At 64.4% G+C, this 110962-nt stretch carries 116 protein-coding genes and 3 pseudogenes (1 of these 119 cut by a window edge); 72 read left to right on the plus strand and 47 right to left on the minus strand.

Annotated elements, in window-relative coordinates; translation table 11 throughout:
* From LB569_RS12745 to LB569_RS12775, 7 genes and pseudogenes are all read right to left on the minus strand, one after another.
* A pseudogene (locus LB569_RS12745) lies at positions 1-463 on the minus strand (signal recognition particle-docking protein FtsY); the annotation flags it as partial.
* A 12-nt stretch (positions 464-475) separates the two neighbouring features.
* Positions 476-1801 carry a tRNA (N(6)-L-threonylcarbamoyladenosine(37)-C(2))-methylthiotransferase MtaB gene (mtaB, locus tag LB569_RS12750; RefSeq protein WP_224692603.1) on the minus strand — a complete coding sequence of 442 codons (1326 nt, stop codon included), beginning with the start codon at positions 1799-1801 and terminating at the stop codon, positions 476-478.
* A complete protein-coding gene (dapF, locus tag LB569_RS12755; protein WP_224692605.1) occupies positions 1801-2685 on the minus strand; it encodes a diaminopimelate epimerase in 885 nt (294 codons plus the stop codon). The genes mtaB and dapF overlap by 1 nt, the downstream gene beginning before the upstream one ends.
* 92 nt (positions 2686-2777) lie before the next feature.
* Positions 2778-2939, minus strand: coding sequence for a DUF1328 family protein (locus LB569_RS12760; protein ID WP_140710252.1), 162 nt, complete (start codon positions 2937-2939; stop codon positions 2778-2780).
* A 101-nt stretch (positions 2940-3040) separates the two neighbouring features.
* Positions 3041-3544, minus strand: coding sequence for a sugar O-acetyltransferase (locus LB569_RS12765; protein WP_224692606.1), 504 nt, complete (start codon positions 3542-3544; stop codon positions 3041-3043).
* A 72-nt stretch (positions 3545-3616) separates the two neighbouring features.
* A complete protein-coding gene (locus LB569_RS12770; RefSeq protein WP_224692607.1) occupies positions 3617-4183 on the minus strand; it encodes a hypothetical protein in 567 nt (188 codons plus the stop codon).
* A gap of 76 nt (positions 4184-4259) precedes the next feature.
* Entirely contained in the window at positions 4260-5270 is a 1011-nt protein-coding gene (locus LB569_RS12775) for an MBL fold metallo-hydrolase (protein WP_224537093.1), read from the minus strand.
* 132 nt (positions 5271-5402) lie between these two features.
* Here LB569_RS12775 and LB569_RS12780 point away from each other — a divergent pair, with 132 nt between their 5' ends.
* The 3 genes from LB569_RS12780 to zapE all read left to right on the plus strand — a co-directional run bounded on the left by LB569_RS12780 (position 5403) and on the right by zapE (position 7839).
* Positions 5403-5846, plus strand: a complete 444-nt coding sequence (locus LB569_RS12780; protein WP_224692608.1) for a hypothetical protein — start codon at positions 5403-5405, stop codon at positions 5844-5846.
* Between the two features lie 137 nt (positions 5847-5983).
* Positions 5984-6523, plus strand: a complete 540-nt coding sequence (locus tag LB569_RS12785) for an AprI/Inh family metalloprotease inhibitor (RefSeq protein ID WP_224692609.1) — start codon at positions 5984-5986, stop codon at positions 6521-6523.
* Between the two features lie 116 nt (positions 6524-6639).
* Positions 6640-7839 (plus strand): cell division protein ZapE, encoded by a 1200-nt coding sequence (gene zapE, locus LB569_RS12790; protein WP_224692610.1) that lies wholly within the window; start codon positions 6640-6642, stop codon positions 7837-7839.
* A gap of 85 nt (positions 7840-7924) precedes the next feature.
* Here the strand turns inward: zapE and LB569_RS12795 are convergent, their stop codons facing one another.
* The 4 genes from LB569_RS12795 to LB569_RS12810 form a co-directional block, all read right to left on the minus strand.
* The gene (locus tag LB569_RS12795; protein ID WP_224692611.1) at positions 7925-8134 is read right to left on the minus strand and encodes a hypothetical protein; all 210 of its coding nucleotides are present in this window, start codon (positions 8132-8134) and stop codon (positions 7925-7927) included.
* Between the two features lie 231 nt (positions 8135-8365).
* Positions 8366-9067, minus strand: coding sequence for a Crp/Fnr family transcriptional regulator (locus LB569_RS12800; RefSeq protein WP_411970228.1), 702 nt, complete (start codon positions 9065-9067; stop codon positions 8366-8368).
* A 577-nt stretch (positions 9068-9644) separates the two neighbouring features.
* Positions 9645-9848, minus strand: a complete 204-nt coding sequence (locus LB569_RS12805) for a CsbD family protein (protein ID WP_112564507.1) — start codon at positions 9846-9848, stop codon at positions 9645-9647.
* Between the two features lie 206 nt (positions 9849-10054).
* Positions 10055-10393 carry a GNAT family N-acetyltransferase gene (locus LB569_RS12810; RefSeq protein ID WP_224692614.1) on the minus strand — a complete coding sequence of 113 codons (339 nt, stop codon included), beginning with the start codon at positions 10391-10393 and terminating at the stop codon, positions 10055-10057.
* A gap of 216 nt (positions 10394-10609) precedes the next feature.
* On the opposite strand from LB569_RS12810, the gene mdh reads away from it, so the two are divergent.
* The 11 genes from mdh to lpdA all read left to right on the plus strand — a co-directional run bounded on the left by mdh (position 10610) and on the right by lpdA (position 22539).
* Positions 10610-11578: a malate dehydrogenase gene (mdh, locus tag LB569_RS12815; protein ID WP_224537107.1), complete on the plus strand. Its 969-nt coding sequence runs from the start codon at positions 10610-10612 to the stop codon at positions 11576-11578.
* 50 nt (positions 11579-11628) lie between these two features.
* Positions 11629-12822: an ADP-forming succinate--CoA ligase subunit beta gene (gene sucC, locus LB569_RS12820; RefSeq protein WP_224692615.1), complete on the plus strand. Its 1194-nt coding sequence runs from the start codon at positions 11629-11631 to the stop codon at positions 12820-12822.
* 4 nt (positions 12823-12826) lie between these two features.
* Positions 12827-13198: a cupin domain-containing protein gene (locus tag LB569_RS12825; RefSeq protein ID WP_224692616.1), complete on the plus strand. Its 372-nt coding sequence runs from the start codon at positions 12827-12829 to the stop codon at positions 13196-13198.
* A gap of 4 nt (positions 13199-13202) precedes the next feature.
* The gene (locus LB569_RS12830; RefSeq protein WP_224692618.1) at positions 13203-13697 is read left to right on the plus strand and encodes a DUF1579 family protein; all 495 of its coding nucleotides are present in this window, start codon (positions 13203-13205) and stop codon (positions 13695-13697) included.
* Positions 13698-13708: 11 nt separating this feature from the next.
* On the plus strand, positions 13709-14611 hold the full coding sequence (gene sucD / locus LB569_RS12835) for a succinate--CoA ligase subunit alpha (protein ID WP_140710229.1): 903 nt from the start codon (positions 13709-13711) through the stop codon (positions 14609-14611).
* Between the two features lie 136 nt (positions 14612-14747).
* Positions 14748-17735 carry a 2-oxoglutarate dehydrogenase E1 component gene (locus LB569_RS12840; RefSeq protein ID WP_140710227.1) on the plus strand — a complete coding sequence of 996 codons (2988 nt, stop codon included), beginning with the start codon at positions 14748-14750 and terminating at the stop codon, positions 17733-17735.
* A 46-nt stretch (positions 17736-17781) separates the two neighbouring features.
* Entirely contained in the window at positions 17782-19059 is a 1278-nt protein-coding gene (gene odhB, locus LB569_RS12845) for a 2-oxoglutarate dehydrogenase complex dihydrolipoyllysine-residue succinyltransferase (protein ID WP_224692620.1), read from the plus strand.
* Between the two features lie 70 nt (positions 19060-19129).
* Positions 19130-19837 (plus strand): DUF4241 domain-containing protein, encoded by a 708-nt coding sequence (locus LB569_RS12850; protein ID WP_411970229.1) that lies wholly within the window; start codon positions 19130-19132, stop codon positions 19835-19837.
* 9 nt (positions 19838-19846) lie between these two features.
* Positions 19847-20356: a hypothetical protein gene (locus LB569_RS12855; protein WP_224692623.1), complete on the plus strand. Its 510-nt coding sequence runs from the start codon at positions 19847-19849 to the stop codon at positions 20354-20356.
* Positions 20353-21108 (plus strand): SDR family oxidoreductase, encoded by a 756-nt coding sequence (locus LB569_RS12860; protein ID WP_224692625.1) that lies wholly within the window; start codon positions 20353-20355, stop codon positions 21106-21108. Before LB569_RS12855 ends, LB569_RS12860 begins: the two co-directional genes overlap by 4 nt.
* Positions 21109-21132: 24 nt before the next feature.
* A complete protein-coding gene (gene lpdA / locus LB569_RS12865; RefSeq protein WP_224692626.1) occupies positions 21133-22539 on the plus strand; it encodes a dihydrolipoyl dehydrogenase in 1407 nt (468 codons plus the stop codon).
* Between the two features lie 595 nt (positions 22540-23134).
* Here lpdA and LB569_RS12870 read toward each other — a convergent pair.
* A pseudogene (locus LB569_RS12870) lies at positions 23135-23233 on the minus strand (TraB/GumN family protein); the annotation flags it as partial.
* A 73-nt stretch (positions 23234-23306) separates the two neighbouring features.
* On the opposite strand from LB569_RS12870, the gene LB569_RS12875 reads away from it, so the two are divergent.
* On the plus strand, positions 23307-23783 hold the full coding sequence (locus LB569_RS12875; RefSeq protein ID WP_224692895.1) for a DUF2867 domain-containing protein: 477 nt from the start codon (positions 23307-23309) through the stop codon (positions 23781-23783).
* A 2-nt stretch (positions 23784-23785) separates the two neighbouring features.
* On the opposite strand, the gene LB569_RS12880 is transcribed toward LB569_RS12875, so the two are convergent.
* Both LB569_RS12880 and LB569_RS12885 read right to left on the minus strand, forming a co-directional pair.
* On the minus strand, positions 23786-24856 hold the full coding sequence (locus tag LB569_RS12880; protein WP_140710213.1) for a TraB/GumN family protein: 1071 nt from the start codon (positions 24854-24856) through the stop codon (positions 23786-23788).
* 61 nt (positions 24857-24917) lie between these two features.
* Positions 24918-25856, minus strand: coding sequence for a tyrosine recombinase XerC (locus LB569_RS12885; RefSeq protein WP_224692629.1), 939 nt, complete (start codon positions 25854-25856; stop codon positions 24918-24920).
* A gap of 115 nt (positions 25857-25971) precedes the next feature.
* On the opposite strand from LB569_RS12885, the gene rimM reads away from it, so the two are divergent.
* Together rimM and trmD are read left to right on the plus strand one after the other, a co-directional pair.
* The gene (gene rimM, locus LB569_RS12890) at positions 25972-26571 is read left to right on the plus strand and encodes a ribosome maturation factor RimM (protein WP_224692630.1); all 600 of its coding nucleotides are present in this window, start codon (positions 25972-25974) and stop codon (positions 26569-26571) included.
* A complete protein-coding gene (gene trmD / locus LB569_RS12895) occupies positions 26568-27266 on the plus strand; it encodes a tRNA (guanosine(37)-N1)-methyltransferase TrmD (RefSeq protein WP_224692631.1) in 699 nt (232 codons plus the stop codon). The genes rimM and trmD overlap by 4 nt, the downstream gene beginning before the upstream one ends.
* On the opposite strand, the gene LB569_RS12900 is transcribed toward trmD, so the two are convergent.
* Positions 27248-28000, minus strand: coding sequence for a sulfite exporter TauE/SafE family protein (locus tag LB569_RS12900; protein ID WP_140710205.1), 753 nt, complete (start codon positions 27998-28000; stop codon positions 27248-27250). The two genes, trmD and LB569_RS12900, sit on opposite strands and share 19 nt — an antisense overlap.
* 338 nt (positions 28001-28338) lie before the next feature.
* Here LB569_RS12900 and rplS point away from each other — a divergent pair, with 338 nt between their 5' ends.
* From rplS to leuC, 8 genes are all read left to right on the plus strand, one after another.
* On the plus strand, positions 28339-28890 hold the full coding sequence (gene rplS, locus LB569_RS12905) for a 50S ribosomal protein L19 (RefSeq protein ID WP_013892267.1): 552 nt from the start codon (positions 28339-28341) through the stop codon (positions 28888-28890).
* Positions 28891-29361: 471 nt separating this feature from the next.
* Positions 29362-29775 carry an organic hydroperoxide resistance protein gene (locus tag LB569_RS12910; RefSeq protein ID WP_224537142.1) on the plus strand — a complete coding sequence of 138 codons (414 nt, stop codon included), beginning with the start codon at positions 29362-29364 and terminating at the stop codon, positions 29773-29775.
* On the plus strand, positions 29772-30272 hold the full coding sequence (locus tag LB569_RS12915) for a MarR family winged helix-turn-helix transcriptional regulator (RefSeq protein WP_224692633.1): 501 nt from the start codon (positions 29772-29774) through the stop codon (positions 30270-30272). Before LB569_RS12910 ends, LB569_RS12915 begins: the two co-directional genes overlap by 4 nt.
* Before the next feature lie 168 nt (positions 30273-30440).
* On the plus strand, positions 30441-31238 hold the full coding sequence (locus LB569_RS12920) for a transporter substrate-binding domain-containing protein (protein ID WP_224692634.1): 798 nt from the start codon (positions 30441-30443) through the stop codon (positions 31236-31238).
* Positions 31239-31492: 254 nt separating this feature from the next.
* Positions 31493-32302 carry an amino acid ABC transporter permease gene (locus tag LB569_RS12925; RefSeq protein ID WP_224692635.1) on the plus strand — a complete coding sequence of 270 codons (810 nt, stop codon included), beginning with the start codon at positions 31493-31495 and terminating at the stop codon, positions 32300-32302.
* A gap of 56 nt (positions 32303-32358) precedes the next feature.
* The gene (locus LB569_RS12930; RefSeq protein WP_224692636.1) at positions 32359-32994 is read left to right on the plus strand and encodes a class I SAM-dependent DNA methyltransferase; all 636 of its coding nucleotides are present in this window, start codon (positions 32359-32361) and stop codon (positions 32992-32994) included.
* A gap of 26 nt (positions 32995-33020) precedes the next feature.
* Complete coding sequence (locus tag LB569_RS12935) at positions 33021-33173, plus strand: hypothetical protein (protein WP_224692905.1); 153 nt, start codon at positions 33021-33023, stop codon at positions 33171-33173.
* Between the two features lie 69 nt (positions 33174-33242).
* A complete protein-coding gene (leuC, locus tag LB569_RS12940; protein ID WP_224692637.1) occupies positions 33243-34652 on the plus strand; it encodes a 3-isopropylmalate dehydratase large subunit in 1410 nt (469 codons plus the stop codon).
* Between the two features lie 37 nt (positions 34653-34689).
* Here leuC and LB569_RS12945 read toward each other — a convergent pair whose 3' ends face one another.
* Positions 34690-35007, minus strand: a complete 318-nt coding sequence (locus tag LB569_RS12945; protein WP_140710191.1) for a hypothetical protein — start codon at positions 35005-35007, stop codon at positions 34690-34692.
* 149 nt (positions 35008-35156) lie between these two features.
* Between LB569_RS12945 and LB569_RS12950 the strand changes: the two genes are divergently transcribed.
* Entirely contained in the window at positions 35157-36353 is a 1197-nt protein-coding gene (locus LB569_RS12950) for a sensor domain-containing diguanylate cyclase (RefSeq protein WP_224692639.1), read from the plus strand.
* A 76-nt stretch (positions 36354-36429) separates the two neighbouring features.
* Entirely contained in the window at positions 36430-37647 is a 1218-nt protein-coding gene (locus LB569_RS12955) for a sensor domain-containing diguanylate cyclase (protein WP_224692640.1), read from the plus strand.
* Here the strand turns inward: LB569_RS12955 and LB569_RS12960 are convergent.
* Positions 37631-37993 (minus strand): hypothetical protein, encoded by a 363-nt coding sequence (locus LB569_RS12960; protein WP_224692642.1) that lies wholly within the window; start codon positions 37991-37993, stop codon positions 37631-37633. The genes LB569_RS12955 and LB569_RS12960 overlap by 17 nt on opposite strands.
* Positions 37994-38261: 268 nt before the next feature.
* Between LB569_RS12960 and LB569_RS12965 the strand changes: the two genes are divergently transcribed.
* The 8 genes from LB569_RS12965 to LB569_RS13000 all read left to right on the plus strand — a co-directional run bounded on the left by LB569_RS12965 (position 38262) and on the right by LB569_RS13000 (position 44246).
* Positions 38262-38687 (plus strand): hypothetical protein, encoded by a 426-nt coding sequence (locus LB569_RS12965; RefSeq protein WP_224537158.1) that lies wholly within the window; start codon positions 38262-38264, stop codon positions 38685-38687.
* 256 nt (positions 38688-38943) lie between these two features.
* A complete protein-coding gene (gene sdhC, locus LB569_RS12970) occupies positions 38944-39360 on the plus strand; it encodes a succinate dehydrogenase, cytochrome b556 subunit (RefSeq protein WP_140710183.1) in 417 nt (138 codons plus the stop codon).
* Positions 39360-39755, plus strand: a complete 396-nt coding sequence (gene sdhD / locus LB569_RS12975) for a succinate dehydrogenase, hydrophobic membrane anchor protein (RefSeq protein WP_023771889.1) — start codon at positions 39360-39362, stop codon at positions 39753-39755. Before sdhC ends, sdhD begins: the two co-directional genes overlap by 1 nt.
* A gap of 4 nt (positions 39756-39759) precedes the next feature.
* A complete protein-coding gene (gene sdhA, locus LB569_RS12980) occupies positions 39760-41595 on the plus strand; it encodes a succinate dehydrogenase flavoprotein subunit (protein ID WP_224692643.1) in 1836 nt (611 codons plus the stop codon).
* 2 nt (positions 41596-41597) lie between these two features.
* Entirely contained in the window at positions 41598-42029 is a 432-nt protein-coding gene (locus tag LB569_RS12985; RefSeq protein ID WP_411970224.1) for a DUF3052 domain-containing protein, read from the plus strand.
* Positions 42029-42808 (plus strand): succinate dehydrogenase iron-sulfur subunit, encoded by a 780-nt coding sequence (locus LB569_RS12990; protein ID WP_224537167.1) that lies wholly within the window; start codon positions 42029-42031, stop codon positions 42806-42808. Before LB569_RS12985 ends, LB569_RS12990 begins: the two co-directional genes overlap by 1 nt.
* Before the next feature lie 65 nt (positions 42809-42873).
* On the plus strand, positions 42874-43620 hold the full coding sequence (locus LB569_RS12995) for a DNA polymerase beta superfamily protein (protein ID WP_224692645.1): 747 nt from the start codon (positions 42874-42876) through the stop codon (positions 43618-43620).
* Positions 43617-44246: a YceH family protein gene (locus LB569_RS13000; RefSeq protein WP_224692646.1), complete on the plus strand. Its 630-nt coding sequence runs from the start codon at positions 43617-43619 to the stop codon at positions 44244-44246. The genes LB569_RS12995 and LB569_RS13000 overlap by 4 nt, the downstream gene beginning before the upstream one ends.
* Before the next feature lie 67 nt (positions 44247-44313).
* Here the strand turns inward: LB569_RS13000 and LB569_RS13005 are convergent, their stop codons facing one another.
* Positions 44314-44739 carry an OsmC family protein gene (locus tag LB569_RS13005; protein ID WP_224537174.1) on the minus strand — a complete coding sequence of 142 codons (426 nt, stop codon included), beginning with the start codon at positions 44737-44739 and terminating at the stop codon, positions 44314-44316.
* A 215-nt stretch (positions 44740-44954) separates the two neighbouring features.
* Between LB569_RS13005 and LB569_RS13010 the strand changes: the two genes are divergently transcribed.
* The 3 genes from LB569_RS13010 to LB569_RS13020 all read left to right on the plus strand — a co-directional run bounded on the left by LB569_RS13010 (position 44955) and on the right by LB569_RS13020 (position 46215).
* On the plus strand, positions 44955-45176 hold the full coding sequence (locus tag LB569_RS13010) for a hypothetical protein (protein ID WP_224692647.1): 222 nt from the start codon (positions 44955-44957) through the stop codon (positions 45174-45176).
* The gene (locus LB569_RS13015; protein WP_224692649.1) at positions 45173-45529 is read left to right on the plus strand and encodes a YciI family protein; all 357 of its coding nucleotides are present in this window, start codon (positions 45173-45175) and stop codon (positions 45527-45529) included. Before LB569_RS13010 ends, LB569_RS13015 begins: the two co-directional genes overlap by 4 nt.
* A gap of 155 nt (positions 45530-45684) precedes the next feature.
* Entirely contained in the window at positions 45685-46215 is a 531-nt protein-coding gene (locus LB569_RS13020) for a hypothetical protein (RefSeq protein ID WP_224692651.1), read from the plus strand.
* A 55-nt stretch (positions 46216-46270) separates the two neighbouring features.
* Here LB569_RS13020 and LB569_RS13025 read toward each other — a convergent pair whose 3' ends face one another.
* Positions 46271-47530 (minus strand): ubiquinone biosynthesis hydroxylase, encoded by a 1260-nt coding sequence (locus LB569_RS13025; protein ID WP_224692652.1) that lies wholly within the window; start codon positions 47528-47530, stop codon positions 46271-46273.
* 118 nt (positions 47531-47648) lie between these two features.
* Here LB569_RS13025 and tesB point away from each other — a divergent pair, with 118 nt between their 5' ends.
* From tesB to LB569_RS13060, 7 genes are all read left to right on the plus strand, one after another.
* Positions 47649-48509: an acyl-CoA thioesterase II gene (gene tesB, locus LB569_RS13030; RefSeq protein ID WP_140710163.1), complete on the plus strand. Its 861-nt coding sequence runs from the start codon at positions 47649-47651 to the stop codon at positions 48507-48509.
* 236 nt (positions 48510-48745) lie between these two features.
* The gene (locus LB569_RS13035) at positions 48746-49084 is read left to right on the plus strand and encodes a P-II family nitrogen regulator (RefSeq protein WP_140710161.1); all 339 of its coding nucleotides are present in this window, start codon (positions 48746-48748) and stop codon (positions 49082-49084) included.
* Positions 49085-49115: 31 nt separating this feature from the next.
* A complete protein-coding gene (locus tag LB569_RS13040; protein WP_140710159.1) occupies positions 49116-50471 on the plus strand; it encodes an ammonium transporter in 1356 nt (451 codons plus the stop codon).
* Between the two features lie 330 nt (positions 50472-50801).
* Positions 50802-51080, plus strand: coding sequence for a hypothetical protein (locus LB569_RS13045; RefSeq protein ID WP_140710157.1), 279 nt, complete (start codon positions 50802-50804; stop codon positions 51078-51080).
* Positions 51081-51288: 208 nt separating this feature from the next.
* Positions 51289-53958, plus strand: coding sequence for an FtsK/SpoIIIE family DNA translocase (locus LB569_RS13050; RefSeq protein WP_224692653.1), 2670 nt, complete (start codon positions 51289-51291; stop codon positions 53956-53958).
* 135 nt (positions 53959-54093) lie between these two features.
* The gene (locus tag LB569_RS13055) at positions 54094-54774 is read left to right on the plus strand and encodes an outer-membrane lipoprotein carrier protein LolA (protein ID WP_224537802.1); all 681 of its coding nucleotides are present in this window, start codon (positions 54094-54096) and stop codon (positions 54772-54774) included.
* 74 nt (positions 54775-54848) lie between these two features.
* Positions 54849-55655 carry an exodeoxyribonuclease III gene (locus LB569_RS13060; RefSeq protein ID WP_224692655.1) on the plus strand — a complete coding sequence of 269 codons (807 nt, stop codon included), beginning with the start codon at positions 54849-54851 and terminating at the stop codon, positions 55653-55655.
* 63 nt (positions 55656-55718) lie between these two features.
* On the opposite strand, the gene LB569_RS13065 is transcribed toward LB569_RS13060, so the two are convergent.
* Both LB569_RS13065 and LB569_RS13070 read right to left on the minus strand, forming a co-directional pair.
* Positions 55719-56174 (minus strand): Crp/Fnr family transcriptional regulator, encoded by a 456-nt coding sequence (locus tag LB569_RS13065; RefSeq protein WP_224537191.1) that lies wholly within the window; start codon positions 56172-56174, stop codon positions 55719-55721.
* A gap of 121 nt (positions 56175-56295) precedes the next feature.
* Positions 56296-56979 carry a response regulator transcription factor gene (locus LB569_RS13070; RefSeq protein WP_140710149.1) on the minus strand — a complete coding sequence of 228 codons (684 nt, stop codon included), beginning with the start codon at positions 56977-56979 and terminating at the stop codon, positions 56296-56298.
* A gap of 144 nt (positions 56980-57123) precedes the next feature.
* Here LB569_RS13070 and LB569_RS13075 point away from each other — a divergent pair, with 144 nt between their 5' ends.
* Complete coding sequence (locus tag LB569_RS13075; protein ID WP_224692897.1) at positions 57124-57660, plus strand: L,D-transpeptidase; 537 nt, start codon at positions 57124-57126, stop codon at positions 57658-57660.
* Between the two features lie 96 nt (positions 57661-57756).
* Here LB569_RS13075 and LB569_RS13080 read toward each other — a convergent pair whose 3' ends face one another.
* Positions 57757-57996: a hypothetical protein gene (locus LB569_RS13080; protein ID WP_224537192.1), complete on the minus strand. Its 240-nt coding sequence runs from the start codon at positions 57994-57996 to the stop codon at positions 57757-57759.
* 165 nt (positions 57997-58161) lie between these two features.
* On the opposite strand from LB569_RS13080, the gene gcvA reads away from it, so the two are divergent.
* On the plus strand, positions 58162-59094 hold the full coding sequence (gcvA, locus tag LB569_RS13085) for a transcriptional regulator GcvA (RefSeq protein ID WP_224692659.1): 933 nt from the start codon (positions 58162-58164) through the stop codon (positions 59092-59094).
* 24 nt (positions 59095-59118) lie between these two features.
* Here gcvA and LB569_RS13090 read toward each other — a convergent pair whose 3' ends face one another.
* The 7 genes from LB569_RS13090 to tsaD are packed head-to-tail and all read right to left on the minus strand — an operon-like array spanning position 59119 to position 63892.
* Positions 59119-59865 (minus strand): glycosyltransferase family 25 protein, encoded by a 747-nt coding sequence (locus LB569_RS13090; protein WP_224692661.1) that lies wholly within the window; start codon positions 59863-59865, stop codon positions 59119-59121.
* Positions 59866-59879: 14 nt separating this feature from the next.
* A complete protein-coding gene (locus LB569_RS13095; protein ID WP_224692662.1) occupies positions 59880-60296 on the minus strand; it encodes a DUF1761 domain-containing protein in 417 nt (138 codons plus the stop codon).
* A gap of 21 nt (positions 60297-60317) precedes the next feature.
* Entirely contained in the window at positions 60318-61043 is a 726-nt protein-coding gene (locus LB569_RS13100; RefSeq protein ID WP_181173581.1) for a class I SAM-dependent methyltransferase, read from the minus strand.
* On the minus strand, positions 60998-61423 hold the full coding sequence (locus LB569_RS13105) for an EVE domain-containing protein (RefSeq protein WP_224537203.1): 426 nt from the start codon (positions 61421-61423) through the stop codon (positions 60998-61000). Before LB569_RS13105 ends, LB569_RS13100 begins: the two co-directional genes overlap by 46 nt.
* Before the next feature lie 39 nt (positions 61424-61462).
* On the minus strand, positions 61463-61759 hold the full coding sequence (locus LB569_RS13110; protein ID WP_140702772.1) for a YciI-like protein: 297 nt from the start codon (positions 61757-61759) through the stop codon (positions 61463-61465).
* A gap of 19 nt (positions 61760-61778) precedes the next feature.
* Positions 61779-62810, minus strand: a complete 1032-nt coding sequence (locus LB569_RS13115; RefSeq protein ID WP_224692664.1) for an NAD(P)H-dependent glycerol-3-phosphate dehydrogenase — start codon at positions 62808-62810, stop codon at positions 61779-61781.
* On the minus strand, positions 62807-63892 hold the full coding sequence (gene tsaD / locus LB569_RS13120) for a tRNA (adenosine(37)-N6)-threonylcarbamoyltransferase complex transferase subunit TsaD (RefSeq protein ID WP_224692898.1): 1086 nt from the start codon (positions 63890-63892) through the stop codon (positions 62807-62809). The genes LB569_RS13115 and tsaD overlap by 4 nt, the downstream gene beginning before the upstream one ends.
* A gap of 101 nt (positions 63893-63993) precedes the next feature.
* Between tsaD and hemC the strand changes: the two genes are divergently transcribed.
* From hemC to LB569_RS13150, 6 genes are all read left to right on the plus strand, one after another.
* The gene (gene hemC / locus LB569_RS13125; RefSeq protein WP_140702766.1) at positions 63994-64920 is read left to right on the plus strand and encodes a hydroxymethylbilane synthase; all 927 of its coding nucleotides are present in this window, start codon (positions 63994-63996) and stop codon (positions 64918-64920) included.
* Position 64921: 1 nt separating this feature from the next.
* A complete protein-coding gene (locus LB569_RS13130) occupies positions 64922-65638 on the plus strand; it encodes a uroporphyrinogen-III synthase (protein WP_224692666.1) in 717 nt (238 codons plus the stop codon).
* Positions 65639-65748: 110 nt separating this feature from the next.
* The gene (locus LB569_RS13135) at positions 65749-67227 is read left to right on the plus strand and encodes a COG4223 family protein (protein WP_224692667.1); all 1479 of its coding nucleotides are present in this window, start codon (positions 65749-65751) and stop codon (positions 67225-67227) included.
* A 10-nt stretch (positions 67228-67237) separates the two neighbouring features.
* Positions 67238-68827, plus strand: a complete 1590-nt coding sequence (locus LB569_RS13140; protein ID WP_224692668.1) for a heme biosynthesis protein HemY — start codon at positions 67238-67240, stop codon at positions 68825-68827.
* 36 nt (positions 68828-68863) lie between these two features.
* Positions 68864-69343: a TerB family tellurite resistance protein gene (locus LB569_RS13145; RefSeq protein ID WP_140702758.1), complete on the plus strand. Its 480-nt coding sequence runs from the start codon at positions 68864-68866 to the stop codon at positions 69341-69343.
* A gap of 15 nt (positions 69344-69358) precedes the next feature.
* Positions 69359-70075 carry a glutamine amidotransferase gene (locus LB569_RS13150; protein WP_224692670.1) on the plus strand — a complete coding sequence of 239 codons (717 nt, stop codon included), beginning with the start codon at positions 69359-69361 and terminating at the stop codon, positions 70073-70075.
* Positions 70076-70114: 39 nt separating this feature from the next.
* Here LB569_RS13150 and LB569_RS13155 read toward each other — a convergent pair whose 3' ends face one another.
* The 8 genes from LB569_RS13155 to LB569_RS13190 form a co-directional block, all read right to left on the minus strand.
* Positions 70115-70345 (minus strand): hypothetical protein, encoded by a 231-nt coding sequence (locus LB569_RS13155; protein ID WP_224537219.1) that lies wholly within the window; start codon positions 70343-70345, stop codon positions 70115-70117.
* 162 nt (positions 70346-70507) lie between these two features.
* Positions 70508-71746 carry an MFS transporter gene (locus tag LB569_RS13160; protein ID WP_224692671.1) on the minus strand — a complete coding sequence of 413 codons (1239 nt, stop codon included), beginning with the start codon at positions 71744-71746 and terminating at the stop codon, positions 70508-70510.
* Between the two features lie 158 nt (positions 71747-71904).
* Positions 71905-73005, minus strand: a complete 1101-nt coding sequence (locus LB569_RS13165) for an aminotransferase class I/II-fold pyridoxal phosphate-dependent enzyme (protein ID WP_224692672.1) — start codon at positions 73003-73005, stop codon at positions 71905-71907.
* Between the two features lie 125 nt (positions 73006-73130).
* Complete coding sequence (locus tag LB569_RS13170) at positions 73131-73613, minus strand: MucR family transcriptional regulator (protein WP_224692674.1); 483 nt, start codon at positions 73611-73613, stop codon at positions 73131-73133.
* A gap of 188 nt (positions 73614-73801) precedes the next feature.
* Positions 73802-74506, minus strand: coding sequence for an ROK family protein (locus LB569_RS13175; protein WP_224692676.1), 705 nt, complete (start codon positions 74504-74506; stop codon positions 73802-73804).
* 14 nt (positions 74507-74520) lie between these two features.
* Complete coding sequence (zwf, locus tag LB569_RS13180; RefSeq protein WP_224537230.1) at positions 74521-75897, minus strand: glucose-6-phosphate dehydrogenase; 1377 nt, start codon at positions 75895-75897, stop codon at positions 74521-74523.
* A gap of 22 nt (positions 75898-75919) precedes the next feature.
* Entirely contained in the window at positions 75920-76936 is a 1017-nt protein-coding gene (gene gnd, locus LB569_RS13185; protein WP_224692677.1) for a phosphogluconate dehydrogenase (NAD(+)-dependent, decarboxylating), read from the minus strand.
* A gap of 51 nt (positions 76937-76987) precedes the next feature.
* Positions 76988-79405, minus strand: coding sequence for a glucan 1,4-alpha-glucosidase (locus LB569_RS13190; RefSeq protein ID WP_224692679.1), 2418 nt, complete (start codon positions 79403-79405; stop codon positions 76988-76990).
* Between the two features lie 212 nt (positions 79406-79617).
* On the opposite strand from LB569_RS13190, the gene LB569_RS13195 reads away from it, so the two are divergent.
* From LB569_RS13195 to LB569_RS13215, 5 genes are all read left to right on the plus strand, one after another.
* The gene (locus LB569_RS13195) at positions 79618-80631 is read left to right on the plus strand and encodes an ABC transporter substrate-binding protein (protein ID WP_224692689.1); all 1014 of its coding nucleotides are present in this window, start codon (positions 79618-79620) and stop codon (positions 80629-80631) included.
* A 49-nt stretch (positions 80632-80680) separates the two neighbouring features.
* Entirely contained in the window at positions 80681-82198 is a 1518-nt protein-coding gene (locus LB569_RS13200; protein ID WP_224692691.1) for a sugar ABC transporter ATP-binding protein, read from the plus strand.
* A 1-nt stretch (position 82199) separates the two neighbouring features.
* Positions 82200-83180 (plus strand): ABC transporter permease, encoded by a 981-nt coding sequence (locus LB569_RS13205; protein ID WP_224537241.1) that lies wholly within the window; start codon positions 82200-82202, stop codon positions 83178-83180.
* Between the two features lie 3 nt (positions 83181-83183).
* Positions 83184-84131, plus strand: coding sequence for an ABC transporter permease (locus LB569_RS13210; RefSeq protein WP_224692693.1), 948 nt, complete (start codon positions 83184-83186; stop codon positions 84129-84131).
* A gap of 134 nt (positions 84132-84265) precedes the next feature.
* Positions 84266-86326, plus strand: a complete 2061-nt coding sequence (locus LB569_RS13215) for a 3-hydroxyacyl-CoA dehydrogenase NAD-binding domain-containing protein (protein ID WP_224692695.1) — start codon at positions 84266-84268, stop codon at positions 86324-86326.
* 28 nt (positions 86327-86354) lie between these two features.
* Here LB569_RS13215 and LB569_RS13220 read toward each other — a convergent pair whose 3' ends face one another.
* Positions 86355-87161 (minus strand): helix-turn-helix transcriptional regulator, encoded by an 807-nt coding sequence (locus tag LB569_RS13220; protein WP_224692696.1) that lies wholly within the window; start codon positions 87159-87161, stop codon positions 86355-86357.
* Between the two features lie 116 nt (positions 87162-87277).
* Between LB569_RS13220 and LB569_RS13225 the strand changes: the two genes are divergently transcribed.
* The 6 genes from LB569_RS13225 (at position 87278) to LB569_RS13250 (ending at position 93114) form a co-directional block, all read left to right on the plus strand.
* Positions 87278-88387 carry an ABC transporter ATP-binding protein gene (locus tag LB569_RS13225; protein ID WP_224692698.1) on the plus strand — a complete coding sequence of 370 codons (1110 nt, stop codon included), beginning with the start codon at positions 87278-87280 and terminating at the stop codon, positions 88385-88387.
* A gap of 6 nt (positions 88388-88393) precedes the next feature.
* On the plus strand, positions 88394-89557 hold the full coding sequence (locus LB569_RS13230) for a PotD/PotF family extracellular solute-binding protein (RefSeq protein ID WP_224692700.1): 1164 nt from the start codon (positions 88394-88396) through the stop codon (positions 89555-89557).
* Between the two features lie 61 nt (positions 89558-89618).
* Positions 89619-90482 carry an ABC transporter permease gene (locus LB569_RS13235; protein WP_140702725.1) on the plus strand — a complete coding sequence of 288 codons (864 nt, stop codon included), beginning with the start codon at positions 89619-89621 and terminating at the stop codon, positions 90480-90482.
* A complete protein-coding gene (locus tag LB569_RS13240; protein ID WP_224692701.1) occupies positions 90482-91294 on the plus strand; it encodes an ABC transporter permease in 813 nt (270 codons plus the stop codon). The genes LB569_RS13235 and LB569_RS13240 overlap by 1 nt, the downstream gene beginning before the upstream one ends.
* Before the next feature lie 10 nt (positions 91295-91304).
* Positions 91305-92066: an SDR family NAD(P)-dependent oxidoreductase gene (locus LB569_RS13245; protein ID WP_224692703.1), complete on the plus strand. Its 762-nt coding sequence runs from the start codon at positions 91305-91307 to the stop codon at positions 92064-92066.
* Between the two features lie 280 nt (positions 92067-92346).
* On the plus strand, positions 92347-93114 hold the full coding sequence (locus LB569_RS13250) for a hypothetical protein (RefSeq protein ID WP_224692705.1): 768 nt from the start codon (positions 92347-92349) through the stop codon (positions 93112-93114).
* 50 nt (positions 93115-93164) lie between these two features.
* On the opposite strand, the gene LB569_RS13255 is transcribed toward LB569_RS13250, so the two are convergent.
* The 9 genes from LB569_RS13255 to LB569_RS13295 all read right to left on the minus strand — a co-directional run bounded on the left by LB569_RS13255 (position 93165) and on the right by LB569_RS13295 (position 101540).
* Positions 93165-94673 carry an aldehyde dehydrogenase family protein gene (locus tag LB569_RS13255; protein ID WP_224692706.1) on the minus strand — a complete coding sequence of 503 codons (1509 nt, stop codon included), beginning with the start codon at positions 94671-94673 and terminating at the stop codon, positions 93165-93167.
* Positions 94674-94828: 155 nt separating this feature from the next.
* Positions 94829-95173: a cupin domain-containing protein gene (locus LB569_RS13260; protein WP_224692708.1), complete on the minus strand. Its 345-nt coding sequence runs from the start codon at positions 95171-95173 to the stop codon at positions 94829-94831.
* Between the two features lie 22 nt (positions 95174-95195).
* The gene (locus tag LB569_RS13265) at positions 95196-95537 is read right to left on the minus strand and encodes a cupin domain-containing protein (protein WP_140702713.1); all 342 of its coding nucleotides are present in this window, start codon (positions 95535-95537) and stop codon (positions 95196-95198) included.
* Positions 95538-95566: 29 nt separating this feature from the next.
* Complete coding sequence (locus tag LB569_RS13270) at positions 95567-95917, minus strand: cupin domain-containing protein (protein WP_140702711.1); 351 nt, start codon at positions 95915-95917, stop codon at positions 95567-95569.
* A 235-nt stretch (positions 95918-96152) separates the two neighbouring features.
* Positions 96153-97427 (minus strand): glycosyltransferase, encoded by a 1275-nt coding sequence (locus LB569_RS13275; RefSeq protein ID WP_224692709.1) that lies wholly within the window; start codon positions 97425-97427, stop codon positions 96153-96155.
* Between the two features lie 12 nt (positions 97428-97439).
* On the minus strand, positions 97440-98513 hold the full coding sequence (locus LB569_RS13280; protein WP_224692711.1) for an ABC transporter ATP-binding protein: 1074 nt from the start codon (positions 98511-98513) through the stop codon (positions 97440-97442).
* Entirely contained in the window at positions 98510-99304 is a 795-nt protein-coding gene (locus tag LB569_RS13285) for an ABC transporter permease (protein ID WP_224692713.1), read from the minus strand. Before LB569_RS13285 ends, LB569_RS13280 begins: the two co-directional genes overlap by 4 nt.
* Complete coding sequence (locus LB569_RS13290) at positions 99297-100139, minus strand: ABC transporter permease (protein WP_224692899.1); 843 nt, start codon at positions 100137-100139, stop codon at positions 99297-99299. Before LB569_RS13290 ends, LB569_RS13285 begins: the two co-directional genes overlap by 8 nt.
* A gap of 336 nt (positions 100140-100475) precedes the next feature.
* Complete coding sequence (locus LB569_RS13295; RefSeq protein WP_224692715.1) at positions 100476-101540, minus strand: spermidine/putrescine ABC transporter substrate-binding protein; 1065 nt, start codon at positions 101538-101540, stop codon at positions 100476-100478.
* A 230-nt stretch (positions 101541-101770) separates the two neighbouring features.
* Between LB569_RS13295 and LB569_RS13300 the strand changes: the two genes are divergently transcribed.
* The 8 genes and pseudogenes from LB569_RS13300 to LB569_RS13335 all read left to right on the plus strand — a co-directional run.
* Positions 101771-102709, plus strand: a complete 939-nt coding sequence (locus LB569_RS13300) for a GntR family transcriptional regulator (protein WP_224692717.1) — start codon at positions 101771-101773, stop codon at positions 102707-102709.
* 10 nt (positions 102710-102719) lie between these two features.
* Complete coding sequence (locus LB569_RS13305) at positions 102720-104003, plus strand: nucleotide disphospho-sugar-binding domain-containing protein (RefSeq protein ID WP_224692719.1); 1284 nt, start codon at positions 102720-102722, stop codon at positions 104001-104003.
* Between the two features lie 5 nt (positions 104004-104008).
* Entirely contained in the window at positions 104009-105379 is a 1371-nt protein-coding gene (locus LB569_RS13310) for a glutamine synthetase family protein (protein ID WP_224692728.1), read from the plus strand.
* A gap of 2 nt (positions 105380-105381) precedes the next feature.
* Positions 105382-106680 carry an NAD(P)/FAD-dependent oxidoreductase gene (locus tag LB569_RS13315; protein WP_224692736.1) on the plus strand — a complete coding sequence of 433 codons (1299 nt, stop codon included), beginning with the start codon at positions 105382-105384 and terminating at the stop codon, positions 106678-106680.
* A 215-nt stretch (positions 106681-106895) separates the two neighbouring features.
* Positions 106896-107927, plus strand: a complete 1032-nt coding sequence (locus LB569_RS13320) for a BMP family protein (RefSeq protein WP_224692738.1) — start codon at positions 106896-106898, stop codon at positions 107925-107927.
* Between the two features lie 263 nt (positions 107928-108190).
* Positions 108191-109441 (plus strand): annotated as a pseudogene (locus tag LB569_RS13325) (ABC transporter ATP-binding protein); the annotation flags it as partial.
* A gap of 239 nt (positions 109442-109680) precedes the next feature.
* Entirely contained in the window at positions 109681-110736 is a 1056-nt protein-coding gene (locus LB569_RS13330) for an ABC transporter permease (protein WP_224537281.1), read from the plus strand.
* A protein-coding gene (locus tag LB569_RS13335; protein WP_224692740.1) for an ABC transporter permease crosses the window boundary here: on the plus strand, positions 110733-110962 show its beginning. It continues 715 nt past the right edge of the window; 230 of the gene's 945 nt are visible here — the first part of the coding sequence; the start codon lies at positions 110733-110735; the stop codon falls past the right edge of the window. Before LB569_RS13330 ends, LB569_RS13335 begins: the two co-directional genes overlap by 4 nt.

Here is a 110962-nt window from a genome sequence, read left to right on the forward strand (position 1 = left end):
GTGCCGCCGGCGGCACCTCGACCGGGATGGGCTGTTCGGCCGGCACCTCGACTGGCGGCGTCGGCACTTCGACCGGCGCGGGTTCCGGCTGCCTTTCCGGAGGCGACGGAGCGATCTCCGGCTCGGATGGCGCGGGCGGTTCAGGCGTCTGGGGCGGGGGTGCCGGCTTCTCTTCCGGAGCAGGCTCCGGCTGCCGTTCCGGTTCCGACGGAACGGTCGGCTCCGGCGCCGGCGGAATGGTGGGGACAGGTTCGGGCTTGGGTTCCTCGGGCGCCGGTCCAGGCGCGGCTTCCGCCGCAACCTCCTCGCGCTTAAAAAACTCCGGCAGGGCCTGCTCGGCCGCCGGCTTCAGCGCGTCGAGCTGGTCCCATTTGATCGGCGGCAGCGGAGCGGTCTCGTCGATGCGCTCCTCGACCACCTCCTTCTTGCCGAACGAAAATATCTTCTTGAAAAAACCAGCCATGCTTTTGCGTTCTCAGGCGGCGGGGGCGGCAAGGGGGGCGGCTGTCAGCCTGATGCCGTCGTGGCCGGTTATTTCAGCTTCGACGATCTCGCCCGGCGCGCCGGTGCCGAGTGCGGCAAGCGTGAACCCTTCGGTGCGGCCAAGACCGTCGCGCTCGATCAGGATCGACTGGCGGCTGCCGGCCATGGACGACAGATGGCGCTGGTAGGCGGCTTCGCCGGCGGCGCGCAGCCGGGCGGCGCGTTGCTTGACGAGCTCGCGGCGAACCTGCGGCATGCGCGCGGCGGGAGTGCCTTCGCGCGGTGAAAACGGGAAGACATGGAGGTGGGTCAGGCCGCATTCATCGACGATTTTTTCGGAATTCTCGAACATGGCTTCGGTCTCGGTCGGGAAGCCGGCGATGATGTCGGCGCCGAAGACAATGCCGGGACGGAGCTTGCGCACATCCTCGCAAAAGCGGATCGACTGGTCGCGCAGATGCCGGCGCTTCATGCGCTTTAGGATCATGTCGTCGCCCGACTGCAGCGACAGATGTAGATGCGGCATCAGCCTGGATTCGGTGGCGATAGCGTCGAGCAAGTCCTCGTCGGCCTCGATCGAATCGATGGAGGACAGCCTGAGCCGCTTCACGTCGGGCACCTGTTTCAGGATGGTTTTCACCAATTTGCCGAGCTTGGGCGCACCAGGCAGGTCGGCGCCGAAAGACGTCATGTCGACGCCGGTCAGCACGATCTCGGCATAACCGTTGCCCGCCAGGCGCTTGACCTGCTCGACCACCGCGCCCATCGGCACCGAGCGCGAATTGCCGCGGCCATAGGGGATGATGCAGAAGGTACAGCGATGGTCGCAGCCATTCTGCACCTGCACGAAGGCGCGCGCGCGGCCCTCGATGGCGTCGACCATGTGGCCGGCGGTTTCGCGCACCGAGAAGATGTCGTTGACGCGTGCCTTTTCGGTGTCGTTGACGCCGAAATCCGGCAGCGCACGATAGGAGTGGGCCTTGAGCTTTTCCTCATTGCCAAGCACGAGATCGACCTCGTCCATGGCGGCGAATTTTTCGGGCTCGGTCTGCGCGGCGCAGCCGGTGACGATGATGCGCGCGGCCGGGTTGTCGCGGCGCGCCTTGCGGATCGCCTGCCTGGCCTGGCGCACCGCTTCTCCGGTGACGGCGCAGGTGTTGAAGATGACGGCGCCACCGGCCAGCGCGCCGAGGCCGGCAGTTTCGGCCTCGCGCCGCATCACCTCGGACTCATAGGTGTTGAGGCGGCAGCCGAAGGTCACCACGTCGATGCGGCCGGGCTGCTTCGCCACGTCGACGCCCTTGGACACAGCCGACATCAGGCCGCGCTTTCGGTGTCGCGGGCCCAGGCGCCGTTCGAAGGATCGAAGCTGCCGGAAAATTCCCATTCGGCCGCGCCGGTCAGGATGACGTGGTCGTCATCGCGCCACTCGACATGCAGCGTGCCGCCGCCGGGAGTCAGCAGGTTGACGCTGCGGCCGGTGCGCCTGGTGCGCGCGGCGGCAACGACGGCAGCGCAGGAGGCGGTGCCGCAGGCCTTGGTCAGGCCGGCGCCGCGCTCCCAGGTGCGGATGATCATCGAATCGGGCGAGGTCACCTGGGCGATGGTGATGTTGGCGCGCTCGGGAAAGATCGGATGGTTTTCCAAGAGCGGACCGAAACGGTCGAGCTCATAAGTCCAGACGTCGTTGTCGACCCAGAAGATGGCGTGCGGATTGCCCATCGAGACAGCGGAAGGCGAATGCAGCACCGGCGCGTCGATCGGGCCGACCTGCAACTCGATAATACGGGTGTCGCGGAACTCCTCGGCGAGCGGAATGTCGCGCCAGCCGAAGCGCGGCGTGCCCATGTCGACCGAGATCGAGCCGTCGGCGTGTTCGCGGGCATTGAGGATGCCGGCCACGGTCTCGAAGGTGAAGGTCTTCTCGCCGGTCTCGGCGGCCAGTGCCTGGACGACGCAGCGCATGCCGTTGCCGCAGGCCTGCGCCCCCGACCCGTCGGAATTTAGGATGTCGACGAAATAGGCGGTGCCCGGCGTTCTGGCGTCGTGGATCGCCATGATCTGGTCGAACCGCGTCGCGACGTCGCCATTGAGCGCGATGGCGGCCGCGGCCGTCACCCGATCCGCGCGACCACGCATATCGGCAACGATGATCTCGTTGCCGATGCCGTTCATCTTGGCGAAAGGGGCCGTGCCTGCCATTGCTCCGAAAATTCCATGTCCGTTCGGCGCTATATGGCGGAAATGGGCAGGAATTACCAGTGCGCAGCGCTTTCACGGCAAAGGCGGCGGACTTACGTCACCGCGAAGACCCCAAGCAGGATCAACAGGAAGATGACGAGCACGATGCCGATGAGAATGCGCGCGCCGGTCGCGGCCGCGCCGGCCAGTGCCGGCATGCCGAGCAGGCTCGCAGCGGCGGCGATGATCAGGAGAATGATGATCCATTTGAGCATGGTATGCCTCGCAAGCCGAACACATTGAAACCGGTTGAAAAACGCGGCCGTCGCGCTTGGGTTCCCGAGGCTGCGAGGGGATAGCCCCTTGCGGGTGTCGTTCAGTCGGCGCCAATCGACCTGATGACCCGTGCCGGATTGCCGCCGACAAGGGTATTTGGGGGAACGTTCCTGGTAACCACCGAACCGGCGGCCACCACCGCGTTTTCGCCCACCGTCACCCCGCCGATGACAGTCGCACCCGCCGCGATCCAGACATTTCTCCCGATGGCGATCGGCTTTCCGATCGTGACGGCGCGGCGCTGCGACGGGTCAAGCGGATGGCCCGTCGTGATGATGCTCACATTTGGCCCGATCATCACATCGTCGGCGATGTCGAGGCCGCCGATATCATAGAAAGTGCAGTTCTGATTAACGAAGACGTTGCGCCCGACGCGGATTTCGTCGCCTCCTGCCGTATAGAATGGCGGGATCAGCAGGAAACTCGCGTCCACCTCCCGGCCGATGAGCTGGCTGAACAAGGCCCTGACTTCGTCCGCATCGTCGAACGTCAGACGGTTGAGCCGGGCGGTGATCGCCATCGCCCGTCTGACATTCGCCAGCATGGCCGCCGATTGCGACGTCCCGCGATGAATTGTCCTGATGCCGTCTCTGTCGGACATTTTCTTCAAACCGGCTCAGCCGGCGATCTCGACATCCGTGCTGAAGGGGGCCGTCTTGCTCGAATTCTCGTCATGCATGACGAAGTCACAGCGGTATTTGCCAGGCGGCAGGCCGGTGAGGGAGAGGTCCAGCTTGAAGAACAGTTCGCGGTTGTGCGAACGCGAGGCGACCTGCACGCGGCCGATCTTTTCGAAGGTGCCAAGTTTTTCACCGGCCTCGGAAAGGACGGTCAGGTCGACGGAGAGCGCGATCGAGCTGTTGCCGAGCCCGTCCGAGCCATAGCCGTACCCAACCGGCTCCATGTAGAGAGCGACCTGCTCGCCTTGTTTGTACACATGGTTGGCGCGTTCACTGTAGATGCCGAAGCCGGAGGCTGTATCCACCTGCTTGACGTTCATCACGGCAAGCGGCATCGCCTTCCAGAGCGCCTCCTGGGCGCTGCCGAACTTCTCCAGCGCAGCGGCGCCATCACCCGATTGGAGAAGTTTCTCGGCCTCGGCCGCCCGGTCGCCGATCTCGCCCGCGAAAGCCGCCGGCACCGAGACCGCCAGCGCCAAAAGACCTGCCATGATCGACTTCATCTGATTCCCCTATTCTGTCCGAGGACGACCATCAGCGAAAACCACGGCAGCGTAAACGGCCATTCTGTCGAGGCCATTAAATCCGCGGCACGTCCCAAGCCTCGCCGGGTCGCAAGGCCCGGAAATTCTCGCGCGGCACGCCTTCGGCGTCCAGCGCTTCGCCCAGTTTGCGGACCGGTTCGTCGAACGGCTCGTCAGTGAGCTGGAAAGTGCCCCAATGGCAGCCGGCGGCGAAGGCGGCGTTGCATAGTTTCATACCTTGCACCGCTTCCTCGGGATTTTGATGCTGCGGTGCCATGAACCAGCGCGGCTCGTAGGCGCCGATCGGCAGGATGGCGAAGCGGAAGCCGCCGTGTTTTTCAGCCATCAGCCGGTAGTTGATGCCGTCGTGGAAGCCGGTATCGCCGGCGAAATAGATTTTTCCGCCCGGCGTGTCGATGACGAAGCCCGCCCACAGCGCCATGCGCCGGTCGCGCGCGCCGCGTGCCGACCAGTGATGCGCGGGCTCGACGTGGATAGTGGTGCCACGGCCGACATCGCGCCTGTCGCCCCAGTCATGCGCGGAAAGCCGCATGCCTGATACAGCGGCGGCGATGATGGCATCGTTGCCGAGCGGCGTCACCACCAGCGGATCGTGCTTCTCCTTCAACTGCTTCAGCGTGGCGAGGTCGAGATGGTCATAGTGGTTGTGGCTGACCAGCACGAGGTCGATCGCCGGCAGATCGCCAAAAGCGATGCCAGGCGGATTGACGCGTCTGGGGCCGGCAAAGGAGAACGGCGAGCTACGCTGCGACCACACAGGATCGGTGAGGAGGTTCAGCCCGGCGGTCTGGATCAGCAAGGTGGAATGGCCGACCATGGTCACGGTCAGTTCGGCACCTTCGACCGTCGCCATCGGCTTTGCCTGGGCAAAAGGGCTTGGGCTGGCAGGTGGCCATTTCGAACGCTGACCGCTGAACTGCCATTTCAGCAGATCCTTGAAGGGGCCGGGCATTCGGCCGCCCGGATTGAAGAACAGGGTGCCGTCGAAATGGTCGCTGGGCGGGCCGCTGTAATAGCGGTTGGCGGCTCTCTGTCTCGCGGCCAATTTTGCGGCTCCCACTGGGTTGTGTTCCCCCAGAGATAGGCCGAACGCCGGCTGGCGCAAGCGTGCGCCGGCCGAGTGCCAAGGGCGGCGAAGCGGCCTCGGTTAGGATCGCGGGATCAGGAGGACAATGCCATGGCAATGAAGCGGACGAAGGCGCCCTGGATGAAGGCCGAGGATTTCGGCCGCGCGCTGCCGCGCGGCATCGGCGTCAATCTGCTGGTGTCAGACATGCAGGCGATGGAAGCCTTCTGCCGCGACGTGCTGGGCGCCCGGGTGATCTATGCCGACGAGGATTTCGCGGCCATCGAGCTTCTGGGGTCGGTCTTCATGCTGCATGCGGATCATTCCTATCTCGACAATCCGATGACAGGTGTCATCACCGGCGCCGAGACACGCGGTGCCGGCATTGAATTGCGCCTCTATGGCGCCGATCCGGACGCGGTCGAGGCGGCGGCGCTGGAACATGGCTACATTGCGCTCTCCGGCGCCGTCGACAAGCCGCATGGCCTGCGGGAGTGCTATATTGTCGGGCCGGACGGGTATGTGTTCGTCCCAAGTGCCGCGCTGGCGCAATGATTGCGATAAATTTGCAACAATCTTGCCGCAAACCCTATTTTAACCATATCGGGTTGAAATTTCGCCACCTTCTCCATCTTGGTGGAGGTGCTATTGCGCGGACGGCTTCCCCCCAGCCGGATCCGACGGAGGTTGTAATGAATTTTCCCAAAGGCGGCCTTGTGGCCGTATCCCTGGCGGCGCTCGTTGCGAGCGGCTGCTCAACCTCACGCTTCTCGTCGATGGACGACCAGCAACCGGCACCGTTGCAGCCAGCCCCCGCTGGCCAGGTGAGCTCCAACCAGCTGCCGCCGCCGGCGTCGCCCGGCACCACCGACCCTTCGCAATTCCCGACGGCGCCGGCCAACACGCAGGTCGCCTCGCTGCCGCCGGACGGCACGGCGCCAGCAGGTGCCGCGGACCTCAGCGCGGCAGCTGTCGCCGGGGTCTGGAACGTCAATGTCTCCGGCCAGAGCTGCAAGGTGGCGACGCCGCAAACCAAATTCGGCGCCGGCTTCCGCGCCGGGCCGCTGCATTGCCCGGCGCCGATCGATGGCATCAAGTCATGGAACGTCGCCGGCAAGCAGCTGACGCTTTATGATGAGAATGGCGGCTCGCTGGCGCGGCTCTATTCGTCGGGCGGCTCGAAGTTCGACGGCCAGACTTCCAACGGGCAGCCGATCTCGCTTACAAGATAGGCCAGGCGTGTCGATATTCAGGTGATGCCGCCCCGCGCATCGCGGCTCGGCCTGACCTGAATCTCAACATACCCTACCCTCTCTTGAGCATCATGCCCTGAACAACGACGTGACCGATGCATCTGCGTGACGGCCTCCAAACCCATGCCACCGTCCGGCAGCGCTACGACCATCTGGTGGTGTCAGGCGCGATCCAACGCGATGCGGCGCAGGAAGAGATCGCCGCCGCGCTCGACCGGCTGACCGTGGAGATCTCGGCCAAGCGGCTGGCGCACAAGTCCAGTGCGCTGGGCTGGCTGTTTGCCCGCAGGCGCGAGACGCATGAGGCGGTCAAGGGTCTCTATATCCATGGCGGCGTCGGCCGCGGCAAGACCATGCTGATGGACATGTTCTTCGAGCTCTTGCCGGTGCGGCGCAAGCGCCGCGTCCATTTCAACGATTTCATGGCCGACGTGCAGGACCGCATCCAGAAGCACCGGCAGGCGCGCAAGGAAGGCACTGTCAGGGAAGACGATCCCATCCCGCCGGTCGCCAAGGCGCTGGCCGAGCAGGCCTGGGTGCTGTGCTTCGACGAGTTCTCGGTCACCGACATCGCCGACGCCATGATCCTGTCCAGGCTGTTTTCGGCGCTGTTCGCCAATGGGGTCGTGCTGGTCGCCACCTCGAACGTGGCGCCGCAAGACCTCTACCGTGACGGGTTGAACCGCCAGCTTTTCCTGCCGTTCATCGCCATATTGGAATGCCACGCGCTGGTGCTGTCGCTCGACAGCGACAAGGACTATCGGCTGGAAAAGCTCGCACGCACGCCGGTCTATGTCACGCCGGCCGATGCGGCGGCCGACCAGGCGTTGGACGAGGCCTGGCGGACGATGACGCACGGGGCACCGACATCCGAAACGTCGCTGACGCTGAAGGGCCGCAAGCTGGTGGTGCCGGCCGCCGCCGGCGACGCCGCGCGGTTTTCCTTTGCCGATCTCTGCGAGAAGCCGCTCGGCGCGCGCGATTATCTGGCGATCGCCGGCCGGTTCTCGACCGTCTTCATCGACCACGTCCCGGTGCTGGGCGAAGGCAAGCGCAACGAGGCCAAGCGCTTCATCCTGCTGATCGACACGCTCTACGACCATCATATGCGCCTGGTGGTGAGCGCTGCGGCGCCGCCGCACGCGCTTTATGTGGCCAAGCGCGGCGTCGAGGTGTTCGAATTCGAGCGCACGGCCTCGCGCCTGATCGAGATGCAAAGCCGCGACTGGCTGGAGGACTGGACCGAGCGGCGGAAGGAGAAGAGTTCGCAAAATGCGGAGGCGCGAGCCGGCTAAGCGGTTTATTGTTTTATGCAATCGCCGACTCGCTCTAAGCCTTTGTTTTAAGCAATTCCGGACGGAAGATCGCTACGCACTTTTCCTAGAATTTTTCTAAGCGGTCTGCACTACAGTCTCTCATAGCGTTCAAGGCCAAGACGGATGCGTTGGCGTTCCGCGACGCAAGCGCCTCGATCTCGAAGGAATTGGTTGCAGCGGTCCTGCCGCCCTCGGTTACATGGACAAACCATTCGCCGCAGCTTTCGATGACCTCGACCCGGGATTTCGCATTTGCCTTGTCCGGGCTCTGCATCCAAACCTCCAGACGAAAGCCGGAAAGTAGTCCCCGCCAAATCCGCTCGCAAGCGCTTTGCACTGTACAGTTTTTACCATGCGGCGAACTGCTGTTGCCGATCGTTCGGCGTGCTCTAGCTTGCGCTGACGGCAAATACTCAGGAAGCCGTAGTGGCCGACGCGGGGATCGGGCAACATGTCTTCACCGGCATCATCGCGTCGGCCATCTGCACTCGCAGGATAGCGAAGGTCACGTGGGGCGTTCCTGTCTTGCGGGGGTCTTCGATCCCAAATCTCCGACCAGCCGATGGTATTCAAACTCCGGAGGACCGTAGGAATCCTGGGCCAACCGCAAAAGACCGTTCCGATCGCGGATCGTGACCTCTCCACGACGAGCCCGGATATAGCCATGGCTCTCGATCATCTGCAGTCCCACGGTAACGCCGGGGCGTCTGACCCCCAGCATGACCGAGAGAAATTCGTGCGTTATCAAAAGCCGGTCGCCGACAGTCCGGTCGCCGCACATCAGAAGCCATCTGGCCAGCCGAACCTCCAGGCTCCGCCGCGCATTGACGGACGCAGTGTAACTTGTCTGGATGTGAAGATATTGTACATACCGAAGCAGGAAAGCGCGCAGGGTACCGCTGGCTCGCAAGGCTTCGACGAACGGGTCGACGCCGATGCGAACCGCTTCGCATGTCGATTGGATATAACAATCAAAAGCCGCCTGGTCGTCTCCCATGATCAGGGCAGAGCCGGTCATTCCCTCAAAGCCGATTATCCCGACTTCGGCCTCGGTTGTCGCCGACGTCCTGGCCACGACGGATGCCAGCCCACTTTCGATAAAATAAACGAAGTCGATCTTTTGACCGGCCGTCTCCAAAGGCGCCCGCAGCTCAAGAAAGACGCTCTCGAAATGCGGTTGAAGCAGCGAAAGATCGTCCGGGCTCATCCGCCGCAACAATTCGCTCTTGGCCCGAAGCGCGCTTTGATCCAACCATCTCTCCACCGGGCAAGAGAGCACTGGATCTCTCGGCCGTCGGCGCCCGTTCGTGAGCCGACGATGACGGGTTGTAGACCTTGCCGCACGCACAGCACTAGGCAAGCCGCCACCTTGGTATGAAAGCGACAGTTACTGTTACAGAATTCCTGGAGCTATCCATTCCTTGCCGCAATGCGAGCTTCGCGGAGGATAGAGCCACGGTCGAGCCCAACCAGCGATACTATTTCGCGTATCTGCTGCTCGGTGGCGCCGGATATTCGAGCGAGTTCGCGTACGGCCTCTGCCGTCAGACTGGGACGTTCCGGTTCACTAACCATGCCATCCTATGCCTCGTATCGGGCAGGAGTGCGATGGTCGCTCCCAAGCGTCAGGGCCCCTTGTCGTGCTGCTGACGATTCATCTCTGTACGCTTTCGGACGGAGATAAGCGAGTCAATTAAGTCCCTGCTGAGCCTTTGAGAGAAGCCCAGCCTCGCGGCCAAGCCGTGAAAAGGGCGCATGCCGGGCCCTTTTCACGTGCGGGGGAACTACCAGCCCTGCATGCTGTACCAGTCGTCAACGTCGCGGCGAACGCGGTCTTTCTCGATGCCGTAGCGTTCCTGGATCTTGCCTTCGAGCTGGTCGCGCTTGCCGGCGATCCGGTCGAGATCATCGTCGGTGAGCTTGCCCCACTGTTCCTTGACCTTGCCCTTGACCTGCTTCCAATTTCCTTCGACGCGGTTCCAATCCATGGCGGTCTGTCTCCTGTTGATCACAGTGCCAAAACGGGCGATCTACTCCGAGGTTCCGGTCGAATCTTTTTTGCCGAACGCCCCAACCGGTCGCCTTTAGGGGTCGTCAGGCTCGTCGGCGCGCCGACAGCCGATAGACATACATCACAAAGGTCTCCGCCTCGTCATGGGCGCGCGCTTCATAAAGCGCGCGGGCGGGCAGATTGTCAGGTTCGATGCCCACCCAGGCTCTTCGCAGCATGCTCCCTGCCGAGAGCGAACATCGCGTCGAGCATTTTGCGTGCAGTCCCCTGGCGCTGGAAGGCCGGCGACACGCCGACCTCGTCGATATAAAGCTCGGTCGGCTTGTCCGGATGGCGGTGGATGACCGCCGCGCATTGGCCGACGATAACGCCGCCGGCCAAGACCACGATCATGAAATGGCCCGATTGAGCGAGATAGCTGGCTAGATGATCGGCCCGCACCGGTTCGTCGAACACGTCGTCGGCAACCCGCATCACAAGGTCGTCATCGCCGGGATAGAGTCTTCTGATCTCAACCGTCATTGTATAAATTCTCCCAAGTCGGCTTACAAATTTTGACGTTTACGTAAATCCCAAGCACTCTAACCGATTGAAAATGCAGGCGTTGAAATAATCGTTTGAATTTATTCCGTACCGGAGCTATTGGGTGCGGCGAAATCCGCGGTTCCCCCGCTGCATTCCGGCCTCTTCCTCGACGCCGTGTTGGCGCCGTCACTGACAAAGGGAAATCATCCTCACATGGCACGCAACAAGATAGCGCTTATCGGCTCTGGCATGATCGGCGGCACGCTCGCCCACATGATCGGCCTCAAGGATCTCGGCGATGTGGTCCTGTTCGATATTGCCGAGGGCATCCCGCAGGGCAAGGGGCTCGATATCGCGCAGTCGTCGCCGGTCGACGGTTTCGACTCCCGGCTGACCGGCGTCAATGATTACGCCGGCATCGAGGGCGCGGATGTCTGCATCGTCACCGCCGGCGTGCCGCGCAAGCCGGGGATGAGCCGCGACGATCTGCTGGGCATCAACCTCAAGGTCATGGAACAGGTCGGCGCCGGGCTGAAGAAGTACGCGCCGAAGGCGTTCGTCATCTGCATCACCAACCCGCTCGACGCCATGGTGTGGGCACTGCAGAAGTTTTCCGGCCTGCCCAAGACCCATGTCGTCGGCATGGCCGGCGTGCTCGACAGCGCGCGCTTCCGCTATTTCCTGGCCGAGGAATTCAAGGTCTCGGTCGAGGACGTCACCGCCTTCGTGCTCGGCGGCCATGGCGATTCCATGGTGCCGATGATCCGCTATTCGACGGTGTCGGGCATTCCGCTGCCCGACCTGATCAAGATGGGCTGGACCTCGAAGGAAAAGCTCGACCAGATCGTGCAGCGCACCCGCGACGGCGGCGCCGAGATCGTCGGCCTCCTGAAGACCGGTTCGGCCTACTACGCGCCGGCGGCTTCGGCGATTTCGATGGCGGAATCCTACCTCAAGGACAAGAAGCGCGTGCTGCCGTGCGCGGCGCACCTCTCCGGCCAATATGGCGTCAAGGGCACGTATGTCGGCGTTCCCGTGGTGATCGGTGCCGGCGGTGTCGAGCGCGTCATCGAGATCGACCTCAACAAGGCCGAGCAAAAGATGTTCGACGCGTCGGTGGCGACGGTGCAGGGCCTGACCGAAGCCTGCGTCAAGATCGCGCCGCAGCTCGCCTCGAAGTAAATCCCGGCAAAACGACACCCCCCCGGCAAACGACCTGGAGATAGTTCCCGATGAACATCCATGAATATCAAGGCAAGGCGCTGCTGAAGAGCTTTGGCGCGCCGGTGGCCGAAGGCGTGCCGGTGTTCAAGGCGAGCGAGGCGGAAGCCGCCGCGCAAGCGCTGCCTGGCCCGCTCTATGTGGTGAAGAGCCAGATCCACGCCGGCGGCCGCGGCAAGGGCAAGTTCAAGGAACTCGGCCCCGACGCCAAGGGTGGGGTCAGGCTGGCGAAGTCGGTCGCCGACGTCGTCGCCAACGCCAACGAGATGCTCGGCCACACGCTGGTGACCAAGCAGACCGGCCCGACCGGCAAGCAGGTCAACCGCCTCTATATCGAGGACGGCGCCGACATCGAGCGCGAGCTCTATCTGTCGATCCTGGTCGACCGCTCGGTCGGCCGCATCGCCTTCGTCGTCTCGACCGAGGGCGGCATGGACATCGAGGGCGTCGCCCACGATACGCCGGAAAAGATCATCACCGTCGCCATCGATCCGGAAAAGGGCGTCACGGCGGACGACGTCAAGGCGCTCAACGGCGCGCTGAAGCTCGACGGTGACGCGGCCAAGGATGGCGGCACGCTGTTCCCGATCCTCTACAAGGCCTTTGTCGAAAAGGACATGAGCCTGCTCGAGGTCAACCCGCTGATCGTCATGAAGAACGGCCGTCTGCGCGTGCTCGACGCGAAAGTGTCGTTCGACAACAACGCGCTGTTTCGCCACCCCGAACTGATGGAACTGCGCGACACGACCGAAGAGGACGAGAAGGAGATCGAGGCGTCGAAATACGACCTCGCCTATGTCGCCCTCGACGGCAATATCGGCTGCATGGTCAACGGCGCCGGCCTCGCCATGGCGACGATGGACATCATCAAACTCTATGGCGCCGAGCCCGCCAACTTCCTGGACGTCGGCGGCGGCGCTTCGAAGGAGAAGGTGACGGCGGCGTTCAAGATCATCACCAAGGACCCGGCGGTGAAGGGCATCCTGATCAACATCTTCGGCGGCATCATGAAGTGCGACATCATCGCCGAGGGCGTGATCGCCGCGGTCAAGGAAGTCGGCCTCCAGGTTCCGCTGGTGGTCCGCCTGGAAGGCACCAATGCCGAACTCGGCAAGAAGATCATCAACGACAGCGGCTTGAATGTCGTGTCGGCCGATGATCTCGACGATGCCGCCAAGAAGATCGTGGCGGCGGTGAAGGGCTGAGCGGATGCCTCCGCGCAAGATAAACCTCGTCGAAGCGGCGGATCGGACCATCACCAAGGTCTTCGATCCGCATGTCGCCGGCGACGTCAATGACAGCCAGGCCAAGGTTGCCAAGTTCGGCGGGGCCTTCGACTGGCATGCGCATGACAATGAGGACGAAGCTTTTCTCGTCCTGCGAGGCAGGATCGCCATCGATTTTCGCGATGGGCCGGTCGAGCTTGGCGAAGGCGATTTCATCGTCGTGCCGCGCGGCGTCGAGCACCGGCCGCGTTCGCTGACCGCGGAGCCGGTGGTGCTGATGTTCGAACCGGCGACGACGCTCAACACCGGGAATGCCAAGAGCGATCTTACCGTCACCGATCTGAAGCGGCTGTGATCCCATGAACGCGGCCCCCTTCTCCTCGCTCTCGGCCGACCATCAGCGCCTGCAGGCGCTGGTCGGCGCGTGGCGCGGCGAGGAGGATATCGCGGCGACGCAATGGGCCGATGAGGGTGCGGCAACCTCCGAAGTGACGGCGGAAGCGCAGTTCGGCGGCCTGTTCGTGGTGCAGCGCTATCGTCAGCGCCGCGACGGCACGGTCTCCTTCGGCGCGCACAATGTGTTCGGCTTCGACCAGCAGAACAGCCTCGTCACCATGCATCAATTCGATTCCATGGGCTTCGTGCCGGTGTCGCCCGCCACGGGCGCCTGGAATGGCGACGAACTGGTGCTGGAGCGGTCGTCGCCGCGTGGCGCCGCGCGCGTGACCTTTGTTTTCAACGATGCCGACACCTATCGCATGCGACTGCAATTCAAACCCGCCGGCAGCGATGGCTGGCAAGACATGGTGAGCGGCGTCTACCGGCGCGTCTCGCCTTCCTCGATCAACGGTTAAAAAGGGCTCCGATGTCCATTCTTATCGACAAGAACACCAAGGTGCTGGTGCAGGGCCTGACCGGCAAGACCGGCACGTTCCACACCGAACAGGCGCTGGCCTATCACGGCACCAAGATGGTGGGCGGCATCCATCCCAAGAAGGGCGGCGAGACCTGGACCGGCTCGAAAGGCGAGAGCCTGCCGATCTTCGCCACGGTCGCCGAAGGCAAGGACAGGACGGGCGCCAACGCCTCCGTCATCTACGTGCCGCCGGCGGGCGCGGGCGAAGCCATCATCGAGGCGATCGAGGCGGAGATCCCGCTGATCGTCTGCATCACCGAGGGCATCCCGGTCATGGACATGGTCAAGGTCAAGGCGCGGCTCGACCGCTCCAAGTCGCGGCTGATCGGCCCGAACTGCCCGGGCGTGCTCACCCCAGACGAATGCAAGATCGGCATCATGCCCGGCAACATCTTCCGCAAGGGCTCGGTCGGCGTTGTTTCGCGCTCGGGAACACTTACCTATGAGGCTGTGTTCCAGACCACCAATGTCGGTCTCGGTCAGACCACGGCCGTCGGCATCGGCGGCGACCCCGTCAAGGGCACAGAGTTCATCGACATGCTCGAGATGTTCCTGGCCGACGACGAGACCAAGTCGATCATCATGATCGGCGAGATCGGCGGCTCGGCCGAGGAAGACGCCGCGCAGTTCCTCAAGGACGAGGCCAAGCGCGGCCGCAGGAAACCGATGGCGGGCTTCATCGCCGGGCGCACGGCACCGGCTGGCCGCACCATGGGCCATGCGGGCGCGGTGATCTCCGGCGGCAAGGGCGGCGCGGAAGACAAGATCGCGGCGATGGAATCGGCTGGCATCAAGGTCTCGCCGTCACCGGCGCGGCTTGGCACGACGCTGGTTGAAGCCATCAAGGGCTGAATCTGGCGCCGGTTATGGAATGAGAGCCAACGACGGTTCGTTGGCTTTTGAGGGGACAAGAAGGGCGGGTGAACCGCCCACTATCGCGGCCCTGCCGCAAACGTAAGGAGACGGAGCGCGGCTCCGCTGAAACGACATGGCAAGACAAGATCAGGCCAACGACCAATTTTCGCTCACCTCATTCCTTTATGGCGGCAACGCCGATTACATCGACGCGCTCTATGCCGCCTATGAGGATGATCCAGCCTCGGTCAATCCCGAATGGCAGGAATTCTTCGCCGGGCTGAAGGACGATGCCGGCGATGTGCGCAAGAATGCCAAGGGCGCGTCGTGGGCGAGGCCTTCCTGGCCTCTGCAGGCCAATGGCGAACTGGTGTCGGCGCTCGACGGCAATTGGGGCCTGGTCGAGAAGCATATCGAGAAAAAGGTCAAGGAGAAGGCGGTCGTCAACGGCGTGGCGCCGTCCGACGCCGACGTGCACCAGGCGACGCGCGATTCGGTGCGCGCCATCATGATGATCCGTGCCTACCGCATGCGCGGCCATCTGCATGCCAATCTCGATCCGCTCGGCATCGCCAAGCCGCTCGAGGACTACAATGAACTGTCGCCCGAGAATTACGGTTTTACGGAAGCCGACTACGACCGGCCGATCTTCCTCGACAACGTGCTGGGGCTCGAATTCGGCACCGTCCGGCAGATGCTGGAAATCCTGACCCGCACCTATTGTTCGACGCTCGGCGTCGAGTTCATGCACATCTCCGACCCCGAGGAGAAGGCCTGGATCCAGGCGCGCATCGAAGGCGCCGACAAGGAGATTTCCTTCACCGCCACCGGCAAGAAGGCGATCCTGCAGAAGCTGGTCGAGGCGGAAGGTTTCGAGCAGTTCATCGACGTCAAATACAAAGGCACCAAGCGCTTCGGCCTCGACGGCAGTGAGGCGCTGATCCCGGCGCTGGAGCAGATCGTCAAGCGTGGCGGCCAGCTCGGCATGAAGGAGATCGTGCTCGGCATGGCGCATCGCGGCCGCCTCAACGTGCTTTCCCAGGTGATGGCCAAGCCGCACCGCGCCATTTTCCACGAGTTCAAGGGCGGCTCGGCCGCCCCCGACGAGGTCGAGGGCTCTGGTGACGTGAAGTACCATCTTGGCGCCTCTTCGGACCGCGAGTTCGACGGCAACAAGGTGCACCTGTCGCTCACCGCCAATCCTTCACATCTGGAAATCGTCGATCCCGTCGTGATGGGCAAGGCGCGCGCCAAGCAGGATTATCTGTTCGGCCGCGGCCGCGAGGAGATCGTGCCGCTGGAAGAGCGCGCCAAGGTGCTGCCGCTGCTGCTGCATGGCGACGCCGCCTTCGCCGGCCAGGGCGTGATCGCCGAAATCCTCGGCCTGTCGGGCCTGCGCGGTCATCGCGTCGCCGGGACGCTGCATTTCATCATCAACAACCAGATCGGCTTCACCACCAATCCGCGCTTCTCGCGCTCGTCGCCCTATCCGTCCGACGTCGCCAAGATGATCGAGGCGCCGATCTTCCACGTCAATGGCGACGACCCGGAAGCCGTGGTGCACGCCACCAAGGTGGCGATCGAGTTCCGCATGAAGTTCCACAAGCCGGTGGTCGTGGACATGTTCTGCTACCGCCGCTTCGGCCACAATGAGGGCGATGAACCAGCCTTCACCCAGCCGCTGATGTACCGCAACATCCGCACCCACAAGACGACGGTGCAGATCTATGGCGAGCGCCTGATAGCCGAAGGCCACATCACCCAGGCCGAGCTCGACCAGCTCAAGGCCGACTGGCGCGCGCATCTGGAAGCCGAATGGGAAGTCGGCCAGCACTACAAGCCCAACAAGGCCGATTGGCTCGACGGCGCCTGGTCGGGCCTGCGCACGGCCGACAACCAGGACGAACAGCGGCGCGGCAAGACCGCCGTGCCGGTCAAGACGCTGAAGGAAATCGGCAAGAAGCTGACCGAGGTGCCGAAGGATTTCGAGGCGCACAAGACGATCATCCGCTTCCTCGAGAACCGGCGCCAGGCGATCGAGTCCGGCGAAGGCATCGACTGGTCGACGGCGGAAGCGCTTGCGTTCGGCGCCATCTTGCTCGACGGCAATCCGATCCGGCTTTCGGGACAGGATTCCGAGCGCGGCACCTTCTCGCAGCGCCACTCCGTGCTTTACGACCAGCGCGACGAGACCCGCTATATCCCGCTCAACAATCTGTCGGCGGCACAGGCTGGCTACGAAGTGATCAACTCGATGCTGTCGGAAGAGGCGGTGCTGGGCTTCGAATATGGCTACAGCCTGGCCGAGCCGAAGGCGCTGACCTTGTGGGAGGCGCAGTTCGGCGACTTCGCCAACGGCGCCCAGGTGGTGTTCGACCAGTTCATCTCTAGCGGCGAGCGCAAGTGGCTCCGCATGTCGGGCCTCGTCTGCCTGCTGCCGCATGGCTATGAAGGCCAGGGCCCTGAGCATTCCTCGGCCCGGCTGGAGCGCTTCCTGCAGCTTTGCGCCGAAGACAACATGCAAGTCGCCAACTGCACGACGCCGGCCAACTACTTCCACATCCTGCGCCGGCAGCTGAAGCGCGACTTCCGCAAGCCATTGATCCTGATGACGCCGAAGTCGCTGCTGCGTCACAAGCGGGCGGTGTCGACGCTGCCGGAAATCTCGGGCGAAAGCTCGTTCCACCGGCTGCTGTGGGACGATGCCCAGCTGTTGCCCAACCAAGCGATCAAGCTGACCAAGGATTCCAAGATCCGCCGCGTCGTGCTGTGCTCGGGCAAGGTCTATTACGACCTCTACGAGGAGCGCGAGAAGCGCGGCATCAACGACATCTACCTGCTGCGCGTCGAACAGCTCTATCCGTTCCCGGCCAAGGCGCTGATCACCGAGCTGTCACGCTTCCGCAACGCCGAGATGGTGTGGTGCCAGGAGGAACCCAAGAACATGGGCGCCTGGTCGTTCATCGACCCGTATCTGGAATGGGTGCTGGCGCATATCGACGCCAAGCATCAGCGGGTGCGCTACACCGGCCGTCCGGCGGCCGCGTCGCCGGCGACCGGCCTGATGTCGAAGCACCTTGCCCAGCTCGCCGCCTTGCTCGAAGACGCGCTCGGCGAATAAGCAGAATTGGGCGAATAGAACTGAACCGAAAGAACGGACAGGCACAATGGCTACTGAAATCCGCGTCCCCACCCTGGGCGAATCCGTCACCGAAGCGACCGTCGGCAAATGGTTCAAGAAGGTCGGCGATGCCATTGCCGCCGACGAGCCACTGGTCGAGCTCGAGACCGACAAGGTGACGGTGGAGGTGCCCGCCGCCGCCGCCGGCACGCTCGGCGAAATCACTGTAAAAGAAGGCGAGACGGTCGGCGTCGGCGCGCTGTTGGGTTCGATTTCGGGCGGTGGAGCGGCTGCTCCCGCGACCAAGCCGCAAGCGGTGGCGCAGGCTTCGAGCCCCGACGCGGCGCAGACCACCAAGCAGGCCGCGGCAGAGACCGCCAAGGTGGCGGGCGATGCCGGCGCGGTCGAGCCGCGCACCATGCCGCCGGCGCCGGCGGCGGCAAAACTGATCGCCGAGAACAATCTGTCGGTCGACCAGCTTTCCGGCTCGGGCAAGCGCGGCCAGGTGCTGAAGGGCGATGTGCTCGACGCCATCTCCAAGGGCGCGCCGTCGCAGCCGGCCGAAACGCCGAAGGCAGCGCCGGCACCGGTTGCCGTGCGGGCGCCGTCGTCCGGCGACGACGCTTCGCGCGAGGAGCGCGTGCGCATGACCAAGCTGCGCCAGACCATCGCGCGCCGGCTGAAGGAAGCGCAGTCGACCGCCGCCATGCTGACCACCTTCAACGAAGTGGACATGTCGGCGGTGATGGCGCTGCGGACCAAGTACAAGGACGTGTTCGAGAAGAAGCATGGCGTGAAGCTCGGCTTCATGGGCTTTTTCACCAAGGCCGTGACGCACGCCTTGAAGGAAATCCCCTCGGTCAATGCCGAGATCGACGGCACCGACATCATCTTCAAGAACTATGCCCATATCGGCGTCGCAGTCGGCACCGAAAAGGGGCTCGTGGTTCCGGTCGTGCGTGATGCCGACCAGATGTCCATCGCCGAGATCGAGAAGGAGATCGGCCGGCTGGGCATCGCCGCGCGCGACGGCAAGCTGTCGGTCGCCGATATGCAGGGCGGCACCTTCACCATCTCCAATGGCGGCGTCTACGGGTCGCTGATGTCGACGCCGATCCTCAATGCGCCGCAGTCGGGCATTCTCGGCATGCACAAGATCCAGGACCGGCCGGTCGTGGTCGGCGGCCAGATCGTGATCCGGCCGATGATGTATCTGGCGCTCTCCTACGATCACCGCATCGTCGACGGCAAGGAAGCGGTCACCTTCCTGGTCCGCGTCAAGGACAGCCTGGAGGATCCCGAACGGCTGGTGCTCGATCTGTGATCGGAGCTGACCCGCAATGAGCGGCTGGCTGGAGCAGTTTGGTTACAGCCTGGGCCGGCGAGCCGGTGGGATGCTGCGGTCTGTTGGCCTGGCCGCCGCCGTCGTTCCGTCGCTGGCGACGGCCGCCGCCCAATGGGATCCTTCGCAGGCGAGCAGCAATCTTGGCGTTTTCACTTTGAGCGATGCTCAACTGGAAGAGCGGAAGATCACCGTAACTCCGATCGGCGAACTCGAATTGCCGACCGGTGAAATCATCGCCTGCGATCCTCTGATCAGCGGTACCGAGATGCCGGCCTTGAGCCGCAGGGTCAAACCGGGGAGCTACCCGGTTTCGCTGCTGGAAGCCCAGGGCCGCGTTGGGATTTCGGTGCTGCGCTTCAAGCCCGGCACGCCGGTTCGCTGGGAACTGGCGACAGTGCCGGGCCAGGATGCATCGACCTTGAAGGGCGACGAGATCTTCGGCTATCCCGTCGATGCCGGCCTTGGCTCGTTCATGGACAAAACGGCTATGGCGCTGATGTCGGGTGAGCAGGACAAGCTCCAAGCCGAGCAGAATTACTATGACGACGTGCTGGCGGCCGAATTCGCGCCAAACCAGGACAGGTTCGTCATGCATCATCCGGTTGCCGGCAACCCGCTCAACATCGCCATGTTCTGGAGCGGCTGGGGTGACGGATTATATCCGTCGTTCTGGGGGCTGGACGCGGCCGGCGAGCCGCTGCTGCTGACGACCGATTTTGGCGTTCTGGAAAACGCCGATGGCCGCGAGAGCAAGTAGGTTATCCTGATGCAAAGCGCCCTGTCGCCCGTCATCAGATGTCTCGCTGGATTGCTGGCCTTCGGGGTCACGTGTTCTACGGCAGGCGCCGCCTGCCCGATCGAACTCTCGGTCTATGGCGATGCACAGAACGGCAGCGAGATCGACTTTACTCCGACGGGCACCTCGGCCACCGTCACCAATACGTTCCGCTTGATCCTCGACAACAATGTGGTTCTGAACGGCATCGTCATGTGGACCCAGGATGTTGCGCGCCCGAACGGCGCGCTGATGTACAAATGTCCGGAGGGCGACGTCACCGGCGAGGAGCTTGCCGCCTGCACGCTGTGGAACGGCGTCATCTACACGTCGGATGACAAGGGGACTGTCGGGCTGCTGCCGGCCGAGGGCGTCGAGGCGCCGAAGACGCTGATCCTGCCCGATCTCGGGCCGGTGCTCCGGCAATCCCCGGCCTATGGCGGCAGCGGCTTCTCGAAAGTGCCGTCGGATGTGTTCGCGATGAAGGGATGCCAGGAATGAGCGCCGCGCAAAAAGTGCTGCTGGTCACCGGCGGCAGCCGTGGCATCGGCGCCGCCGTCTGCCGGCAGGGGTCGCAGGCCGGCTATCGCGTTGCAATCAACTATGCCTCGGACCGGGCGGCGGCCGACGCGCTGGTCGCCGAGATCAAGGCCGCCGGCGGCGACGCTTTCGCCGTGAAGGGCGACGTCGGCAGCGAGGCCGACATCCTGGGCATCTTCGAGGCGGTGGACCGCACCCATGGCCGGCTCGACGCCTTCGTCAACAATGCCGGCATCGTCGATGCCAAGGCGCGGGTCGACGAGATGAGCGCGGCGCGGCTCGAACGGATGATGCGCATCAATGTTGTCGGGTCGATCCTGTGCGCCCGCGAAGCGGTCAAGCGCATGTCGACGCGCCATGGCGGTTCGGGTGGATCGATCGTCAACCTCTCTTCGGCGGCGGCGGTGTTGGGCGCGCCGGACAATTATGTAGACTATGCCGCTTCCAAGGGCGCCATCGACACCCTCACCATCGGGCTTGCCCGCGAGGTGGCGGCCGAAGGCATCCGCGTCAACGCGGTGCGGCCGGGCATCATCGACACCGATATCCACGCTTCCGGCGGGCAGCCGGACCGGGTGGCGCTGATCCAGGACACGCTGCCGATGAAAAGAGCCGGCACCGCGGATGAAGTCGCGGGCGCGATTCTCTATCTTTTGTCCGACGCCGCGTCCTATACGACGGGCGCGATCCTGAATGTCAGCGGCGGCCGCTGAGCCCCAATCGAAAAGGACAGTATCATGGCTTATGACGTCGTTATCATCGGATCGGGACCGGGCGGCTATGTCTGCGCCATCAAGGCGGCACAGCTTGGGCTGAAGGTCGCCGTGGTCGAGAAGAACGCGACCTTCGGCGGCACCTGCCTCAACATCGGCTGCATTCCGTCCAAGGCGCTGCTTTACGCCTCCGAGATGTTCGCCGAGGCCGGCCATTCCTTCGATACGCTCGGCGTCGAAATACCGGCACCCAAGCTCAACCTGAAGAAGATGATGGCGCACAAGGACGCGACGGTGTTGTCCAACGTCAATGGCGTCGCCTTCCTGTTCAAGAAGAACAAGATCGACAGTTTTCGCGGCACCGGCAAGGTGGTCGCGGCCGGCAAGGTTTCGGTGACCTCCGAGGACGGCAAGGTCGAGGAGATCGAGACCAAAAACATCGTCATCGCCACCGGTTCCGACGTCGCCAGCATTCCAGGCGTCAAGGTCGACATCGACGAGAAAATCATCGTGTCGTCGACGGGCGCGCTGGCGCTGGACAAGGTGCCGGGCCACCTGGTGGTGGTCGGTGGCGGCGTCATCGGGCTCGAGCTCGGCTCGGTCTGGGCACGGCTTGGCGCCAAGGTCACGGTGGTCGAGTTCCTCGACACGATCCTGGGCGGCATGGACGGCGAGGTGTCGAAACAGTTCCAGCGGCTGCTCTCCAAGCAAGGCTTCGAGTTCAAGCTCGGCGCCAAGGTCACCGGCGTCGCCAAGGCCAAGAACGGCGCGACCGTCACCTTCGAGCCGGTCAAGGGCGGCGCGGCCGAGACCATCGAGGCGGACGCGGTGCTGATCTCGACGGGACGCCGCGCCTTTTCAGACAACCTCGGGCTCAAGGATGCGGGCGTCGAGGTCGACGAGCGCGGCCGCGTCAAAACCGACGGGCATCTCCGGACCAACGTGCCGGGCATCTATGCCATCGGCGACGTCATCGCGGGGCCGATGCTGGCGCACAAGGCCGAGGACGAGGGCGTCGCGGTGGCCGAAACCATCGCCGGCCAGGCCGGTCATGTGAATTATGAGGTCATTCCGAGCGTCGTCTACACCAGCCCGGAAATCGCCTCGGTCGGCAAGACCGAGGAAGAGCTGAAGAAGGCCGGCATCGACTACAAGGTCGGCAAATTCCCCTTCACCGCCAACGGCCGCGCGCGCGCCATGCTGCACACGGATGGCTTCGTGAAGATACTCGCCGACAAGACGACCGATCGTGTACTGGGCGTCCACATTGTCGGCTTCGGCGCCGGCGAGATGATCCACGAAGCGGCGGTGCTGATGGAGTTCGGCGGCTCGTCGGAGGATCTCGCCCGCACCACCCACGCGCATCCGACGATGTCGGAAGCGGTGAAGGAAGCGGCGCTGGCGACGTTCTTCAAGCCGATCCATATTTAGAACGATCCGGGAAAACCGTGAAACGGTTTCCCGGAAAAGCGCGTAGCTTTCCCTGAGGGAATTGCCTCCTTGCCTGCCCAAACGGAACGGCCCGCCGGAAGGCGGGCCGTTCTTCGTTGAAAGCCGTGGCCCGGATTACTGGGCCGGTGCGGGAGCTGGGGCCGGCGCAGGAGCCGGTGTCGCCGGTGCAGGAGCCGGCGCGGGTGCTGGTGCAGGGGCAGGCGCGGGTGCCGGTTCGGCGGGCTTCATCGGTTCAGCCGGCGCGGGCGCCGGGGCCGGTGTGCTGGCCGCTGGCGGCTCGGCGGGTGCCGGATGCTCACCGCTTCTTCCGAAAACGTAATACGCGACTACAGCCAGAATAACGACGACCAGCGCAATCAGCCAAGGGCTGCCGCCACCGCCGCTCGGCCGAGGGGCATTGGTGGTCGAATTGTACGGATCGTTTGGGTTTGGTGTGTTGGCCATAAATGTGTCCTCCGGAGAAAATGAAAATGGTCAATCAACAGCCATCAACGCGCAACCGTTGAATGGGTTTCACGCTAGCGGACGAAAACGCCGGAAACGCGGCGTTTGCGAGCCTCCGCTGCCATCCGACTCAATTGACGGCGGTAACAGTATAGCCGGCTTTGCGGAAATCCTCGACCGCTCCCTTGGGGCCGGGAAGATGGAGCGCGCCGACCGCCATGAAGGCGTTGGCCAGGCGGCGTTTCGCCACGCAGCGAGCCGAACCAGCCGATGCTATCGTCGGTCCCGAGGGATTTGCCGCTATGATGCCCACTGCACGGACCTTACCTGATCCCGAAGATACTCTTGCCGGTGCTCAGTTCGCCGACCGATACGCGCTGACAGCCGATGGCCTTGCCCTGACCGCCATTGCCGCGGCCGAACGCGTGCTGGGGCGAACACCGGGATGGGTCGGCCGGCTGACACGGTTGCGCAACCTCGCGGTCAGGCCATTTGGTCTGAAAACGGGGGCGGAACCCGACGCGCCGCCGGAAAGCAGGATCGGCATCTTTCCGCTCATCAGCCAGGCACATGACAGGGTCGTCCTTGGACTGGACGACCGGCATCTCGATTTCCGCATCCTGGTGGAGGTGAACGATCTGGGCGCGGGCCGGCAGGAGGTGGCTGCGTCGACGATCGTGAAGACGCACAATCTGCTTGGACGGGCCTATCTCGCCATCATCATGCCGTTTCACCGCATCATCGTTCCGGCGATGCTGGCCCAGGTCTTGATCAAATAGGGCTAAAGCCCGACCGCCGTGACAGTATAGCCGGCTTTGCGGAAATCCTCGACCAGTCCCTCCGGGCCGGGAAGATGCAGCGCGCCGACCGCCATGAAGGCGTTGCCCTTGGCCAGGATCGGCCCGGCATGATCGACCATCACCTTGTTGCGGCTGGTGATCATGGTTTCCTCGAAGGCGGCATAGCCTGCCGGATCCTCCTGCTCGTCGGGCATGGCGGCGCGGAACAGCGGCCAGAACATGCCGGTGTCGCCGCGCTGGTAGAGCAGGATCATGGTCTCGTTGATGTCGTTGACCTTGTCGCCCAGCTTCAGCGTGTCGATCAGGCCCTTCATATGAAAGGCGAGCGGCAGCGAAGCCATGGCGCGCAACTGGCTCTCGGCTGTTTCCAGCCCTTCCACCGGCTTGCCGGCCGCCTTGGCGCTCTCGGCCAGCTTGACGTCGAGCACCGGCGCGCCGCCGGACTGGCGGGCGAGTTCGCAAGCCGGAAGCGCCATCATGGCCGACAGCATCCAAGGCTTCATCTTGGCGACCGTTGCCGGCGGGATGCCGCGCGCGTCGAGAGCGGCGTTCATGGCCGCCGCGTCCCGCGGCGACAGCAAGGACGACAGCGTCGTGGAGTCGGTGAACATCATCAGGTCCGGCTCCTTCAGCATCGCCAACATCATCTTCTGCTTGTCGAGCACGTCGGTGGTCTCGATGATGAGGGTGCCGGCGGCATCGAAGGCCTTCTGCGCGTATGCCGGCAGCGTGGTGACGCGCGGATCGGTCATATGCATGGTGCCGAAGAGATAGGATGGCTGTTCGCCGGGTTTTTCGAGCTTCCACAGCAGGCCCTTGCCATTGAGCGTGGCAGCGGCCTCCGCCTCGATCTTGTCGTAGGTGGCAGGGCTAGCCTTCTGCAAGGCAGACAGCATGTCGGCGCCGCTGCAGGTCGGGATTTCCGCATGCGCCCTGCCGGCCGCGAACAGCAGGACGGCAAGGAAGGACAGGAAAAACAGCACGTTGAGCGCGACAAGCAGCTTCAGCGAGATGGAGGCCGCACGGTCGGCGATGGCGATGACGCGTTTCATGATGCCTTTCTAGAATCGAAAAGCGGCAAAACGGTTAATTGGTGCCATGAAATTGAACGGTTCACGCCCTTGGATGCGCCGATTCGTAGATTTCCAGCAGTCTCGCCGTGTCGACGCCGGTGTAGATCTGCGTCGTCGACAGGCTGGCGTGGCCTAAGAGTTCCTGGATGGTGCGCAGATCGCCGCCGCGGCCGAGCAGATGGGTGGCGAAGGAATGGCGCAGCGCATGCGGCGTCGCCGTGTCGGGCAGGTTGAGCGCCGAGCGTAGTTTCGCCATGGCGCGCTGGACGATGGCCGGATTGAGCGGGCCGCCGCGCGCGCCGCGAAACAACAACTCCTTTGGATCGAGATGATAGGGACAGAGCCGGCGGTATTCGGCGATCGCTCTGAGCGCTACCGGCAGCACCGGCACCAGCCGCGTCTTGCCGCCCTTGCCGATGACGCGCAGCACGGTGTCGGCCTCCGAGGCCAGATCGACGGCGCTAAGGCCAAGCGCTTCTGAAATGCGCAGGCCGGAACCGTAGAGCAGTGTCAGCACGGCGGCGTTGCGGGCCGCGACCCAGGGTTCTTCGGCCAGCTGACCCTCGACGGAGACCACGTGCCTGGCATCGCTCGCCGTCAGCGGTTTTGGCAGCGATTTGGGCTGGCGTGGCGCGCGCAGGGCCGCGGCACCCGCCGCATTGGCTAGGCCGCGACGTTCGAGAAAGCGTAGCAGCGAACGGATGCCGGCGAGACCTCGGCCAAGCGTGCGGGCGCCAGCACCGGCGTTACGCCGCGCGGCGAGGAAGCCGCGCAGATCGGCCGGGCGCAGATCGGCAATATCGGAAATCCCGGGCGGCCCGCCGAGATGGCCGGTGAGGAAATGCAGGAACTGGCGCGAATCGCGCTCATAGGCCTCGACGGTTTCCGGCGACAGCCGGCGTTCGCGCGCCAGCATCTTCAGCCAGTTTTCGCGCGCCGCCTGGAGATCGGGTTGCGCCGGGATGAGGAATTCGGGCATGGCGTCTGTTCCGGTTCGCCGCCATTTTCCGACAGCCGGGTTAGGAAGCGGTGAAGAGCCCGTCATTGAAATGACAACCGGCTGGCGCTAGAGCAGGCCAAAGGATTTTTCGCCGATGAGCAAACCCCAGAATCCCGTCCAGATGGCTGTTATCGGCGCCGCCCACGGCATCAAGGGCGAGTTGCGGGTAAAAACCTTCACCGGCGAGCCAATGGCGCTGGCCGACTATGGGCCGCTCTATGCCAGGGACGGCCGTGCCTTCCAGATAACGGATATAAGGCCCGCCAACACCGTTGTCGTGGTGCGTTTCAAGGGTGTCATCGACCGCAACGCCGCCGAAGCGCTCGCCGGTACCGAACTGTTCGTCGACCGGTCGATGCTGCCCGATGACGGCGAGGAGGATGAATTCTACCATGCCGACCTGATCGGGCTCGACGTTCGTAACGATACGGGCGCCGTCCTCGGCAAGGTCGTCGCGGTGCACAATTTCGGCGGCGGCGACATCCTCGATGTGACGCTCGCCGGGCGCAAGGGCGTGCTGATCCCGTTCACGCAGGCCGCCGTGCCGCAAGTGTCGATCGCCGAGGGTTTTGTCCGCGTCGACCCGGTGGCGGCCGGGCTGGTCGAGGACGAGGACGGCGCCGCACCCAGCGAGGACGATTTCGATCCGAAGGGCAGGCCGCGCGGACCGCGCGACGCCGGGGGCAACCGGTGAGTTTTTCGGCAAGCGTGCTGACGCTCTATCCCGAGATGTTTCCGGGTGCGCTCGGCCTGTCGCTGGCCGGGCGGGCGCTCGAAGCCGGCACCTGGTCGCTGGAAGCGATCCAGATCCGCGATTTCGCCACCGACAGGCATCGCACCGTCGACGACACGCCAGCCGGCGGCGGCGCCGGTATGGTGATGCGCGCCGATGTGCTGGCCAGGGGGATCGACCACGCCTCGCCGCCGGGCGATGCGCGCCCCCGCCTGCTGATGAGCCCGCGCGGCAAACCGCTGACGCAGGCGCGCGTGCGCGAACTCGCCGCCGGGCCGGGCGCCGTCATCCTGTGCGGCCGCTTCGAAGGCGTCGATCAACGGCTGATCGACGCGCGAAAGCTGGAAGAGGTTTCGATTGGCGATTTCATCCTCTCAGGTGGCGAGCCGGCGGCGCTCGTGCTGCTCGACGCGGTGGTGCGGCTGTTGCCCGGCGTGATGGGCAATGCGGTCTCCGGCGAGGAAGAGAGCTTCGAGAACGGCCTGCTCGAACATCCGCACTATACGCGGCCCCAGGAATTCGAGGGCCGGGAGATTCCCGAAGTGCTGATCTCCGGCAATCACAAGAAGATCGCCGCCTGGCGACGGGAGCAGTCGGAGCGGCTGACGCAGGAGAGGCGGCCCGAACTGCTGAGCGCTCAGCCCTTGGTGAAGTAGTAAAAAGCCAGAAACAGGCCGACGGCGATGACGAAGCCGCGCACCACGTTTTGCGGTACGCGCTTGGCGATCCAGACGCCGGCATAGCCCCCGAGCGCGCCGCCGGGGATCATGACGATGGCCTGGGGCCAGGCGACGACGCCGCCGGACACGAAGACGATGATGGCGACGGCGGCGATGACCACGGCCAGCATGTTCTTCAGCGCGTTCAGCCGGTGGTAGTCGCCGGCCTGGGTCAGGCCGAGGGTCGCCAGCATCATCACGCCCATGCCGGCGCCGAAGAAGCCGCCATAGATCGCGGTGACGAACTGCGCCAGCGAACCGGCGAGCGAGCCGACGGCCGCTTCATGTCCGGGTTTCGGCGCCGGTTTCAGCCACGGTCCGGCGGCGAAGAGAGCGGTCGCGCCCAAAAGCAGCCACGGCACCAGGACGCGAAAGGATGGGTTGTCGAGCGCCAGCAGGATCAACGCGCCGGCCAGCGCGCCGACCGCCGAGATCAGGCACAGCAGCAGGGCGCCGCGCCAGAAATGCCTGATGTCGGCCCAGTAGGCGAGCGTCGAGGTGATGTAGCCCGGAAACTGCGTCACCGAGGAGGTGGCGTTGGCGACGATCGGCGGCACGCCGACCAATGTCATGGCGCCGAAGGTGATGAAGGTTCCGCCCCCGGCGACCGCGTTGGCGGCGCCTGACAGAAAGCCCGCCAAAAAGAGCAGGATGGCGTTGAAGACAGACATGCAAGGCCGCCGTGAACAAGTGTGCTATCTCTGGCTTAGGAAGCTTGCCGGACCGGCGCAACCCGACACGGCAGGATTACGATGGTGCCATGCCGGGGAGCCATGCCGGCAAAAAATGCATGGGCAAGGCGTGACAAAGCGCCGAAATAGCTGTATGTGCCCGCCCGTACCGGCAAGAACAATCTTCCGGACCCGTCAACAATGACGGTGTAGTCGCCCCTGCCCGATGTTCAAAGACAAACGTCTTGGAGACAAAGGACATAGCCGAGCGGTCATTGGAACTGCAAGGCAAGCGTAGGGCGCTCTGACTGTCGGAAGAACAAGAAGTGGATTTTTAGATGGATCTCATCCGTCAGCTCGAGGCCGAACAGGCCGCCAAGATCGAAGCCAAGCGCAAGCTTCCCGAATTCCAGCCCGGCGACACCGTGCGCGTCCAGGTCCGCGTGACCGAAGGCACCCGCACCCGCGTCCAGGCTTATGAGGGCGTCGTCATCGCCCGCGCCGGTTCCGGCTTCCAGGAAAATTTCACCGTCCGCAAGATCTCCTACGGCGAAGGCGTCGAGCGCGTGTTCCCGGTCTACTCGCCGATGGTCGAAGGCGTCGAGATCGTGCGCCGCGGCAAGGTGCGTCGCGCCAAGCTCTATTACCTGCGCGACCGTCGCGGCAAGTCGGCCCGTATCTCGGAAAACACCGGCGTGCGCGCCCGCAAGCTCAACGATGAGGAGCGCGACGCGCTGAACGCCGAGAAGGCCCGCATCGAGGCCGAGAAGGTCGCCGCCGCCCAGGCGCTGGCCGCAGAGACGGCCGCCAAGGAAGCCGCCGAGAAGAAGGCGGCCGCCGAGGCCGAAGCAGCAGCCAAGGCTGCCGCGGAAGCCACTCCGGCCGAATAAGGTTTCGCCAAAGGTTTTTGAAAAGGCGGCTTCGGCCGCCTTTTTTCGTTCTGGCGAACAGCCAAGGCGGCATTCGGCCATGGTTCTTGGTGTCTACGGAAACCTTGGCGATTGGCCGAGACAGCCGTGTGTCGTCATCCACGGGCGAAGCAAGGAGCGAAGCGACGCGCGCAGACCCTTGGAGCTGCTTCGCAGCCCAAGGGATCCAAGCCGCGACTTCTGAGCGCCGCTACGGTGCAGAGCTGACTTCGGTGACCGCGATCTCATTCCGAACCGCTGTGCTAGGTTGACCGTCTCGGCACGGATCCTAGGGTTTCCGCGACGTCGCTTCGCGACTGCTCCACCCTAGGATGACGAAGTCGGGGGTTCCCGCCTTCCGTCTAAGATAGCGAAAAACACAGCAACGGGAGGCTTGACGCATTTTATCTTGTACATTAAATAATCGTGTACAAATTAATTGGAGACTACGATATGGCACTCTACACCACACAGGCTCACGTCACCGGCGGCCGCGCCGGCCATGGCGAGACCAGCGACGGCCTGCTCAAGGTCGACCTGGCGATGCCCAAGGAGCTCGGCGGGCCGGGTGGGGCCACCAATCCCGAACAGCTTTTCGCCATCGGCTACGCCGCCTGCTTCGAAAGCGCCGTCCGTTTTGTCGCGCGCAAGCAGAAGCTGCCGCTCCAGGATGCCGCGATAACCTCCACCGTCAGCCTGCTTCCCGATGGCGAGGGCTTCAAGCTCGGCGTCGCATTGGCGGTGGAAACGAAAGGCCTTGATCAGGCGGCGGCCGAAGCGCTTGTATCGGCGGCGCACCAGGTTTGCCCCTATTCCAACGCCATCAGGGGTAATATCGAGGTGGCGCTCTCGGTAAAGGCGGCATGACGACAAAGGTCGAAACGGAAGCCAGAGAAGTCCCGGCGGAGGCCGCCGGGGCTTTTCCAGCGCCAAGGCTGGATCAGCAGCTGTGCTTCGCGCTCTATTCGGCAAGCGGGCTGATGACCAAGCTCTACCGGCCGTTGCTCGATCCGCTCGGCCTGACCTATCCGCAATATCTGGCGATGCTGGCGCTGTGGGAGCGCGCGCCAAGCACGGTGGGCGACCTTGGCGAAGCGCTCGGCCTGGATTCAGCGACGCTGACGCCGCTGCTCAAGCGGATGGAAGCGGGTGGGCTCGTCACCCGCCGGCGCGATGCCGCCGACGAGCGCCGGGTGCTGGTCGAGCCGACGGCCAAGGGCCAGGCCCTGCGCGCGAACATGACGGATGTCCAGGCCGGGCTCGATTGCGGCATGCCCCTGGAGCGGGCCGAACTCAAGGCACTCCACGGCACGCTCACCCGATTGGTCTCAGGATTGCGCGAGGCCACGACCGACCAAGACTGATCGCGGCGAGGACTGTCCTCAAAATCGCCTCCCGGAAGCACGGGAATCCACGGTGACGCGCAACGTCGCAGTGGACCCGTCTTGCATGGCGCTTGCGGAAAGCTAAAGTCGGCGCCGGATTTCCTGCCGCGCGGGCATCGCGCGGCCAATCATTCCGGGGAGTGTGTCATGACAAAATCAAAATTGCTGCTGGCCGGCCTGTTGGCTCTCGTCCTGGCGCCCGTTGCCGCCTTCGCGCAGGCGCTGCCCGACCTCGGCGGCAGACAAGTCGTGGTGGTGACCGAAAACGCCTATCCGCCGCTGCAGTTCATCGATGCCAAGACGGGAAAACAGATCGGCTGGGAATATGACGCGATGAACGAGATCGCCAAGCGGCTCAATTTCAAGGTCGAGTACCAGAACACCTCCTGGGACGCGATGATCCAGGCGGTTTCCGACAACCAGTACAACATCGGCATGACCGGCATCACCATCAAGGATGACCGCAAGCAGAAGGTGGACTTCTCCGACCCCTATATGCGCTCGGAGCAGTTCATGCTGGTGCGCGGCGATGAAAGCCGTTTCACCGATGCCAAGACCTTCGGCGCCTTCAAGGACGGGCTAGTCGGCGCGCAGGCGGGCACGACGCCTTTCTACACCGCCGTCTACAGCGTGCTCGACGGCAATGAGCAGAACCCGCGCATCAAGCTGTTCGAGACGTTCGGGGCCACGGTGCAGGCACTGAAATCCGGCGATGTCGATGTCGTGCTGACCGACGGCACCGCCGGCAAGGGTTATGTCGATGCTTCGGAGGGCAAGCTCAAGCTGATCGGCGGCCCGCTCGGCACCGAGGATTTCGGCTTCATCTTCCCCAAGGGTTCGGATCTGGTGAAGCCGGTCAACGCGGCCATCGCGGCGCTGAAGGCGGACGGGACGCTGGATGCACTGAACAAGAAGTGGTTCCTTGATTACAAGATGGGGCAGTAGGTCCTGTTGTTGACGGCAGTGCCTGTGCACGAAATCGCGCTGACATTGCGCCCAGGCCCCCCTCTCTGCCCTGCCGGGCATCTCCCCCTCAAGGGGGGAGATCGACAGCCTCAGCGCCGCCGCACATCTTGCATCGCCCAAAATTGGCGAAAGCCGATCGAACTGCCGATCTCCCCCCTAGAGGGGGAGATGTCCGGCAGGACAGAGGGGGGCGCCTGGGCGCGGTCTTTCGATACTCTTTGCGCCGCCGCCTGATGGCAGCCCCCTCCACTGCCAAACCCGACTTCCCCTGGTGGCTCGCCCTTGCCGCCGTGCTTGCCTTGGCTGCCGCCCTCGCCATCGCCGCCAGCGACCTCTACGCCCAGGTCTTCGCCACCGTCGCCAAGGGCATAGGCATCACCGTCTTCGTCACCGTGGTCGCCTTCGCGCTGGCCTCGGCGATCGGCCTCGGCATCGCGCTTATGGGCCTGTCTGGCTCGACCTGGCTCCGGCAGATCGCGCGTTTCTATGTCGAGATCATTCGTGGCGTGCCGATCCTGGTGCTGCTGTTCTGGATCGCGTTCGCCGGCGCGCCGGCCTTCGTCGCGGGCTGGAACGCGCTGACCGCGCCGCTGCAAAGCGCCGGCATTCTCGGCGAGCTGCTGGTGCGCGATGTATCGTTGCTGTGGCGCGCCATCATGGCGCTGACCATCGGCTATTCGGCTTTCATCTCGGAGGTTTTCCGGGCCGGCATCCAGTCGGTCGAGAAGGGCCAGATCGAGGCGGCGAAGGCGCTCGGGCTGACGCGCGCGCAGCGCTTCCGGCTGGTCGTGTTCCCGCAGGCGATCCGCACCATCCTGCCGCCGCTCGGCAATGATTTCGTCGCCCTGGTGAAGGATTCCTCGCTGGTTTCGGTGCTGGGCGTCGCCGACATCACGCAGATGGGCAAGGTCTATGCGGCCGGCTCGTTCCGCTTCTTCGAGACCTATTCGATAACGGCCTATATCTATCTCATCCTCACCGTCGGCCTGTCGCTGGCGCTCAGGGCGCTGGAGAGGCGTTTGCGCCGCCAGCACGAGGAATAGTTTTTCGGCAAGGACAGCGCTACGCTCGGGCAGCGTATCGGAAGAGGAGCTCGCCCATGAACGTCGACAAGGCCAATGCGGCACTGGATTCGGTCTACACGGCCGATACGCCCGAAACGCTGGCGCAGGCCTATGCCGCATGGGCCGCGACCTATGACAGCGAAACCGCCGCGCTCGGTTATCTCCTGCCATTCCTGATCACCGCCTGGGTGGCGCGCCATGTGCCCGTGGGCGAAGGGCCGCTGCTCGATGCTGGCTGCGGCACCGGCCTGTCGGGGCCATCGCTAAAGGCGCTGGGCTATGGCGACGTTGCCGGGCTGGATCTCTCGGATGACATGCTCAGGATCGCCGGCAGCCGCAGCGCCTATGGGGAGTTGAAAAAGGCGATGCTGGGCGGACCGCTGCCCTGGCCGGAAGGGTATTTCCGCGCCTTCTTTTCGACCGGCGTGTTCACCATCAGCCATGCCCCGGCGTCGGCCCTGCACGAGCTGGTGCGCATCACGAAAAAGGGCGGCCACGCCATCTTCACCGTGCGCGACCAGGTGTTCGAGAGCGGCGGCTTTCAGGCGGTGTTCGACGAGCTTGCGCGGGCAGGCAAATGGCGGCTGGCCGAGGAGAGCCCATGGTTTCGCTGCTACGCGATCGGCGACCCGGAGGCGCTGGTGAAAACGTTTGTGTTCGAGGTTTTGTGAGGAGAGGCGCTGGCGCCACGCCGCAATTGCCGAAAAGCCAAAACATTGCTATCTACCCCGCCATGGAAGAGCTTTTTGGCGATCCGGCTTACAAGGGATTCGTGCTGCAGGACAGAAAACGCCTGCCGTCGCGCTTTTCCGCGCGCGTGTCCGGTGCGCTCACCAGCCGACTTCGCTGATCCCTGACGGCCGGCCGCGGGTTTGCGGCATCAGCTCTTTCCCATTCTCATATCGACGGATTTACGCACATGAGCGCACCGCGCACCCACTACGACAAGATTTTCGACGACCATGTCGTCGACCGCCAGGACGACGGCACCTGCCTGCTGTATATCGATCGCCACCTGGTCCATGAAGTGACCAGCCCGCAGGCCTTCGAAGGCCTGCGCATGAGCGGCCGAAGGGTTCGCCATCCCGAAAAGACGCTGGCCGTGGTCGATCACAATGTCTCGACCTCGCCCGAGCGCAAGTTCGGCATCAAGAACGAGGAAAGCCGCATCCAGGTCGAGGCGCTGGCCAGGAATGCCAGGGATTTCGGCGTCGAATACTATTCCGAGAACGATATCCGCCAGGGCATCGTCCACATCATCGGTCCCGAGCAGGGCTTTACGCTGCCCGGCATGACCATCGTCTGCGGCGACAGCCACACCTCCACGCACGGTGCTTTTGGAGCATTGGCGCATGGCATCGGTACGTCCGAGGTCGAGCACGTGCTGGCGACGCAAACGCTGATCCAGCGCAAGGCCAAGAACATGCTGGTGCGCGTCGACGGCGTGCTGCCGGAAGGCGTCACAGCCAAGGACATCATCCTTGCCATCATCGGGGAGATCGGCACCGCCGGCGGCACCGGCTACGTCATCGAATATGCCGGCGAGGCGATCCGCGCGCTGTCGATGGAAGGCCGGATGACGATCTGCAACATGTCGATCGAAGGCGGCGCGCGCGCCGGCCTGATCGCCGCCGACGAGACGACCTTCGCCTACGTCAAGGACAAGCCGCGCGCGCCCAAGGGCGCTGCGTGGGATGCGGCACTCGAATACTGGAAGACGCTGCAGTCGGACGAAGGGGCGCATTTCGACAAGGTGATCGTGCTCGACGCGGCCAAGCTGCCGCCGATCGTCTCTTGGGGCTCCTCGCCCGAGGACGTGGTTTCGGTGCAAGGCGTCGTCCCCAATCCGGAAGAAATCACCGATGAGAACAAGCGCACCTCGAAGATCCGCGCGCTCGACTATATGGGGCTGACGCCGGGCACCAAGATCACCGACATCACGCTCGATCGCGTCTTCATCGGCTCCTGCACCAATGGCCGCATCGAGGATCTGCGCGCCGTCGCCAAGGTGGTCGAAGGCAAGACGGTCAGCCCGCATGTCGATGCCATGATCGTGCCGGGCTCCGGCCTGGTCAAGGAACAGGCGGAAGCCGAGGGGCTGGACAAGATCTTCCGCGCCGCCGGCTTCGACTGGCGCGAGCCGGGCTGCTCCATGTGCCTGGCCATGAACGACGACCGGCTCAAGCCGCATGAACGCTGCGCCTCGACCTCGAACCGCAATTTCGAGGGCCGGCAGGGCTTCAAGGGCCGCACCCATCTGGTGTCGCCGGCCATGGCGGCGGCGGCGGCGATTGCCGGCCACTTCGTCGACATCCGCGACTGGAAATAAGCCAAGCTGGGCCTGGCCCGAGCCTTGCGGGTTCGGGTCAGACCTTCCTGTCGCGCCGTATGAGTTCGTGGAATTCCTCGCGGCGCCCGGGTTCGTCCGCCGCCACCACGAGCGCCAGCTGCTCTTCGTCAAAGATCTTGAACCACTCCTCCCATTCGACAAGCTCATAGCCGCCGGCATTGACGGGCCGCTCCGGCTGGTCCTGGTCCTGATAGGCGTGCTGACCGAAGACCAGCCTCAGCATGGGCTGCGTTCCAGCCTCGGGCGATATGTCGACGATTGCCGGAAAGCCGGCGCGCCCGGCAGCCCAAGAACGGATTGCATCGTGGTCGGTCAAGGTGATCGTGTCGGCCATGCCCTGCTCCTGGATTGTGAATTCAGGAACGCTTCCGACAGCACCGGGTTCCCGCAAAGCATACGAGGCCGACAGGCAGGCTTAACGGCTTGTTTGGTGTTGCTCTCTAAGGTCTTCCGTGACGTCAAGCGAAGGGAAGTCGCCGTCCTTTGGACACTGGCCTGTTCATAGCGTTGCTCAATCCGACGATCGCGCTGGCGCTCGGCGCGGCGTTCCTCGTGCTGTGGTTCTATCAGCGCCATCGGCCCTATCTGGCAGTGCTGGCCGTGAGCTACTGCGTCTCAGCGCCAGGCTTCCTGTTCCAGTATTTCACCTTGCCGATCGGCGTGGCGCTGACCAAGCTGGTGTCGAACATCTGCTTCACCATCGCCGCCTGCTGCCTGTCCGGCGCCATCATCGCCCGCTATGGCAGGAAGGTGCCCGCTGTCGGGATCGCCGCTCTGGCGGGCGGCGGCCTTGCGGCGTTCGCGTGGTTCCTCTTCGTCACGCCGGATCTCACCTGGCGCATCCTGGCGATTAATTTCGGCTTCGGCGGCATCAGCCTGCTGGTCGCCGCCGAGCTGCGCCCGGTGCGCAACAATGGCCCCACGGAAATGATCCTGTTCGTGCTGTCGCTGCTGTCCGGCGTCAATTTCTTCGTGCGCACGCTGGCGGTCATCATCGCGCACGGGCCATTCGTCAGCTATGACGGCTTCTACGGATCGTCCTACTGGACGACGGCGCTGTTGTCGCACGCGCTGCTGTCGCTGCTGATCGCGCTTTGCCTCTTCACCGCCGCGGCGCTCGACGTGATGAAGGCGCTGAAGACGGAAACCTTTACCGACCCGCTGTCGGGACTGCTCAACCGCCGAGGTTTCGAGGAACGCGCCGCCATGCTGCTGCAGCGCTGCGCCATCGCCAAATTCCCGGTGGCGCTGGTGCTGGCCGATCTCGACCACTTCAAGGCCCTCAACGACGTGCACGGGCACGCCGCAGGCGACCGCGTGATTGCGGACTTCGCCGCCAAGCTGCGCTCGGCCACGGGGACCCGGGGTGCCGCTGGGCGCATCGGCGGCGAGGAATTCGCCGTGCTCCTGCCGCTGACCGATCTCGCCGCCGCGCGCCTTTTCGCCGAGGCGGTGCGCACACTCTATTCGGCCGGCGGCGTCGACGGGCTTCCCGCCGGTACCAAGGTCACCGCCAGCTTCGGCGTGGCCGCCCGCAGCGGCGACGAGACGCTGGAGCCCTTGATGCGCCGGGCCGACGAGGCGCTCTACAAGGCCAAGAAGAACGGCCGCGACAGCGTGCGCCTGTCCTACGAACGATCGGAAACGGTGTTCGGACCGGAGCCGCTCAAGGCTGGCTGACCGCGGGCGTCCGCGCCTGGCGTTAACGTCTTTTTCGCCCGTCGATGGTTAGCTGTCGGCGGGGGTTTGAGGATATATGAGCGGCGCCAACTTCATCCTGTTGATCAACCTGGCGGTTGCCGGCCTGCTGGCGGCATCCTTCATGGCGGTCTCGTTCCACGAGGTCGGCCGCGCGCCGGCGCGCTGGCTGGCGGCGGGCTACGTCCTGGGCATGGCCTATTCGGCCATCGAATTCAGCATTCCCGCCTTCAGTGACGCGCGGCTTCCGGTGGTTGCCGCCTTCGCCGTTTTCCTTGGCGCCACCATTGCCTTCAATGGCGGGCTTGCCCGCAAATACGGCATGGCGCCGCCCTGGACGCCGATGCTGTTCTTCCTGGTCGCCGCCACCATCGCGGTCCATTTCGTACAGGATCTGCCGCGCCAGTCGCTTACCCGCATGATGGCCTACCAGCTTCCCTACGCCGTCATGCAGTTCGTCGGCCTGGGCATCGTCTGGCGGTCGAGGCAAAGCCGGGGTCGGCTCGATCTGATCCTGATGGCGGTGCTGGCGGCCAGCGGGCTGCAATTTGCCTCAAAGCCGTTCATCGCGCATGCGCTCGGCGGCTGGGGCGCCAATCCGCAGGCCTATCTGCAAAGCAATTACGCGCTGGTGTCGCAATCGCTCGGCACGGTCTTCGCGCTGGCGCTGGCGCTGCTGATGCTGGCCGTTCTGGTCCGCGACGTGCTTGCCGACGCGACGTCGAAGTCGGAAGTGGATACGCTGTCGGGCCTGCTCAACCGTGGCGGCTTCACACGGCACGCGGAACTGGCCGTGCACGGCGCCACACGGCTCGGCATGCCGGTGGCGATCGTCATTGCCGATCTCGATCATTTCAAGGCCATCAATGACAGCTTCGGCCATGCTTCCGGCGACCGGGTGATCGAGGCCTTCGCCGGCCTGCTGCGAGAGGCGGCCGAGGCCCACCACGTGGTCGGCCGCATCGGCGGCGAGGAATTCGCCGTTATCCTGACGGGAGCCAATCTCGCAGCCGCCCGCCTGTTCGCGGAAGGCACCCGCAACGCATTCGGGGCGTTGGCCGTCAACGGGCTGCCGGCCGACAGCCGCTGCACGTCGAGCTTCGGCATTGCCGAACTTCACGCGGGCGAGGGTGTCTCCGACCTGATGCGGCGTGCGGATGAAGCGCTTTACCTGGCAAAGAATGCCGGGCGCGACTGCGTGCGTGTCTCCACGGGGCCGGCCGATGGGTTGGCCGTGGTAAAAGCCGGCCTGGCCCGTATCAGCGGCAGGGGCTGAGCTGCGGCATCTCGCCTTCGGAAAGGCCGTACATATAGGAGCGGCCCTTGACGAATACGGGCGCGCGATAGCAGTCGCCGTCGCCCGATATGTCGTCGGATTCGTTCTGGTAGACCACCTTGGGCTGGCCGGCGCTGGTGTAGTCCGACAGTTGCTTGGCCAGCTTGCCTTCGCCGACGATGATGCGCTTGTAGCCGGCGGCGCTGTCAATGACGAGATTGCCGAACGAATCGGCGTAGACGCGGTCATGGTGCCGCATGCTGGCTTGGGCCGGCGCGGCCACCGTAACCGCAAGTGCCGCCAGCGTGATGGCCGCGAGACTTGTCCGCACTGATTTGGTCCGCACTGATTTGGAAGCCAGTCGCTCTCCCTTTGCCGGCGCGAGAGAGATCGCGCCCCGATCTGGTCCGAATCGGAAATTAACCCTTTCTTAACCTTTGTTAAGAGGAGGCGCGGCTAGATGGCCGTTTCTTAATGAACATGGTTAATTTTTGCCGCGACCGCGTTCGAGCCGCCGATTTTCAGAGCGGCCGCGTGGCCTGGTCGAGTCCCGGGTAAACTTGATATTGACGCGCCGCGTGGCTAGCGTGCCCGCGCATGAGAGGGGGCAGCACATGATGTCTGGCCGACAGGTTCGGGTCTCGTTCGTCATTCCGCTGCTTCTGGCGGCAGGTGCCTGCGTGCCGGAAGGCGGGGCACCCAAGGCAGCGAACGCGGTGCCCCCGGTGGTGTCGCCAGCTGTTCCTGCCCCGCAGCAGCCGGCGCCACCGGCGACCAAGATAACCACGGACCTTACCGCGCCGCGTATCACCACGGGCACGGCCACCTACAGATGCGGCAATGGCGGCACGATCACCATCCAGAATCTCGGCACGTCGCTGCGCGTGGTGGGACAGGAAGGCGCCACCGAGGAGTTCGCGGCGTCGCCTGCCAACCAGAGCAGCCGCTACCAGGCGGTGACGCATGACGCAATCGTGATCGACGGACGCGAGGCGCTGGTGATGAAGAGGGGGTCGACGCCGCAGACCTGCACCCGCTGAAGCAAATCCCGGCACGGCAGCGCCCTGGGCCAGACATGCTGCACTGCAGCGATATCGAGCCGGCTTGGGGTGTTGAGTCGCTAATCGATTGAAGCCGCATGCGGCCTTTTAGTCAGACTAAATTACGTTTTCGAAACGGTTTTCTGGCTTTGACGCGGTGCAAAAAGAGCATTAGAAACCGGCTGTCCGAAGTCACAACCGGAAGCGGCAACGCCGCATTTCCTCCTGAGGCGGGAGACGCCGAACTGGGGCAGCCATGAGCAAATCACCAGCCACCCAAGCCAGACGCGAAAGGCCGCTTTCGCCGCACCTGAGCGTCTACCGGCCGCCGATCACAATGACGATGTCGATCGTCCATCGCATCACCGGCGGCGCGCTTTATTTCGGCACGTTGCTGGTCGCCGTCTGGCTGATGGCAGCGGCGAGTTCGCAGGGTGCCTTCGACTGGGTGAACTGGGCCTTCGGCACCTGGCTCGGCCGGCTCATCCTGTTCGGCTACACCTGGGCGCTGATGCATCACATGCTGGGCGGTGTCCGCCATCTGATCTGGGACACCGGCGCCGGCCTTGAAAAGCACACGGCCTCGAAGATCGCCTGGGCGACGCTTGCCGGCTCGGTTCCGCTCACGCTCTTGATCTGGATCGCCGGCTACATGGCGCGGGGAGCTTTGTGATGAGTGCGAAAAACACGGACATGCGCACCCCGCTCGCCAGGGTGCGCGGCCTGGGCTCGGCCCGCGAGGGCACCGGACATTTCTGGCGCCAGCGACTGACGGCGATCGCCAACATCCCGCTGATCCTGTTTTTCACCGGCTTTCTGATCGCGCTCAACGGCGCCGGCTATGCGCAGGTACGGGCAGCGCTCGCCAACCCGTTCGTGGCCCTGGTGATGGCCCTGGTGCTCATCTCGCCGCTCTATCACATGCGGATCGGCATGCAGGTGATCATCGAGGACTATGTGCATGGCGAAGGCATGAAGCTGGCGTTGATCGCCCTCAATACATTCTTCACCATAGCGGTCGGCGTCGCCTCGCTCTTCGCCCTGCTGAAACTGGCATTCGGAGGCTGAAGTCTTGGCCCAGGACACGAAATCAGCCGGCACGGCGGGCTACACCTTTGTCGACCACAAGTTCGACGTGGTCATCGTCGGCGCCGGGGGGGCCGGCCTGCGCGCCACGCTCGGCATGGCCGAGCAGGGGCTGCGCACCGCCTGCATCACCAAAGTGTTTCCGACGCGCTCGCATACGGTCGCCGCGCAAGGCGGCATCGCCGCCTCGCTATCCAACATGGGCCCGGATTCCTGGCAGTGGCACATGTACGATACCGTCAAGGGGTCTGACTGGCTGGGCGATGTCGATGCCATGGAATACATGGTGCGCGAGGCACCGGCGGCGGTCTACGAGCTCGAACATTACGGCGTGCCGTTCTCGCGCACCGAAGAGGGCAAGATCTACCAGCGGCCGTTCGGCGGCCACATGATGAACTATGGCGACGGCCCGCCCGTGCAGCGCACCTGCGCCGCCGCCGACCGCACCGGCCACGCCATCCTGCACACGCTTTACGGCCAGTCCTTGAAGAACAACGCGCAGTTCTTCATCGAGTATTTCGCGCTCGACCTGATCATGGAGCCCGACGGCACCTGCACCGGTGTCGTGGCCTGGAATCTCGACGACGGCACCATCCACCGCTTCTCGGCCAAGATGGTGGTGCTGGCGACCGGCGGCTATGGGCGCGCCTATTTCTCCGCCACCTCGGCGCATACCTGCACCGGCGACGGCGGCGGCATGGCGGCTCGGGCCGGACTGCCCTTGCAGGACATGGAGTTCGTGCAGTTCCATCCGACCGGCATTTACGGCGCCGGCTGCCTGATCACCGAGGGCGCGCGCGGCGAGGGCGGCTACCTCGTCAACTCCGAGGGCGAGCGCTTCATGGAGCGCTACGCGCCGTCGGCCAAGGACCTCGCCTCGCGCGACGTCGTCTCGCGCTGCATGACGCTGGAGATTCGCGAGGGCCGTGGCGTCGGCAAGAACAAGGACCACATCTTCCTCCACCTCGATCACCTCGATCCGGCGGTGCTGCACGAAAGGCTTCCGGGCATTTCGGAATCGGCAAAAATCTTCGCCGGCGTCGATCTGACCAAGGAGCCGATCCCGGTGCTGCCGACGGTGCACTACAATATGGGCGGCGTGCCGACCAATTACTGGGGCGAGGTGCTGAACCCGACCGCCGAAAACCCCGACCGGGTCTCGCCCGGCCTGATGGCGGTCGGCGAGGCCGGCTGCGCCTCCGTGCACGGCGCCAACCGGCTGGGCTCCAACTCGCTGATCGACCTGGTGGTGTTCGGCCGCGCCGCGGCGATTCGCGCCGGTCAGGTCATCGACCGCAAGGCGGCGATCCCTTCGCCCAACCAGGCTTCGGTCGACAGGATCATGGACCGCTTCGACCGGCTGCGCCACGCCAATGGCTCGACGCCGACGGCGGTGTTGCGTGAGAAGATGCAGAAGGCGATGCAGGAGGACGCAGCCGTGTTCCGCACGCAGGAATCGCTGGAAAACGGTTGCAAGCGCATTTCGGAAATCTGGACCGAGCTCAAGGACGTCAAGGTCTTCGACCGCTCGATGATCTGGAATTCGGACCTGGTCGAGACGCTGGAACTGGAAAACCTGATGGCCAACGCCATCACCACCGTCTATGGCGCCGAGGCGCGCAAGGAGAGCCGTGGCGCGCATGCGCGCGAGGATTTCTCCGCCCGCGACGACGCCACTTGGCGCAAGCACACGCTGGCTCATCTGAGCGAGGACGGCAAGGTGACGCTGACCTACCGGCCGGTGCACACCGAGCCGCTGGTGGCCGAAAAGGACGGCGGCATCAGCCTCGCCAAGATCGCGCCCAAGGCCAGGGTGTACTGACAATGGCATCGGCGGGATATTCCGGCACGCCCCTTCCGGCCAAGCTCGGCCTGAAGGACGGCATGGTTGCCGCTTTCATCGCGCTGCCGTCCGATCTCGCGGACCTCACCGAAGCCGTCGATTTTGCCGAGGTCGATCGGCTCGCCGAATGGTCCGAGATTTCGGGCGCGGTGCTGAAATACGACGCTGTCCACGCCTTCACCCGACAGCGCGCTGAGATCGAGGATCGCCTCGGCGCACTCGAGACGGCGATCAAGCGCGACGGCATGGTCTGGGTCTCCTGGCCAAAGAAGGCCTCGAAAGTGGCCACCGACGTCACCGAGGGCGTTGTCCGCGCCGAAGCGCTCAAGCTCGATCTTGTCGACGTCAAGGTCGCCGCCGTGAACGAAATCTGGTCCGGGCTGAAGCTCGTCATCCGAAAGGACCTGAGGTAATGGTCGAACTCACGCTCCCCAAGAACTCGAAGGTCCAGCAGGGCAAGACCTGGCCGAAGCCGGAGGGTGCCACCAACCTGCGGGAATACCGCATCTATCGCTGGTCGCCCGACGATGACGAGAACCCGCGCATCGACACCTATTTCGTCGACATGGACGATTGCGGGCCGATGGTGCTCGACGCGCTGCTCTGGATCAAGAACAAGATCGACCCGACGCTGACCTTACGCCGCTCCTGCCGCGAAGGCATTTGCGGTTCCTGCGCCATGAACATCGACGGCTCCAATACGCTGGCCTGCACCAAGGGCTGCGACGACATTTCCGGCGCGGTCAAGATCTATCCGCTGCCGCATATGCCCGTGATCAAGGACCTGGTGCCGGACCTCACCAATTTCTACGCCCAGCACGCCTCGATCGAGCCGTGGCTGAAGACGGTGTCGCCGACGCCGGCCAAGGAATGGCTGCAGAGCCATGAGGATCGCGAAAAGCTCGACGGGCTCTACGAATGCATCCTGTGCGCCTGCTGCTCCACCTCATGTCCGAGCTACTGGTGGAACGGCGACCGCTATCTCGGCCCGGCGACGTTGCTGCAGGCCTATCGCTGGCTGATCGACAGCCGCGACGAGGCCAAGGGGGAACGGCTCGACAATCTCGAAGACCCGTTCCGGCTCTACCGCTGCCACACCATCATGAACTGCGCCCAGACCTGCCCGAAGGGGCTGAACCCGGCGAAGGCGATCGCCGAGATCAAGAAGATGATGGTGGAGAGAAGGGTCTGAAGCCAACCTTACCCGCTGATTTCTCCCCGGACGCCGTCGCGGCAATCCGGGCACGACTCGATCTGGTGCGAACCCAAGGCGTAAGAATTCTGTTCGCCATCGAAAGCGGCAGTCGCGCCTGGGGGTTCCCATCGCCCGACAGCGACTATGATTGCCGCTTTGTCTACATTAGGCCCGTGTTGGATCACCTGGTCCTGCAGCAGCCACGCGACGTGATCGAGTTTCCAATTGAAGGCGAGATCGATGCCGGAGGCTGGGATTTGCGCAAAGCCCTGCTTCTGGCGCTCGGCGGCAATGCGGTCATAGTCGAATGGGCAAAGTCGCCCGTCGTTTATGAGGAAGTCGCGGGGTTTCGCGCGCGCCTTCTCGATCTTCTGGCCGAGATCGTTGATCCGGGAAAGGTATCGCACCATTATCTCGGCTTGGCGCGGTCGCACGTCTCTAGGATCGGCAGTTTTGCCGACGAAGTGAAGCTGAAGAAGCTGTTCTACCTGATCCGCCCGCTGGTCGCTCTCGACTGGATGGAACAGCATGGCTTTGCAGACCTACCGCCGATGAACCTTGGCGAATGTCTCGACCAGACGGACGTGCCGGCTCCTGCAAGCGAGGAAATCCGTCGCCTGATCGAGCGGAAAAGCCAGACGCGGGAGATGGGATCCGGTCTCATCCCAACCGCAATCGCGCACTATCTCGAAGCGCGTTATGGTCACCATGAAATGAACCTTGCCGCCCCGGTCAGGGACGAGATCCGCCACGCACACAAACATGCCCTTGCAACTGGTTTTTATCGCCAGGAGGCTGAACTTCAATGAGCGAAGACCTTCCCATCCTTTCCCCAGCCGAAGCCCGGGTGCTTGGCTGCCTGATCGAGAAGAAGGAGCTGACGCCTGATGTTTATCCGCTGACGCTCAATGCGGCACTTGCCGCCGCCAACCAGAAGACGGCGCGCGAGCCTGTCATGGCGCTGGAACAGACGGAGGTGCACAGGGCGCTGAAGCTGCTGGAGCAGAAAGGGCTGGTGCGGCAGATGTTCGGTTCGCGCGTCGAGCGCTACGAGCATCAGATGGCGCAGCGCTTTTCGCTGACCACGCCGCAGACCGCCTTGCTTGGCCTGCTCTTGCTGCGTGGACCGCAGACGGCGCATGAGCTGTTGGCGCGGAGCGAACGCATGGCACGGTTTTCGTCGATCGAGGATCTGCGCGGAGAACTCGACATGCTGATCGGCCGCCGGCCGCCGTTGGTGCAGGAAATTCCGCGTGGCCCGGGCCAGCGCGAGGACCGCTATGTGCATCTGCTCGCCGGCCCGGTGGACGTTGCAGCGCTATCGGCGCAACGGAGTGTGACGGCGATGCCTGCCTCCGGCCTGGAAGCGCGGTTGGAGGCGCTGGAGCAGGAAGTCGCGGCACTACGCGCGCGGCTTGATGCGCTGGGCGCTTAGCCCTCTTCTCTGATTAACGTGCCCGGCGCGACCATGCGCGCCGGATTTCACACGGGATGCCGCAATCTCAGCCAAGCCTGGCGTCGAGCGAAACCTTGATCGCTCCGAGCGCCTTGGAGACCGGGCATTCGGCCTTGGCCTTCTCGGCCAGCTCCTTGAATTTCGCCGCATCGATGCCGGGCACCTTGCCGACCAGCGTGATCGCGCTGCCGGTGATGCCTGTGCCGGGAACCAGGGTGACCACCGCCTTGGCGTCGAGCTCTTGCGCCGGCGTGCCGTTCTCGGCCAGGAAATGCGAGAGCTGCATGGCGTAGCAGCCGGCATGGGCGGCGGCGATCAGCTCTTCCGGATTGGTGCCGGACTTGCCGCTTTCGTCCTCGAAACGCGCCTTGAACGAATAGGGCGTGCCCTTCAGGGTTCCGCTCTGGGTGTCGAGCGTGCCCTTGCCCTCTTTCAGATTGCCTTTCCAGACGGCGTTTGCGGTGCGGTCCATGGAGTCCTCCTGGGTTGTCGTGAATTTGTCTCGGGTGAGCCGGCGTCCCGTCAACTATAGCGCGGGCGTGCGCGAAGACCACTGCGCTGTTTGCACCACGGCACGATGACTGCCCCTTCCCTCGGGAAAAAAAATACGCGTTCAAAAATGTCGGCTTCCATCCGGGCCGGCCGTCCTGCGGGTGGCCACGGGGTTGTGGCCTGATGGAGGTTTTCATGGACAATCTATTTTTCGCGCTATGGAAGAACCCGGGCCGCGGGCCTGAGCGACAGGAAGACTTCTGGCTGAATCCACCAGCGTCCGGCTTTGGCCGGCTGCTGGCGGCGGTTGCCATCATTGTGGCCGCGGCATGCCTTCTCGATCATGCGGCCGCGGGTAAGACTGACATGGTTGTCGCCGCATCCTATGGTTCGTCACAGGAAGGGAGCTTGAAATGAAATATGTCTTGCTCGTCTATGGTGAGGAAAAAGACCTCCATGCACTGACACCGGAGCGCGGGGCCAAGCTCGACGCCGATTCGCTCGCCTATGACAGATCGCTGGATCAGCAAGGCAAGCTGATCATCGCGCAGGCGCTGCAATCGGTGGGGACGTCGAAGTCGGTGCGGCGGCGCAAGGGCAAGCGCCTGGTCACCGATGGTCCCTTCGCCGAGACGAAGGAACAATTGCTTGGCTTCGTCATGGTCGAGGCCGGCACTCTCGAGGAGGCGCTGGACATCGCTGCCGGCATTCCGCTGGCCGAACTCGGCACGGTCGAGGTTCGGGCGATCTACGATATACCGGGGTCATAGCCAGAGTCGGCGTTGCTTGCGGCACGTGAGCAACGCTTGTTTACCCGCCTAAGCTTCACCTGCCGCTAATTGAATTTTCTTCGCCGGAAGCAACTCTTGCGTGTTGAAGCAACGGAATAGTTCTCCTATCGTCACCCGGATTTCGGGGGTTCGATATGCCTTTCCTGATTGCTATCCTTGGCGCGCTGGGCGCGGCGGCGTTCTGGTGGTACCGGATGAAGGCGATGAATGATGCCGCGCGCGAAGTCGCCGATGTCGTCGGGCGCGTGCAAGGCAACATCAGGCGCAAGAAACTGCGCAAGCAGGCGGCGCTGTCGCCGTTGACGGCGATCGACGATCCGGTGGTGGCCGCCGCGACGCTGATCACCGCGATGGTTTCGGAAGACGGGCCGGTTCTGCCGCGGCGCGAAGCCGTCATTCGCGAGGTGATCTCGCAGATCGCGGCCGGGCCGAAGAAGACCGACGAGGCGGTTGTCTATGCCAAGTGGGCCGCGACGCAGATAGACGACGCCACCATCGTCATCGACAAGCTGGCACCCTTCCTGCGCGAACGCCTCGACCCGAGCGAACGGGACGATCTGCTGCAGATGCTGAACCGGGTGGTTCAGGGCGGAGAGCAGAGCCTGAAGATACCCGACCAGCGCATGCTGCGGCTGAGGCAGAAGCTCGGGTTCGAGGTGAACTGAGATCGCTGGCCTCGGCGATTGGCGCGAAACGCCCGCTGCGTCGTCAGCGAGACGGTCAGATCGCCTCGCCCTTCAGCAGTCTCGGCGTGCTGGCCGACAGTCCCGAGGCCTGGCGGATGAAGAACTCCTTCAGGCGCGGCATGCGCTCGACGAGGCCGAGGCCGATGTCGCGCACGGTGCGCAGCGGGGTGATGTCGTTGGAAAACAGCCGGTTCAACACATCGGTGGTGACGCCCATCTGCACGGTGTCGAAACGGCGCCATTGCTGGTAGCGCTCCAGCACGTCGAGCGCGCCGATGTCCTGGCCGAGCCGGTCGGCCTCGACGATCACCTCGGCAAGGGCCGCAACATCCTTGAAGCCAAGATTGAGGCCCTGGCCGGCGATCGGATGGATGCCGTGGGCAGCGTCGCCGGCTAGCGCGACGCGCGGCGCAACGAAGGCGCGCGCGATGGTCAGGCCGAGCGGCCAGGCGCGCGGCTTGTCCGCGACGCGGATATCTCCCAGCTTGAGACCGAAGCGCTGTTCGAGCTCATGCTCGAAGACGAGATCGTCGCCTTCAACCAGCGCCTTGGCATCTTCCGCCCGTTCGACCCAGACGATCGACGAGCGGTTGGTGCCGTCCTCGTCGGGTTTCAGCGGCAGCGTGGCGAAGGGGCCGGCCGGTAAAAAGTGTTCTTCGGCGCGGCCATTATGCGGACGTTCATGCGCCACGGTGCAGACGATGCCGGACTGGCCGTATTCCCACTTGACCGTCTTGATGCCGGCCATGTCGCGCAGTTTCGAATTGACGCCATCGGCGGCGACCAGCAGCCGCGCCGTCAAGGCGGCGCCGTCGGCCAGATGCACAGTGATGCCGGCGCCACTGGTCTCAAAACCCTGCACCGCCACACCTTCGATGATGTCGATGCCGAGTTTTTCGGCCTTGGCCCGCAAGGCGCCGTTCAACGCCCTGTTGGCGACCATATGCGCGAAGGGTTCGCCGGGCGCCACCTCGCCGCCGAAGGTCAGGAAGACCGGGCGGACCGGATCGGCGCTGCGCGAATCGGTGATGATCATCTCGGTGATCGCCTGCGCCCGAGGCGCGATCTCGGCCCAGACGCCGAGCTGGTCGAGCATGCGGCAGGCGGCCGCGGCGATGGCCGAGGCACGGCCATCCCTTTGCCAGGAACCGGCGGGCGCGGCATCGACCAGTGCCACGCCGAGGCCCGGGCGGGCCTGCTTCAGTGAGACGGCGGCGGCCAGCCCGACATAGCCGGCGCCGGCGACGAGAACATCGAGCCCGGATCTGGTCTTGGCGTCCGCCTTGCGTTCCATTGTCCTGGCTCCTTCTCTCGGCGACCCTTTGGGCGTGCCGGCCGGGGCTTGCGCCCTTGACGGCTCGTCCTTCCTGTCGGAAACCGCCATAGCAATTTTGCGGCGAGGTCACAAAACAATGACGGCGGCGATCGACGAGCTTCTGCGCATTCTCGACCTCGAGAGGCTGGAACACAATCTGTATCGTGGTCGCAGCCCCCAGGTGGAATGGCAGCGCGTGTTCGGCGGCCAGACGATCGCCCAGGCGCTGGTGGCGGCGCAGCGGACGGTGGAGCCGGACCGTTTCGTGCATTCGCTGCACGGCTATTTCATGCGCCCGGGCGACATCAAGGTGCCGATCATCTACGAAGTCGACCGTATCCGCGACGGCGGTTCGTTCACCACGCGGCGCGTGCTGGCGATCCAGCACGGACAGGCGATCTTTTCGCTGGAGGCCTCGTTCCAGGTCGACGAGAAGGGGCTCGAGCATCAGTTCGCGCTGCCCGAAGACGTGCCGCCGCCCGAAGGGCTGAAGACGCAGCGCCAGCTGCTCGAAACCGCCGAGCGGGTGCCGGAGGCGGTGCGTCGCTTCTGGGCGCGCGAGCGGCCACTGGAGCTGCGGCCCGTCAATCTCCAGCACTATGAAAGCCGCGACAAGCTGCCGCCCCGACAGAATGTCTGGATCCGCCTGGCCGGTCCCGTCCCCGATGACCGCGCGCTGCAGTCTGTGCTGCTCGCCTACCTCTCCGACATGACGCTACTCGACACCTCGACCTTCGCGCACGGGCGCGGCCTGTTCGATCCCGACATCCAGGCCGCCAGCATCGACCATTCGATGTGGTTCCACCGGCCGCATTCGCTCGATGGCTGGCTGCTCTATGCGCAGGACAGTCCCTCGAGTTCGGGATCGCGTGGTTTCAGCCGTGGCACGCTCTATGCCCGCGACGGCACGCTGATCGCCTCGATGGCGCAGGAAGGGCTCATCCGGCTCAAGCGTTGAGCAGAAGCCGGCAAATTAGGCAATTTCAAGAAATTGCATAATTTTTGATCAGACTGCATGCCATGAGCCCCGGCACCTGCTGGCTGTGATCGCCCGGATCCCTTTGTTTACAACAAGTTACCACCCTGCTTCGGCACTTGGCACGGAGCTTGAATCCTTGGGGGCACTCTCCGACTCCTCGGGATCGGTGAAGGTGTGCAAACGCGGGGGACCGCAACAGCAAAGGGTGAAACCTTATGAAAATCGTGATGGCAATCATCAAGCCGTTCAAGCTGGACGAGGTACGCGAAGCGCTTACCGCCGTCGGCATCCAGGGCCTGACCGTCACCGAAGTCAAAGGCTACGGGCGTCAGAAGGGACATACGGAAATCTATCGCGGGGCGGAATACGCGGTCTCCTTCCTGCCGAAGATCAAGATCGAGGTCGCGGTCGCGGCCGACACGGTCGACAAGGCCGTCGAAGCCATCACCGCCGCGGCCAAGACCGGCCAGATCGGCGACGGCAAGATCTTCGTCTTCGGCATCGACCAGGCGGTGCGCATCCGCACCGGCGAAACAGACACCGACGCACTCTGAGCGGCGAACACGTATTCCAATGGAGAGTTCAATGAACATACCTTCCACCTTGAAGACGACGGGACGGGCGGCCCTGCTGGGTTCGCTTGCCCTGGCAGCGTTGGGCAGCGTCGCCGCCTTCGCGCAGGAAGCCGCACCTGCCGCCGCGGCGGCCGCGCCGGCTGCTGCTCCGACCCCGGTTCTCGATACGGGCAACACCGCCTGGATGCTGACCTCGACGGCGCTGGTGCTGATGATGACCATCCCCGGCCTGGCGCTGTTCTACGGCGGCATGGTGCGCAAGAAGAACGTGCTCGCCACCATCATGCAGAGCTTCGCCATCACCTGCCTGGTGACGGTTCTGTGGTTCATGTTCGGCTATTCGCTGGCCTTTTCCGACGGCGGCGGCATGAATGCCTATCTCGGCGGCTTCTCGAAATTCTTCCATCACGGCATCACCACGTCGACGCTGTGGGCGCCGGGCGTGGCGAACATTCCTGAATTCGTCTTCTCGATGTTCCAGATGACCTTCGCCATCATCACCCCGGCGCTGATTGCCGGCGCCTTCGCCGAACGCATGAAGTTCTCGGCGCTGCTGATCTTCATGGCACTGTGGCTGCTGGTCGTCTACGCGCCGATCGCGCATTGGGTCTGGGGCGGCGGCTTCCTCGGCGCGGCGGGCGTTCTCGACTTCGCCGGCGGCACGGTCGTCCACATCAATGCCGGTGTCGCGGGTCTCGTCTGCGCGCTGGTGCTTGGCAAGCGTGAAGGCTATGGCACCACCAACATGGCGCCGCACAACCTGGTCTACTCGGTCATCGGCGCTTCGCTGCTGTGGGTGGGCTGGTTCGGCTTCAACGCCGGTTCGGAACTGGCGGCCGACGGCCTCGCGGGCGCTGCCATGCTCAACACCCAGGTTGCCACCGCCGCGGCGGCCTTGGCCTGGATGTTCGCGGAATGGATCGTTGCCAAGAAGCCTTCCGTGCTCGGCATCATCTCGGGTGCCGTCGCCGGCCTCGTCGCGGTGACGCCGGCTTCCGGCTTCGTCAACCCGACCGGCGCCTTCATCGTCGGCATCGTCGCCGGCGTGGTCTGCTACATCTCGGCGGTCAAGGTGAAGCACATGTTCGGCTATGACGACTCGCTCGACGCCTTCGGCGTGCATGGCGTCGGCGGCGTGGTCGGTGCGTTGCTCACCGGCGTGCTCGCCGATCCGGCGATCAACAGCCTGTCGTCGGGCGCTTCGCTCGGCAAACAGCTCTACGGTATCGTCTTCACCATCCTGTGGACGGCGATCGCTACCTTCGTGATCCTCTACATCGTCAAGGCGCTGGTCGGCCTGCGTCCGACGACCCAGGAAGAGGTCGAGGGCCTCGATATCTCCCAGCATGGCGAAGTGGTGCCGTAAGGCATCCCTCGCCACGGGGCCGGCGGAACCCTCCTCCCGCCGGCCCCATACTTCCAGGCAATTCGGGACGGAAAACCGCGAAAGCACTTTTCCCGGATTGCTTTGAAAAGCATCCCGTCGTGACGCTCCCGCAAGGAGTTCACGCCTTGAGGCCCGGATCGCTCCGGGCCTCTTTTTTGGAAATCCGTTCTGACTTCACCTGACTTTGCGCAATCACATTCGCGTGATGAAGATTCCTGAGGAAACATCGACCGCCCTGCCCGCGAAATCATGGGGGCGATCGTCGTTCTGACGCTCGTGTTTTTTAAACACAGGGAAGGAACTTTTCTCATGAACCTCAAGAATATCTGCCTCGGGGCACTCGCGCTTTCCATGGTCAGCGGCTTTGCATTTGCCGGTGCCCTGGACGAGCCGGACAATATGGCGCCGTTCTTCACCGATACCGGCATGAAAACCATGAAGCCGATGGAGGAGTTCAAGGCGGCCTTCATGGCCATGCCGAAGGAGAAGCAGGACGCCATGATGAAGGAATGCCAGGATGCGGCGATGAGCAAGCCGCACGCCGAGTTCTGCGCCAATTTGAAGATGCTCGGCGGCGCCAGCAAGTAACGCGCGGCCCAAGCCAACGGATGGATGGCGGGCCGCAAGGGCCCGCCATTTTCGTGCTGTACGGGCACCAGAAGGTGGCAATGCCAAAGGACAGCCGCCGGCAGCCTTATAGTTAATGCGCCCTTAACCTTCCCACGCCTAGTCTGGCATCCGAATCTGCCGGAGTGCGTCATGCGCTCGGGCCAGTCACGCACAGACGGGGAAGAGCATGCGTTCAGGGGCTTCAGCACCGCTCGCGCTGACCGATACGGGGCACGGCATCCAGGCATTCGCGCGGCGCCAGGTCGGCCGTCTGGTCGGCGCTGGCCTGTTCGCGTTCGCGGCCTTCGCCGTCGCCAGCCTGGCGACCTGGAACGTCGCCGACCCGAGCTTCTCGCATGCCACCGCCAACATCGTCACCAACGCCATGGGCTATGCCGGCGCGGTCTTCTCCGACCTTGCCATGCAGTTCTTCGGGCTTGCCGCCGTTGCCGCGCTGGTTCCAGCCATCATCTGGGGGTATCTGCTGTTTTCGGCGCGCGGCGTCGACCGGATGCCCAAGCGCGGGCTGTTCTGGTTCGGCTTCGCGCTGCTCGCGGCCGCGATCGCCGGCTGCGTCGTTCCGCCCAAGACCTGGCCGCTGCCCACCGGTCTCGGCGGCGTCTTCGGAGACATGGTGCTCAAGATTCCCGGTGTCCTGATCGGCGGCTATCCGAGCGGTCTGGTCGCCAGCGTGCTCGCGGTGTTGCTGGCGGCACCCGCGCTCTGGCTGTTCGCCTATGGCGCGGCGCTGATCGGGCGCAAGAACGGCTTCGCCGTGATGGAAGAACCGGCCGCCGCGGAACCGCGCGAGGACGAGCTTCTGTTCGACAATGACGGGGACGAGGGTGACGAGGGCATACTGGCGCTCGGCGCCATCACCCATTGGTGGCTTTCCTTTCGCGCGTGGATGCATCGCCGCGCGGCCCGCCGCCGGCAGGAGCGCGACGAGTTCGAACCCGAGATGGAGCCACGCGCCAGCGCCTGGCGCCGCGCCGCCGAACGGGTCGAGTCGGCCGAGTTCGCCGAGCAGCGCATGAGCCATGACGGGCGCGCCCGTGTCGAACCGGAATTCTTCGCCGCGATGGTCAATGACCGCAGCGTCTCCGTCGATCCCGATGACGACGATGTCTTCGACGATCGTTTCGAAACCGGCGAGGACGATGTCGATCTCGACGACGAGCCTGTCGTCGCGCGCCGCGCGTCGCCGGGCGCCAAGGTCCAGCAGTTCCGCTCCGACGCCGCCACCCGTGTGGCCGCGCCGGCACCGCGCCCGGCTCCGGGCGGCCGCGTCCAGCGCGAGGCGCAGACCTCGCTGATCGGCTCGGACACGTTCGAAATGCCGTCGCTCCATTTCCTGTCCGAACCGAAGAACGTCGCGCGCGACCCAAGTCTTTCCAAGGACGCGCTGGAGCAGAATGCGCGCCTGCTCGAAGGCGTGCTGGAGGATTTCGGCGTCAAGGGCGAGATCATCGCCGTTCGCCCGGGCCCGGTCGTCACTCTTTACGAACTCGAACCCGCGCCCGGCATCAAATCGTCCCGTGTCATCGGCCTCTCCGACGACATCGCCCGCTCGATGAGCGCCATCGCCTGCCGCGTCGCGGTGGTGCCGGGCCGCAACGCCATCGGCATCGAACTGCCCAATGCCAAGCGCGAGACCGTCTATCTCAGGGAAATCATGGCCAGCCGCGACTTCGAGACGACGAAGGCCAAGCTGGCGCTGGCGCTGGGCAAGACCATCAATGGCGAGGCGGTCATCGTCGACATCGCCAAGATGCCGCACGTGCTGGTCGCCGGCACCACCGGTTCGGGCAAGTCGGTCGCCATCAACACCATGATCCTGTCGCTGCTCTACCGGCTCACCCCGCAGGAATGCCGGCTGATCATGATCGACCCGAAGATGCTCGAACTCTCCGTCTATGACGGCATTCCGCATCTGCTCACGCCCGTCGTGACCGACCCGAAGAAGGCTGTCGTGGCGCTGAAATGGACCGTGCGCGAGATGGAGGACCGCTACCGAAAGATGTCCAAGGTCGGCGTGCGCAACATCGACGGGTTCAACGCGCGCGTGCAACAGGCCGAGAAGAAGGGCGAAAGGATCTCGCGCACCGTGCAGACCGGCTTCGACCGCCAGACCGGCGAGGCGATCTACGAGACCGAGAATCTCGATCTCGAGCCGATGCCCTATATCGTCGTCATCATCGACGAGATGGCCGACCTGATGATGGTCGCCGGCAAGGACATCGAAGGCGCCGTCCAGCGCCTGGCGCAGATGGCGCGCGCCGCCGGCATCCATGTCATCATGGCGACGCAACGTCCCTCGGTCGACGTCATCACCGGCACCATCAAGGCCAATTTCCCGACCCGCATCTCCTTCCAGGTGACGTCGAAGATCGACAGCCGCACCATCCTGGGGGAGCAGGGCGCCGAACAACTGCTCGGCATGGGCGACATGCTCTACATGGCCGGCGGCGGCCGCATCCAGCGTGTGCACGGGCCGTTCGTCTCCGACGACGAGGTCGAGAAGATCGTCGGACACCTGAAGCTGCAGGGCGTGCCGGAATATCTCGACGCCATCACCGAGGATGACGGCGAGGACGACGACGAGCCGTCCGGCAAGGGCGGCTCCGGCGGCGGCGGTGGCAATTTCGAGGATTCCGACGACCCCTACGATCAGGCGGTCTCGGTGGTGCTGCGCGACGGCAAGGCTTCGACCAGCTATATCCAGCGGCGTCTCGGCATCGGCTACAACAGAGCGGCCTCGATCATCGAGAAGATGGAGAAGGAAGGCATTGTCGGCCCGGCCAACCATGCCGGAAAACGCGAAATCCTGGTGCCGACCGAAGACGACAAATTCTGATGGACGCGGAGTTCGCGGCAACTTTGAACCTTCTGGCGCGTTCAAGCGACTGAGCAGCGATCGCCTCGCCAAACTTCAGCCCAACTGGGGGTTCACGACAGCGACCAAATCAGGAATCAGACAAGAGTGACCGATATGAAAAACGATCTTTCAGCGCTCAGCGATCTTGCCCCGACACGCCGCCAACTGCTTGGCCTCGGCCTTGTGCTCGCGGGTGCCGCCGCGCTCAACGTGGTGCCCGGTTTCGAGCTGCTGGCCTCGGCACAGGCGGCGGTGCCGGCGGCGGCGCAGAAGATCGCCGACCATTTCTCCTCGGTCAAATCGATGAGCGGCGAATTCGTCCAGTTCGGCCCCAAGGGCGAGCAGACCGGCGGCAAATTCTTCCTGGAACGGCCGGGCAAGATTCGCTTCAACTACGACGGGTCGTCGAATTTCCGGGTGATTTCCGACGGCAAATCGGTGGTCATCCTCAACAAGAAACTGAACACGTCGGACCTTTATCCGCTGGCGAAGACGCCGCTGAAGCTGCTGCTCGACGATCGCATCGACCTCTCGGGCAACCGCGTCAAGTCCGTCAAGGAAGAGGACGACCTCACCACCATCAAGCTGTCCGACAAGTCGGTGTTCGGCAATGCGATGATCACCATGATGTTCGACCCGAAAACCTATGATCTGCGCCAGTGGACGATCACCGACGCGCAGGGCAAGGACACCACGGTGATGATCTTCAACACCAAGGAAGGTGTCAGCTTCGCGGCCGACACTTTTGCCATCGACTATACGGCCAACCGCGAGTTGAATACGAAAACCAGGTAGGCTTTCGCCGCCTCGCTTGTCTTTCCGGCGTGTGGCTGGCAGTAGTTCGGCGATCTCTCGCCGGACCTTGCCGCATGCCCTTTTCGATAGCGACCTGGAACATCAACTCCGTGCGCCTGCGCATGCCGATCATCGAACGCCTGCTCGATGAATATGCGCCCGATGTGCTTTGCCTGCAGGAAACCAAGGTCCCGGACGAACTGTTCCCCGAAAAAGCCTTTCGCAAGGTCGGCTATCCCTACATCGCCTTCCATGGCCAGAAGGGCTATCACGGCGTGGCGACGGTGGCGCGGCGGCCGATCGAGGTGGTCGAAAGGCGCCGCTTCTGCGACATCGAGGACAGCCGGCACCTGTCGGTGACGGTGCGCGCCGGCGGCAAGGCAATCCTGCTGCACAATTTCTACGTGCCCGCTGGCGGCGACGAGCCGAATCCCGAGATCAACAGGAAGTTCAGGCACAAACTCGATTTCGTCGCCGAGATGAACGCCATCCGGGCCGAGCACGGCGAGATGTCGGCCTCGGTGCTGGTCGGTGACCTCAACATCGCGCCGCTGGAGCATGATGTCTGGTCGCACAAGCAATTGCTCAACGTGGTCAGCCACACGCCGGTCGAGACCGAAAACTTCGAGGCGATGCGCCAGGCCGGCGGTTGGGTCGACCTGATGCGGCACAACGTGCCACCGGAGCAGAAGCTCTACACCTGGTGGAGTTATCGGGCGCAGGATTGGGAGGCGTCCAATCGTGGCCGGCGGCTCGACCATGTCTGGTCGTCGCCGAACCTGGTGCCCGATTTTACCGGCTACGAGATCCTGAGGGCGGCGCGCGGCTGGGACCGGCCGTCGGACCATGTGCCGGTCATCGCCAGGTTTGATCTGGATTAGCCCAAGGGTGGATGGCGGCTTCGGCTGATGTCGAAGGATAGGCTGCGACCGACGATTCAGAATTCACCCCGAAAAGCGGGGGGCCAGTTCCTCGATGCGGCGGATCATGTCGTGGAATTCCTCGGAGATGCGCTGGTGGAGCTTCACCGCGACATCGGGATACTCCTCCAGGATGCGCCGGAACATTTTGCGGCTCAGCCTTATCACTTCCGAATCGATTTCGGCCGAAGCGCTGGTCAGCCGATTGGTGTCGGCGATCAGCGCCAGCTCGCTGAGCATCGTGCCGGGGCCGGCTTTGCCAATCGGGAGGCGCTCCCCATTCTGCTCGCGATAGAGCACGATACGCCCGCTGACCACGACATAGGCCGAGTCGGCCACGTCGTCCTCGCGATAAAGCTTGTGGCCCGCCTGCACGAAAGTGGTCTCGGCACCGAAGGCGAGCAGGCGCAACTGTTCCTGCGTGAAGCCCTCGAAAAGCCTCACGGCGGACAGGATACGGATGTCGTCATCCAACGCCATCTCTAGCTGCGTCCCCGAACGGTCAGTCCAATCCCTCCTTCACGAGTCGATCCTGAATACCCTCCAACAGGATCGCACCCGAAGCGGCCCCGCCCAGACCGCTCATTGGATAATGAAATGTTTAAGGAACCAGCTTGTAGCCGCCGCTTTCTGTCACAAGAATTTCCGCATTGGAAGGATCGCGCTCGATCTTCTGCCGCAGACGGTAGACATGGGTTTCCAGCGTGTGCGTGGTGACGCCGGAATTGTAGCCCCAGACCTCCTCCAGCAGCACGTCGCGCGTCACCACCTTCTGGTCGGCACGGTAGAGATATTTGATGATCGAGGCTTCCTTCTCCGTCAGCCGCACCTTGCCGCCGCGCGGGTCGATGAGCAGCTTCTGGCTGGGTTTGAAGGTGTAGGGGCCGACCGAGAAGGTCGCGTCCTCGCTCTGCTCATGCTGGCGCAACTGGGCGCGGATGCGGGCAAGCAGCACCGCGAAGCGGAACGGCTTGGTCACATAGTCGTTGGCGCCAGCCTCGAGACCCAGAATCGTGTCCGAATCGGTGTCGTGGCCGGTCAGCATGATGATGGGAGCCTTGTAGCCGCCCTTGCGCAGGATTTTCACCGCTTCCCGGCCATCCATGTCGGGCAAGCCGACATCCATGATGAGCAGGTCGATGAGGCCGCCACGCGCGGCGGTGACGCCTTTTGCCGCAGTGGCTTCCTGCAGCACGTCGAATTCCTCGTAGAGGGACAGCTGCTCGACGAGCGTGCCGCGTAGGTCGTCATCGTCATCGACGATCAGGATGGTACGTGAGGTCATGGATCAATCCGTTGTTTTGAAAAGTGAATTCAGTTGACCGCTGCGTATTTATGCGGAAGCTGGCCGGCACAATAGCCGATCACAGTGATTTGTTCCGTGGCACGATCATACAAGAAAAAACGCGATCGCAATGCAGCCGGCGCAATTTTGCCAAAAGGGTTGCGCGTGCTGACCGTGCGGGCGAGGCCCGGCCACCCGAGCCAGGGCCTGCTGCAGGCGGGTAAAACGGTGTTTGCATGCGCGCTGGGGCGCGGCGGCATCTCGGCCGGCAAGCGCGAGGGCGACGGCGCCACGCCCCTCGCTTCGATGCGTATTCTGGCAGGCTATTTCCGGGGAGATCAGTTTGCCACAGGCCGCAGAACGCGCCTGGCGATGGCGCCGATCGGGCCGGATCTCGGCTGGTGCGAAGTGCCTGACGACCGCAACTACAACAGACCGGTCAGGATACCCTACGGCGCCAGCCACGAACGCATGCGGCGCGACGACCGGCTCTATGACGCCTGCCTGGTGCTCGACTGGAATATCGCGCCGCGCCGCCGCGCGCGCGGCAGCGCGATCTTCTTCCACCTGGCGCGTCCCGGCTTCACGCCGACAGAAGGTTGCGTGGCGGTGACCGCGCGTACGATGGCGCGGCTCCTGCCGCTGCTGTCGGACAGGACGGTGGTGAGGGTGGTGAGGTGAGGGGAATAGAGGAATAGGGGAATAGAGTGGGTGTATCCGGGCCGCTTTCCCTTAACCTACTCCCCTACTCCCCTACTCCCCTACTCCCCTACTGCCTTACCTCCTTGGCTGCTGCCAACCGAGATCCAGCAACCCGATCCGGCCGAGTTCACGGTCCATGGCCTTCGCGATGTCCTTGCGGGCGGCGCCGATGTCGCGCAGCTGGCGATCGGACAGGTCCTCGACATTCTGGTGTGGCAGGTTGACCGCGACCCTGGCCTGACGCAGCCAGTCACGGACCGCCGACAGCCAGGAGGGCCGAGCGATGTATGCTGGGTGAAGAGCAATGTGAGACATGATCGTATCCGTACTCTCCGGACATCAAATCCGGTTTGATGGTGTTTTGATGTTTCGATCATGCCCGATTGAAAAGCAAACGGGAAACGAGTAGTTCTTTTCTCACCGTCAAGTTTTATTTGAGGATCGAGGCTCCATGGGCCGCTGTGGTCGGGTTACGCGTTGATGGCGGCGCTTCTGCCGGGAACGCGGGCGCTGAGGACGCTGGAGGCGGCGGCCAGGCACCTCAATTTCACCCGCGCCGCCGACGAGCTTGGGCTGACCCCGGCCGCAGTCAGCCACCAGATCAAGGAAATCGAGGATCAGCTCGGCTTCGTGCTGTTCACCCGCACCAGCCGCACCATCCGGCTGACGGAGGCGGGCACGGTGCTGTACGAGGCGGCGACCGACACGCTCGACCTGCTTGGCCGGGCGGTCATGCGGGCGCGCAAGCTGGCGCGCGGCACCGAATTCCTGAAAGTGACGCTGGACGCGCAATTCGCGGCGAAATGGCTGATGCGGCGCGTCGAGAATTTCCGCAAACAGCACCCAGGCATCGAGCTGAGGTTCGACATTGCCTATGGCTTGCGCGATTTCGATCTCGACGACGTCGATGTCGGGATCCGCTTCGGCGCCGGCAAATATCCGGGGCTTTGCGCGCACCGCCTGTTCGACAACATCATCATTCCGGTGTGCAGCCCAAGCCTGTTGAGCTCCGGGCCGCCTTTGCGCGAGCCGCGCGACCTGTTCAACCATACGCTTGCCCATATCGAATGGGCGCGCCAGGGCGTGACATGGCCGAACTGGCGCATGTGGATGGCGGCGGCCGGCGTCGACGATTTCGACGACAGCCGCACGGTCGTCTTCGGCACGTCGACGGATGCTGTCCAGGCGGCGCTTGACGGCAATGCCGTGGCGCTCGCTGATTTCGCCATGGTGGCAAACGACCTGTCAGAGGGGCGGCTGGTGCGGCCCTTCGAACTCAGCATCAGGGTTGCGCCGGAATTCGCCTATTTCCTGGTCTATCCCCAGGCCATGGTCGACGATCCCCGCATCGTTGCCTTCCGCGAGTGGATACTGGAGGAAGTTGCCAGGACGCGGACAGCGGACAAGCTGTAGGTCGCCGCGACCGGCAACGCCAATTCAGGACCGGGCGTTGTGGCCGAAGACCATCCTCGTGTACTTCTTCCACTTCCATTTCAGGCTTTTGTAGAGCAGCGGCTGCTTCTTGCCGGCGACGGAGGTGTGGAAGGCACCGTTCTCGCTGCCTTGTTCGGCGATCGGCCGCTCGAACCAGAGCATTTCAACCCCGAGCTTTTCGTCCATCTGCTCGATCTGGTGATCGATCGCCGTGGATATTTTGTTTTGCTCGATCCAGGCGCAGCGGGCCTCGGCGACGGGGCGCGTAATCAGGTAGGAATCGGCGCATCTTGCATGCAGCGCCGGATAGAGCCTTTGACCCTTCCGCAGCTTCCAGCTCGGGGTGTAATAGTTGCTGCCATTGCCGAGATAGATGACGGCCTTGCGGTTGGGATCGCCGAGTTCGGAGAGCCCCTGCCGGAACTTGGCGACAAAGTCGCGGGCAAGGAACACGTCGTCCTCGAACACCAGGCAATAGGGCTGGTCGGTCTCGAGGAAATCTCGCCAGATGCCAAGATGCTTGAGCGCCAGCGAGACCGCCGCCGGATGGATAAAGCCGGGCGCGATCAATTCGTCGCGTATCTCCGGCGTGATGTCGGGCCGATCCCAGTCGGTGTAGAAATAGACCGGCACACCGCGCCGCTCGAACTCCTTGACGATGTGGCGGCGCCTATCCTCGTAGCCGTGCTTGACGTGGCAGATACGGGTGAACACCAGGTCGCGAGGAAATCCGGAATTTTCCGCCAGCATCAAATCACCATCGTTCAGCTTGCCGCGGCGCCGAACCAGCCGATCACCGCGCCGATGATCAGCAATACGCCCAGCCAATGGCCACCATCGATCAGGGTCAGGTCCCAGCCGAAATTCTCGTAGCGGTGGTTGACCGATAGCGTGGTGGCGACAAAGCCCAGCCACAGCACGAAACCGAAGATCAGCCCGGCGAGCCAGGTCGGCTCGCCACCCGTCATCGCGCCGACGACCAGCGCCATGATGGTGGCCATGAGCAGCTCGGCGATGAAGGAGATGACGAAGGGCAGCGGCGACTTCTTCATCGTCGCCGGATCGAGTTTGGCCGCTTTCAGCCAGGGCTTGCTCAGGGCCATGTACCAGGCGGCGCCGAACAGCCATGCGACGACGGCGGCGGCGACCACCGCTATCCAGTTCACTCCGGAAAAATCCATGAATCCCCCCTCCTGTTCGGTTTATGGAAACGCTTGTTCGGCGATGGCGTCAAGCAGGCGCCATACGGTCGTACGCTTGACTTCGGCATCCTCTAGAGCCCGTGTCACCGGCACCTGATAGACGCCAAGCGGCTCCAGCCCCGATCGCGGCAGATAGGACCGGCCGGGATCGCCGATCAGGATCTCGGCGCCACGCCGTTTGAGCGCCGAAAACCACGGCATCAGCCGGTCGGCGAAGGGTTTGTCATAGAAGACGTCACCGGCCAGGATCACGTCCCAGCCGGCGTCGCTGCCGATACAGTCCGTGCCGAGGAATTCGATCGGAACACCGTTGGCCTCGCTATTGAGGCGAATCGCGGTGGCGCAGAACGGGTCGATGTCGGCCGCCGTTACCTGCGCGGCACCGGCCTTGGCGGCAGCGATGGCGACCAGGCCGGAGCCCGAGGCGAAATCGAGCACGCGCTTGCCCCGCACCGTATCGGGATTATCGATGACATGGCGGGCGAGACCCTGGCCGCCGGCCCAGGCGAAGGCCCAGAAGGGTGGCGGCAGGCCGATTTCGACCAGTTCGTCCTCGGTCCGTTGCCAGAGATCGTGCGCTTCGTCGGCGAGATGCAGAAGAATCCCGGGCACATGCGGCGGCGCCATCAGCGCCGTGTTGTCGAGAATGAACTGCCTGGCGCTGTCGGGGGTGAGCGCCGTCACGGCGCCGGCGTCAAGCCGCCCATGCGGCAGACTTCCTTCCATTCGGCCGGCGTCACCGGCTGCACGGAAAGCCGTCCGAGCCGCACCAGCGCCATTTCCGCAAGCTTCGGATTGGCCTTGACGTCTCCCAGTGTCGGCGGATTTGGCACGTCCTTGAAGGCGCGAATATCGACGCACTCCCAGCGCGGGTCGTCCGACGTCGTGTCGGGATGGGCCAATCCGCAGACCTCGGCGATGCCGACGATGTTGAGCCCTTCATTGGAATGATAGAAGAAGCCGAGATCGCCGACCTGCATGGCCTTCATGTTGTTGCGGGCGGCGTAGTTGCGCACGCCGTCCCACTGCGTGCCGGCCTTGCCCTTGGCTTTCAGCATCTCGAAGGAGAACTTGAATGGCTCCGATTTGAACAGCCAGTAGTTCATTTTTTCTCCTCCTAGCGGCCCAGTCGCGGGCGACGTGATTTAACTAGCCGCAGGCTTGTTGAACGTCCAGTTCCACTGGCGGATTTCGACGCTTTCGAACAGCCCGGCCTTGGCATAGGGGTCCGCTGCCGATAGGGCCTGCGCACCCGCCAGATCGGGCGCCTCCACGACCACGAGACTGCCATTGGGCTTGCCGTCGGCATCGAGGAACGGACCGGCAAAGGCCAGTTTCTTGTCGCCGTTCAGCCCCTCGAGAAAGGCAACATGCTCGGGCCGCGTATCGACGCGCACCTGCAGGCTTCCGGGTTTGTCCTTGCAAATCAGTGCAAACAGCATGTCTTTCTCCTGATGGTCGTCAATCGTTGGTCTCGGTCTTCAGCGGCCGGGTCATCAGCGCCGTCACGGCCTGGCCGATGGTGATGGTGCCATCCAGTATGGCCGCCACGGCGGCTATGATGGGCGTGTCGATGTTGCGCTCGGCGGCGATGCGGGCGGCGATGGCCGCCGTCGGCACGCCCTCGGCCAGCGGCAGTCCGGCAAGCGCCTTGCCTTGCCCGAGCGCCAGCCCGTAGGCGAAATTGCGCGATTGCGCCGACGAGCAGGTCAGCAACAGGTCGCCAAGGCCGGAAAGCCCCATCAGAGTCTCGGGCCTGGCGCCGAAGGCAGCACCTATGCGGCGCAGTTCGACGAAGCCGCGCGTCACCATGGCGGCCTGGGCGCTGGCGCCGAGGCCGGCCCCGGTGACAGCGCCGGCGGCGATGGCGAAGACGTTCTTCAAGGCGCCGCCGATTTCGACGCCGATCAGGTCGTCGCTGGAATAGCAGCGCAGGTTTTCCGCAGAGAAACGGGCGGCAAGGTCGGCGGCCAGGGTCTCGTCGCCGGCGGCGACCACCACCGCCGTCGGCAAGCCGCGGGCGACATCGCTGGCAAAGCTCGGCCCCGACAGTGCGGCGACCGGATTTCGCGGCAGGATTTCCGCGGCAATCGCCGACAGCAAGGCGCCGGTGTCGCGCTCGATGCCCTTGGCGCAAAGCACGAGCGGAATGCCAGGCGGCATATGATCTCGGGCGGCCGCCAGCGTCGCCCGCAACGCCTGCGCCGGCGTCACCGCCAGCACGCAATCGGCCCCGGCGAGCGCCGCCTCGATGTCGCTGGTCGCCTCGATGCCGGGCACGATGGCGATGCCGGGCAGATAGCGCGGGTTCTCGCCGCGAGCGATCGCGGTCACGATTTCAGGGTCACGCGCGAACAGCCGCACGGCATGGCCGGCGCGCAGCATGGCGAGCGCAAGCGCCGTGCCCCAGGCGCCGCCGCCGAGCACGGCGACATGCCAGCTGCTCTTGCCGGGACTGTCCGTGCCCGCCCCCGTCACGGCTCGATCGGTCATGCCTTGGCTCCGCGCCGGCCCGAGCCGATCATTGGCGTCGAGATGCTGTCGAGCGGCCAGCGCGAGCGCGGCACGAAATCGAAGCCGTTCTCCTGCGCCATGCCTTCGCGCAGCCGCTCGATGCCGGCCCAGGCAATCATCGCGGCATTGTCGGTGCACAGCTTCAACGGTGGCGCGACGAAGGTGAAGCCGGCGTCAGTGCAAAGCCGCTCCAGGGTCGCCTTGATGGTGCGGTTGGCGGCGACGCCGCCGGCGACAACCAGCGCCGGATTTTTCGTGCCAGGGAATGTTTCGCGAAAGCGTGCCAGGGTGCGAGAAACGCGGTCGGCGAGCGCATCGGCGACCGCCGCCTGGAACGAGGCGCAGATGTCGGCGACGTCCTGGTCGCTCAAGGGCTCGATCGCCGTCGCGGCCTGGCGCACGGCCGTCTTCAGGCCGGAAAAGGAAAAGTCTGGCTGCGCCGAACCCTTCATCGGCCGGGGGAAGGCAAAGCGCGAGGGGTCGCCCGACAGCGCCGCCTTCTCGACATTGGGACCGCCGGGATAAGGCAGGCCGAGCATCTTGGCGGTCTTGTCGAAGGCTTCGCCGAGCGCGTCGTCGATGGTGGTGGCCCAGCGCTGGTAATCGCCGACGCCGCGCACGGCGAGGATCTGCGTGTGGCCGCCTGAAACCAGCAGCAAGAGATAGGGGAATTCGAGCCCGTCGGTCAGCCGCGCGGTCAGGGCATGGCCTTCGAGATGGTTGACGGCGATCAGTGGCTTGTTCGTCGCGGCCGCGATTGCCTTGGCCGTCATCAGGCCGACGATCAGCCCGCCGACGAGGCCTGGCCCGGCGGTCGCCGCGATCGCATCGATATCGGCCAGCGCAACGCCCGAATCGGCGAGTGCTGCCTCGACGATGCCGTCCAGCGCCTCGACATGGGCGCGCGCGGCGATCTCGGGCACGACACCGCCGAAAGCGGCATGTTCCTCGATCTGGGAGAGCACGATGTTGGACAGGATTTTCGGCGCGGCATCGCCCTCCAGCGCCACGACGCTGGCGGCGGTCTCGTCGCAACTCGTCTCAATGCCCAGAACGCGGATCAATTCGTCGCTGTCTCCAGAGATTGTGTAGCCGGGCGTTCCTGTTTAGGAGAGTGCCCGGAAACGCAAAGCCAGCCGGGGGTTATCACGGACCGCGCGCCATGCAAACAATCTTGAAAATAGGAACACGCGGCAGCCCGCTGGCACTGGCGCAGGCGCATGAAACGCAGGCGCGGCTGATGGCCGCGCATGGGCTGCCGGCGCAGGCCTTCGAGGTCGTCGTCATCTCGACCAGCGGCGACCGCATCCAGGACCGGCCGCTGTCGGAAGCTGGCGGCAAGGGCCTGTTCACCAAGGAGATCGAGGAAGCGCTGCTCGCCGGCGCGATCGACCTCGCCGTGCATTCGTCCAAGGACATGCCGACACAATTGCCCGACGGCCTGGAACTCTCCGCTTTCCTGCCGCGCGAGGACGCGCGCGACGCCTTTGTCGGCAAGGCGGCAAAGACCATCGCCGGGCTGCCACAGGGCGCTAAGGTCGGCTCCTCGTCGCTCAGGCGCCAGGCGCTGATCCGCCGCATGCGGCCGGATCTGGACGTGGTGATGTTCCGCGGCAATGTGCAGACGCGGCTGCGCAAGCTCGACGAAGACGTCGCCGCCGGCACCATCCTCGCCTATGCCGGGCTGAAACGGCTGGGTCTGGAGCATGTCGCCACCGACCTGATGCCGCTTGACATTTTTCCGCCGGCGCCCGGACAAGGCGCGATCGGCATCGAGACGCGCATTGGCGACCGCGATGTCGAAAGGATGCTGGTGGCGATCCACGACGTGCCGACGGGACAGGCGCTTGCCTGCGAGCGCGCCTTCCTGGCGGCGCTCGACGGCTCCTGCCGTACGCCGATCGCCGGCTATGCGGCGATCGAAGCCGGAAAGCTGTCTTTCGCCGGGCTGATCATCTCGCCCGACGGCACGCAGTCGCATACGGTCGAGTTGCAGGGGGCGGCCGAGGATGCTTCACGCATCGGCGATGAGGCCGCAAGGACGGTGCGGGCCAAGGCCGGCGAGAAGTTCTTCGACGGCTGGCTCTGAAATGCTTCGCGTCCTGGTGACAAGACCGGAACCGGGCGCCTCGCGCACGGCGCGGCGGCTTCAGGAGGCGGGCTTTCAGCCGCTTCTCCTGCCCTTGACCGAAACCGTGGCTTTGCCGGTCGATGCCGGACTGATCCCCAAGGATGCCGCGGCGGTCGCGATCACCAGCGCCAACGCCGTGCGCCATGCCTCTAAGGGCATTGTCGCGGCGCTTGCCGCGCTGCCTTGCCATGCCGTGGGCGCCAGGACCGCAGAGGCCGCGCGCGAGGCGGGTTTCGCGTCCGTCATTGACGGTCCCGGCGATGCCGGGCCGCTGGCCGACGGCCTTGCCGCGGCTTTTCCCGGCGAGGCAATCGCCTATCTCTGCGGACGCGTGCGCTTTCCCCTGTTCGAGCGGAGGCTGGAAGCGGCCGGAGTCCGCGTCGAGGCCATCGAGACTTATGACACAGCGGCGGTGGATTATCAGGACGAGGCCATCCTCGCGCGGCTGTCCGGCCAACCGGTCGATGCGGTGCTGCTCTATTCGGCCACGGCGGCGGCAGCGATGCAGAGCCTTGCCAAACGGCCTGCCTTGCAAAAAATCTTTGAAAGAACACGGTTTTTCGCCCTTTCAGCGCGCATAGCAGCCGCCTTCGGCGACAGCGCCGGCAAAGCGATGCGCATTGCCGCACGGCCCGACGAGGAGGCGCTGCTGAGGCTTTTGCGGGCATGGCCCTGAACCGCGTCATCACACCGCCCCTTTTCACCGCTTGGTGATGTGCTAGACCCTTTTAGAACCATCACGCGCCGCCGGGCGTTGAGACGAAGCGAATTTTGCGGAGCCCATGCATGGTCAAGACGCCGAAGATGCGACACTCGAAAGGCCGCCGCGAGCCGGTGACCATCGATCTGGAGCCGGGCGCCGTGTCGCGCATCGTCGACGAGGATGCTGCCAAGGATGCCGCCCAGACCGACGAGGCGAACGCGGAGGAGGCCGCGAACGCTTCGCGGCCAGAGACGCCGGAAGAGCCCGTGCATGCCGACCAGACCGATCTCGAACCCTGGGAGCATGCCGATGCCGCCGGATCGCAGGCCGGTGCGGATGCGCCTGCGGATGCCCAGGGCAAATCCGAGGAGCCGGAGTTGCCTTATCCCGGTTCGGACGCGCCGCCCGACCGTGCCAGGGCTTCCGACTACAATTTCGAGGACGCAAGCACAAAGACCGGAGAGACCAAGGCGGCTACGGGGAAAACCGACGCAAGGAGCGAAACCATGGCAGGGCAGCCGAAGCGTGGCGGCCTCAACGGCATTGCCGCCGGCATCATCGGTGGTGTCATCGCGCTGGTCGGCGCGGGCGGCTTGCAAGTCGCCGGCCTGCTCGGCGCGCCGGGTTCCGGCGCTGGTGTCTCGCTCGACGGCGTCAATGGCGAGATTGCGTCGTTGAAGAGCGAAATCGCGGACATGAGGGAAGCCGGCGGCGGCAGCGGTGCTTCGGCCAAGGTCGACGGCCTGTCGTCGGCGCTCGATCAGGTCAAGAGCGACGTCGCGGCGCTGAAATCGGCGGTCGAACAGGGCGGCGCCGGCGATAATGCCGGGCTCGCCGCTCTCGGCGACAAGGTCAAGCAGATAGAAACCGCGGTCGCGGCGCTAGGCAAGGCGGGCAGTGCTGCTCCCGTCGATCTCGGGCCGCTCAATGAAAAGCTGGCGGGCCTCGATGCGCTGGTGAAATCGACAGGGGAGGCGGCGAAGAACCAGGAAGGCCGTCTCTCGGCACTCGAACAGTCGCTGTCGCAGCTTTCCGGCAAGGTCGATGCACAGGCGTCGCAGCCGAAGATCGCGCTCGCCATCGCGGCTTCCGCACTGAAGTCGGCGCTCGACCGTGGTGCGCCGTTTTCGGCCGAACTCGATACGCTGGCCGCGATTTCGCCCAACGCACCCGAGCTCGCGACCTTGCGCCCCTATGCCGAAAAGGGCGTGCCGACCCGCACCGAGATCGCCTCGCAGATGGATGCGGCCGCCAACGCCATGGTCGCCGCCGCCACGCCGGTCGACCAGAATGCCGGCTTTTTGCAGAATCTGATGGCGAGTGCCGAATCGCTGGTCAAGGTCCGGCCGATCGGGGCCGTGGAAGGCAAAGGCGCGCCGGAAACCGTGGCGCGCATGGAGGTCGCGGTCACCCAGGGTGACTATGCCAAGGCGCTCGGCGAATATGACACGCTGCCGGAAGCCGCGAAGGCGGCGGGCGCCGACTTCGCCGGCAAACTGAAGGCACGCATCGAGGTCGAAACCCAGGTCGACGCGCTGATCTCCGTCGCGATGAAGGCATGAGGGCAACACGATGATCCGCCTGCTCGCCTTCCTCGTCGTCGTCTTCGCGCTCGGACTGGGCTTTGCCTGGCTGGCCGACCGGCCGGGCGACATGGTCGTCACCTTCAACGGCTATCAGTATCAGGTCAGCCTGATGGTTGCCGCCGTCGCGGTCGTCGCCATCGTCGCCGCGGTGATGATCGTCTGGTGGCTGATCAAGTCGCTGTGGAACAGCCCCTACACCATCTCGCGCTATTTCCGCGTGCGCCGCCGCGACCGTGGCTACCAGGCGCTGTCGACCGGCATGATCGCCGCCGGCGCCGGCGACGGGGCGCTGGCCCGCAAGAAGACCAAGGAGGCGGCCAAGCTGATCCGTTCCGACCAGGAGCCGCTGATCCACCTGCTCGAGGCGCAGGCATCGCTGCTCGAAGGCGATCACGAGGGCGCGCGGCAAAAATTCGAGAGCATGCTCGACGACCCCGAAATGCGGCTGCTTGGCCTGCGCGGGCTCCATCTCGAGGCTGAACGCCTGGGCGACCGCAACGCCGCCCGGCATTATGCCGGCCGTGCCGCCGCGGTGGCGCCGCAACTGGCGTGGGCGGCCGAATCGACGCTGGAGGAACTGACCGCGCGCGGCGACTGGGACGGCGCCCTGAAACTGGTCGAGGCGCAGAAGTCGACGCGGCAGATCGAACGCGACGCCGCCAACCGTCGCCGCGCCGTGCTGTTGACGGCCAAGGCACAGTCGCTCGCCGACAGCGATCCCACTGCCGCCCGGACAGCGGCGATCGAGGCCAACAGACTCGCCCCCGATTTCGCCCCAGCCGCCGTTGCCGCCGCCGCAGCGCTGTTCAAGCAGAACGACGTGCGCAAGGGCTCCAAGATCCTGGAGACGGCGTGGAGAGCAGAGCCGCATCCGGAGATCGCGGAACTCTATACCCACGCCCGCCCGGGCGACGCGGTCCTGGACCGGCTCAACCGGGCCAGGAAGCTGCAGGAGATGAAGAAGAACCACGCCGAATCGTCGATGACGGTGGCGCGCGCCGCGCTCGACGCGCAGGATTTGTCGACCGCCCGCCGCGAAGCGGAGGCCGCGATCCGCATGGACCGTCGCGAGGGCGCCTATCTGCTGCTCGCCGACATCGAGGAGGCGGAGACCGGCGACCAGGGCAAGGTGCGGCAGTTGCTTTCCAAGGCGGTGCGGGCGCCGCGCGACCCGGCCTGGGTCGCCGACGGCGTCGTTTCGGAGCGCTGGGCGCCGGTATCGCCGGTCACTGGCCGGCTCGACGCCTTCGAGTGGCGCGCGCCGATGGAACGGCTCGGGCAGTTGATCGACAGCCGCGACGATGCGCCGGATGCTTCAGTGGTGGCCATAGAAGCGCCGGCCAAGCCGGAAAAGCCGATCGACGTCATCGATCATGCCGCCGCTGAAAGCGAGAGCAAGCAAGCCGACAATCGGGAGGATCACGTCACGCCGGTCACGGCGGCGGCGTTCGCGGCGGTGCCGGAGGATGCCGAGGCCGTCGAGCCGGCGGAAGAGCTGGCGCGCCTGCCGGACGATCCAGGCGTCGATCCGGACGACGAGGCGGAGAAGTCGCCACGCCGGTTCCGGCTGTTCTGATTTGGGTTGGCCATAGGGCCGTTTGGGAATGAATTGATGTTCGAGCGCGTTCTGTCGTTTCTCAGGGATTTGCCGGCCGGCTCCGGCAGCCATACCAGCACGGACGATCCGCGCGTCGCGGCTTCGGCGCTGCTCTACCATGTGATGAATGCCGATGGCGTACGCCAGGATGTCGAATGGGAGCGCTTCAAGGCAGTGCTGGCGCAGAGCTATTCGATCAGCGGTGCCGAACTCGAGGCGCTCGCCGCCGCCGGTGAACGCGCCGACAACGAAGCGATTGACCTCTACGCCTTCACCAGCGTGCTCAAGCGGCATCTCGATGCCGAGGGGCGCAAGGCCTTCATCGGCCTGATGTGGGAGATCGTCTACGCCGATGGCGAGTTGCATGAACTCGAGGACAATACGGTGTGGCGTGTCGCCGAGCTGATCGGTGTCGAGCGTCATGACCGGGTGGAGGCGCGCCGCAAGGCGGCCGCACATGCGCCGGGCGCCACTGGAACATCCTCGGACGAATAGGATTTTCGCCGTCTCATGCCACGCCAGACGAGGTCGAAGCCAAAGATCCTGATCGTGCTGCATCAGGAGAATTCGAGCTCCGGACGCGTTGGCCACATGCTTCTGGAAGAAGGCTTCGACCTCGATATCCGCCGCCCGCCGCTCGGCGATGCCTTGCCCGAAACGCTGGATGGCCATGCCGGCGCGGTGGTGTTCGGCGGCCCGATGAGTGCCAATGACGAGGACGAGTTCGTTCGCCGCGAGACCAACTGGCTGCAAATCCCGCTCAGGGAAAACCGGCCACTGCTCGGCATCTGTCTTGGCGCGCAGATGCTGGCCAATCATCTGGGCGGCAAGGTCGAGGGGCACGGCGAAGGTCTGGTCGAGATCGGCTGGTATCCGCTCAAGGCGACCGAAGCCGGCAGGAAACTGATGCACTGGCCCGAAATGGTCTACCAGTTCCACCGCGAAGGCTTTTCGCTGCCCGGCGACGCGACGCTGCTGGCCACCAACGAAACCTATCCCAACCAGGCTTTCCGCTATGGCGACAATGCCTGGGGCATCCAGTTCCACGGCGAACTGACCAGGGTGATGATGCAGCGCTGGGTGGTGCGCGGCGCGCACCGCTTCGAACTGCCCGGCGCCCAGCCCGGCCGCGACCATCTCGGCGGCCGGCTGATCTGGGACATGCACCTCAAGCGCTGGCTGGACGAGTTCTTGCGGATGATCTTTGGCGGGCCGGTGGCGCGTTAAAACCGAACCAGTGCTCTTTCGGCTTTCGCAGGGGGAAAATTAGTCCGAAAAGCTCACGCTCACGCCGCGCTGGCGAAAATAGGCCTGCATCAACTTGCGGCCCGAGCGGTTGCTCTGCGCCAATTTGGCAGGATCGAACACCGCCTGTTTTATCCCCTCGCGCGTCAGCGCTGCCTTGAGCGCCGCGATATGGGCGTCGATGTCGGCATTGTCCGCTCTGAGCGACGCATATATATTTTCAGTCGCTTCGGCCACGGTCGGTTCGCTCACTTGTATCGTCCTTTGGTTGGTTGGGCGGCGGCTTGGCACAGAGTCGCGGCTGCGCCGATGCGCCCCGGTTTTGCAAAGCGACTACAGCGTTGCTTCGAACTTGCAAAGGCAGATGTCAAACAATTCCCAACCGTGGCAGCCGGCGGCGAAGCGCGATGCCAATCAGTTTCGGCTGTTGAGATGCTGCACCTTCCGCAGCGCCGGAAACAGATAGGCCCACAGGCCGGCGACCGCGACGGCGCCGATGCCGCCTATGACCACCGCCGGAACCGTGCCGATCAGCGCCGCCATGGTGCCGGCGCGGAATTCGCCGACTTCGTTGGAGGCGCCGACGAAGACCTGGTTGACGGCGTTGACGCGGCCGCGCACCTCATCCGGCGTCCAGAGCTGGATCAGCGTTTCCCTGATGTAGACGCTGAACATGTCGGTGGCGCCGAGCAGGGCAAGCGCCACGATCGACAGCCAGGTAAGGGTCGACAGACCGAACAGCACAGTGCAGGCGCCGAACGCCGCGACGAAGCTCAGCATGATCTTGCCGGCATGATCGCGGATCGGATGGCCGGCAAGCCATACCGCGACGCAGATGGCGCCGATTCCCGGTGCCGAGCGCAGCAGGCCGAGGCCCCAGGGGCCGAGTTGCAGGATATCGCGGGCATAGACCGGCAGCAGTGCCGAGGCGCCGGACAGAAGCACGGCGAAGAGGTCGAGCGAGATGGCGCCGAGCACGATCTTCTCGCTCCAGATGTAGCGGAAGCCGGCAAACAGCGTTTCCATTGTCGGCTTGTCCGTGGCGGTCTGCTGCGCGGGCTTGGGAATGGTGAAGATGAGCACCGCGGCGGCGAGCATCAGGACTGCCGCCGTGGCATAGGCCACTTCCGCCGACACGCCATAGAGCAAGCCGCCGGCGACTGGACCGACAATCGTTGCCGTCTGCCAGGCGGAAGAGTTCCAGGCGATGGCATTGGCGAAATCCCGCTGCGGCACGAGATTGGCGAACAGGGAGGAGGAGGCCGGGCCATAGAAGGCGCGGGCAATGCCGAACATGACCAGCACGGCGAAGATCGGCAGCGGGCTGGTAAGGCCGCGCAGGGTCAGAACAAGCAGAGCCAGCGCGCAGGCGCCTTCAACCAATGTCGCCAGGGTCATGATCAGCCGGCGACCGAAGCGGTCGGCGACGACACCTGTCACCAGCACTAGAAGCAGCGCCGGCAGGAACTGGACGATGCCGACAATGCCGAGATCGAACGGATCGCGTGTCAGGTCATAGACCTGCCAGCCGACGGCGACGGAAACGATCATGGTCGCGAAGGTGGTGAGAAAGCGCGCCGTCCAGTAGCTGAGGAAGGCATTGTGCCGGAAAGCCGCGTAACGCTGCTCCGGCAAGGTTTGTTCTGGTATCATGGAAAGAGGCCCCGTTGCGGTGGGCATCGGCTCGCGGGGCACTTCCCGGATGGGCGCTGTTCGACCAATGGAACTGGATAAAGTTCGGGGCGGATATGCTTTAAATTCAGGCCTGGATCAAGGGACTTTCGATCCACATCGTCCTCCGCACGCGGAATTTACCCGCGCAGCGCAGCCGAAATGGCGTCCAATCCGCCTTTCAACTCGGCCTCCGTCGGCCAACCGAAGCCGACGCGGAAGAAGCGCTTCTCCATTTCGAACCAGTGGCCGGCTCCGACATAGGTGCCATGGTCTTCCAGCAGCCTGACATAGAACCGGTCGAGGTCGAAGCCGGGCTCGACATTGAGGCGCGGGAAGCCGACGACACCGCCCTCTGGCCGCACCCAGTCGACCAGCGGTTCGCGGTCGATCCAGGCCTGGACGATATCGCGGCGCCTGGCCATTTCGGGCAGCAGCTTTCCCAAGAACGCGTCCCGGCGCTCCAGCATGCCGCGCGCTATGCCTTCGTCGATGACGCTGCCGCAGATGCCGATCTGCTCCTTGGCGGCGAGGAATTTTTCCTGCAAGGCGGCATCCCTGGTGACCAGCCAGCCGATGCGGATGCCGGGAATGCCGAAGGCTTTCGACAGCGACGAGACGCTGATCGCCTTTTTGCTCAGCGAGGCAGCCGAGGGCAGCCGCCGTCCATAGGAGAGGTCGCGATAGGTCTCGTCGACCAGCAAATGGCAGCCGCCGGCGTCGGCGAGCGCGACCAGGGCGTCGAGATCGGCGCGGCTCATCATGGTGCCGGTCGGGTTGTGCGGGCAGGTGACGCTGATCAGCCTGGTGTTCGGCCGCATCGCGGCCTTGATGCGCTCGACATCGATGGCGAAGCCGTCCTCGAAGGCAAGGTCGATGAAGCTGATGGCACAGCCGATGGCGCGTGGCGTTTCGATGTTGGTGGCGTAGTTGGGCCTGATGACGACGAGGTGGTCGCTGGCCGACAGCAGTGAGGTCGAGATGATGAACAGCGCGCCGGCGGCACCCGCGGTCACCAGCACATCATCGGGCGAGATGCCGGCATCCTGCGCCGCGACCAGCGCGCGCAAGTCCTTGTCGCCGCGATGCTCGCCGTAGAAAAGCGTCAGGTCGGGCAGCGACAGGCCGATATCGGAAAGCTTCTGGTCGGCGATCGAACTTTCGGAGAGATTGTAGCGGATACGATCATAGCCGTATTCCTCCGGCGCTTCCTTCTCGATCACCATCCTGGTGTAGTTCATATCAGCTCCCCCTCAAGGCACCTTGTCCGGCCTATCCAAGCCACAAAAACATGAAGCCTGCCAAGGCGGATTCGCCGGCAGGCTTCTGTTCCAGTCGTCCTGAGTATTGGCTCAGGCGGGATTGCTCAGGCCGGGACTTTGGCCTTCCGGCCCTTGCCCTTGACGGGCACCACCACGGCGGCCTTGCGGCCGAGACCGATCGACTTCGCCAGTTCGGAGCGCGAAGCGGCGTAGTTGGGGGCAACCATTGGGTAGTCCGACGGCAAGCCCCATTTGGCACGGTAGGCGTCCGGCGTCAGGCCGAAATGCACGCCGAGGTGACGCTTCAGCGATTTGAACTTCTTGCCGTCCTCGAGGCAGATGATGAAATCCGGCGTTACCGACTTCTTCGGGTTGACGGCCGGGACCAGCGGTGCCGCCACCGGGGCCGCCGGCTGGCTCAGCCCGCTGATCGAGGCGCTGACGCTGGCGATCAGTTCGGCAAGGCCGGACGCGGGCAGGCGATTCTTCTCGACATAGGCCGACACGATATGGGCCGTCAGTTCGAGAAGGTCGAGGGTCTTGCTGGCGTGGCTGTTTTCGTCGGTCAATCTGTTTCCTCCATCCATGGCGCATGACCTCGAAAATGGGGCCGTTTTCAAAAAGGATGATGCGCAAAATTAAAGTGCGTCTCTTTGTGCGTCGCGCGCGACGCGATGTAGTGGGGCCGACTACCTAGTCGGCAAATCTGCACAATGCAATCTATCGGGGCGACATAACACGGCATTTTGAACGACAATACTAAACTGTAATAATATCAGACGATCAGGGCCTTGTCTCGCCACAGACGAAATCCGCCTTCGAAGGCCCGTGTGTTGTCGCCGCGCCTGGAGTTGGCGGGCAATTCGTCGAGCTTGTCGACATTGCCGCCGCCAATGACGACATAGTCTGGCTGCAGGGCGGCGCGCAGCCGGTTGACGACGTCGAAGACATGAGCGCGCCACTTCTTCTTGCCGCGCTTTACGAGACCGCGTTCGCCGACATAGTCCTCGAAACTCTGGCCTTTTCTGTAGGGAAGGTGGGCGAGTTCCATCGGCTGGCCGACATTGTCGAGGACCATCGCCGCACCGAGGCCGGTTCCGAGGCCCAGGAACAGCATGCGCCCGCCCTCATAACTGCCGATGGCCTGCATCAGCGCATCGTTGACCACCTTGACCGGCTTGCCGAACTCCGCGGCGAAATTGAAGCCGGCCCAGCCCTTGCCGAGATTCATGGGGTCGAGCACCGGCTTGTTGTGGCGCACCGGGCCTGGGTAACCCATCGAGATAACGTCATAGGACAGGCCCTCGGCGAGCGTCTTGACCTTGTCGATCATTTGCCGCGGCGTCAGGTCCGGGCCGGAATCGGTCCGGCGTTCGGTGCCGCCGTCGCTGGTCAGGATCTTGACGTGCGAGCCGCCAATGTCGATCGAAAGGACGACCTGCCCGGTCTCCGGCGCAGCCTGCTTCACCGCCTTGGCCATCCTGTTCCCTCCGCTCATGCCACCGGGTCGATCCAGCCATTGGGCGGCCCGAAGCCGGCCATGGCGTCCGCCGGTCCCCATGTCTTGGGTTCGTAAAGATGCGGCGGCGTGGTGTCGCCGAGCACCGGACCGACGATGCGCCAGGCGAGTTCCGCCGCGTCCTGGCGGGTGAAGAGCTGGCCATTGCCGTTCATGGCGTCGCCGATCAGCCGTTCATAGGGCGGCATGTCGCCCTTGGAGTCGTCGAGCGCGGTGAGTTCCACCTGTTCGCCGATCATGTCGTCGCCGGGCGCCTTGCGCTGGGCGCCGATGGCGATCATCACCTGCGGGTCGATGCGGAAACGGACGTAATTCTGGTCGGCGGGCTTGATCGGGTCGAAGACGTCGAGGGGCGGTCGCTTCAGCCGCACGACCACTTCGGTGACATGCACCGGCATGTTCTTGCCGGCGCGGATGAAGAAGGGCACGTCCTGCCAGCGCCAGGTGTCGACGAAGAAACGCACGGCCGCGAAGGTCTCGACCGGCGAGTTCGGCGCCACGCCGGGCTCGGCGAGATAGCCGGCGAACTGGCCGCGCACGACATCGTCCTTCGTCAATGTCCTGATAGCGCGCAGCACCTGCACCTTCTCGTCGATCAAATCGTCGGCGGAGCGGCCGACCGGCGGCTCCATGGCGAGCAGCAGCAGGATGTTGAGCAGATGGTTCTCGATGACGTCGCGGATCGCACCGACATCGTCATAGAAGCGGCCGCGCCCTTCGACGCCGAAATCCTCGGCCATCGTAATCTGCACGCTCTCGACGAAGTTGCGGTTCCAGATCGGCTCGAGCAGGGCGTTGGCGAAGCGGAAATAGAGCAGGTTTTGAATCGCTTCCTTGCCGAGATAGTGGTCGATGCGGAAAATCGACTGTTCGTCGAACACCAGGTGCAGCACCCGGTTCAGCCAGCGCGCCGACTGCAGATCGTGGCCGAACGGCTTTTCCACCATCAGCCGCGCGCCATGCGCGGTGCCCGATTGCTCCAGCCCTTGCACGACGGTCTCGAACATGGTCGGCGGCACCGCCATGTAGTGCAGCGGCCGCTGGGCGCTGCCGAGGGCGGTCTTCAGCTTCTCGAAAGTGGCCGGATCGCGGTAGTCGCCGCTGACATAACGCAGCAGCGACGCCAGCTTGGCGAACACCTTCTCGTCGATCTTGCCGAGCGCGTTGACGATTCCGTCGCGGGCACGGTCCTGCAACTGCTTCAAATCCCAGGCGTCGAAGGCGACGCCGATCACCGGTTCGGTGAGCGTGCCCTTGGCGACCATCTGGTAAAGGGCTGGAAATATCTTCTTGTGGGCGAGGTCGCCGGTCGCTCCGAAGAGCACCAGCGTGTCGGACCGTTCCTGGCTCATGCGCGCGTCTCCCCTGTCGCCGTCACTTGCCGCCCTTCGGCTTTTCGATGTGGCCGCCGAAGGCATAGCGCATGGCGGACAAGAGCTTGTCGGCGAATTCGGATTCGCCTTGCGAGGAGAAGCGGTCGAACAGCGCCGAGGACAGGACCGGGGCCGGCACGCCGGTGTCGATCGCCGCCTTCAGCGTCCAGCGGCCCTCGCCGGAATCCGAAACCCGGCCGCCGAACTGGGCGAGGCCCGGATCGCTCTTCAGCGCGCCGGCGGTGAGATCGAGCAGCCAGGAGCCGATGACGCTGCCATGCCGCCACACCTCGGCCACCTGCGGAAGGTCGATGTCGAACTGGTAGTATTGCGGGTTTTCCAGTGGGCTGGTCTCGGCGTCCGCCGTGCGCGGCCTTTTGCCGGCATTGGCCGACTTCAGGATGTTCATGCCTTCCGCATAGGCGGCCATGACGCCATATTCGATGCCGTTGTGCACCATCTTGACGAAGTGGCCGGCGCCGCTCGGTCCGCAATGCAGGTAGCCATAGGGCGCGGTCCCGGCGGCCTTGTCCGGCGCCGCGGCGCCGGCATCGAGGCCCGGCGCCAGCGTGGCAAAGACCGAATCGAGGTGCTGCACCGCCACGTCGGGGCCGCCGATCATCAGGCAGTAGCCACGCTCCAGGCCCCAGACACCGCCGCTGGTGCCGACATCGACAAGATGCATACCCTTGGTGGCCAGTTTCGCGGCCTGGTCGACGGCGTCGTGGTAGTAGGAATTGCCGCCGTCGATGACGATGTCGCCGGGCTCCATCAGCGCCGTGACCTGATCGATGATCCTGCCGGTGATCGCCGCCGGCAGCATCAGCCAGACACAGCGCGGCTTGGCGAGCTTGCCGACGAATTCCTCCAGGGATGCCGCCCCCAAGGCGCCGTCGCTCACAAGCGCGGCGACGCTGGCCGGGTTGATGTCGTAGACGACGCATTCGTGGTTGTCGCGCATCAGGCGCCGCACCATGTTGGCGCCCATCCGGCCCAGTCCCATCATTCCGATCTGCATGGTTTCGTCCCTGTTTCCTGAAAGAGTCTCGGGGTTTCCCTGGAGAAGGGTCTACTGGCTATCCTGCCCGCCAGATATGACAGAGAAGTCGACATTCTCCCAATCGCCGGTGCCGGGCCAGAAAAAAGTGAAGATCAGCGTGCTTCCGCTGGGGAGCCCGGCCGTGGGCAGGTCGACAAGGTGGATGCCGAAGGCATTTTCCACTGTCTGGCTGTCACGGGCGGTCGCCCAATTGTCGGCGCTCCAGTGTACGGTCGCCGCCGCCAACAGCTCGATGCGCAATGTCTTGCCTTCAGGCAGCGCACGGATCTTGTTGTTGAAGCGCCATGTCCTGAACGGCGATAGGGTGTTGTCCTCGATGTAGCGCTTCACGCCTTGCGGCGGCATGTCGAAGACGGCGCCGTCGCGCAGCGAGCGCAGCAGCTTGATATGTTCGGAATGCGCCCAGACCAATGGCATGGCGCTGCCCGACGGCTTGCCATGCAGCAGCTCGCGCTCGGGAATGTCGGCGCCGTCCCACACCTGTTCCGGCAGCAGGCCGCCAAGCCCTGCCGACCCTTCCAGCGCGTCGAGCAGGCTGGCCGCCATGTCCTTGCGGCCGGCCGCCAGCTCGTAATGGGCGCGTTCGCCGGCGAGCAGAGGCCAGGGCCGGCCCTGGCCGGTGCCGTCGAAGGGCGAGCCATCCGCGTGCTCGCCGTAGCCGTCGCTGTTGTAGCGGTACCAGAGCGGTCCTTGCGGCAGCTCGCGGCGCAATTGCGCATCGATGACCTTGACGGTGTCGACGATGCGCGGATCGTCGGCGGCTCTCAGGCCAAAGCGCACGAGCGCCAGCGCGTCGGGGCTGACGATTTCCTCGGCTGGCCGTTCCGTGTCGCCCGGCGGGCGGTTCTTGATGGGCACATAGCCGTCCTTCGGCGAGCCGGCATCGGGGTCGTTGGGCGGCGCGATGCGGACGTAGTAGCCGGCGACGCCTGCCGCCTCGCAGGTGGCCGTGCCGGTTACATAGGTCCAGCGCTCGACCTGATCGTTCCAGCAGTCCGCGGTCTCGCGCAGATAGGCCGCCTCGGTCGTCCGGCCGCAGGCGTCGAGCAGGTCGGCGCCGGCAAGCAGCGCCGCGATCTCGATGGCCAGCGTGAACGGGCTGTAGCCGGCGTCCTCTTCCCAGCGGTCCTCGCCGGTGACGGGGCCATTGCGCACGACATAGGAGGCGGCGCGCTCGATCATCGGCAGGAAGGCCTTGAGCTTGGCACCCGGCAAGTGGCCGGCGCGATGCAGAGCATCGGCGAGCAGCAGGGGAAAGGCGCATTCGTCCATCTGAATCCCGGGCCAATAGGCCGAGCCGTCGAGCCAGGCGTTCTGGGGCCAATGGCCGTCGGGCTGCTGAATGGAACGGAGGTACTCCAGAGTCCGCAGTGCCGAGACGTGATCGCCGGCGGCGAGAAAACCGCCCGCCGTCTCGACCAGGTCGCGCGGCCAGACCAGGTGGTAGCCGCCGAGGTCGTCATCGCCTTTGTTGAAGCCCCAGGGGATCGACAGGCTGGCCACCGCCGCGCCCGGCATGGCCGATGACCGGTGGGTTGCCAGCACCGCGGTTGAAACCCGATAGCTGTTCACCCCGGGCACTGCGTGGCGGTCCAGCGGCAGCAGGCTCGCCTGCCATTCGCGCCATGCTTCGACATAGGATTTCGCCGCCGGCTCAAAACCCCGCTTCAGGCTGGCGCAGGCGTTTTCGGCGGCTTCGTCCGGTGTCGCGCCAAAACCCAGCGCCAGCACGGCTTTTGTATTCGTGGCGGTGAAGCCGATCTCACCGGTCAGCGCGACATTGCCGTCCTCGGCGCGCCGGCATGCAGGATCGAGCATCCCGACATGGTTCAATTGCTGCCAGCCGTCGGAGAAACCGACATAGCCGGCCGAACAGTCACGCCAGGGCAGCGACGAGGCCAGCGCCAGGCAGGTGCCGCGCCCCGAGGCAAACAGGACAGGCTTTCCCTCGTGTTCGCCGACCCAGGCGGTGTTGCCCATGCCGGCATTGACCAGATGCGGCGCCAGAAGCGCGTAGACGCGGTAATCTTCCGCAGCCCCCTTGAGCGGTGTGAAGGTGATCTCCTGCAGCAGCGTCGGCCGCGACGGGTCGGCCACGATGTGCTTCTCGATCCGGTAGGCGCCCTCATCGGCCGTGTTGACCAGCCTGTAGGCGGGCACGCCGTCCTCGAACGGCTCGATGGCGTGCGCGGCATCGCGCTTTTCTTCCGAGAAATATCCATCCTTGCCGGTGACGATCAGGCCGAGGTCGCGCGTGCAGGCGCTGTCGACGCGCGGATAGTAGATTTCGTTCAATATGCCATGGCTGATGGTGAACCAGACCCGGCCGGCCTGCGAAAGCGCTGTTCCAACGCCGCTCTTGGCGCTTGACGTCCAGCGTGCCGGAATTCCCGGTGCGCCAGGGGGAACGATCGGCGTCGCCGTCATGCTTTCAACCTCATGTCCGCATGCCTAGCCCATCAGCCGAAGCTTTTTCAATCGTCGCACCGCAAAGTGATCGCGGGCTCTTCGCGGATTGCAGTTGACAGCTCGCCGGCCCTTCTGCACTTTTGTCTGACAATAGATAAAAAACAGGAACGCAATACGCGCCACTTTTACCAGCAGGCAACCAGACCATTAACACTCGGGAGGAGTATGACATGAAGAAACTGTTCGTTCTCGGCACACTTGCGGCGATGCTCGCCGCCGGTACGGCTTTTGCCGACACCAGCGGCAAGAAGATCGCGTTCTCCAACAATTATGCCGGTAATTCATGGCGGCAGGCGATGCTCGACAGCTACGGCATCGTCACCAAGAAGGCGGTCGACGACAAGATCGTTGGCGCGGCCGATGTCTTCACCACCGCCGACAAGGAGGTGCCGACGCAGGCCGCCCAGGTGCAGAACCTGATCCTGCAGGGCTATGACGCGATCGTCATCAACGCCGCCTCGCCGGATGCGTTGAACGGCGCCATCAAGCAGGCCTGCGACGCCGGCATCGTCGTCGTTTCCTTCGACGGCACCGTCACCGAGCCTTGCGCCTACCGCGTCGTCGTCGACTTCAAGGACATGGGCAAGCAGGAAGTCGAGCAGATGGCCAAGTTCCAGCCAAAGGGCGGCAACCTGCTGGAAATCCGTGGCTTGGCCGGCACATCGATCGACGACGCCATCCATGCCGGCATCCTCGAAGGCGTGGCCGCGCATCCAGAATTCAAGATCGTCGGTTCGGTGACCGGCGACTGGGACCAGACCACGGCGCAGAAGGCGGTCGCGACCATCCTGCCGTCCTTGCCCGACATCGTCGGCATCGTCGACCAGGGCGGCGACGGCTATGGCGCCGCGCAGGCCTTCGCCGCGGCCGGCAAGCCGCGCCCGACCATCATCATGGGCAACCGTCAGGACGAATTGAAGTGGTGGAAGGAACAGAAGGACAAGGACGGCTACCAGACATGGTCGGCATCGATCGCGCCCGGCGTTTCGACGCTCGCCTTCTGGGTGGCGCAGCAGGTGCTCGATGGCCGCAAGGACATTCCGCACGATCTCTTGGTGCCGTATCTCGCCTTCACCCAGGACGATTTCGAGGCAGCCCTTCCGAAGATCAAGGAGGGCGGCGTCGCCACCCACGAATACACCCAGGAAGATGCCATCGCGGCCATCAAAGCCAATATCAAGTGAAGGTCGCGGACGCGTTGCCGCGGCTATCACCGGGCGGATATCGTTGAGCATGGCCGCAGGCAACACGAACATCATCAGACCGAGCGGCGCCGAAAAACAATCCGGCGCCGCCAATGTCGACATCGTAAGACTTGAAGGTGCCGAAAAGCATTTCGGCGCCGTCAGGGCATTGGCCGGGGTGGATTTCCATGTCGTATCAGGCGAATGCGTCGGCCTCGTTGGCCATAACGGCGCCGGCAAGTCGACGCTGATGCACATGGTGGCCGGCACCTTGACACCCGACAGCGGGGCGATCCGCGTGCATGGCGGCATCGAGGAAAGCTATTCGGTGTCGCGGGCACGGCAGCTCGGGATACGCTGCGTGTTCCAGGAGCTGTCGCTGTGCCCCAATCTCAGCGTCGCCGAGAACACGCGCATCAACCACGCTTCGCTGTCCGGCTTCGGCTGGCGGCGCAAGGCGGCCGAGCTGATCGCCGCCAAGCTCGACGAAATCTTCCCGGACCATGGCATTTCGGCCTGGGACATCGTCGGCGACCTGTCGATCGGCCGGCGCCAGATGGTCGAGGTGGCGCGCGCCTTCACGGTGACGCAGGACCGGCTTGACCTCGTCATCCTCGACGAGCCGACCTCGTCGCTCGACGCGCACACATCAGGCCAGCTGCTGGCGTTCGTGCGCCGCTTCGTCGCCGGCGGCAAGAGCTGCATCCTGATCTCGCACGTGCTTGGCGAGGTGTTGCGCAACGCTGACCGCATCGTGGTGATGCGCGACGGCAAGATGGTGGCCTCGGATGCGGCCGGCGCCTTCGACCGCGACCGGCTGGTGACGGTGATGGGCGGGGCGGAGGCGCGCCAGAAGGTTGCCGCCGCTGCCGCCGCGAAACCTGGGGCGCGCCCGCTGCGCGTCCGGGCGCGGCCCGCCGGGCAGACCGACGGCAAGGAGCTAGTCGCTTGCGCGGGCGAGATCATTGGCCTTGCCGGGCTGGCCGGTCACGGGCAGACCGACTTGCTGCTGCGGATCTTCGATGCCGCCGCACGCGCCAAGGCCGGGATCGAGGTCACGGCGCCGGTGGCGCTGGTGGCGGGCGACCGCCAGTCGGACGGCATTTTCCCGCAATGGTCGATTGCCGAAAACATCGGCATCCGCTCGCTGGCGCTTCTGCGCGACGGCTTCCTGATCTCGCCCCAGCGCGAGGCCGAACTCGCCGCGTTCTGGCAGAAGAAGATCGGCATCCGCACCCCCGACATGAACAACAACATCTTCTCCCTGTCGGGCGGCAACCAGCAGAAGGCGCTGTTCGCCAGGGCGCTAGGTTCCGATGCCCAGATCGTGCTGATGGACGACCCGATGCGCGGCGTCGACATCGGCACCAAGCTGGAGGTCTACGACCTCGTGCGCGAGGAAGCAGCCAAGGGCCGTACCTTCCTCTGGTACACCACCGAAACCGAAGAGCTCGACAATTGCGACCATATCCATGTCTTCAAGAACGGCCGCATCGTCGCCAATTTGACGCGCGACGAGCTGACCGAGGAGAAGATCATCCAGTCCTCCTTCGGCGACGCGGCCTGAGATGAGCGCGACGCCAATCGACACTGGCTTCAAGGGATCGGCGGCGCGCAATGCGGCGGCGCGTGCGCGGCTCTTGCGCGGCCTGCTGCCGGCGCTGTCGCTGGCACTGGTGTTGCTTGCCATCGCCTGGCTCAATCCGCGCGCCATCAGCTATTTCGGCTTCAGCCTGATGCTGAACCTGGCGATCCCGATCGCGCTGGCGACGATCGCGCAGATGTTCGTCATATCCGGCAACGAGCTCGATCTCTCGATCGGCACCTTTGTCGGCTTTGTCGGCTGCGTCACCGCGACGTGGCTGAAGGATGCGCCGCTCGTCGGCGTCCTCATTCTCGCCGGATCAATCGGCATCTATGCGCTGCTTGGCGCGCTGATCCATCTGCGCAACCTGCCGTCCATCGTGGTGACGCTCGGCATGAGTTTCGTCTGGCAGGGGCTGGCCATCCTCGTCCTGCCAAAGCCCGGCGGCAAGGCGCCGGACTGGCTGCTGGCGATCATGTCCTTCAAGCCGCCCTTCATCCCGTTCCCGATCATCGCCGCGCTGCTGATCGCTGCGGTCGTGCATTTCGGCCTGATGCGCACCTCTTACGGCGTGATCCTGCGCGGTTCCGGCGGCAATCCGGCGGCATTGCGGCGCGCCGGCTGGTCGCTGCTCAAGACCAAGATCGTGCTGTTTGCGCTGGCCGGACTGTTCGGCGTGCTGTCGGGCATGGCGCTGATCGGCATCACCACGTCGGCCGATGCCAATATCGGCAATGGCTACACGCTGCTCGCGATTGCCGGCGTCATCCTCGGCGGCGGCGAGTTCGTCGGCGGCAGGGTGTCGCCGATCGGCGCCGTCATCGGGGCGCTGACTCTGGCGCTGGCTGCTTCGCCGCTGCTCACCTTCATGCACATTCCACCCGACTGGCAGGTGGCGGCCAACGGCGCCATCCTGATCATCGTGCTGGCGGCGCGGGTGCTGATCAGCCGCAGGGAAAGGTGAGCGATGGCCGCGCTGAAAAAGCTGCTCACAAGACCCTGGATCTGGTCGTTCGTCGGTGCCTTGCTGGTGTGGCTGGCGACGATCGCCTTCACCGGCGGTTATGGCGCCGGCGGCATGGTGACGGCCGCATTGTCGCTTGCCGTTTTCACTGTCATCGTTGGCGTCGGCCAGATGTTCGTAATCACGCTCGGACCCGGCAATGTCGACCTGTCGCTGCCGGCCAATATCGGCTTGGCCAGCGCGGTTGCCATGAAGGTGATGGGCGGCAGCGATTCCATGATCGTGATAGGCTTGCTGGCGGCGCTCGCCTGCGGCGCCGCGATCGGCGCCATCAACTATCTGCTGATCTGGGCGCTGCGCATTCCGCCGATCATCGCGACGCTGTCGGCGAGCTTCATCATCCAGTCGGTCGACATCAGCTATGGCCGCGGGCTGCAGATCAAGCCGCCGCCGGGCTTCGCCGATTTCACCAACTGGCAGGTGCTGGGCATTCCGGTGCTGGCGATCCTCACCGTGCTGTTCACCGTCGGCGCGGCCATCGCCTTGCAGCGCATGATCTATGGCCGTTCAGTGCTGGCGATCGGCCAGAACATCCGCGCCGCCTGGCTCGCCGGCGTCAATGTCGGGCGCATCCGCTTTCTCACCTACACGCTGTCGGGCGCGCTTGGCGGCCTCGACGGCGCGCTGCTCGCCGGCTATTTCCGCGGCGCCAATGTCGACATCGGCAATGAATATCTGCTGGCCTCGATCGCGGTCGTCGTCATCGGCGGCACATCGGTGGCCGGCGGCAAGGCCAATGTGCCCGGCGTCTGGGGCGCGGCGCTGTTCCTGGTGCTGCTGCTCACCATGCTCAACACATTCGGCGTCAGTGCCGGGGTGCGGTTGCTGCTGACAGGGCTGATCATCGTTGGCGTGATCACGGCGGCGGGTGGCGAGAAGGCGGTGCGCTAGCGCGCACGGCTCTGTTCCGCGCCGCGTCGCTCCGCCTGGCGGCCAACCATTGGACCAGCTCAACATCGGGTTCCCATTCGCGGCGCGGCCTAGTAAACCCTTTCGCGATCTCAGCCGGTCTCGGGAGGCTCCGCTTGTCCAATTCTGTCAGTGTCGTGAACGAGGACGGCGTCGCCGTCATCACCATCGACAATCCGCCGGTCAACGCGCTGAGTTTTCACGTCCGCGAGCCGCTGTTGCAGGCGCTGGTCGCGCTGCGCGACGACGCATCGGTCGCGGCGATCGTCATTGCCTGCGCCGGCCGGACCTTCGTTGCCGGCGCCGACATCACCGAATTCGGCAAGCCGGTGCGGCAGCCCGACCTGCGCGCCATCGTGGCGACGCTCGAAACCATCGCCAAGCCGACCGTCGCCGCCATCCACGGCACCGCGCTCGGCGGCGGGCTGGAGCTGGCGCTCGGCTGCCATTTCCGCGTTGCAGATCGAAGCGCCAGGCTTGGCCTGCCCGAGGTGAAGCTCGGCCTCCTGCCCGGCGGCGGCGGCACGGTACGGCTGCCGCGCCTCGTGGGCGCTTTAAAGGCGGTGAGAATGATCGTTTCCGGCACTCCGATCGGCGCCGATGAGGCACATGGCGCCGGCCTGGTCGACGCCGTCTTCGAGGGCGATCTTACCATCCACGCCGTGAATTTTGCCGGGGAAATGGCCCGCAAGGGCGGCCCTTTCACCCCGGTGCGCGATCGCGATGAGGAGTTGAAGGACACCGATCTCGTGGCCTTCGATGCGGAAGCCGCGGGCCTTGCCCGAAAGGCGCGGGGCCTCGAGGCGCCAATCGCCTGTGCGCAGGCGGTGCGCAATGCCCTCACGCTGCCCTTCGACGAGGCACTGGCGGCGGAGCGGGCACTGTTCGTGAAACTCGTCGCCAGCGACCAGTCGCGCGCGCAACGGCACCTGTTTTTCGCCGAACGCGAGGCGGCAAAGCTGCCCGGCAAGGACACGCCCAAGCGCAGGATCGGTCGCGTCGGCGTCATCGGCGCCGGCACGATGGGTGGCGGCATCGCCATGGCTTTCGTCAATGGCGGCTATCCCGTCACCTTGCTGGAAACCAATCAGGAAGCGCTACAGCGCGGGCTGGGCACGATCGAGAAGAATTATGCCGTCTCGGTTTCGCGGGGTTCCTTGAGCGAAGCGGCCAAGCTGCAGCGGCTCGCCCAGTTCAAGGGCTCGATCGACCATGCCGATCTCGCCGATTGCGACGTGATCGTCGAGGCGGCGTTCGAGGACATGGCGGTCAAGAAAGAAATCTTCGGCAAGCTGGACGCGGTGGCCAGGCCGGGCGCCATCCTTGCCACCAACACCTCCTATCTCGACATCGACGAGATCGCCGCCTCGACGTCGCGGCCGCAGGATGTGCTCGGCCTGCATTTCTTCTCGCCGGCCAACGTCATGAAGCTGCTGGAGATCGTGCGCGCCGAAAAAACCGCACCGGATGCGCTGGCGACCGTGGTCGACCTCGCGCGGCGCATCGGCAAGGTGGCCGTCGTCGTCGGTGTCTGCCACGGCTTCGTTGGCAACCGCATGCTGGCGGCGCGCGGCTCGGAATCCGAGGCGTTGCTGTTGGAAGGCGCTACCCCCAGCCAGATCGACAAGGCGTTCACCGATTTCGGCTGGCCAATGGGTCCGTTCCAGATGGGCGACCTTGCCGGCCTCGACATCGGCTGGCGCAACCGCAAGGCGCGCGGGCTGGCGGCCGTGATCGCCGACACGCTGTGCGAACAGGGGCGTTTCGGCCAGAAGACCGGCCGTGGCTTCTATCTCTACGAGGCTGGTGCCCGGTCAGGCGTTCCCGATCCCGAGGTCGAGGCGCTGATCCGCGACAAGGCCGCCGAGAAAGGCATCGTGCCGCGTGCCATCGGCGCGGACGAGATCATCGAACGTACGCTCTATCCCCTGGTCAATGAGGGGGCGAAGATCCTGCAGGAAGGGATCGCGGCCCGTGCGTCCGACATAGATGTCGTATGGGTCAATGGCTACGGCTTTCCCATCGGTAAGGGAGGCCCGATGTTCTGGGCCGGCCTCGAAGGCGCGGGGAAGATCGTCGAGCGGCTCGAGCATTGGCACGAGCGGACCGGCAAGGATGTTTTCAAGCCGGCGCCCTTGCTGAAGCGGATGGCCGAGACCGGTTCCTGGGAAGCCTGATCCGAGGTTGGTCAGCGGCCTGCGTGAATCAGCGAATCCGCGCGTCGATGATCTCGACGAAGCGGGCGAAGAGACCGGCCTGCGACTTGATCTTGAGCTTGCGGTAGATGTTGCGGCGATGAACCTTCACCGTTCCCGGCACGATGCGCATGGCCCTCGCGATCGATTCCGTCGAATGGCCCTGGAGCACCAGGTCGACGACATGCTTTTCGCGCGGCGTCAGCGACAGGCTCTTCCAGATATGGGCGCGGTCGAACTCGTTGACGGCGGTGATCGTCTCATCGTGCTTCGCCTCTGCCGGTTCGTCGGCCGGAAGGGCAGGCCAGCGTAGCTTGGCGAACTCGATCACCGCCGGCGCCATGTCGCGCAGTAGCCTGGCGTCCGCCGTGCCGAACGGGCCTGATGCGCTGAGCCGCATCAGTGACAGCACCAGCGCGTCCTTGCCCGCCAGCGGCACGAAGAAGCCGACCTCCTCGGCCAGCCTGGTCTGGCTGTAGTAGGAGCGAAAATACTCGCTGGCATAAAAACGGTCGGGCGCGAGCTCGCGCATGCGCCAGAACCCCTCCTTGCGCTCGACAGCCGCGTGGTGGAACGGATCGAGCAGATAGGGTCCCTCCTGATAGAGCGCGACGAAAACATGGCTTTCGGCCGGCGAGAAGGTCTCGAACAGCAGCGGCGGCCGTGAGGCGCCGCGATAGCCGAAGATCACGCAGTGGTCGAACTCGACATGCTCGCGCAGCCAATCGACCATCGCCTGGCCGAAGAGGTCGCCGCCGGTCTCCCGCGTCGCCGAGACGACTCCTGCCAGCTTTCGGTATTCGTCGTTGCGGGACAATTGATACCCCTCTGAACGAGAAAATAGATCAGATATACCACCGTTGAGGTATATACTAGCCGCCATTGGCTCTGGTAGCGTTCTCAAAATCGATCCCGTCACTGGAGCCCGCAGCCTTGACCGCAGTGCCCGACATCGAGTTTCGAGGCGTCACCAAGCGCTACGGCGCGGTGACCGCGGTCAGCGGCATCGATCTGGCGGTACCTCCCTCCGCCTTCGTCGCCTTGCTCGGGCCGTCCGGCTGCGGCAAGACGACCTGCCTGCGCATGATCGGCGGCTTCGAACAGCCGAGCGAAGGCCAGGTGTTGATCCGTGGCCAGGACATGGCCGGCACGCCGCCCTACCGGCGGCCGGTCAACATGGTGTTCCAGCAATATGCGCTGTTTCCGCATCTCGACGTCGAAGCCAATGTTTCCTATGGGCTGCGCCAGGCAAGGCCACGGCTGTCGTCGCGCGAGATCGGCCAGCGGGCCGGGGAGGCGCTCGAAATGGTGCGGCTCGCCGGCTATGGCGGCCGCAAGATCCACGAATTGTCCGGCGGCCAGCAGCAGCGTGTCGCGCTGGCGCGTGCGCTGGTCAACAAGCCGGCGGTGCTGCTGCTCGACGAGCCGCTGGCGGCGCTCGACAAGAAGCTGCGCACCGACATGCAGATCGAGCTGCAGAACCTGCAGCGCGAAATCGGCATCACCTTCGTGCTGGTCACCCACGACCAGGAAGAAGCGCTGTCGATGAGCGATTTCGTCTGCGTCATGAATGGCGGGCGCATCGTCCAGCTCGGCCAGCCGAGCGAAATCTATGACGAGCCGGCCGACCTGTTCGTCGCCGATTTCGTCGGCAAGACCAATCTGCTTGCCGGCAAGGTTGCCGGGCATGCCGGCGACCTGGTGGACGTTGCGCTGGCGGACGGCACCGTCATCGCCGCGCGCAAACGCACCGCCCTGCAACAGGGCGAGACCGTCTCGGTCAGCCTGCGTCCTGAATCGCTTAGCCTCGGGGCTCCCGACAGCGGCCCGCTCAAGGGTGTCGTCCGCAATCGGATTTTCCTGGGCTCGACGGCGGAATACGCGATCGAGGTCCAGGGTATCGGAACATTGCTCGCCAAGGCCGACCATGTGGTCGGCCAAGGCAATCTCTTCAAGCCGGGTGAACCCGTCGCCATCGGCTTTGCCACGGGGACGCCGCTGGCGTTTCCGAAACCAAGAACAACGGGACCAACCAGAGGGTAAACAAACATGTCGAAATCATATCGTGACGGACTGCCGATAAGCCCCGAGAATTTCGTCGACCAGCTGATGCGTTTGAAGCGCGGCTCGATCGGCCGCCGCGATTTCCTTGGCCTCACCGGCCTTGGCATCGCAACGGCGGTGATGGCGCGCGAGATCGGCATCATGCCGACGCCGGCCTTCGCCGCTGAAAACCTCGGCGACCGCATGTCGATCGCCACTTGGCCGAATTATCACGACCCGCAGACCTTCGAGAACTTCAAGAAGGACACCGGCGTCGCCGTCGAGGTCAACGTATTCGGCTCCAATGAGGAGATGCTGGCCAAGCTGCAGGCCGGTGCCTCGGGCTGGAGCCTGTTCGTGCCGACCAATTATACGATCTCGACTTATAAGAAGCTCGGCATCATCGAGCCGCTGGAGATGGCGAAGCTGCCAAATTTCGATGGCACGCAGGAAGACCCGCGCTTCACGTCCGAGGGTACCATCGACGGCACCATTTACGCCGTGCCAAAGAATTGGGGCACGACAGGCTTTGCCGTCAACACCAAGAAACTCGCCAAGCCGATGACGAGCTGGAAGGAGTTCTGGGATACCGCCATGGCCGAGGGCGATGGACGCACCATGGTGCACGACTACCAGCTGACCACCATCGGCAACGCGCTGAAATATTACGGCTATTCGTTCAATTCGCTGAAACAGGACGAACTCGCCAAGGCGGAAGAATTGTTGCTCAAGGTCAAGCCGCATCTGTTCGCCGTCTCGTCCGACTACCAGCCTGGCATGCGCGCGGGCGACGCCTGGATGACCATGTGCTGGACCAATGACGGCGCGCAGCTCCATCGCGACATTCCCGAGATCGCCTATGTGCTTGGCAAGGAAGGTGGCGAGATCTGGACCGATTTCTACGCCATCCCGAAGGACGCACCGAACAAGCCCGCCGGTTATGCGCTACTCAACTATCTGATGAACCCGCAGGTCGCGGTGAAGGAGCATCTCGCCAACGGAGCGCCCTCCACCGATGCGCGCGTCAACAAGCTGCTGCCGAAGGAGGTGCTGGACAATCCGATCCTCTATCCGGCGGCGGACCTGCTGACGCCGCTGGAATTCGGCGCAGCGGCAACGCTGACCGATCCGGGCCGTGCCGAACTGATGGCGCGCTTCAAGTCGGCCTGAGACCGGCCTCACAGGGATAATTGACCGGCGGGCCATGTCCGCCGGTACCGGGGCGGTTTCAATGCACGGCAACAGATTTCGGCATAATATCCTGACCGCCTTGCTGCTCGCGCCGGCGACGGCATGGCTGGTGGTGTTTCTGGTGCTGCCGTTCGTCGCCATCGCCGTGTTCAGCGTCGGCGAGCGGGCGCCCGAGGGCGGCTACCAGGCGGCCTTCACGCTGGCGCAATATGCCAACCTTCCGGCACGGGCGACGGCGTTCTGGAACACGATGGTGCTGGCGCCGGTCGGCGCGCTCGCCTGCCTGCTCGTTGCATATCCTGTCGCCTATTACCTTGCCCTGAAAGCGCCGCCGCGCTGGCGGCTAATCCTGCTCGCGCTGGTCGTCATTCCGTTCTGGACCAGCCTGCTGATGCGGACCTATGCCTGGATGTACATTCTGGGCGGTCGCGGCATACCGGCGCTGCTCGCCTTTGTCGGCATCGAGGATGTCAGGCTGATCAATACGCCGGGCGCCGTCCTGCTCGGCATCGTCTACGGCTATCTGCCGCTCATGATCCTGCCGATCTATGTCAGCCTCGAGCGGCTCGACCGCAGGCTGCTGGAAGCCTCCGCCGATCTCGGCGCAAAGCCGCTCTCCACCTTCCTGGGCGTGACCCTGAAGCTGTCGCTACCGGGGGTGATGACCGGCTTCTCGCTGGTGATGATCCTGCTGCTTGGCGAATATCTGATCCCGACGCTGCTTGGCGGCGGCAAGGTGTTCTTCATCGGCAACGCGCTGGTCGACCTGTTTCTGCAGTCGCGCAACTGGCCGTTCGGATCGGCCATCGCGATCACGCTCGTGCTGGTTTCGGTGGTGGTGCTGGTCGTTGCCAATCGTATTTCGAACCGGGTTGCGGGCGCTCGCCGGGTGGATCTGATCTGATGCGCGCCTTCGTCATCGCCGTCTTTGCCTTTTTGTATCTGCCGATCGTGCTGGTCGTGCTGTTCTCCTTCAATGCCGGCCATCATGCCAGCGAGTTCACCGGCTTCTCGGTGCAATGGTATGGCAAGGCGCTGTCCAACCCGTTCCTGGTCGAGGCGTTGAAGAACAGCCTGTTCATCGCCATCACCAGCGCCCTGCTGGCGGCGGTTTTCGGCACCGCGGCAGCGCTTGGCCTGGCGCGTGTCGGCGCACGCACGCGCGCCGTTTTCGACGGATTGCTGGGAGCGGCTATCGTTGTTCCCGGCGTCGTCATAGGCATCTCGACGCTGGTCGCGCTGGTCCAGCTGTTCGCCATCGTCAACCCGTTCCTCGCCTCGATCTGGCCCAACGATCAGCCGCCGCGCTTGTCGCTCGGCTACGGCTCGATCATCGCCGCGCACGGCTTGTTCTCGATGGCGCTGGTGACGATGATCGTCGGCACGCGGCTCGGCAGCCTCGACCGCAATCTGGTCGAAGCCTCAAGCGATCTCTACGCCACGCCGCTGACGACCTTCCGCTCGATCGTGCTGCCGCAGATCATGCCCGCCGTGGTCGCCGGCTTCCTGCTCGCCTTCACCTTCTCCTTCGACGATTTCATCATCGCCTTCTTCGTCGCTGGCGCGCAGACGACGCTGCCGATCTATGTCTTTGCCTCGATCCGGCGCGGGGTGACGCCGGAGATCAACGCCATCGCGACCATTGTGCTCGTCGCTTCCGTGCTGCTCGTGGTGCTTGCCCAATGGCAATTGCGCCAGCGCAAGCCGTCAAACTGAAAGCCGCTCCATGATCCTCAAAGACCGCATCGCCGTGGTGACAGGCGCCGGCTCCGGCATCGGGCGCGCCGGCGCCATGATCATGGCCAGGGAAGGCGCGGTCGTCGTCATTGCAGACAGGGATCAGGCCGCCGGCGAAGCCGCGGCATCGGACATCCGCGCTGTCGGAGGTCGGGCCGAGGCGATCGCGACCGACGTCCGCGACGACAATGCGGTCGACCAACTCCTTGGCCGTACGCTCGACAAGCATGGGCGCATCGACATCCTGCACAATCATGCCGGCATCCAGGTCGGCGGCACGCTGACCGAGGTCGAGACCGAAGGCATGGATGCGTCGTGGCGGGTCAATGTGCGGGCACAATTCCTGGCGGCGAGGATCGTCATGCCGTCGATGATCGCGCAAGGCGGCGGCGTCATCCTCAACACGGCTTCGAATTCGGGTGTCTTCTATGACCGCGAGATGATCGCCTATGCGACGTCGAAACATGCCGTGGTGGCGATGACCAGGCAGATGTCGCTCGACTATGCCCGGCACAATGTGCGCGTCAACGCGCTCTGCCCCGGCTGGGTCGACACGCCTTTCAACGAGCCGTTCATCGCCCAGATGGGCGGACGCGATGCAATCGAAATCTATGTCCGCACCAAGATCCCGATGGGGCGCTGGGCCGTGGCCGAAGAGATCGCCGAGGCGATCCTGTTCCTGGTCTCGGATCGCTCATCCTTCATGACCGGGCAGGCGCTGGTGATCGATGGCGGCGAAAGTATCGGCTGACTGTTACTTTCCGCGCAATAGGCGACGAAAAACCACCCCGCGCATTTTCCCTGGAATTCGTCCTAGGACCATGGTCCGGCCGGCATGGGACTTCAGTAGCACGACAGTTCAAGAGTGGCGATTTGCGTTCAATATCAAACTGTTGCTGCGCGTTCTGCTTGCCCTGCTCGCGCATTGAGACGGCATTTATCTAAAGTTTACTGCGCACAATTAGCGACTTCTCATACGAACTTGACCTAGCGGCTGGGCATAGGGCGGCGATTCCCAGAGGAGGTTACCCATGACTAATCGAAAAACTCTTTTCGCGGCGATTGCCGCATTGGCGCTTCTGGCGTCTCCGGCGCTTGCCGGAGCCGGCGGCAACGGGCACGGGAATGGCGGTGGCAATAGCGGCGGCGGCAATGGCGGCAACGGCAATGGCGGCGGCGGCGGCGGTAACGGCAATGGTCACGGTAACGCCGGCGGCAACAGCAATAGTAACGGCAAAAGCGGTGCTTCGCATGGCAAGTCCGCCTCGGCCCCGGGACAGGTAGCCAAGACGGACACGGACACGACAGCCAGCACCACGGCCGATACGACGACAAACGTCTCGCCGAAGGAGAAGAACATCCACGCCAAACTCGGCCGGCTGAACTCGCTGCAGCGCAATATCAACGCCTATATGAACTCCAAGAGCAAGAAGTTCGCCGCCATTCAGGCATTCGTGACGCAGTCCGCAAAGGCCAAGAATGCGCAGACCCAGCTGGATGCTCTGAATGCGCAGCTGGCCGCGTTGACATCGCTGACCCCGGAGGAGATAGCCGCCATGTCGCCCGAGGATCAGGCGGCCTTGCCCGGACAGATATCGGATTTGACGGAGCAGGTCGCTGCCCAGCAGAAAGTGGTCGATGCAGTCGCGGTCGGGACCGACCCGGCGTCGCTCGATGCAGCGCTGACGGACATGGCCAACAAGCCCGTCGACGCCGAGGTCACGGCGTGGGCCCAAGGCGTGCTCGCCGGCAAGATCGATCAGGCGGCGGCCAAGCTTCAGGCGGGAACGACGCCCTAACGGATCGAGGCATAAGCATATGGGCGCGCGGCTGTGCCGCCCCCCCTACTTCATACGTGTTTGCGGCCGCCGGTTTCGCGAAACCAGCTGTCGGGATAGGGGTACCACCAGTCCTGGATTGCCGGTCTGTGGTCGATGATCACCATCTTGGAGCGGCGGAAGGCATCGAGCCCCTGGCGCCCGAGTTCGCGGCCTAGACCGGAAGCCTTCCAGCCGCCGAAGGGCAAGGCGTCATTGTCGATCAACGGGTTGTTGACCCAGACCATGCCGGCCTCAAGCCGTTCGGCCGCCTCATGGGCTTCGGCCAGATCCGTGGTGAAGACCGAGGCGCCGAGGCCGAACGGGCTGTCATTGGCAAGCCGGATCGCCTCGTCGAAATCCTTCACCCGGCAGATCGCGGCGACTGGGCCGAAACACTCCTCACGCACGATCGCCATATCCGGGGTGACGCCGGTCAGAATGGTCGGTTCGTAGAACCAGCCGGTGTTGTGCGCCGGCGGAATGCGCCCGCCAGTGACAGCGGTGGCGCCGTTGCGGATCGCGTCATCGACCAGCCGCATCACCTTGGCTCTTGCCGCTTCGCTGACCAGCGGTCCGATCTCGGTCTTGTCCATGCCGTTGCCGATGCGCAGCGCGCGGGTCTTTTGCGCAAACAGCTCGACAAAGTGGTCGTGCACGGCATCGACGACGAAAAAGCGCTCGGCCGAAGTGCAGACCTGCCCAGTGAGATGGAAGGCGGCGGTGACGCTGCCGGCCGCCGCCACGTCGAGCGGCGCATGTTGGCTGATGATCAGCGGATCGCTGCCGCCGGCCTCGATGACACTGGGCTTCATGCGCTCGGCGCAGGCCACCGCGACCGCCTTGCCGGCGGCGACCGAGCCGGTGAACGCAACCGCATGGGTGCGATCCGAAGTGATTAGTGCCTGCGCCGTGGCCGCGCCGCCCGGCAGGCAGGAGACCAGGCCTTCCGGCAGCGCGCGGAAGACGGTCATGTACTCCAGCGTCGACAGCGTCGTCGCTTCCGCCGGCTTGATGACGCAGGCGTTGCCGGCGGCGAGCGAGGCGGCGACGGTCCAGCACATCAGCAGGATCGGGAAGTTGTAGGGCATGATGTGGACGGAGACGCCATAGGGCTCATAGCGGGCATACTGGAACGAACCGGCCTGCGTCGTGCCGGCGACCTTGCCGGCATCGTCGCGCGCCATCTCGGCATAGTAGCGGAAGATCGGCGCGCAATTGGCGATCTCGCCGATGGCTTCGGGATAGGGCTTGCCCATCTCGCGCACCATCAGTTCGGCGCAGCGCGTGAAATCCGCCGCCTCGATGGCGTTGGCGACGGCGTGCAGATGCTTTGCCCGGCTCTTGGCGTCGAGCTTTTTCCAGGCAAGCTGCGCCTTGGTCGCGGCGGTGAGGGCGGCGTCGATCTCGCCGTCGCTGGTTAAAGCAATGGCGCCGACCGTCTCCAGCGTCGCCGGATCGATCACCGGTTTTGCCGCACCAGTCATCGGCCGGTAGTCCGGATTGACGAAGAAGGTCGGCCGGTCAGGGGAGAAATGCATTCATGCCCTCCTATAGAGCCTTTTGGAGAATTCGCCCTGCCGAGGCAGATGGCGTGGCTTTCGAGAACCGGAGCGCAGCGGACATTCAGTCCGTGAGCACCGGAAGCGCAGAAGGTCGCGTCAGGTGTCCGGCAGGGTAGAATTATCGGAAAGGCTCAGCGGATCATGTAGATCTTCTTGATCGTCTCATGGACGGTGCAGACGCCTTTCCAGTCCTGCGGAAAGAAGGCCGCCGTGTCCGGCGCGATCTCGATGACCTCGCCGGATTCATGGACATAGGTGCAACGCCCCTCCAGGAAGTGGCAGAACTCGTCCCGGGTGACGTGGCAGTGCCATTTGCCCGGGGTGCAGACCCATAGGCCGCATTCGGAACGGCCTTCCGGGCCTTTGTGGAGCAGCTTGCCCGAGGTGTGGGATTGCCCCTCGATCATCGTCGGGATGACACCCCAGTCGACGAGGTCCGTGATGGCAAGCGGCGATTGCATGATCGGCGTGGTCATATGGATTTCCCTGGTAAAATGCTCACCGGCACATGAAGGCCTTGGTCAGCGTTTGCGTGATGATGGAGATGCCTGTCCAGCCGGCGGGGAAGAAGACGAGCGTGCCGGCCTCGACCGGAATGTCTTCGCCGTCGTCCCTGACATAGCTGCCGCGTCCCGACAGGAAATGACAGAATTCGTCAGTGGCAAAGCTGACCTTGCGGGTGCCCGGCGTGCAGGACCACAGGCCGCATTCGCTCGATCCGTCCGGATTGCTTGAGAGGATCTTGCCTGAGGCCCGCGGCGCGCCGGCGAGCGTGTTGGCGCCCGCGCCCCAATCCTCCAGTTCCACGCTTGCGGCATCAGGCCAGTGCGGTGTCGGCATGTTGTGCTCCTAGGCGGCTGATTTCTTGCTCAGGCCAGCATGTAGACGTTGCGCATGGTCTCATGAACCGTGCATTCGCCCGTCCAGCCGGCGGGGAACATGACCACGGTTCCGGCCGTCACTTCTATCACCTCGCCGACATCGGAGCGGTAGGTCGCGCGGCCGGACACGAAGTGGCACAGTTCGTCGCGCGGGATAGAGAGCCGCCAGCGGCCCGGCGTACACACCCAGATGCCTGACTCCGGCTGATTGTTGGGGCCCTTGTGCACCAGTTTGCCGGTGGAGTGCGAGGTGCCTTCCAGCGAATCGGGCTGGGCGCCCCAGTCGACGAGGTCGGTGCGGGTGGACGCCTGGTGGAGGTGCGGGGCGGAGGAGGTCATGGGCATGCTCCGCAGTTATGACGCCGAGCATTGATGCGTTGCCACTCTACGAGGCCCCCCTCTGTCCTGCCGGACATCTCCCCCTCAAGGGGGGAGATCAGATGATGTCTCGGCTTTCGCCAATCACCAATATTGCTAAAGGAGAGCCGGCGGCGAAGCTGCCAATCTCCCCCCTTGAGGGGGAGATGTCCGGCAGGACAGAGAGGGGCGCCTGGGCTCGACATAGCAATCGGTCTCACAGCAGCGCTTCCAACAAGCCCGCGGCCTTCTCAGGCCCGTTCTGCGCCTGCATCTGTGCCGAGGTCTTCGCCAGCTTCGCCTTCATCGCCGGATCGGTCAGGCAGGCTTCGACCCTGGCGACCAGTTCCGCATCGGTCCAATCGTAACGCGGCATGCCGAAGCCGTGGCCGGTTTCCTGGACGCGCGTGGCGTTGTCGTGGCCGTCCCAGACATAGGGCATGATGATGGCCGGCTTGCCGAAATAGAGGCATTCGGTGAACGAGTTGTTGCCGCCATGGTGGATCACGGCATCGACCTGCGGGATCACCGAAGGCTGCGGGAACCAGCTGTCGACGATGACGTTGCCGGGGACGTCGGTGTACTGGTCCTTGTAGCCGCCGACATTGACCAGCCCGCGATAGCGCGTCTTGCCGAGCGTGGCGATGATCCGCTTCAACAGGTCGACATCGCCGGCGCCCAGGCTGCCGAAGGAGACGTAGAGCAGCGGTCCGTCATTATTCTCAGCGAAGGTCGGCACGGCGTAGGGTTTTTCCTGCCGCACGCAGCCTTCGAGATACTGGAATTTTGCCGGATCGAGCGGATGGCGGCGCTTGAATTTCGCCGCTTCAGGATAGAGAAGCAGGTTCAGATAGGGTGAGGCCTCGAAGAACTGGCCGACCGGATAGGGCGCCTCATCGTTGGCGGTCAGGAAGGCGTTGAAGTCGTCATGGATCGGCTTGATCACCGCATTGAAATGGTCGCGGTAGCGCTGGTGGCCGGCATGGTCGTTCTCGCCGCAGCCTGAGAGGTGCGGCGGGATGTCCTCGTCCTCGATCTCGTTTTCCGAGCAGGAGATGACGCGCACCCAAGGCTTGCCGAACTGCTTGATCGCGGGAAACAGGATGACGTTGTCCACGCAGATCACGTCAGGCTTGATGGAGGCGAGCACGCGCGGCAGGTCCTTCTGCGCCCATTTGGCGCTGTCGACGATCGCCGTCCAGCAATCCTTGACGTAATTGTCGACTTGGTCGTAGGGCGACTTGCGGAAGTTCGGGATGTGGCCGTTGATGAAGTCCTCCCAGAATTTCGCCATCTGTTCCGGCGGCATCGGTTCGGAAAGGTTCACCGGATGCGCCTCGAAGCCATAGCCCCTGTAGACATCGACGAAGCCCGGGTCGGACAGGAACACCGCCTTGTGGCCGCGCGCCTCGACCGCTTGCGCGATGCCGACGGAATTGAGCGCCGGGCCGTAGGCGGCTTCCGGGAAAAAGGCGATCGTCTTCTGCGCCATCGGGCTTCTCCTTCACTCTGCGAAAATTCTGACATCGGCGGCGTCCCAGCCGAGTTCGATCTGGTCGCCCGACGAGACCGGCCGGCGGTCGGCGGCATCCGCGGTGACGCGCACCAGGAACGGCTTTGGCGCCAGCGGCGTGCGGACGTGCAGCTGCAGATCGAGCCCCTGATAGGCCAGCGCCTCGACCGTGCCGGTGGTGCGGTTGGCGGTTTCCGACGACGGGAACAGCCGGATGCGTTCGGGCCGCACGGAGGCCACTGCCGATGCACCTGGTGTGAGCATGGCAGGAACCTTGCCGGCAATGCTCGTGCCGTTGGCCGCGATTACGCCGTGGGCTGATATTGTGCCCGGCACAAAGTTCATCACGCCGATGAAGTCGGCGACGAAGCGGTCGGCGGGATGTTCGTAGACCGCGTGCGGCGTGTCGCATTGCAGCAGCTTGCCGTCTTTCAGCACCGCCATGCGGTCGGCCATCACAAGCGATTCTTCCTGGTCGTGGGTGACGATGACAAAGGTGATGCCGACCTCGTGCTGCAGGCGCTTCAATTCCAGCTGCATGGCGCCGCGCAGCTTCTTGTCGAGCGCGCCGAGCGGCTCGTCGAGCAGCAGCAGCCGGGGCCGCTTGACCAGCGCGCGGGCCAGCGCCACGCGCTGCTTCTGGCCGCCCGACAGCTGCTCGGGCTTGCGGTCGGCGAAGGGCACCAGTTCGGTGGTGGCCAGGATGGCGTCGACGCGCGCGCGGATTTCTTTAGCCGGCAAGCGCTCCATTTCGAGCCCGTAGGACACATTCGCCCTGACGCTCATATGCGGGAACAGCGCGTAGGACTGGAACATCAGATTGACGGGCCGCTTGTTGGGCGGCGTCCTGGCGATGTCCTTGCCGTCGAGCAGGATGCGCCCATCGCTCGGCGTCTCGAAGCCGGCCAGCATGCGCAAGAGCGTGGTCTTGCCGCAACCCGACGGGCCGAGCAGCGCGAAGAACTCGTTCTCGCGGATATCCAGCGAGATGCCGTCGACAGCGGTGACGCGACCGAAATTCTTCGACACGTCATCGATGGCCAGCAGCGTGCGCGGTTCGCTCATTGGCCTGCTATCCCCCGGTTGAGCCGCTGCGACAGGGTCAGCGCGGTGACCGAGACCGCCATGACGATGGTGGCCAGGGCGTTGATCTCGGGCGTGATGCCGAAGCGGATCATGGCGTAGATCTGCATCGGCAGGGTCGTCGAGGCGCGGCCGGCGCCGGCGGTGAAGAAGGCGATGATGAACTCGTCGACCGAAAGCGTGAAGGCGAGCAGGGCGCCGGCGATCACGGCCGGCAGGATGACCGGCAAGGTGATCCGCCGGAAGGTGGTGATGGCGGAGGCGCCGAGATCGGCGGAAGCCTCGACGATCGACCAGTCGAAGCTCTTCAGCCGGGCACGGACCACCGAGCAGACGAAGGCGAGGTTGAAGACGACATGGGCGAGGATGATGGTGTGCAGGCCCATGGTCAGGTTGATCATGGAAAAGAACGACAAGAGCGCAATCGCCAGCACGATATCGGGGATGATCATCGGGGCAAAGATCAGCGCTTCCAGTCCCTTGCCATAGTGCCGGCGCATCTCGACGCCGATGGCCAGCAGCGTGCCGAGCAAGGTAGCGATGGCTGTCGAGACCAGCGCCACGATCAGCGTGTTGAGGGCGGCCGACAGGATGGCGGAATTGCCCGCCAGCGAGGCGTACCATTTCAGCGAAAAACCGGACCACGCCGTCGGCAGCCCGCCTTCGTTGAAGGAGAGTGCCACCAGCACGGCGATCGGGATGTAGAGGAAGGCGAAGACGAGACTCAACACGAGCCAAAGCATGCGCCGTGTGGCTGGTGAGCGTTCAGCCATTCGCGTTGCCCTGGGCTTCCGCGGTACGGCCAGAGGCGCGATTGGCGACGAGCGCTTGCGCCATCAACACCAGCAGCATGATGGCGATCAGCGCCATCGCCAGGGCCGCACCGAAGGGCCAGTCATTGGCGGTCAGGAACTGGTCGTAGACGAGATTGCCGATCATCTGGAAACGGCCGCCGCCAAGCAGCGCTGGCGTGACGAAATTGCCGATCGACAGCACGAAGACGAAGACGGCGCCGGCGGCGATGCCAGGCACGGTCAGCGGTAGGACGACACGGCGAAACGTCGTCATGGCAGAAGCGCCGAGATCGCGCGATGCTTCGGCCAGTTCCGGGTTGAGGCGCGACAGCGGCGCGTAGCAGGCGAGGATGACGAAGGGCAGGTAGTTGTAGACCAGGCCGGCGATGACCGCGCCCTCGGTGTAGAGCATCGATGGCGGCTCGCCGGTGTAGCCCACCCAGCGCAGGAGCTGAGTGACCAGCCCTTCGCGGTTGAGCAGTACGATCCAGGCATAGGTGCGGATTAGATAGTTGGACCAGAACGGCAGCACGGCGAAGAACAGGAACACCGGTTGCCAGCGGCGTGGGGCGGCCGCGATGGCATAGGCGGCCGCATAGCCGACCACCACCGCGATCAGCGTGGCGGTGCCGGCAATGCGTGCCGAGTTCAGGAAGATGCCGGCATAGAGCGGGTCGCAGACCTGCCCGAAATTCTCCAGCGTGAAGGTGTAGTCAATTCCGCCATAGATGCCGCGCCGGAAGAAGGCGAGCGCCAGCACCAGCGCGCACGGCACAACCATCAGCGCGGTCAACCAGACCAGCGCCGGAGCCATCAGGAGGGAGGAGCGGGACGGTCGTGTCACGCCGCGCCCTCGCTAGAAGCAGGCGAGTTCCCCCTCACCCGGATTGCCAACCGAATTGCGAAGGGCAATTCGGGACAATCCGACCTCTCCCCGAGGGGAGAGGAGCGCGCCAGAGCTGGCTCCAGCCTCTTCTCCCCGCCGGGGAGAAGGTGGCCGCGCAGCGGCCGGATGAGGGGGCGCTGCGCTGGAGATTGGCGAAGGCCCGCGAACCAGCCGATCTCCCCGCTTGAGGGGGAGATGGCCGGCAGGCCAGAGGGGGGCGACACGGAACGCAAGCTTAATTCCAGGATGCCGTTGGAACAGTCCTCACTGCGCGGCCTTGATCTCGCTGACGATCTTGGAATAGTCGCGCTGGGCTTCGCCGACGTCGCGCAGCTGCTCGAACTTGACGAGATCGGCCACCGGCATCGCCATGTTGGGGAATTTGGCGAGGAAGTCGGCCGGCAGGCTTTCCATGGCCGGCTTGTTCGGCACCTTGTAGTCGATGTTTTGCGCCGCCCAGGCGTGGTTCTTGGCGTCGAGCATGAAGTTGATGAACTGGAAGGCGGCGTCCTTATGTTCGGAGGCCTTCATCACCACCATCGTGTCGACCCAGAGATCCGAACCTTCCTTCGGGATGACGTATTTGATCTCCGGCTTGTCGGCGATGCCGTAATTGCACCAGCCGTCCCAGGCCTGCACCATCAGAGCTTCGCCAGAAACCAGCTTGGAATAGAAGGTGGTGTCGTCATAGGCGAGCAGGGTCTTCTTAGCCGAGATCAGCAGATCCTTGACCTCGGCCATCTTGGCCGGGTCGGTCTCATTGACCGAAAAACCCTTGTCGAGCTGGCCGGCGGCAAGCAGCCAGCGATCGGTCGCCAGCATGGTGGTCTTGCCCTTTAGTTCGTCGGATGGAGCGAGCAGGTCGCTCCAGCTCGTCGGCGCGGTTTTCACCAGATCCGAACGATAGCAGAGGCCGGTCGTGCCCCAGGTGTAGGGCACCGAGAAAGTGTTGCCGACATCGTGCGGCAGCTTGGTCGCTTCCGGATAGAGGTTGGCGAGGTTGGGTATCTCAGCGTGGTCCATCGGCTCGGTCAGGCCGAGCTTGTTCAGCACCTCGGCGAAGGGCGAGGAGACGAAGACCACGTCGTAGCCCTTGCCGCCGGCGGCGATCAGCTTGCCCATGATCTCTTCATTGGTGGCGTGCACCACGACTTCGCCGGAGACGCCCGTCGCGGTCTTGAAGGCAGCCATGGCGTCGGGCGCCATGTAGCCGTCCCAGTTTGAAATGACGAGGTCGGCGGCCATTGCCGGCGCCGACAGCGCCACCGCAAGACCCAGGGCGATCGAAGGCATTCTCAGCGCACGGCGCCGCAGGCTGGTAGCGGTCATGGCAGTCTCCCATTCCGGTTGATCGTCGAATTCGTGCTGGACCCGCGCGACATGCGCCGCAGCTTCGGTCCTGTTCCCTCGGTCTTTTTATCGCCGATTGCACTGACAGTACTATTGCAGAAAAAAGTACGTCAATCCATAATTTGTCAACCGGTCGAGGAATCTGGCCGATTGCGTCCACGGGGCCGATCGGTCAAACCATGCCGGCAACGTCGTTCCCGAGATCAGTCATGCAAGCCGCAGCCCGCCGACCTCGCACCAACCATCTCGATCTGGCGCAGCGCATCCTGGATGTGGCGCGGCAGCGTGGGTTCGCGCCCGGCACGCGCCTGCCCGAGCAGCAGATAGCCTCATTGTGCAATGTATCTCGAACGCCTGTGCGGGCGGCGCTCAGCCTGCTCGCGGAACAGGGCGTCGTGCGCTGGGAGGCGGACACCGGATATCACCTGGCGATCGACCTCGCCGCGCAGCCGGCGATATCGGCCGAACTGCCCGCCACCGAGGAAGACGAACTTGCCGAAGCCATCCTGCGCGACCGGTCGGCGCGGCGGCTGGACCAGACAGTGACCGTCGCGGGATTGATGCGGCGCTACAGTGCCGAGAGAAAGACGGTACTAAAATCGCTTAACAGACTGACGGAAGAGAATCTGCTCGACCGTGCGCCTGGGCAGTCCTGGCTGTTCCGCCGCGCGCCCGACGATCCTGAGGCGCAGGGCGAAAGCTACGAGTTCCGGCTTTTGCTGGAGCCGGCGGCGATCCTGACTTCGGGCTTCAGGCTGGATGGCGCGCGCGCCGCGGTGCTGCGCCAGGGCATGGAGGCGCTGTCGGCGCTGCCCGACGCCGCTTTCGACACACGCGAGTTCCAGCGGCTCGACATCGATTTCCACGGCATGATCGCCGAGGGCAGCGCCAACCGCTTCGTCGCCGACGCGCTGGCCGATCATCTCAGGCTACGGCGGCTGCCGGGCATCTACGCCGGGGTCAATGTGTTCCGGCTGAAGCAATCGCTGCGCGAGCACCTGAACATCCTCGACCATCTGGAAAGCCGGCAGTATGAGGTGGCTGCCGATCTGCTGCGCATCCATTTGCGGCTGTCGCGCAGCCAGCGGCCGCAAGCGGCTAGCCGCGGCGCTCCCGCGCTGTTCGGCATGATCAGCCGGCCGGAATGAAGAGGAATAATTGACGCGTCGAGCGAGTCCGACCATCGCGCTGTTTCCCGAAGCCAGTTTCGGGGCGGCGTTGAATTGCGTCGGCATCGCGCAGGCTTTGCGTGCCCGGGGCGCGCGGCCGGTGTTCATCTGCCATGCCGGCTTTTCCGGCGTCTTTGCCGACTATGGTTTCCAGGAATACCAGTTGCCGACCGACGAGCCGCTGAGCGACAGCGAACGCCAAAGCTACTGGCAGGCCTTCGTGCGCCGGCACCTGCCGCATTTCCGACTGAGCCCGATCGACCAGCTCGAAACCTATGTGGCGCCGACCTGGCAGGCGATCGTCGACACCGCGGTCAATGCCGAGGCGCCGCTGCGCCAGCTTCTGGCACGGCTGAAGCCCGACGCCGTGGTGCTCGACAACGTCATCATGTTCCCGGCGATCGCGAGTGCCGGCTGTCCGTGGGTGCGCGTCGTCTCCTGCGCCGAGACCGAGCTGCCGGACGCTGAAGTGCCGCCTTACCTTTCCGGGATGAGTGCCGATGATCCGCGACGCGCGGCGTTCGAGGCGCGCTATCTCTCGGCCTCGGCCCCGGCGCATGATCGCTTCAACCGTTTTCGCGTCGATTGCGGCTTGGCGCCATTGCCCAAGGGCTTGTTCCTTGAAACCTCACCCGATCTCAATCTGCTCTTGACGCCGACGATCGTGCGCCGCGAGCGCGCGGAACCGCTCGATCCGGATCGCTTCGTCTATCTCGAAGGCTGCGTGCGGTCGGAAGGGCCGTTCGAGGTGCCGGTCTTTCCACGCAATGGCGGGCCGCTGGTCTATGTCAGTTTCGGCAGTCTCGGCGCCATGGATGTCGGCCTGATCGAGCGCATGCTTGCCGTGTTTGACCGGCTGCCGGCCCGCTTCATCGTCAATGTCGGCGGCCTGCGCGACGCCTATCGCGCGGTGCCGGACAATGTCTATCTCGATGCCTGGTTTCCGCAGCCCTCGGTGGTCGCGAAGTCGGACCTGTTCATCCACCATGGCGGCAACAACAGTTTCTGCGAGGCGCTGCGCTTCGGCGTGCCGTCGCTGATCATGCCCTATTGCTGGGACGGACACGACAACGCGCAACGCGCCGGAGAGGCCGGCGTCGGCGACCATATCGGCCGTGACGGCTGGACAGAAGGAGTATTGGAGAGAGCCATTCTCGGCTTGCTGGCCGATGACGCCATGCGCGCCCGCCTGAGGGACAATGCAGCCGAGATGGCGCTGAAACCCGGAACGGAAATGGCCGCGCAAGCCATACTCTCTCTGATACGGACCTGAACGAAATGCCTGACAAGAACACCGCGACCATCTCCAACGATCCCAAGGCCTGGCTCACACAGCACGGCATTACCGAGGTCGAATGCCTGGTGCCGGACATGAACGGCGTGCTGCGGGGCAAGGCGCTGCCGACCGCCAAATTCCTCAAGGCGCTGGAAGACCGCGCGCTCTATCTGCCGAGCAGCGCCTTCCTGGTCAGCATCGATGGCCGCTATTCCGGCTCGATCGACGAGGGTTTCGCCTATTCGGACCCGGACATGCGCATGGTGCCCGATGTCTCGACACTGTGCCTGGCGCCGGGTGCCGGGCCGGGGAAAGCCTATGTCTTCGCCGATGCCTTTCATATGGACGGCAGGCCATGGATGGCCTCGCCGCGCCATGTGCTGCGCGCCGTGCTCGACCTCTATCGCCAGCGCGGCTGGCGCGCCGTGGTGGCCCCGGAGCTCGAATTCTATCTCACCGCGTACAACCCCGATCCGGACAGACCGCTGACCGCGCCGGTCGGCGGCAATGGCCGCGCGGAAGGGGTGCAGCATCCCTATGACATGGCGGCGCTGGAAGAATTCGAGCCGGTGATCCGGCGTATCTATGACTATTCAGCGGCGGCCGGGCTGCCGCTCGACACGCTGATCCATGAATCGGGCACCGCGCAGCTCGAGATCAATCTGCTGCATGGCGACGCCCTGCCGCTGGCCGACCAGGTGCTGTTGTTCAAGCGGTTCACGCGTCAGGCGGCGCAGCAATGCGGCATGCACGCGACCTTCATGGCCAAGCCGATCGCGGCCCAGGCTGGCAGCTCGATGCATCTGCACATGTCCATCGTCGACGAGGTCGGCAAGGCGCTGTTTGCCGGCAGCGACGATGCCGACACCGAGATGTTCGGCCATTTTATCGGCGGCCTGCAGAAATATGTTCCCGAGATCATGCCGCTGTTCGCGCCCAACGTGAATTCGTACCGCCGCATAAGGCCGAACCACAGTGCGCCGGCCAACATCGAGTGGTCGCACGACAACCGTTCCTGCGGCCTGCGCGTGCCGGCCGGCGGGCGCATGGCGCGGCGCGTGGAGAACCGCCTGCCGGGCGCGGATTCCAATCCCTATCTGGCGATCGCCGGTTCGCTGCTTGCCGGCTATCTCGGGGTCGAGCATAAGCTGGCGCGCTCGGCCGAGGCGTCGGGCAATGCCTACAAGATCAGGAGCACGTTGCCGAAGACCATGGAGGAAGCGCTGGATCGTTTCGAGGCTTGTGCCCCGGTGCGGGAGCTTTTGGGCGAGGACTTCTTCCAGACCTATCTGCGCGTCAAGAGCGTCGAACTCGACCTGTTCCAGAGCGTGGTGACGAGTTGGGAACGCGACCACCTCTTGCTGAAGGTGTGATCATGGCATCTTCAACGGGTTTCAATTCCGGTCTCGATATCGGCAAATCCTACTATGTCGCCACCGCCAATCCGGCGCCGGACCATCCGGCGCTTGCCGGCGATGTAGAAGCCGACCTGGTGGTGGTCGGCGGCGGCTGCACCGGCCTGTCGGCCGCTCTTCATGCCGCCGAGCGCGGCCTGAAAGTGGTGCTGCTCGAAGGCGGCAAGATCGGCTGGGGTGCATCGGGCCGCAATGGCGGCCAGATGATCCCCGGCCTGCGCAAGGGCGCCAAAGGGCTGGTCAAGCTCTACGGACCCGAGCGGGCGAAGGTGCTGTTCGACCTCGCTTTCGAGGCGCGCGGGCTGGTGCTCGACATCATCGAGCGCAACGCCATCGACTGCGACCTCAGGCTGACCGGCCATCTGGTCGGCGCGGTCAACGGCTCCGACCTCAGGGATCTGGAGGAAGAGGCCAAATGCCTCGATAGCGTGATGAAGTTTCGGGAGGTCGAGATCCTGTCGGCGGCTGAGGCGCGCGCCAAAGTCGACACGCCCTATCACGGCGCCATGTATGAGCCGCTCGGCGGCCACATGCATCCCTTGAACTACACGCTCGGACTTGCTCGTGCGGCCGTGGCCGCCGGAGTCGTCATCCATGAAAATTCGGTGGCGGTGAAGCTGGAACGCGAGCCTTCGATCCGGGTCTCGACGGCAAAGGGATCGGTGCGAGCCAGACATGTGGTGCTGGCGGGCGACGCGCTGCTCCACGGGTTGGAGCCACGCGTCAACAGCCGCATCATGCCGGTCGGCAACTACATCGTCGCCACGGAGCCGCTGGAAGGCGCGCGCAACGTCATTCCGGCCAATGTCGCGGTGTCGGACACGCGTTTCGTGGTCAATTATTACCGCATGTCGGCGGATGGGCGGCTGTTGTTCGGCGGCGGCGAACGCTACACGCCGTCACCGCCGACCGACATTGCCGGCTTCGTGCGGCCGCATATGGAAGCGACCTTCCCGCAGCTCAAGGGCTGCCGCATCGATCATGCCTGGGGCGGGCTGGTGTCGGTGACGACGTCGCGGCTGCCGCATGTCGGGCACTATGGCGAGGTCTATTTCGCGCATGGCTATTCCGGCAAGGGCGTTATCCTGTCGACGCTGTCGGGCAAGCTGCTCGCCGAAGCCATCACCGGCGATGCCTCGCGGCTCGACCTGTTCTCGACATTGACGCCGATGCCGTTCCCGGGCGGCACGGCGCTGCGTGGGCCGCTCTATTTGCTGGGCATGCTGTGGTACGCGATGCGGGATCGCATCAGGCATTGAGGGTGCGTCGCGGGGTCGTCGGAGCCGTTGATCCTTGGCGTTCCCGGCGTCAAGCTGAAGCGATTGGCCGGCGGTTCAGCCCGCTTTGACAATCGCGGCGGCTTACGCGCCGCCAAATTTGACCATGTGGACAAAAGTCCGGACCCGTTCCATAGTTCCCCGTCTGATTTTTGGAACAGCCGGCTCGACACGGCTGTCAAACAGAGGGGCATGCAATGGAAGACCGGAACAACAAATCCCATTCGACACGCGAAGGGTTTTCGCGACGCAACGTGCTGGAGCTGGGCGCACTAGGCCTGGCCGCGGCGATGCTGCCAGGTGCGGCCTTCGCCAAGGACAAGAAGCTGAAAGTGGCGGCGATCTTCGCCACGCCGATCGAGGAGCCGTGGGACAACCAGATCCACGTCGCCCTGCAGAAGGCCGAGAAGGAACTCGGCATCGAATACAAATGGTCGGAGAAGGTGCAGACCGCCGATTTCAGCCGCGTCATGCGCGAATATGCGCAGGGCGGGTACCAGCTGGTGCTGGGCGATGCCTTCGCGGCCGAGCGTGAATCGCGCCGCACCGCCAAGCAGTTTCCCAAGACGGCCTGGCTGTTCGGCTCCGGCGCCGGGCCGGCCGAACCCAATTTCGGCGTCTTCGACAACTGGATTCACGAGCCCGCTTATCTCTCGGGAATGATCGCCGGCAAGATGTCGAAGTCGGGCACGGTCGGCGCGGTGGCGGCGATGGGCATTCCGGAAGTGAACCGGCTGGTCAACGCCTTCTTCGCCGGCGCCAAGGAGGTCAACCCGAACGTCAAGAAGAAGGTCGCTTTCATCGGTTCGTTCTTCGATCCGCCAAAAGCCAAGGAAGCCGCGGTGGCGCAGATCGATGCCGGCGTCGACGTCATCTACGCCGAGCGCTTCGGCGTCATAGAGGCGGCGGTGGAGAAGAAGATCCTTGCCATTTCCAACATGTCCGACCAGTCGAGCCTCGGCCCCGATACGGTGATCACCGGGCCGGTCTGGGACATGTACCCGACGGTCGAACAGGCGATCAAGCTGGTCAAGGCAGGCGTCTACACGGCGCAGGATTACGGCGATTTCTCGCGCATGGCCAAGGGCGGCTCCTATCTCGCCCCCTTCCACAAGTTCGACAAGACGCTGCCGGCGGACGTGAAGGATCTGGTCGAGAAGAAGAAGGCCGAGATTCTCGAAGGCAATTTCCGCGTGGATGTCGACGAGAACACGCCGGTTTCGGATTGAGTTCCGGTCTTTAGGGGTTAGTGCTAGGCGCCCCCCTCTGTCCTGCCGGACATCTCCCCCTCAAGGGGGGAGATCGAATGTCACCTCGGCTTTCGCCAATTTTCACCGTGAATAAGCGGCGTCGCCGACAAAGCTGCCGATCTCCCCCCTTGAGGGGGAGATGGCCGGCAGGCCAGAGGGGGGTGCGGCGCATCCCTGTCAAGCAAAGCTAAATCGCAGACCGATCAGGAGTATCCTTGCCGACGCCCGCCCCACTCATCGAAATGCGCGGCATCACCAAGAGCTTCGGCGCCGTGAAGGCAAACGAGGCTGTGGATCTCAGCGTGGCGCCGGGCGAAATCCTCGGGCTGCTGGGCGAGAACGGCGCTGGCAAGACGACGCTGATGAACGTGCTGTTCGGCGCCTATGCGCCCGACGCCGGCGAGATCCTGATCCAGGGCCAGCCGGCGCGGATCTCCAGTTCGGCCGATGCCCTGGCCGCCGGCATCGGCATGGTGCACCAGCATTTTCATCTGGCAGCTCGGCTGACCGTGCTGGAAAACCTGCTCATCGGCATTCCCGGCAAATCGGGGCGGATCGATCGCGCCGGCGGCCTGGCGCGGCTGGCCGAAATCAGCCGCCAGCATGGGCTGACGCTCGATCCCAGCCTGCCGGTCTCGGCGCTGTCGGTCGGCGAGCAGCAGCGGCTCGAAATCGTCAAGGCGCTGTTTCGCGGCGCCAGGCTGCTGATCCTCGACGAGCCCACCGCCGTGCTGGCGCCGAGCGAGGTCGATGGACTGTTTTCGGCCTTGCGGTCGATGGCGGCGCAGGGGCTCGGCATCATCTTCATCTCGCACAAGCTCAACGAGGTGCGGGCGCTGACGCATCGCTGCACCGTGCTGCGGCATGGCCGCGTCGCCGGGCGGGTAGACGATCCGGCCAACACGACGTCGGCCGCGATGGCCGAGCTGATGTGCGGCCACGAGATCGTGCCGCCGGCGCGCGGGCCATCGACGCCGGGCGAAGCAGTGCTCGCCCTCGACGGCATTTCGACCTCGAAACATTCGGGTACGACGCTGCGCGACATATCGCTTGTCGTGCGGGCCGGGGAAATCCTCGGCATTGCCGGCGTCTCCGGCAATGGCCAGCGGGCGCTGGCGGAGGTCATCTCCGGCGTGCGCGCGCCGGATGCCGGAAGGATGACCATCGCCGGCCAGAACGTATCGCGGTTCTCGCCGCGCGAGGTGAAGGCGCTTGGCCTTGGCCGCATCCCGGAAGACCGCATGACGACAGGTCTGGTCACCAATTTGCCGCTCGCCGATTCCATGGTGCTGCCACGCATCGGCACGGCAGCCTTCTCCGCCAGGGGCCTGCTCAAGCCCGATGCCATCCGCGCCTTCGCCGAAGAACAGATCAAGGCCTACGATATCAGATGTCCCGGGCCGATGACGCGGGCCGGCGCGCTGTCAGGGGGCAATCTGCAGAAGGCGCTTTTGGCGCGCGAGCTTGCCTTCGACCCAAAAGTTCTGATCGTCTCACAGCCGACGCGCGGCCTCGATATTGGCGCGGCCCGCTTCATCCACGAAAAATTCCTCGACATGCGCGCCAAGGGCTGCGGCATCATCGTCATCGGCGAGGATCTGGAAGAACTGCTGGTGCTCTGCGACCGCATCGCGGTGATGTATGAGGGCCGCATCGCCGGCACGCTGGACAGCGCCGATGCGACCATCGCGCGGCTCGGCCTGCTGATGACCGGCGCGGAGGGCCGCGGCTGATGTTTCGCCTGGAAGTTCGCACCTCGACGCCCGCCTGGTTCAACCTGGCGCTTCCGCTGCTGGCAATCGCGGCGACGCTCATCCTGTGCAGCGGTCTTATCGCATTGGCTGGCGCCGGCGTGCTCGAGGCCTATGGCGTGATGTTCACGGCCTCGCTCGGCGACAGCTATGCCATCACCGAAACGCTGGTGCGCGCCGCACCGATGATCTTCACCGGGCTGGCGGTCGCCGTCGCCTTCCGCGCCAAATTCTGGAACATCGGCGCCGAGGGCCAATTGCTGGCCGGTGCCGTCGCCAGTTGTTTCGTCGGCGCCATCCCGATGCCGGGACCGCTCGCCATGCTCTTGATGGCACTGGCCGGTGCCGCCGCGGGTGCCGCCGTCGCGCTGGTTCCGGCGACGCTGCGTGTAAAATTCAAGGTCGATGATGTCGTCAGTTCGCTGCTGCTCAATTCGGTCATCTATTACGCGCTGATGGCGCTCATCGAGGGGCCGTGGAAGGACAGCTTCAGCGGCTATCCGATCTCGCCGCCGATCGAGGATTCGGCCAATTTCCCGGTGCTGATCGAAGGCACGCGGCTGCATCTCGGCGTCATCGCGGCACTGGTCGCCGCACCGTTGATCTGGTTCCTGATCGTGCGCACCACGCTCGGCTTCCGCATCCGCGTCACCGGCGAGAACCCGGAAGCGGCCCGCTATGGCGGCATCCACGTCCAGCGCGTGCTGCTTTCGACGGCGCTGCTGTCGGGCGCGCTGGCGGGGCTGGCCGGCGTCGGAGAGGTCGGCGGCGTGCACTTCCAGGTGATGAGCGATATTTCGCCGGGCTACGGCTATTCCGGCATTGTCGTTGCCATGTTGGCGCGGCTCAATCCGCTTGGCGTCGTTCCGGCGGCGATCTTCCTGGCCGCCGTGATGACCGGCGCCGAGGCGATGTCGCGCGCGACCGGCGTGCCGGCCTTCCTCAGCGATGTCATCCAGGGCACGGCGCTGCTCGCCATGCTGGTCGCGCTGCTGTTCACCGCCTATCGCATTCGCCGCGTCGGAGCCGTCCAATGAACGCGGTGTTCGAGCAGATCTTTCAGGTCGGGTTCCTCGCCGCCATCATCCGCATCGCCACACCGTTGGCCTTTGCCACGCTGGGCGAAATGTTCTCCGAACGGGCCGGCGTGCTCAATCTCGGCATCGAAGGCATCATGCTGCTGTGCGCCATGACCGGCTTCACCGCCACCAGTCTCAGCGGCAGCCTGTGGCTGGGCGTGCTGGTGGCGGTGCTGACCGGCAT

Source organism: Mesorhizobium sp. BH1-1-4, from assembly GCF_020165665.1.
GTDB lineage: Bacteria > Pseudomonadota > Alphaproteobacteria > Rhizobiales > Rhizobiaceae > Mesorhizobium.

Excerpts from the sequence above, each read along its gene's own strand:
- LB569_RS13000 (WP_224692646.1), top strand. The coding sequence starts at position 43,617 with ATGAGCGAAGACCTTCCCATCCTTTCCCCAGCCGAAGCCCGGGTGCTT.
- LB569_RS12785 (WP_224692609.1), top strand. The coding sequence starts at position 5,984 with ATGAATTTTCCCAAAGGCGGCCTTGTGGCCGTATCCCTGGCGGCGCTC.
- LB569_RS13110 (WP_140702772.1), bottom strand. The coding sequence starts at position 61,759 with ATGCTGTTTGCACTGATTTGCAAGGACAAACCCGGAAGCCTGCAGGTG.
- LB569_RS12855 (WP_224692623.1), top strand. The coding sequence starts at position 19,847 with ATGCAAAGCGCCCTGTCGCCCGTCATCAGATGTCTCGCTGGATTGCTG.
- sdhC (WP_140710183.1), top strand. The coding sequence starts at position 38,944 with ATGAGCAAATCACCAGCCACCCAAGCCAGACGCGAAAGGCCGCTTTCG.
- LB569_RS13140 (WP_224692668.1), top strand. The coding sequence starts at position 67,238 with ATGATCCGCCTGCTCGCCTTCCTCGTCGTCGTCTTCGCGCTCGGACTG.
- LB569_RS12875 (WP_224692895.1), top strand. The coding sequence starts at position 23,307 with ATGATGCCCACTGCACGGACCTTACCTGATCCCGAAGATACTCTTGCC.
- LB569_RS12765 (WP_224692606.1), bottom strand. The coding sequence starts at position 3,544 with ATGCTGGCGAATGTCAGACGGGCGATGGCGATCACCGCCCGGCTCAAC.
- gnd (WP_224692677.1), bottom strand. The coding sequence starts at position 76,936 with ATGCAGATCGGAATGATGGGACTGGGCCGGATGGGCGCCAACATGGTG.
- LB569_RS13005 (WP_224537174.1), bottom strand. The coding sequence starts at position 44,739 with ATGGACCGCACCGCAAACGCCGTCTGGAAAGGCAATCTGAAAGAGGGC.
- LB569_RS12760 (WP_140710252.1), bottom strand. The coding sequence starts at position 2,939 with ATGCTCAAATGGATCATCATTCTCCTGATCATCGCCGCCGCTGCGAGC.
- sdhD (WP_023771889.1), top strand. The coding sequence starts at position 39,360 with ATGAGTGCGAAAAACACGGACATGCGCACCCCGCTCGCCAGGGTGCGC.
- LB569_RS13105 (WP_224537203.1), bottom strand. The coding sequence starts at position 61,423 with ATGAACTACTGGCTGTTCAAATCGGAGCCATTCAAGTTCTCCTTCGAG.
- lpdA (WP_224692626.1), top strand. The coding sequence starts at position 21,133 with ATGGCTTATGACGTCGTTATCATCGGATCGGGACCGGGCGGCTATGTC.
- LB569_RS13025 (WP_224692652.1), bottom strand. The coding sequence starts at position 47,530 with ATGGAACGCAAGGCGGACGCCAAGACCAGATCCGGGCTCGATGTTCTC.
- LB569_RS13010 (WP_224692647.1), top strand. The coding sequence starts at position 44,955 with ATGGACAATCTATTTTTCGCGCTATGGAAGAACCCGGGCCGCGGGCCT.
- rimM (WP_224692630.1), top strand. The coding sequence starts at position 25,972 with ATGAGCAAACCCCAGAATCCCGTCCAGATGGCTGTTATCGGCGCCGCC.
- LB569_RS12900 (WP_140710205.1), bottom strand. The coding sequence starts at position 28,000 with ATGTCTGTCTTCAACGCCATCCTGCTCTTTTTGGCGGGCTTTCTGTCA.
- mdh (WP_224537107.1), top strand. The coding sequence starts at position 10,610 with ATGGCACGCAACAAGATAGCGCTTATCGGCTCTGGCATGATCGGCGGC.
- LB569_RS13145 (WP_140702758.1), top strand. The coding sequence starts at position 68,864 with ATGTTCGAGCGCGTTCTGTCGTTTCTCAGGGATTTGCCGGCCGGCTCC.
- zwf (WP_224537230.1), bottom strand. The coding sequence starts at position 75,897 with ATGAGCCAGGAACGGTCCGACACGCTGGTGCTCTTCGGAGCGACCGGC.
- sucD (WP_140710229.1), top strand. The coding sequence starts at position 13,709 with ATGTCCATTCTTATCGACAAGAACACCAAGGTGCTGGTGCAGGGCCTG.
- LB569_RS12885 (WP_224692629.1), bottom strand. The coding sequence starts at position 25,856 with ATGCCCGAATTCCTCATCCCGGCGCAACCCGATCTCCAGGCGGCGCGC.
- LB569_RS13250 (WP_224692705.1), top strand. The coding sequence starts at position 92,347 with ATGACTAATCGAAAAACTCTTTTCGCGGCGATTGCCGCATTGGCGCTT.
- LB569_RS13210 (WP_224692693.1), top strand. The coding sequence starts at position 83,184 with ATGGCCGCGCTGAAAAAGCTGCTCACAAGACCCTGGATCTGGTCGTTC.
- leuC (WP_224692637.1), top strand. The coding sequence starts at position 33,243 with ATGAGCGCACCGCGCACCCACTACGACAAGATTTTCGACGACCATGTC.
- LB569_RS13315 (WP_224692736.1), top strand. The coding sequence starts at position 105,382 with ATGGCATCTTCAACGGGTTTCAATTCCGGTCTCGATATCGGCAAATCC.
- LB569_RS13295 (WP_224692715.1), bottom strand. The coding sequence starts at position 101,540 with ATGACCGCTACCAGCCTGCGGCGCCGTGCGCTGAGAATGCCTTCGATC.
- rplS (WP_013892267.1), top strand. The coding sequence starts at position 28,339 with ATGGATCTCATCCGTCAGCTCGAGGCCGAACAGGCCGCCAAGATCGAA.
- LB569_RS13080 (WP_224537192.1), bottom strand. The coding sequence starts at position 57,996 with ATGTCTCACATTGCTCTTCACCCAGCATACATCGCTCGGCCCTCCTGG.
- zapE (WP_224692610.1), top strand. The coding sequence starts at position 6,640 with ATGCATCTGCGTGACGGCCTCCAAACCCATGCCACCGTCCGGCAGCGC.
- LB569_RS13320 (WP_224692738.1), top strand. The coding sequence starts at position 106,896 with ATGGAAGACCGGAACAACAAATCCCATTCGACACGCGAAGGGTTTTCG.
- LB569_RS13015 (WP_224692649.1), top strand. The coding sequence starts at position 45,173 with ATGAAATATGTCTTGCTCGTCTATGGTGAGGAAAAAGACCTCCATGCA.
- LB569_RS13270 (WP_140702711.1), bottom strand. The coding sequence starts at position 95,917 with ATGACCTCCTCCGCCCCGCACCTCCACCAGGCGTCCACCCGCACCGAC.
- LB569_RS13200 (WP_224692691.1), top strand. The coding sequence starts at position 80,681 with ATGGCCGCAGGCAACACGAACATCATCAGACCGAGCGGCGCCGAAAAA.
- LB569_RS13230 (WP_224692700.1), top strand. The coding sequence starts at position 88,394 with ATGTCGAAATCATATCGTGACGGACTGCCGATAAGCCCCGAGAATTTC.
- LB569_RS13020 (WP_224692651.1), top strand. The coding sequence starts at position 45,685 with ATGCCTTTCCTGATTGCTATCCTTGGCGCGCTGGGCGCGGCGGCGTTC.
- LB569_RS13130 (WP_224692666.1), top strand. The coding sequence starts at position 64,922 with ATGCTTCGCGTCCTGGTGACAAGACCGGAACCGGGCGCCTCGCGCACG.
- LB569_RS12880 (WP_140710213.1), bottom strand. The coding sequence starts at position 24,856 with ATGAAACGCGTCATCGCCATCGCCGACCGTGCGGCCTCCATCTCGCTG.
- LB569_RS12810 (WP_224692614.1), bottom strand. The coding sequence starts at position 10,393 with ATGACGGTTGAGATCAGAAGACTCTATCCCGGCGATGACGACCTTGTG.
- mtaB (WP_224692603.1), bottom strand. The coding sequence starts at position 1,801 with ATGTCGGCTGTGTCCAAGGGCGTCGACGTGGCGAAGCAGCCCGGCCGC.
- sucC (WP_224692615.1), top strand. The coding sequence starts at position 11,629 with ATGAACATCCATGAATATCAAGGCAAGGCGCTGCTGAAGAGCTTTGGC.
- LB569_RS12800 (WP_411970228.1), bottom strand. The coding sequence starts at position 9,067 with ATGAGCCCGGACGATCTTTCGCTGCTTCAACCGCATTTCGAGAGCGTC.
- LB569_RS13045 (WP_140710157.1), top strand. The coding sequence starts at position 50,802 with ATGAACCTCAAGAATATCTGCCTCGGGGCACTCGCGCTTTCCATGGTC.
- LB569_RS13235 (WP_140702725.1), top strand. The coding sequence starts at position 89,619 with ATGCACGGCAACAGATTTCGGCATAATATCCTGACCGCCTTGCTGCTC.
- LB569_RS13055 (WP_224537802.1), top strand. The coding sequence starts at position 54,094 with ATGAAAAACGATCTTTCAGCGCTCAGCGATCTTGCCCCGACACGCCGC.
- LB569_RS12930 (WP_224692636.1), top strand. The coding sequence starts at position 32,359 with ATGAACGTCGACAAGGCCAATGCGGCACTGGATTCGGTCTACACGGCC.
- hemC (WP_140702766.1), top strand. The coding sequence starts at position 63,994 with ATGCAAACAATCTTGAAAATAGGAACACGCGGCAGCCCGCTGGCACTG.
- LB569_RS12840 (WP_140710227.1), top strand. The coding sequence starts at position 14,748 with ATGGCAAGACAAGATCAGGCCAACGACCAATTTTCGCTCACCTCATTC.
- LB569_RS13265 (WP_140702713.1), bottom strand. The coding sequence starts at position 95,537 with ATGCCGACACCGCACTGGCCTGATGCCGCAAGCGTGGAACTGGAGGAT.
- LB569_RS13285 (WP_224692713.1), bottom strand. The coding sequence starts at position 99,304 with ATGGCTGAACGCTCACCAGCCACACGGCGCATGCTTTGGCTCGTGTTG.
- LB569_RS13100 (WP_181173581.1), bottom strand. The coding sequence starts at position 61,043 with ATGGAAGGAAGTCTGCCGCATGGGCGGCTTGACGCCGGCGCCGTGACG.
- LB569_RS13040 (WP_140710159.1), top strand. The coding sequence starts at position 49,116 with ATGAACATACCTTCCACCTTGAAGACGACGGGACGGGCGGCCCTGCTG.
- LB569_RS13260 (WP_224692708.1), bottom strand. The coding sequence starts at position 95,173 with ATGACCACGCCGATCATGCAATCGCCGCTTGCCATCACGGACCTCGTC.
- LB569_RS12805 (WP_112564507.1), bottom strand. The coding sequence starts at position 9,848 with ATGGATTGGAACCGCGTCGAAGGAAATTGGAAGCAGGTCAAGGGCAAG.
- LB569_RS13160 (WP_224692671.1), bottom strand. The coding sequence starts at position 71,746 with ATGATACCAGAACAAACCTTGCCGGAGCAGCGTTACGCGGCTTTCCGG.
- LB569_RS13290 (WP_224692899.1), bottom strand. The coding sequence starts at position 100,139 with ATGGCTCCGGCGCTGGTCTGGTTGACCGCGCTGATGGTTGTGCCGTGC.
- LB569_RS12965 (WP_224537158.1), top strand. The coding sequence starts at position 38,262 with ATGATGTCTGGCCGACAGGTTCGGGTCTCGTTCGTCATTCCGCTGCTT.
- LB569_RS12860 (WP_224692625.1), top strand. The coding sequence starts at position 20,353 with ATGAGCGCCGCGCAAAAAGTGCTGCTGGTCACCGGCGGCAGCCGTGGC.
- LB569_RS12795 (WP_224692611.1), bottom strand. The coding sequence starts at position 8,134 with ATGCAGAGCCCGGACAAGGCAAATGCGAAATCCCGGGTCGAGGTCATC.
- LB569_RS13090 (WP_224692661.1), bottom strand. The coding sequence starts at position 59,865 with ATGCTGGCGGAAAATTCCGGATTTCCTCGCGACCTGGTGTTCACCCGT.
- LB569_RS12850 (WP_411970229.1), top strand. The coding sequence starts at position 19,130 with ATGCTGCGGTCTGTTGGCCTGGCCGCCGCCGTCGTTCCGTCGCTGGCG.
- tesB (WP_140710163.1), top strand. The coding sequence starts at position 47,649 with ATGACGGCGGCGATCGACGAGCTTCTGCGCATTCTCGACCTCGAGAGG.
- LB569_RS13170 (WP_224692674.1), bottom strand. The coding sequence starts at position 73,613 with ATGGATGGAGGAAACAGATTGACCGACGAAAACAGCCACGCCAGCAAG.
- LB569_RS13175 (WP_224692676.1), bottom strand. The coding sequence starts at position 74,506 with ATGGCCAAGGCGGTGAAGCAGGCTGCGCCGGAGACCGGGCAGGTCGTC.
- LB569_RS12990 (WP_224537167.1), top strand. The coding sequence starts at position 42,029 with ATGGTCGAACTCACGCTCCCCAAGAACTCGAAGGTCCAGCAGGGCAAG.
- LB569_RS12955 (WP_224692640.1), top strand. The coding sequence starts at position 36,430 with ATGAGCGGCGCCAACTTCATCCTGTTGATCAACCTGGCGGTTGCCGGC.
- LB569_RS12825 (WP_224692616.1), top strand. The coding sequence starts at position 12,827 with ATGCCTCCGCGCAAGATAAACCTCGTCGAAGCGGCGGATCGGACCATC.
- LB569_RS12915 (WP_224692633.1), top strand. The coding sequence starts at position 29,772 with ATGACGACAAAGGTCGAAACGGAAGCCAGAGAAGTCCCGGCGGAGGCC.
- LB569_RS13310 (WP_224692728.1), top strand. The coding sequence starts at position 104,009 with ATGCCTGACAAGAACACCGCGACCATCTCCAACGATCCCAAGGCCTGG.
- LB569_RS12925 (WP_224692635.1), top strand. The coding sequence starts at position 31,493 with ATGGCAGCCCCCTCCACTGCCAAACCCGACTTCCCCTGGTGGCTCGCC.
- LB569_RS13165 (WP_224692672.1), bottom strand. The coding sequence starts at position 73,005 with ATGAACTACACCAGGATGGTGATCGAGAAGGAAGCGCCGGAGGAATAC.
- LB569_RS13035 (WP_140710161.1), top strand. The coding sequence starts at position 48,746 with ATGAAAATCGTGATGGCAATCATCAAGCCGTTCAAGCTGGACGAGGTA.
- LB569_RS13255 (WP_224692706.1), bottom strand. The coding sequence starts at position 94,673 with ATGCATTTCTCCCCTGACCGGCCGACCTTCTTCGTCAATCCGGACTAC.
- LB569_RS13300 (WP_224692717.1), top strand. The coding sequence starts at position 101,771 with ATGCAAGCCGCAGCCCGCCGACCTCGCACCAACCATCTCGATCTGGCG.
- LB569_RS13065 (WP_224537191.1), bottom strand. The coding sequence starts at position 56,174 with ATGGCGTTGGATGACGACATCCGTATCCTGTCCGCCGTGAGGCTTTTC.
- LB569_RS13135 (WP_224692667.1), top strand. The coding sequence starts at position 65,749 with ATGGTCAAGACGCCGAAGATGCGACACTCGAAAGGCCGCCGCGAGCCG.
- LB569_RS13195 (WP_224692689.1), top strand. The coding sequence starts at position 79,618 with ATGAAGAAACTGTTCGTTCTCGGCACACTTGCGGCGATGCTCGCCGCC.
- LB569_RS13050 (WP_224692653.1), top strand. The coding sequence starts at position 51,289 with ATGCGTTCAGGGGCTTCAGCACCGCTCGCGCTGACCGATACGGGGCAC.
- gcvA (WP_224692659.1), top strand. The coding sequence starts at position 58,162 with ATGGCGGCGCTTCTGCCGGGAACGCGGGCGCTGAGGACGCTGGAGGCG.
- LB569_RS13070 (WP_140710149.1), bottom strand. The coding sequence starts at position 56,979 with ATGACCTCACGTACCATCCTGATCGTCGATGACGATGACGACCTACGC.
- LB569_RS13205 (WP_224537241.1), top strand. The coding sequence starts at position 82,200 with ATGAGCGCGACGCCAATCGACACTGGCTTCAAGGGATCGGCGGCGCGC.
- LB569_RS13275 (WP_224692709.1), bottom strand. The coding sequence starts at position 97,427 with ATGGCGCAGAAGACGATCGCCTTTTTCCCGGAAGCCGCCTACGGCCCG.
- LB569_RS12945 (WP_140710191.1), bottom strand. The coding sequence starts at position 35,007 with ATGGCCGACACGATCACCTTGACCGACCACGATGCAATCCGTTCTTGG.
- odhB (WP_224692620.1), top strand. The coding sequence starts at position 17,782 with ATGGCTACTGAAATCCGCGTCCCCACCCTGGGCGAATCCGTCACCGAA.
- LB569_RS13330 (WP_224537281.1), top strand. The coding sequence starts at position 109,681 with ATGTTTCGCCTGGAAGTTCGCACCTCGACGCCCGCCTGGTTCAACCTG.
- LB569_RS13245 (WP_224692703.1), top strand. The coding sequence starts at position 91,305 with ATGATCCTCAAAGACCGCATCGCCGTGGTGACAGGCGCCGGCTCCGGC.
- LB569_RS13095 (WP_224692662.1), bottom strand. The coding sequence starts at position 60,296 with ATGGATTTTTCCGGAGTGAACTGGATAGCGGTGGTCGCCGCCGCCGTC.
- LB569_RS13240 (WP_224692701.1), top strand. The coding sequence starts at position 90,482 with ATGCGCGCCTTCGTCATCGCCGTCTTTGCCTTTTTGTATCTGCCGATC.
- LB569_RS13280 (WP_224692711.1), bottom strand. The coding sequence starts at position 98,513 with ATGAGCGAACCGCGCACGCTGCTGGCCATCGATGACGTGTCGAAGAAT.
- LB569_RS12770 (WP_224692607.1), bottom strand. The coding sequence starts at position 4,183 with ATGAAGTCGATCATGGCAGGTCTTTTGGCGCTGGCGGTCTCGGTGCCG.
- LB569_RS13190 (WP_224692679.1), bottom strand. The coding sequence starts at position 79,405 with ATGACGGCGACGCCGATCGTTCCCCCTGGCGCACCGGGAATTCCGGCA.
- LB569_RS13060 (WP_224692655.1), top strand. The coding sequence starts at position 54,849 with ATGCCCTTTTCGATAGCGACCTGGAACATCAACTCCGTGCGCCTGCGC.
- LB569_RS13115 (WP_224692664.1), bottom strand. The coding sequence starts at position 62,810 with ATGACCGATCGAGCCGTGACGGGGGCGGGCACGGACAGTCCCGGCAAG.
- dapF (WP_224692605.1), bottom strand. The coding sequence starts at position 2,685 with ATGGCAGGCACGGCCCCTTTCGCCAAGATGAACGGCATCGGCAACGAG.
- LB569_RS12985 (WP_411970224.1), top strand. The coding sequence starts at position 41,598 with ATGGCATCGGCGGGATATTCCGGCACGCCCCTTCCGGCCAAGCTCGGC.
- LB569_RS12910 (WP_224537142.1), top strand. The coding sequence starts at position 29,362 with ATGGCACTCTACACCACACAGGCTCACGTCACCGGCGGCCGCGCCGGC.
- LB569_RS12780 (WP_224692608.1), top strand. The coding sequence starts at position 5,403 with ATGGCAATGAAGCGGACGAAGGCGCCCTGGATGAAGGCCGAGGATTTC.
- LB569_RS12920 (WP_224692634.1), top strand. The coding sequence starts at position 30,441 with ATGACAAAATCAAAATTGCTGCTGGCCGGCCTGTTGGCTCTCGTCCTG.
- LB569_RS13150 (WP_224692670.1), top strand. The coding sequence starts at position 69,359 with ATGCCACGCCAGACGAGGTCGAAGCCAAAGATCCTGATCGTGCTGCAT.
- LB569_RS12830 (WP_224692618.1), top strand. The coding sequence starts at position 13,203 with ATGAACGCGGCCCCCTTCTCCTCGCTCTCGGCCGACCATCAGCGCCTG.